Source organism: Kitasatospora sp. NPDC092039 (assembly GCF_044756065.1).
Classification (GTDB): Bacteria; Actinomycetota; Actinomycetes; order Streptomycetales; family Streptomycetaceae; genus Kitasatospora.
Genome location: NZ_JBIVSD010000001.1, coordinates 271097 through 385120, shown reverse-complemented (window position 1 = coordinate 385120; position 114024 = coordinate 271097). Strand labels below are relative to the sequence as shown.

Genomic DNA, 114024 nt, shown 5'->3' with positions numbered 1-114024 from the left:
CTTCGGGCGGTCGGGCCGGTCAGGCGGACGTGCCGGGGGCCCGGACGGCGCCGCCGGGGCGTTTCAGCGCAGTTGTTCGGCCAGTCCGACGATGATCCCCGCAGGGCCGCGGAGGTAGCAGAGCAGGTAACTGTCCTCGAACCGGGCGATCCCGCCGAGGAGTTCGGCGCCGTGGGGGCGCAGGCGGGCGACGGTGTCCTCGATGTCGTCGACGGCGAACATGACGCGGTGGGTGCCCAGGACGTTGTGCGGCCGGTCGCGCGGCCCGGCGTCGACGAGTGCGGGGCTGCGGTACCTCGCCAGCTCCAGCCGGTTGTGACCGTCCGGGGTCCGGAGCATCGCGATGTCGCAGCGGACGCCGTCGAGCCCGGTGCACCGGTCGGCGAAGGGACCCTCGACCTCTGCCCTGCCCTCCAACTCCATGCCGAGTTCCCCGAAGAACGCGACGGCGGCGTCCAGGTCCTCGACCACGATGCCGACGTTGTCCATCCGCTGAATCGCCATGCCGATTCCTCCGCTTCTCCTCGCGCGGCCGGTGGTGGCCGCTGACGTCCCCGGGACGGAGCCGACGACGCGTTCTCGACATCCGCGTTCCGCCGGGAGCCGGCGAACCCCCGGCTCCTCCATACTCACCCGACGGCGCGCCGCGCGCGGGACCGGTCCGGGGGCGCCGGACGGGACGGCGAGGGGACGGGCGGACGGCAGCGCGGCGGGACGGAGGGCGGAGAGAGGCGGCTGCGCCAGGTGCGGGAGGAGTCGAGGGGGCCGATCGGCTGAGCTGGGCCCGAGGATCCGCCCGGGGGCGGCCGGACGTCGGGAGCCGGCGTGACTTCCGGTGGCGCAGCGGCGGGGTGGCGGCCCGTCGTGCGTGCTGGAACCGTCGACGGCTTCACCGCCTGCTCGACCGCCTCCGGCTTCACCTACGACTTCGCCGGCTCGTCCACCTCGTGCAGCCTGACCCAGGGCGTCCCGTCCACCACCTTCCACCTGCGCACGCCGGTCGGCGGCATGTGGGCGTGCAGCGTCCCGAGCGGTTTCACCTACAGCGCCACCACCTCGAACCGGGACTGCGCGACCGTCCGGAACGTGCCGACCACGAAGTTCCTCCCGGCCCGCTGACCGGCTGAGCCGGAACGCGGGGGCGGGCGGGCGGCGGTGTCCACGGCCTCCCGTGGCCGCGGTCCGGGCGGTCGGGTGGTCAGGCCGTCGGGGCCGCGGTGGAGTGGGAAGTCGGCCGGGTCGACTTCCCACTCCCCGGCGCCGCGGGCCGCCGGGGCCGCTCCTGCCGCGGTGCGCCGAGCACACCCGGAAGCCGTTCAGCGAGCGGCAACTGCCGCTGAGCGGCGTACGGCCGGTGGTCAGCCGAAGCCGCGGGCGTCCTGCTTCAGTGCGGTGTCCACGGTGAGCGCGGTCGCCACGACGAGGCTGATCAGCGGGTCGGGGAGCGGGCGGTGGATCTGGAGCACGTAGTTGTCGGCCGTGGTGAACATCGTCTTCGCCAGGCCTTCCCAGGTCTTGGTGATCCGGGCGACCTCGGTGTCCGTCGCGTCGACGATGGAGAAGTTCCAGGCCCGCCAGTTCTCGGCCTTGATGGCGCCGATCCTCTGACCGCCGACCTCCAGCGCGAAATTGATCTTGCCGATGGCGTTCTGCTGGACGATCTGGCCGATCTCCTGGCCGTCCGGACGCTGCACGATCACCCGCGACTTGATGAGCTTCGCCGGGCGGGTCAGCAGCAGCACCGGAGTGCCGTGGGCGTCACGGATCTCCAGCTTGTGGGTCAGGTACTGGTCGATGGAGAAGAGCAGGCGCACCAGCTTGCGCAGACCGCTCTGGCCGACCTGGACCACCGAGCCCAGCGTGGCGCCCTGCTGGTCGAAGACCGCGTACTCGTTGGTCAGCTCGATCAGCTTGGCCTTCTGGTTCACCACCAGAACGGGCTCGGAGAAGAGGGTGCCGCCGCCACCGTAGACGGGCCCGACGCCCGCCTGGTGCTGTACCTGGCGCTGCACCTTGGCGGCGCCGCCGGCCGGAGCGGCCGGCTGCCCGGGGAAACCGGGGGTGTTCGTGTTCTGGGACATGGCGGGCAGGCTAGGCCCAACCCTCCGCGGGGAGCCAGATCGTTTTCCACCGCCCCCGGGCCCGCCCGGGGCCTGGCGTCGCGAATTCGGCCTGCGGGCGGGGGCGTTGCGACCAGCGGCCGCTCGTCCTCGCGTCGAACGGATGTGGCCGAAGTCACATCGGCGGATCGCGCGCGGGCCAGGGCCTGCCTCGGCTGGTGCTTCTCGGCGCGGACGACCGGTGGCCACCACTCGCCAGTCACCCACACTGCCACCGACGCCTTCCTGGCCCGGGCGAGCGGATCCCCCCGCAGCTGAGGTGTCAGCCCCGTGCTGGAGGATCTGGCCATGCTGATTGCGACCAACGGGCGCGGCCGCATGGTGAAACGCCCCTCCGGATCCGCTGTCGGGGCGATGCTGGCCGACCTGCGACGGGGGGCCGCCCACATGGTCCTGGAGCGGGTGGACGAGGAGCAGCCGGGGAGTTGGTACATCCAGGTCCTGCTGCGGGAGAACAACACCTTCCAGCTCGAGTACCGGGACGGGGTGCCCGAGCTGCACCACCAGACCCTGACGGTCTCCCAGGAGAAGGTCCTCGGGGCGCTGCTCGGCTGGGCCAGGGGGGAACCGGGCTGGCGGGACGGCTTCATGTGGAACAACATCGCCGAGCAGTTCGGCCCCCACGACAGGGCTTCCCCAGGGCCGTTCCCCGGGCCGTTCGGTGGCGCCGATCGGTCGAGCGACGAGGAGTCGGGCTGACCGGTGAGGTCACCGTCACCGGGCCCGGATCAGCCGCCGCACGCGACGAGGCCAACGCCCGAGAGCCGAAGGCTCGTCACGGCGGGCACCGTTGCAGTGCCAGTGGCCGGCGGGCAGTGGCGGGCCTGCCGGTGGCCCTCGCGTGCCGAGGACGCCGCCGCACCGGCAGGTCCGCCGGTGCGGCGCCGGCCGGCAGGGGCCGGGGACGGCCGACCGGTCCGGACGTCCTCCCGGAGCCGCGCCGGACGTGGGAACCGGGCCGGCCCGCCGACGAGGCCGGCCCGGTCCCCGTGGCGATCAGTTCCGCCAGGTGTCCGTCAGGCCCACCCTGCCGTCGGCGGGAACGGTGGCGGTGCGGTTGGCGCCGGACTCCCAGGTGACGTTGCCGGCGGCGTCCCTGCGGACGTACTTGTACTCGAACGAGGTGCCGGCGGGCAGGTCCAGGTCGAGCTTCCAGACCGGGTAGGCCGCGGGGTCCAGCTTGGCGCCGGCCGCCGGGGCCCAGTCGCCGAGGACCGGGAGGCTCCCGACGACGTAGACGTTCTGGCCGGGCACGGTGGTGGCGTTCACGGTGAACGAGGCGCCGGTGGCGGCCTGCTGTCCGTCGCAGGGATCGCCGGGCGCGGTGACGCCGGCCCTGACGGCGGTGCTGCCGGTGCCGAGCGTGTAGTCGGCGCCGTTGTTGTTGTCCCAGGTCCCGGAGCCGTTGTTGAAGGCGGCCGTGAGGGTGGTGGCGGATCCGAGGGCGATCGTCTTCTTCACCCAGCCGGTGCAGGCGGCGTCCATGGCGACGCCGGGCGAGGTCGTCCAGCTGCCGTTGCCGGGGCGGTAGTGGAGGTCGTAGGCGGTCCAGTTCTTGTCGGTGCTGTAGTAGACGGTGGCGGTGTTCCCGCCGGGCTTCGGGGTGACGCCCGCACCGACGTGGAGGGCGACGGCGTCGTTGGGTCCCACGGTCGCGGTGAACCTGCCGCCGGCGTCGACGGCGTAGGTGGTGCCGGTGCAGCCGGCGGTCGCGGTCGGGTCTCCGTGCTCCACGTCGCAGTAGGTGCCGGGCGGCAGCGAGGTCTGGAACGTCCGGGTGATCGGTTCGCCGCCCCGGTTGAGGGCGACGTAGGCCTTGTCCCCGCGTCCGAAGCCGATGGCGTTGCCGCCGTCGTCCCACCAGTCGGTGACCGGGGTGTCCCCGGCGGCGTTGCGGAAAGCGACCATGTTCGCGATCTGGGGCCAGGCGTGCTGGCACTTCCAGCCGTCGCGGTAGCACGAGTCGACCGCCCCGCCGTCGGGGGCGCCGGCGTCCCGGTCGGAGAACTCGTAGCCGGAGTGCACGGACGGGGTGCCGTAGGGGTGGGCCAGCATGAAGACCTGGGCGAGGGTGTAGGCGGCCCCGTCCTTGTAGTTGAGGCCGGAGCCGTTGCGTTCGGTGTCGTGGTTGGTGACCATCACGCCGGACTTCGCGGAGGGCATGTAGCCCCAGGCCTCGCCGAAGTTCTTCAGGTAGGAGAGCTTGTCGGTGGTGAAGATCCGCTTCAGGTCGGTGGTGTAGCGGAACTCCTGCACGTCGCCGGTGGCGAGGTACTCGGCGGGGGAGACGGCCTCGTTGGCGCCGTGGACGGCCTCCTGCACCCAGTAGACGTCCGGCTTGGTGAGTTTGGCGCGGATGGCCGAGAGGTCGGTGGCCGCGATGTGCTTGACGGCGTCCATGCGGAAGCCGTCGGCGCCCAGCGAGATCAGGTCGTTCATGTAGCCGGCGATCCGGCCGCGGACGTAGTCGCTGCCGGTGTTCAGGTCCGCCAGGGAGGGGTTGCCGGTGTCCCCGAGCTCGCACTCCTGGATGTTGTACCGGTCGGCGTAGTTGCTGCCGATCGGCCGGCGGCAGCCGTGGAAGTCCTGGTCCTGGTAGAGGCCGGGGTAGTTGTACTTGGTGTACGGGGTGTCGCCCGTGCCGGTGCCGGAACCCGAGGTCATGTGGTTGACGACCGTGTCGACGATGACGCCGACGCCCGCGGAGTGACAGGTGTCCACCATCTGCCGGAAGGCCGTGCGGTCGCCGAGGGGCCCGGCGATCCGGTAGCTCACCGGCTGGTACGCGGTCCACCAGGCGCCGCCCCTGATCCGCTCCTGTGGCGGCGACACCTGGACGAAGCCGTAGCCCTTGGGGCCGAGCGTGCGGCCGCACTCCCGGGCGATCGAGTCGAAGTTCCATTCGAACAGGACGGCGGTGACCTTCTTGCCGTTCGAGCCCGTCGGCGCGGCGGCCGCCGGCTGGGCGGGAGCCGCGAGGGTGGTGGCCAGGCCCAGGGTCAGGCCGAGCCCTGTCAGTGCCGCGACCGTGCGGTGCTGCGTCCGCCGCTTCGTGGCGGCAGCCAACCGGACCGTACTCATGCGCTCTCCTTCGGGTGGGGGGCGGCTCCCGACGTGGGGTGCGCGGGAACCGGAAGGGGGCCGGGCGGGCATCCGGGGTCGACCGGATGAAACACGACTGAAAGATTTCTGAAACCTTTCAGTCGGGTGGCAACCCTAGGTGGGTGGGCAGCGGCCGTCAATGCCACAGGCTCCGTCAACTCGTGCCGTGTCGAAGGGGATTGGGCCGTGTGCCACCGTCTCGGCCGCGCGCGGCGCGGAACGGGCCGGGGACCGGCGGCCCGGATCGGGGGAGGTGGGGGATCGATGCGCCGCAGCGTGGTGGGCAGTCCGACGGAGGTGCCCTACCCTCGGTAGCCATGACCACGGCGCGACTTTCGGACATCGCGGCGCAGGCGGGGGTGAGCGAGGCCACCGTCTCCCGCGTGCTCAACGGCAAGGCGAACGTTTCCGCCGCCACCCGGCAGACCGTGCTGGCGGCGCTCGACGTGCTCGGTTACGAGCGGCCGGCCCGTCTCCGTCGGCGCAGCGCCGGGCTGATCGGTCTGATCACGCCTGAGCTGAGCAACCCGATCTTCCCCGCGCTGGCGCAGGTGATCGAACAGGTGCTCGGCCGGCACGGCTTCACGCCGGTGCTGTGCACCCAGACGCCGGGCGGGACCACCGAGGACGAACTCGTCGACATGCTGGTCGACCGGGGCGTGGCGGGCATCGTCTTCGTCTCCGGGCTGCACGCCGACACCACCGCCGACCACGACCGCTACAACCGGCTCCGCCGCCGTCAGGTGCCGTTCGTCCTGGTCAACGGTCACAGCGACCGCGTCGAGGCCTCCTTCATCTCCCTCGACGACCGCGCGGCCATGCGCATGGCCGTCCGGCACCTGGCCGACCTGGGCCACCGGAGGATCGGACTCGCCATCGGGCAGAAGCGTTTCGTCCCCGCGGTCCGCAAGATCGAGGGCTTCTTCACCGCCGTCCACGACATCGTCGGCATGACGAGGGAGGAGGCGGCCCACCTCGTCCACCAGACCCTGTTCAGCGTGGAGGGGGGACATGCCGCCGCAGGCGTGCTCCTCGGCAGGGGCTGCACCGCGATCGCCTGCGGCAGCGACATGATGGCGCTCGGTGCCATTCGCGCGGTGCGGCAACGGGGCCTGTCGGTTCCGCAGGACGTGTCGGTGGTCGGCTTCGACGACTCGCCGCTGATCGCCTTCACCGAGCCGCCGCTGACCACGATCCGCCAGCCGGTCGAGGCGATGGCGACCGCGGCCGCCGATGCCCTCCTTGAGGAGATCAGGGGCAATCCGGCCCCACCGGGGGAGTTCGTGTTCCAGCCGGAGCTGGTGATGCGCGGCTCCACCGCGACCTTCCGCGGTCCGTCCTGACGTCTGCCGGACGCCTCCCGACGCGACCTCCGGCGTGCGTCAGCCGGCCTGCCACCAGCAGGTGCTGTCGGCCGGGAGCAGGACGTCGCCGGCCTCCCCGACCGTCGGCGGTTCGGCGGAGGAGAGCAGCAGGGGGCCGAGCCCGTCACCGGCGACGCGCGCCGGCCCGCCGGTGGTGTTGACGGTGCAGACCAGCGCGACCCCCTCCCGCTCGCGGCGGAAGGCGAGGACCCCGGGAGCCGGGTCCAGCCATTGGAGCGAACGCCCCGCGCCCAGGGCCGGATGGGTCCGCCGCACGTGCAGCGCGCGGCGGTACAGCTCCAGGACGGACCGCGGATCGCCGGTCTGCGCCTCGACGCTGAGCTCGGCCCACTCGGCGGGCTGCGGCAGCCAGGCGGGTCCGCCGGGTACCGGGCCGAAACCGTACGGGGCGCCGGTGCCGGACCAGGGGAGCGGCACCCGGCAGCCGTCCCGCCTGCCGTGGCCGCCGTCGGCGCGGTGGAACGCCGGGTCCTGCCGGACGTCGTCCGGGATGTCGGTGACCTCGGGCAGACCGAGCTCCTCGCCCTGGTAGAGGTAGGCGGAACCGGGGAGCGCGAGCACCAGGAGGGCGGCGGCCCGTGCGCGGCGGCGGCCGCGGGCCGGATCGCCGTCGGCGTACCGGGTGGCGTGCCGGACGACGTCGTGGTTGGAGAGCGTCCAGGTGGCGGGAGCGTCCGTGCCCTCCATGGCGCCCAGCGACATCCCGATCAGCTCGCGCATCCTGGACGCCTCCCAAGGTGCGTTCAGGAACTTGAAGTTGAACACCTGGTGGAGCTCGCCGGGGCGGACGTAGCGGGCGGCGCGGTCCAGCGTGGCGGTCCAGGCCTCCGCCACCGCTATCCGCCGGCCGGGATACTCCTCCAGGACGTCGCGCCACGACCGGTAGACCTCGTGGACGCCGTCCTGGTCGAAGTACGGGACCGACTTCTCCCCGAGCAGGCCGAGCCGCTCGTTCCGCCCGAGGTCGGGCAGGCCCGGTGCCTTGACCAGACCGTGGGCGACGTCGACCCGGAAGCCGTCCACGCCGAGGTCGAGCCAGAACCGCAGGATCGAGCGGAACTCGTCCCGGACGGCTGCGGAGTCCCAGTTGAAGTCGGGCTGCCGCGGGGTGAACAGGTGCAGGTACCACTCGCCCGGGGTGCCGTCGGGGAGGGTCGTCCGGGTCCAGGCCGGCCCGCCGAACAGCGAGACCCAGTCGTTCGGCGGCTCCTCGCCGTCCCGGCCGCGGCCCGGACGGAAGTGGAACCGGTCCCGCAGGGGTGAGCCGGCGCCCTCGTGCAGCGCCCGCCGGAACCACGGGTGCCGGTCCGAGCAGTGGTTGGGCACGATGTCGACGATGACCCGCAGTCCGAGGGCGTGGGCGTCGGTGATCAGCGCCTCGGCGTCCCGCAGCGTGCCGTACACCGGGTCGACGGAACGGTAGTCGGCGACGTCGTAGCCGCCGTCGGCCTGCGGTGAGGGGTAGAACGGCGAGATCCAGAGCGCGTCGACGCCCAGCTCGCGCAGATAGCCGAGCCGGCTGCGGATTCCGGCCAGGTCGCCGCAGCCGTCGCCGTCGCCGTCCGCGAAGCTCCGGGGGTAGATCTGGTAGACGACGGCGTGCTGCCACCAGTCCGGAGCCGCGTCGGTACGGGCCGGTGCCCAGGTGGGTGCGGTCATCGGAGAGCTCCTCGGTCGGCGGTGGACGGGGTGGCCGCCGGCGGGGCGGGTGAGGGCTCGTCGGCGGTCACCGTCCGCCACTCCCGTGCGGCCTCGGAACGGACGCGTACGGCCGACCGGTCCCGTGGGGCACGCGCTCGACGCGACGTCACAGGACGCTCGTGCGCGGCGGTGCCGATGCTTCCATTTCGACTCCGAGTACTGCAAGGGCTTGCTGAAAGTTTCTGAATGCCCTTGCCGTACGGGCCGATCGACTGTTTGACTCTCGATCAGTTGCACGCAGTCGACGGTCGGTCCGCTGGATGGTCCGGCAGATCCGGGGAGTGTTGTGGCGAAGCAGGCGGCAATGGCCGGGCCCGGCGTGGAGAGCGACGACGGGGGTTTTCGACTCCTGTCACCGGAAGGGACGTCGTACCGCGTCGACATCACCGACGGAGTGCTCGCGTCGGCCAACCCGCTACTGGCGGAGTACTGCGAGGGGCGCCGGGTGGTCGCCTTCCTCGGCCCCACCGTCGACCGGCTCTACGGCCGGCAGGTGCGCCGCTACCTGGCGGCCCGCCTCGCGCCGGGCACCTGGAGCGTGGTGACGATCGGCGGCGGTGAAGCGCAGAAGACCATGGAGTCGGTCGAGAGGATCTGTGCCGAGGCCAAGGCCGCGGGGCTGGACCGGCGCGGCGTGATGATCGCCGTCGGAGGCGGCGTCACCTGCGACACGGTGGGCTTCGCGGCGGCCGTCTACTGCCGGGGCGTGCGCTACATCAAGGTCAACACCACCCTGGTGGGCCAGGTGGACGTCGGCGTCGGCGTCAAGACCGGGGTCAACGCCCTCGGTACCAAGAACATGCTGGGGGCGTACCATCCGGCGCACGCGTCGATCAACGATCCGGCGTTCCTGCGGACGCTGCCGGAGCGTCAGATCCGCTGCGGCATGGGTGAGATCGCCAAGATGGCGATCATCAGGGACGCCCGGCTGTTCCGCGCGCTGGAGGAGTTCCCCGAGGTCTTCAGGCAGCCCTGCCCGGCGCCCGCCCGGCCGGCCGCCCGCGCCGACGGGTGGAGCGTCGAGGACTACGTGCTGCGCACGTCCATGGCGCTGATGCTGGAGGAGCTGTGCCCGAACCTCCGGGAGCACGACCTGGCACGGCTCGTCGACTTCGGGCACACCTTCGGGCCGCTGATCGAGACGGCCAGTGACTACCGGATCGCCCACGGCGAGTCGGTGGCCATCGACATGGCGCTCTCCGCCGAACTCGCCCGGGTGCTCGGTCTGATCACCGCCGAGGACTGCGAGCGCGTCGTCCGTCTGATCTCCGCCCTCGGCCTCCCCGTCCACGATCCGCGGACCTGCACGCCCGAACTGATGGAACGGGCCCTGCGGGCGTCCTGGGAGCGCCGCGGGCGCCGGCTGCACCTCGTGGTGCCCGACGGGATCGGCTCGGCCGTCTTCGTCGACGACCTGGAGGACGTCCCGGCCGCCGCACTGGAGGAGGCCCTGGACGCCCTGGCCGTCCGACCGACAGCCCTCCCCGGCCCGTTCGCCGCCGCCCGTTGAGGGCGGCCGCAGGAGTCCGCACCCGCCCCAGCCGACAGGAGCCCCCGGAATGACTACCGCCGAACCGCCACCGGCCCGCGCCGTGTCCCGCAGCAGGGTGTCCAACCTGCACGACGGACTCCTGCGCGGGGTGTCCGCCGACCACGGCGGAGCCGGCACGATCCTCGCCCACCGGGCCTACCGGCGCGAGGGTGCCCCGGCTCCCGTCGCGTTCATCGATCTGGTGGTGCTGCCCCCGGGCACCTCCATCGGCCGGCACCGGCACGCCGACGACGAGGAGACGTACGTGATCCTGGACGGCCGGGGCCTGATGACGCTGGACGGTGAGGAGTTCGAGGTCCGGGCGGGGGACGTCATCCCCAACCGCGCGTACGGCGAGCACGGCCTCGCCAACGTCTCCGAGGGGGACCTCCGGTTGCTGGTCTTCGAGATCGGTCCGCTGGGCGGCGCGGAGTGACCGGCCCCCGCCAGCTCGAACTGCTGGCCCGCGAGGCCGCCCACCTCTCGCCGGGTGCCTCGGAGGAGTCCGCGGCCGGCCGCCGGGTCTTCGTGGAGGGCAGCGGTGCCGTCCTCACCGATCTGGACGGCAACCAGTACATCGACCTCGCCGCCGGAACCCTCACCCAGTCACTGGGCCACTGCCACCCCGAGGTGGTCGCCGCGCTCACCGAGCAGGCCGGCCGGCTGTGGAACGTCCACGACGCCGCCACCGCGGACCGGGCCGACCTGTGCGAGCTGCTCGCCCGCCTGCTGCCCGAACGACTCGACACCTACGGCTTCTTCTCCACCGGCGCCGAGGTCGTCGAAGCGGCCCTGCGCGCCGTGCAGGCCGTCGCCGAGCCCGGCCGCAACCGGATCGGCGCGCTGCGCCACGGCTTCCACGGCAAGACCCAGGGCGCCCGGATGCTGGTGCACTGGGACATCGGCAACCAGGCCCACGCCGGCAACAGCATCCTCGGCTACTCGCCCTACTGCTACCGCTGCCCGCTCGAACTGGAGTACCCGTCCTGCGACGTGCGCTGCGCCTCACTGGTGCGGCGGCACATCACCGGGAAGGCCAACGTGGCCGCGCTGGTCTTCGAGCCGGTGCTCGGCGCGGCCGGCGTCATCGTGCCGCCTCCCGGCTACTGGGACCGGATCGCCGACAGCGCCCGGCAGAACGGTGTGCTGCTGGTCGCCGACGAGGTGCTCACCGGCGGTGGACGCACCGGGAACTTCCTGGCCAGCACCGGCTTCGGCATCGAACCGGACCTGGTCACCCTCTCCAAGGGCATGGCCTCGGGCTTCCCCTTCGCCGTGCTGGCCGGCCGCCAGGAGGTGCTGCGCCACCCGAGCGCGGCCAGGGCCGGCTCCACCGCGTCCACGTACGCGAACAACCCGCTGGGCATCGCGGCGGCGAAGGCCACCCTCCAGGTCGTGGCGCGCGACACCCTGGTCGGGCAGGTCCGCGCGCTCGGTGAGCTGCTCGACGACCGGCTCGCCGAGTTGAAGTCCCGCTTCGAGGTCCTCGGCGACGTCCGCGGCCTGGGACTCCTGCACGGGCTGGAGTTCGTCCGCAGCAGGGAGAGCAGGGAGCCCGCCCCCGAGACCGCCCGCGCCGTCTACCTGGCAGCCCTGGACCTCGGACTGCGCACCTCGCTCGGCGGCCACGTCATCCGGCTGGCGCCGCCGTTCACCATCGACCGGGCCCTCCTGGAAGAGGGCGTCACCCTCCTCGGGCGGGCCCTGGAGCAGGTCACGGAGGCCGGCCGGTGATCATCGCGGAGAACCTGGTCAAGGAGTTCAAGGTCCACGAGCGCGGACCCGGCCTGCTGGGCAGCCTCGGCACGCTGTTCAGCCGGAAGCACCACCTCGTGCGCGCCGTCTCGGGGGTCTCCTTCAGGATCCCGCCCGGTGCCAGGGCCGCCTACATCGGTGCCAACGGCGCGGGCAAGTCCACCACCGTCAAGATGCTGACCGGCGTCATGACCCCGACCTCCGGCCGTTGTCTGGTGGCCGGGCTGGAACCGTACCGGGAGCGCCGGCGCAACGCCGCCAACATCGGTGTGGTGTTCGGCCAGCGCAGCCAGCTCTGGTGGGACCTGCCGGTGGCCGACTCCTTCCGGATCCTGCGCCGCATCCACGAGATCCCCGACCCGGTCTACCGGCGCAACATGGCCCTCTACCGCGAACTGCTCGACCTCGACTCCCTCGGCACCACCCCGGTGCGCCAGCTGAGCCTCGGGCAGCGGATGCGCGCGGAAGTGGCCGCGAGCCTGCTGCACGACCCCGCGGTGGTCTTCCTGGACGAGCCGACGGTCGGTCTCGACCTGGTGCTGAAGGAGGCCGTCCGTGAACTGGTCAACCGCGTCAACGTGGAACTCGGCACGACCGTCATGCTCACCAGCCACGACATCGGCGACATCACGTCGATCTGCGACCAGGTCCTGGTGGTCAACCGGGGCGAGGTGGTGCACCAGGGCACCGTCCACGAACTGCTGCGGGCCACCGACACCCGGGCGGTCGTCTTCGAGCACCAGGGGTGGCCGGCCCCGGCCCAGGCGATCGCCCTGATCGAGGACCGGCTGCCCGGTGCGACCGCGCGACAGGTCGAGGACGGACGGATCAGGGTGGAGTACCCGACCCGGCGGTCCTCCGCCCGGGAGGTGATGGCCTTCCTCCTGGAGCACTTCGACCTGACCGACTGCGTCGCCCCGGAGCCGGACCTCGAAACGGTGCTCCGACGGATCTACACCGGCCGGCCCGAGCCCGTGGAGGTGGCACCGTGACGGGCGTCGGCGCGCTGCGCCGCTACACCCCGTTCGCCTCCGCGAGTCTCCAGGGCCTCCTGCGGTACCGCTCCACCTTCCTCGTCAACGCCGTCACCGCGACCGCCGCCGTCGGCCTCCAGGTCTTCCTCTGGCGTGCGGTCTACGCCGGTCGGAGCGGCGCGCCGCCCGGCGGGTACCACCTGTCCGAGCTGACCACGTACGTGCTGCTGGCGCAGATGCTGGCACTGCTCCAGGCCAGCCGGGTGGACGAGGAGGTGGCCGGGGAGGTCCAGCGCGGGGACATCGCGGTCTCGCTGCTGCGCCCGGTCAACCACCCGCTGGCCCGGTTCGCCGCGGGCCTGCCGGTCTCGCTGGCCAACGCCGGCGCGGTCGCCCTCCCGGTGGTGCTGCTGTACGCGCTGCTGCTCCCGCTGTCCGCGCCGACCTGGGCGGGCGTGGTGCTGTTCGCGCTGTCCACCGGGCTCTCGGTGGTGATCGGGTTCGGCGTGAACCTGCTGGTCGGCCTGGCCGGATTCGTCACGACCAACATCTGGGGCGTGCGGATCGTCAAGGACAGCGTGGTCGCGTTCTTCGCCGGCCAGGTCGTGCCGCTCGCCCTGATGCCGGGGCCGCTGGCGGCCGTCGCGCGGGTGCTGCCGTTCCAGGGACTGGTCGACGGCCCGCTGCGACTGCTGCTCGGCCACTACGGGGGGCCCGCCGAAGCCGCCGGGATCCTGGCGCTCCAGGCCGGCTGGGCCGCGGTCCTGGTCGCTCTGGCCGCCCTCGCCTGGCGAGGTGCCGTCCGCCGGGTGGAGGTGCTGGGCGGATGAGCCCCGCCGCGACCGCAGCCCGCTACGCCCGGCTGACCTGGCACCTGAGCGCGGTCAGCCTGCACCGGCTGACCGAGTACCGGACGGACTTCGTCCTCGGCGCGGGCGGCCTGCTGCTCCGCGTGGGCGGTCAGCTCGCCGTGGTCGGGATGGTGTTCCGGCAGGTCCCGGAGATCGCCGGGTGGAACTTCCACCAGGTGCTGTTCCTGCTGGGCTTCTCGTTGCTGCCGCGAGGCCTCGACCGGCTGTTCACCGACCAGTTGTGGATCCTGGCCCGGCGGCTGGTGCAGTCCGGCGAGTTCCACCGCTACCTGATCCGGCCGGTCCACCCGCTGTTCGCGCTGCTGTCCGAGCGCTTCCTGCACCCGGACGGCTTCGGCGAACTGGTCACCGGTGCGGCCGTCACCTGGTACGCCGCCGATCAGCTCGACCTCGGGGCGGACGCCGGCCGATTGCTGCTGGTCCCGCTGCTGGTGCTGTGCGGCGCGCTGATCCTCGCCTCGATCAAGACCGCGTTCGCCGCCCTGTCCTTCTGGACCACCAACAGCTTCCCGGCCCTGTACGCGGCCAACCAGCTGGGCGACTACTCCGGTTACCCCCTCGACCTGTACCACCCGTCCCTGCGGTGGCTGCTCACCTGGCTGCTGCCCTACGCCTTCACCGCCTACGCCCCCGCGTCCTTCCTGCTCTTCGGCCGGACGGACCTGCTGCTCTGGCTCCCGGTGGTGACCGCCGCCCTGACGGCGCTCGCCCTGCTGGTGTGGCACCGGGGCGTCGACCGCTACGAGATGACCGGGAGCTGAACATGGACACCCTGCTGCTCGGCGGCATTCCGCGGGCCACGGCCGAACTCCTGCGTCGAGCGCCCTGGATCGACGAGGCCGGCCGCCGTGCCGAACAGTTCGAACTCGTCGACCAGGCCACGCTGGAGACCGTCCGCCTGCTGATCGTCGCCCCCGCCGGCGAGCGCTCCGGCCGCTGGTTCGTTCCCGTCATGGACGACGACCCGGGCCGCGCCGCCGACCGCACCACCGAGTACGACCGGCTGATCGTCCGGGCCCTACGGGAGGGACTGCGCCTGCCCACCCTCCGGGGCAACCTGATCGAGTTCCGCGGCGACCCCGGCGAGTTCCGCGGGCGACTGCCGTTCGACCCCGGCTGGTCCTCCAACGCCCTCTCCCTGCTCGACCTCGACGGGACGGCGCACGCCCACAAGACGTACCGGAGGGTCGGAGTCGGGACCCGCGAGCCCGAACTGCTGCGGCTGATGGCGGACGGCGGCCGGACCCAGCAGCCGGCCGGCGACTACGCCCACGTCGAGGCCGGCACCGGCCGGCGGGAGCCGCTCGGCGTGCTCTACCGCTACGCCGACGGGGAGGGGCTGAACGTCCCGCTGAGCGCCGGCATCCGGGCCATGTGGCCACTGCTGCACGCCGGGGCCGACCCGGAGGCCGCCGTCACCGAATCCCTGCGGACGCTGGCCGCGCCGCTGCGCGAGGCAGGCCGGTTCCTGGCGGACTTCCACCGCGAGCTGGCCGAACGGCTCGGCCCGCACCCGGAGTTCCCCGGGGGCGCGTTCCTGGCCGAGACCGCCGGACGGGCGGACGTGCTGCGCCCGCTGGTCCTCGACGACGACCGATTCCCCGAGGGCGTCCGGCAGGCCGCCGTCGCCGGCCTCGACCGCGAGCTGGCCCGGGTCGCCGCCCTGCCCGCGCAGCCCTGGCCGGCCGGCCCGTGCCACGGGGACCTGCACCTGTCCCATCTGCTGCGTCGAGAACTCCCGGACCACAGCTGGGAGTTGTGCGTCATCGACCTCTCCACGCCGCACGCCGACCCGGCCGACCCGGGCACTGCGCAGTCACCGTGGCAGGACCTGGCCGCCCTGCAACGCGGCCTGGAGATCTTCACCGCCGACGAACTCGCCGACCACGCGGCCCGCGCGCTCGACATGGACGCCGAGGACGTCTGCCGCACGGCGCTGCTGCTCGCCACCGGTGCGGAACCCGACACCCCCGGCTGGACGCCGGGCCGCGTCGCCGAGCTGACCCGGCTGGGGACGGCGGCCAGGCTGTGGGCGGAGCGGACCGGCGACCTGCTGGTCAGCGGCGGCCGACCGCCGGCCGGGCACCCCGCCTGGCGGCTGCTGAGACTGCGCCGGCTGCTCCACGAACTCGACCACGCGTACGCCCACGACCGCGCCTACCACGCGGCGATCAACCTTCGGCACGCCGTGGAGGCCCTCGGCCCGTCGGCCGCCGGGGCGGAGGACTGACACCCGTGCACATCATCGAGACCTACTTCGAGTGCGGCGGATTCGACCACCGCCTCATCCAGGGCGGCACCTCCGTCTACCTCTGGAACCTCTCCAAGGCCCTGGCCGGCCAGGGCCACCGCGTCTCCATCGTCACCCCGGCCCACGGCCGACTGGACGACCTGCGCCGCTTCCACGACCTGGAGACGCTCGACTACCGGGACGACTACGAGCTGCCGGTCGTCCTCGACCCGCAGACCTGGGGCGAGCGCTTCCCGGCCGAGGTGCGGATCCCGCTGACCACCACCGCGCACCTGCTGCGCCTGGACGGCGTGGACCTCTACTTCCTCTCCAACCAGCTGCTCGACGAGCTGCCCGACCGGTTCTACCCGCCCTACCGGACAAAGGGGAAGGACCTGGTCTTCTTCAAACCGCTGGCCTACCAGGTGGACGCGATCCGCTTCATCCGTGAACGGTTCGGCGGGGAGAAGGCCGTCCTGCACGCCCACGAGCCGTACTACCACTACCTGATGCCCGCCGCGTTCCGCCACGACCCGGGCAAACTCGTCGTCGGAACCGTGCAGAGCAACATGCCCATCACCAAGAAGGTCTACCGCCCGAAGGTGGAACGGCTGCTCGCCTTCCTCGGGGCCGGGACCGAGCTGCCCCCGGAGGACGCCGACCGCCCGCTCGCCGAGCACGACGCCGTCATGAGCGGCTACCAGCAACTGACCCACCTGCACTACGAGTACGGCCCCGGACACGTCCGGGTGTACGACCTGGTGGCCGACCACGCCGACCTGGTCGACTTCCTCTCGCCCGGTCACCTGGAGTTCTACACCGGCTTCGCCGACACGCCCTTCGAGCAGGTCTTCACCAGGCTGCCGGTCCACGAGACGGTCCGCCGCAACGCCCACAAGAGCTTCGTCGGCGGCTGCGCCGTCGGCGACACCTGGACCACCGGTGAACCGCCCGCCGCCGACCGGGCGAGGGTGCTGGGCGGGCTCGGCCTCGACCCCGAACTGCCGACCTTCTTCCACAACGCGCGCTACGCGGTGAACCACAAGGGGCAGGTGGAGCTGTTCCGGGCCGTCGACCGGGTGCTGGACGAGGGCCTGGCCGCCAACTTCGTGCTGCGCTGCATCAGCGACTCCGGGATCGACGACCCGTACGTCCACGACGTGGTCCGCCGGCACGAGGGCCGCGTCCACCTGGAGTGGCAGCGGGTCGACGAACGCCGGATCGTCGAGTACGCGGCGTCCTCGGACTTCTGCCTCTTCCCGTCCAAGTTCGAGATGGACACCTTCCTGATCGCCCAGGGCGAGGCGATGGCCGCGGGCGCGGTGCCGATCGCCACCGCCCAGCGGGGCACGGCGCACTTCGGGCACGTCGCCGACCCGTCGGCGGGACCCGACGCCGAACGGGCCACCGGCTTCGCCGTCAACCGCTCGTTCGCGGAGGACGACCCGTTGCTCGCCGACGCCCTCGCCCGGTGCATCCACCGGGCCGCCGCGCTGCTGCGCGAACAGCCCGACGAGTACCGCCGACTGCGCGCCAACGCGATCGCCAACGCCCGGCAGTTCACCTGGCAGCGCGCCGCGGAGCTCCACGTGGCGGCCTTCACCCCGCTGTGGGAGGGGCGCCGGCCCGAACCGGACGTGGAACTGGCGCTCCGGCACGGCTGGTTCGACCTGCTGCCGGACGAGGCCTACGAACAGCACCGCGCCGCGGTGGCGGAAGCCGCCGCCCGGCTGGGGGACGCCGAGGCCCACCGGCGCTGCCGGGAACCCGACCCGGCGACCGACCGCGCGCTGTTCGAAACCGCGTGGGCCCGGGCCGACTTCGCCCGCTGCGAGCGGACCGCCGACAGCGACCCGGAACTGCGGGCCAGGCTGGACGGCCGCTGCACCGTCGAGGACGGAAGGATCGTCTACCGGCTGCCGCACGCCGAGCGGGTCGAGCTGGTGTGGCTCGACCCGGCCGAACCGGGCCGTCGCCGCCAGGTCACCGTACGGCGGCTCGACCGCCGCGGAAGCGAGTTCACCGGCCCCCTGCCCCCCGTCGGCGAGGAGCTCCACCTGCTGCTCACCCTCACGACCGGTCGCGCGACCTGGGACGTGGTGCGTCATGGCTGATCCGGTGCGCGCCGTCCTGCTGGCCGGCGGCGAGGGCCGCCGGATGGGCAGGCTCGGGCAGGGCAGGCTCAAACCGCTGGTGCCCTTCGGCGGTGCCTGCCGGCTGATCGACTTCTCGCTCGCCAACGCCGCCGCCTCCGGACTCGGCGAGGTGCTCCTGCTCTCCCAGTACGAGGAGAAGCAGCTGATGGACGACCTGTACCGGACGTGGTGGCGCCCCGGCTTCCGGGTCCACTTCGGCCCCTACGACGAGGTGTACCGCGAGGGCGGCGCGCGTGAGCCCGTCCGGCCCGCCGGCCCGCCGGAGCGGGGCACCGCGGACGCCCTGATCCGCAAGGCCCGCTACGTCTTCGGCCCCGGGACCTCCGAGGTGCTCGTGCTGCACGCGGACCACGTCTACCGCTTCGACTACCGCCCGCTGATCGCGCGGCACCGCCGCTCCGGCGCCGCCCTGACCATGGCCTACCAGCGGATCGAACGCCGCTTCGTGCACCTGTTCGGCATGGTCGAGTTCGACGCGACCGGGCAGCTGACGGCGTTCGTCGAGAAACCCGCCGAGCCGACCGGCGACCTGGTCTTCGCCGCCTTCTGCGTGTTCGACGCGGCCGTGCTCCACCGCTACCTGGAACAGCTGGACGGCACCGGCTGGCAGCACGACATCAGCCGGGACGTCATCCCCGCCATGCTGTCCGGCGGCGAGCGCATCCTCGGGTACGAGGTCCCCGGCCACTGGGAGGACATCGGCACGCCCGACCGCTACCACCTCGCCCACATGGCCATGGTGGGGAGGAACCCGGCGCTGACCCTCGACCGGCTGCCGCACACCGTCCGACCGGCCACGGCGCGCAGGCTGGTCGCGGACGCGCCCGGCATCGAACGCAGCGTGGTGCCCGCGGACCTGGTCAACCACGGCCGGATCGAGCGGAGCGTCGCCTTCCCGGGTGTCCGGATCGGCGTCGGCGCGGTGGTGCGCCGCAGCGTCCTGCTGCCCGGGGCGAGCGTCGACGCCGGGGCCGAGATCGACTCGGCGATCGTCCTGGAGGACGGCGTCGTGCAACGACTGGACCACGCCCGAGGAGGGGCCAGTGTCCGAAGAGGAGGGGCGAGTGTCTGAATCCGCCTTCACCGTCGCCGACCTCGGCGGCACCACCCTGCGGATAGCCCGCTACGGCACGGACACGGATGCCGTCACCGACGTCCTCCGCACCCCGACCGAGGGCATCGACCGGCATCCCGGCGCGCCGGTGCCCGAACTCCAGGCCCGGGTCGTCGAGCAGCTGACGGAGCTGGCCGGCCGGGCGGTGGAGCGTCACCGCAGCAGCGCCCTGGCGCTGGCCTTCGCGGGCCCGGTCACGGCCGACGGCCGGGTGACGGCCGCACCCACCGTCTGGGGCGGCCGCGGCGAACCACTGCCGCTGCGCCTGCTGCTGGAGGAGCGGCTCGGCCTGCCGGTGGTCGTGGTCAACGACCTGACGGCCGCGGTCTGGCGGTACGTCGCCACCGAGGGCGAGCAGCCGTTCTGCCTCATCACGGTGAGCTCCGGGATCGGCGGCAAGGTCTACCGGGCCGGGGAGGTGTTGCTCGACGCCGAGGGCCACGGCGGCGAATTCGGCCACTGGACCTGCGACCCCGCACCGCGGGCACCGCGCTGCGACTGCGGTGGACGCGGCCACCTCGGCGCCATCGCCTCGGGCCGCGGCATGCAGAGGGCCGCACGCCGTGCGGCCCTTGCCGACCCGGACGGCTACGCCCGTTCCCGGCTCGCCCGGGGCGCTCCCGATCCCTCGCGGCTCGACAACCGCACCCTGGTCGCCGCGATCCGCGCCGGCGACGAGTTCGCGACGGCGGTGCTGCGCGGCGGTCTCGCCCATCTGGCCTCCGCGATCACCTCGCTGTTCACCTCGATCGGCGTGCGCCGTTACGTCCTGGTGGGCGGCTTCGCACTGGCCGTCGGCGCCAGGTACGCCGAACTGCTCACCGAGGAGCTGCAACGGCTGGGCTGCTTCGGCCTGAGCGCCGAGCAGATCGGCACGATGGTCGCCCTCGGCGAGCCGGACGACGACCACGGGTTGATCGGGGCCGGCCGGCTGCTCGTCGCCCGCAGGACGGTCCGACAGGCGGTGACCGTCCGGTGACCCGCACCCTGATCGTCGGCAGCGGGTTCGTCGGACGGGCCGTCGCGGCCCGGCTGGCCGCCACGGGCGACGACCCCGTGCTCGCCTCCCGCCACCGGCCGACCGCCCCGCCGGTGCCCTGGACCGCACTGGACGCGGCGGACCCGCGCTCCTGCGCCCGGGCCGTCGACCGGGTCCGCCCGGACCGGCTGGTGCTGGTGCACGGCCCTTCCGACGTCACCTGGTGCGAGGCCAACCCCGGGCGCGCCGTGGAACTGCACACGGCTGCCGCCGCCAACCTCGCGGCCGCCGCGCCGCACTGCCGGACGGTGCTGATCTCCACCGACAACGTCTTCGACGGCAGCTCGCCCGCCAACGACGAGAACGCGCCCACCGCCCCCGCCAACGCCTACGGCCGGGCCAAATCGGAGGCGGAGCGGATCATCGGCCGGCTCCCCGACGCCACCGTGCTGAGGGTGAGCCTGGTCTACGGCTGGGAGCCGGCCGGCACGGCGAAGTGGCTCAACTTCTTCTCCGCCTGCGTCCACGGCCTGCGCCGGGGCGAGCCGGTCGAAGCCCCGGACGACCAGTGGACGACACCCGTCCTGGTCGAGGACGTCGCCGCCGTGACCGCCGCGGTGCTGAACGGCGGGGCGCCCCGGCTGCTGCACCTGGGAGGCCCGGAGCGGACCTCGCGGGCGGCCTGGGCGGAGGTCGTCGCCGACGGGCTCGGCCTGCCGCGCTCGCTGGTGCGCCGGGTGCCGAAGGCCGCCGGCCGGTACGCCAGCCGCCCCGCCAACACCGGCCTGACCAGCGACCGGCTGGACGGCTTCCTCGCCCGGCACGGACTGCGGGTGCGCGGAGTCACCGAGGGCGTCCGCGCACTGCTGGAGGCCGCCCCGTGATCCGCACCCTCCGTTCCCGCGAGGTCTACCGCAACCCGTGGATGACGGTCCGCGAGGACGACATCGAGCGGGCCGACGGCAGCACCGGGCTATACGGGGTGGTCGACAAGGACGACTACGCGCTGGTGATCCCCCGCCAGGACGGCCGGGTCCACCTCGTCGAGCAGTACCGCTACCCGGCCGGCGGCCGGTACTGGGAGTTCCCCCAGGGCTCCTGGCCCGCGGGGCACCGCGGCGAGGACCCGGTCGGGCTCGCCCGCGCCGAACTCCGCGAGGAGACCGGTCTGCGGGCCGGTCCGATGACCTACCTGGGCCGGCTGCACGTGGCGTACGGCTACTCCAGCCAGGGCTGCCACGTCTTCCTGGCGGAGCAGCTGGAGCCGGGGGAGCCGGAGCGGGAGGTCTCCGAGGCCGACATGGTCCAGCGCTGGGCCGACCCGGACGAATGGCGCGGCCTCGTCCGGGCCGGACGGATCACCGACGCTGCCACCCTGGCCGCCCACGCCCTGCTCACGCTGCACGCCTCCGGCGCGGTCTGAGAACGACGACAGAGAGGACCCGACGGTGCACATCGTCAAATTCGCCTTCGAGAGCGTGGGCTTCGACGTCCGGCTCATGCGCGGCGGCCTCGCCTCGCTGGTGTGGAACCTCGCCCGCGAGTTCGCCGACCAGGGGCACCGGGTCTCGGTGATCACGCCGGCGCACGGCTGCCTCGACCACCTGCGGGCGCACTACGAGCTGACGGAACTGGAGTACGCCGACCGTCACACCGTGCCGCTCGTCCTCGACCGCGACGTGTGGGCCGGGCACCCCGCGCAGCTCGCACTGCCGCTCACCACCCGCGCCCACCTGCTCCGGTACGAGGGCGTCGACATCTACTTCCTGTCCGACGAGTACCTCGACCTGCTCCCCGAACGCATCTACCCGGCCCGCGTGAGCGAGGGCCGGGACCTGGCCTTCTTCAAGCCACTGGTGTTCCAGGTCTCCGGCCTGCGGTTCCTGCGCACCGGCCTCGACCTGGGCGCGGAACCCGCGGTGGTGCAGGCCTACGAGCCGTACTACCACTACCTGCTGCCGCCGGTGCTGCGCGACGACCCGCGCTTCCTGGTGGTCAGCACGCTGGCCAGCAACATGCCGATCAACCAGCAGGTCCACCGCCCCCAGCTGGAGAGGCTGCTGGAGCTGTTCGGGACGGACGTCGACCTGGACGCGCTCGCCGACCCGCCCGCCCACGGTGCGCTGGCCGCCGCCATGGCCGCCGCCCTGCCGAGCACGCACCTGGCCGACGGCCCGGCGGCGGACGGCATCGGGTACTTCGCCCTGATCGCGTCCACCTGCGACCTGCTGGACTTCCTCACGCCCGGCCAGCTCGACTTCTACTCCGCCTTCGGGGACACGCCCTTCGAGCGCGCCTTCCAGGACCTGACCGTCGCGCGGATCGTCCGGCGGTCGGCGGCCCGGCAGTTCGTGGGCGGCTGCGCGGTGCCCGACGGCTGGCTGGCCCGTGACCCGGCCGAGGTCGACCGGGCCGAAGTGCTCACCGGCCTCGGCCTGGATCCGGCGAAGCCGACCTTCTACCACGTGGCGCGCTTCTCCGTGCACCACAAGGGCCAGACCGAGCTGTTCCGCGCGATCGACGCCGTGCTCGCCGACGACCCGGACGTCAACTTCGTCGTGCGCTGCGCCGTCGCGGCCGGCGGGGACGGCGTGGTCAGCGCGGTCGGCGACCCGTACTTCCAGGAGGTCGCCGACCGCCACGCCGGGCGGCTCCGGCTGGAATGGGCCATGGTGGGCGAGGACGTGCTCTACCGGGAGGCGGTGGCGGCGGACTTCTGCCTCTTCCCGTCCAAGTTCGAACTGGACTCCTTCCTCATCGCCCAGGGCCAGCTGATGGCCTGCGGCGCGGTGCCGGTCGGCACCGCGCAGGAGGTCACCACCCACTACCGCCACCAGCTGCCGCGCGAACACCCGGACGCCACCGGCTTCGCCGTCCCGCGCTCGTTCACCGAGGACGACCCGCTGCTCGCCGGCGCCCTGGCGGAGCGCATCAGGGAGGCCGCCCGGATCCACCGCGAGGACCCGGCCGAGTACACCCGGCTGTCGGACAACTCCAGGGCACTCGCCCGCCGTTTCACCTGGCGCAAGGCCGCCACCACGCGGTTGGCGACGTTCGCCGCGGCCGCCGCGGGTGTCCTTCCGGGGCTGACGCCCGAGCGGGCCGCCGGATACGGCTGGTTCGAGGAGCTGGCCGACACCGACTGGGTGACCCACCGACGTGAGATAGCCGAGGCCGCGCTGGCCCGCGGCGATCTGGCGGCCTACCGCAGGTGCGTGCCGTCGGTGGACCGGGACGGGCTGAGGCGGCTGTTCGGCGCCGCGTACGCCAGGGCCGACTTCGCGCGCTGCGCGGAGCTCGCCGACCTCCTCGACGACCCGGACCTGACCGCGGTGCTGGACGGGCGCTGCCTGGTCGAGCCGACCGACGCGGGCCCGCGGATCGAGTACCGGCTGCCGCACGCCGACAGCGTGCTGCTCGTCCTGCCCTCCGGCGAGCACCGGCTGACCGGGGCCGACGGGACCTTCGCGACCGTCCTGGCGCAGGAGGTCCCGGGGCCGCTGGTCTTCCTGCTGCGGCTGCGGGGCGGCCGCTGCGCCTGGGACGAGGTACCGGCCGGCGCACGCCGACCGGTCACGCCCGTCGGTGCCGGCCTGGAAAGGGACTGACCGATGACCGCGCCCACCCGGGACCGCCCGCCCCGCTTCGCCGTCGTGGCCACCGACCTGGACGGCACGCTCCTGCGGCGTGACCTCACCGTCTCCGCCCGCACCCGGGCCGCGCTCGCGCGGGTCGAGGCGGCCGGTGCCCGCCACCTGGTGGTGACCGGCCGGGCGGCTGCCGGCTGCCGCACCCTGCTGGGACGACTCGACTACCGGGGCCTGGCGGTGTGCGGTCAGGGCGCCCAGCTCTACGACGTCGGCGCCGACCGGCTGCTGTCCTCGGCGGCCCTGCACGGTCCCACCGTCCGGGCACTGGTCGGTCGGATCGCCGAGCAGGCCGGGCCCTTGAAGCTCGCCGTGGTGACCGCCGGCCTGGCCGGCGAATTCATCGTCACGCCCGGCTTCGAGGGGCGGGTACGGCACGGCTGGCGGCTCGCCGAACGCCCGTCCGACCTCTGGGAGCAGCCGGTGGACAAGGTGCTGATCCGCCACGAGGAGCTGGGCGACGACGAACTCGCCGCCCTCGCCCACCGGGTCTGCGCGCAGGAGGTCACCGTCACCCACTCCGGTGAAGGGCTGGTGGAGCTGCTCCCGGCCGGGATCAGCAAGGCGAGCGGGCTGGCTGCCGCGGCCGCCCTGCTCGGCTTCGAGGCCGCCGACACCATCGCGTTCGGGGACATGCCGAACGACATCCCGATGCTCGAATGGGCCGGTCACGGCGTCGCCATGGGCAACGGCCACGCCGAACTGCGCCGGCGTGCGGACGAGACGGCCCCCGGCCACGAGGAGGACGGCGTCGCGGTGGTGCTCGAACGCCTCTTCCCACCCGCCGCCCTACGACCCGCCGCCGCGCGGCTCCGCTCCTGACGACCCGCCGCCGCGCGAGCCGTCCACGACCCGCCCACCGCCGACCGACCGGAGGTCCCACCGATGCCGTCCGACCGTCACCTGGCCGACCTGGCCGAACTGCACCGCGTCGCCACCCACTGGACCACCGACCTGGGCCGGCGGATCGAGACCCCGCCCGAGACGCTGCGCGCCGTGCTCGCCGCCCTGGGCGTCGACGCCGCGTCCGACGGCGCGGTGCGGGCGGCGCTGGCCGAGCGCCGGCACGCCCTGGCCGAGCGTCTGCTGCCCCCCAGCGTGGTGGTCCGCTCCGGCCGGCCGCGCACCGACCTGCGGGTCGCACCCGGCGTCGAACTCCGGGTGGAGACCGAGGACGGCGTGGTCCGCCCGGTTCGCGGCCCGGGGAAGGACCTGGCCGAACTCCCGGTCGGACGACACGTCCTGCACGCCGAGCGGGCCGGCCGCAGTGAGGCCGTTCCGCTGCTGGTCGCACCCACCCGGCTGGCGGGCCCCTCCAGGCGGGGCTGGGGATTCCTGGTCCAGCTGTACTCGGTGCTGTCCGGACGCTCGTGGGGCATGGGCGACCTGGGCGACCTGGCCGAGCTGGGCCGTTGGGCCGGCGGTCTCGGGGCCGACTTCATCCAGCTCAACCCGTTGCACGCGTACGTGCCCGGGCCGCTGCCCGACCCGTCGCCGTACCGGCCCAGCAGCCGGCGCTACCCGGACCCGACGAACCTGCGGGTCGAGGCGTTGCCCGAGTTCGCGGCCCTGTCACCGGTCGGCCGGGCCGTGGTCGCCGAGCTGAGCGCGCGCGCCGACGACCTCCGCGAGCGGGTGCTCGCCGGTGGGCTGATCGACCGGGTCGCGGTCCGCGACCTCAAGCTCCGGGCCCTGGAGCTCCTGCACCGGGTCCCGCTCGACCCCGTCCGGCAGGCGGCCTACCGGAAGTACGCCGAGGCCGAGGGGCGCGGGCTGACCGACTTCGCGACCTGGTGCGCCCTCGCCGAGGTGCACGGAACCCGGTGGCGCTCCTGGCCTGTGGGGCTGCGCGATCCCGACGGCCCCGGAATCGCCGCGGCCCGTCGGGAACTGGCCGACCGCGTCGAGTTCCACCGCAGGGTCGCCTGGCTGGTCGACGAACAGCTCGGCGAGGCGCAGCGGGCGGCCACCGGGGCCGGCATGGCCGTCGGGCTGATGCACGACCTGGCGGTCGGCGTCGATCCCGAGGGCGCGGACGCCTGGAGCCTCCAGCACTACCTCGCCGAGGGGATGACGGTGGGCTGCCCGGCCGACGACTTCAACCCGCACGGACAGGACTGGGGGCTGCCGCCCTGGCGGCCCGACACGCTGGCCGAGGCCGGCTACGCGCCGTTCGCCGAGGTGCTGCGCGGGACGCTGCGGCGGTCGGGCGCGCTGCGGCTGGACCACATCATGGGCCTCTTCCGCCTCTGGTGGGTGCCCGCCGGGGCCCCTGCCTCGCAGGGTGCCTACGTCCGGTACGACCACGAGGCGATGCTCGGGGTGCTCGCCCTGGAGGCGCACCGGGCCGGCAGCATGGTGATCGGAGAGGACCTGGGCACGGTCGAGCAGGGGGTCCGGGAGGAGCTGGCCGACCGGGGGATCCTCGGGACCTCGGTGCTCCGCTTCGAGTACCTCGGCGGATCGGAACAGCGCTCGGGGCCGCTGCCGCCCGAGGGGTGGCGCAGTGACTGCCTCGCCACCCTGACCACGCACGACCTGCCCAGCACCGCCGCCTGGCTCGACGGCGAGCACGTGGAGCTGCACGAGAAGCTCGGCCTGCTCGCCGAACCGGTGGAAATGGTCGCGGCCGCCGCGGAGGCCGAACGGGACGGCTGGCTCGGGGAGTTGGAGCGGGTCGGCGCCCTCGGGCCGCGAACCGAGGGCGTGCCGGGCCGGGAGGCGCTCGGTCTGCACCGGTTCCTGGCGCTCACCCCGGCGAAGCTGCTCGGCGTCTGGCTGCCCGACACCGTCGGGGACCGCCGTCCGCAGAACCTGCCCGGCACGGTCGACGAGTACCCCAACTGGCGGCTGCCGATCGCCGATCCGCAGGGCCGCGCGGTGACCCTGGAGGAGCTGGCCGTGCGGCCGGGCCCCCGGGTCGTCGCCGAGCTCTACCGGGACCTTCCCGACCGGTGGTCCGCCGACGCGGTACCGCGGGAAGGCGGAGTGCCGCAGCCTTCTGCAAAAGATTTCTGAAAGGTTCAGCAACGCCTTGCCATGGCGGGCCGCGCCTGCTTGACTCCCTCCTCAGCACCGCCAGTTGACGACGGGTCAGCCGAGTGGGCCGAGTCGAGCGGGGCCCGGTCACCGCCGTCGGGGGCCCGGGCCCGAGAGGAACACCGATGAACACTGAGACAGACGTCCTCGTCCTGGGAGGCGCCGGCGTCGACACGATCGTGTACGTGCCCGAGCTTCCGCTGCCCTTCGCCGACAGCTACATGGTGCCGAGGGTGGAGATGCGGGCGGGCCAGACCGGCGACTTCGTCGCGCTCGGACTGAGCGCGCTGGGCCTGCGCGTCCACCACCTGGACATGATCGGGGCCGACCACCCCGGCGACCTGGTCCGGGCGCTGCACCGCGACCGGGGCGTCCCCCTGACCGAGGTCCCGCTGCCCGGCGGCACCAAGCGCGCCGTCAACCTGGTCGGCCCCGACGGGCGACGCCTGTCGCTCTACGACGACACCCGCTCGGACGAGGCGGACCGGCTGCCCGAGGAGACCGTCCGGGCACTGGCCTCGGTGAGCCGTCACGCCCACGTGTCGATCACCTACCCCTGCGCGTTCGCGCTGCCGCAGCTCCGCGAGGCCGGCGTGACCGTCTCCACCGACCTGCACAACTGGGACGGCGCCAACGCCTACCACGAGCCGTTCGCGTACGGGGCCGACATCGTCTTCCTCTCCACCACCGCCCTCGCGGACCCGGAGCGGACCATGCGGCGGATCGTCGAACGGGGCCGCGCCCGGGTGGTCGTCGCCACGGCCGGCGCCGAAGGCGCGTACCTGCTGTCCGACGGAGAGATCACCCACGTTCCCGTCGTCCCGCCGCCCGCCCCGGTGGTCGACTCCAACGGCGCCGGCGACGCCTTCGCGTCGGGCTTCCTGTTCGGCTGGCTGGCCGGCGAACCGGTCGCCCGGTGCGCCCGTTACGGCGCGGTCGCCGGGGCGTTCGCCTGCACCGTGCCGGCGACCGGCACCGACTCCATCGGCCGCGAGGAACTCCTCGCCCGCGTCGCCGAACCGGACGCGCCGGCGGCGGGAGGAGACGCGTGACGGGCCGGTCGGCCGGCTACGACGTGCTCGTCCTCGGCGGCGGTGTGGCCGGCTGTGTGCTGGCGGCCCGGTTGAGCGAGGACCCGGACCGCACCGTGTGCGTGGTGGAGGCCGGACCGGACTTCGGCCGCGAGCGGTCGGGGTGGCCGACGGGGGTGCTGAACGCCCGCGCGCTGCCGCGCGAGGAGGTGTGGGAGCGCCACGCGCCGGCCCACCGCATCCGTGCCCGCCTGCTCGGTGGCTCGTCGTGCATCAACGGCTGCTGGAACACCTGGGGGTCCGAGGCCGACCACGCGGAGTGGGCCCGGCTCGGAGGCCCACGCTGGACGGCTCCGGCGATGGAGCCGTACCGTCTCGCGGCGGTGGAACGGATGGGCCTGCGCCGCGCACCGGAGCACGAGTTCTCGTGGTGGAGCCGGTCCGCCCTCGCGGCCGCCGCCGAGCTCGGCTTCCGGGAGGTGGACATGGGCACCCCCGGCGGGCCCGGCTACGGCACCCCGTTGCTCAACGCCTTCGACGGCGTCCGCCACAACGCGGCCTTCGCCTATCTGGAAGCCGCGCGCTCCCGACCCAACCTCACCGTCCTCGCGGACGCCGCGGTGGACCGGCTGGACGTGCGCGACGGACGCGTCCGGGGAGTGTCGATCGAGGTGGACGGTCGGCGCGAGACGCTGCACGCCGACGGCTACCTGCTGGCCTGCGGCAGCTTCGGCTCGCCCGCCGTGCTGATGCGCAGCGGAATCGGCCCCGCGGCCCACCTCCTGGAAGTCGGCGTCCGCCCCCAGGTCGACCTGCCCGGGGTCGGGTCGAACCTCGTCGACCAGCCCGGCGTGTTCGTGCCGCTGGCCCCCACGGACGAGCTGAACGCGGCGCTCGCCGAGAAGGAGGCCACCGGTGACCTGTACGTCAGCAGGATGCTGGTCAGAGCGGCCAGCGGACTCTGCCCGGAGGGGTCCTGGGACCTCCACCTCCTGCCCGTGGCCGGGCCACCGCTGTTCGGCGGACTCCCGCGGGGCCAGTACGAGGCGGGCATCTCCGCCTTCGTGATGAAGCCGGCCTCCCGGGGCACCGTACGGCTGGTCTCCGCCGACCACACGGCGGCGCCGGAGATCGACCCTGGCTTCCTCTCCGACGGGGGCGGCCGAGACCTCGCCGTCCTCCGCTCGGGCCTGGAGCTCGTCGAACGGATGGCCGCGACGGCGGCGCTGGCGCCGCTCGCCGGTCCCGCCCGGGGCCCCCGGGCCCGTGACCTGTCCGACCGGGAGCTCCGCGCCCGCGTCGGCACCTACTGGCATCCCGTGGGGACCTGCGCCATGGGCGCCCCCGACGACCCCCGCGCGGTGGTCGACGGCGAGGGGCGGGTCCGGGGCGTGTCGAACCTGCGGGTCGTCGACGCCTCCATCCTGCCGACCGTTCCGGCGGCCAACACCCAACTGCCGGTGCTCGCCGTCGCGGAGATGCTGGCGGACCTCGTCCGGGAGGCGGCATGACGGGGCCGCCCGCCGGCACCGGCCGGGCACTGTACGGGTGCATGGGACTGGGTGGCAGCTGGGACGACAGCGCGTACACCGCGGCGGACGTCGGCCACGCCGAGGCCGCGGTGGGAGCCGCGCTGGACGCCGGGATCACCGCGTTCGACCACGCCGACATCTACCGGCGCGGCAAGTCCGAAGCGGTCTTCGGCGAGCTGCTGGCCGCGTCCCCCGGACTGCGGGCGCGCATCACCCTGCAGAGCAAGTGCGGCATCCGGCTCCCCGACGGGGAGCGGCCCGGCCTGTACGACCTCCGGGGGCCGACCATCGTACGGCGGGTGGAGGAGAGCCTCGCCCGGCTGCGCACCGACACGCTCGACGTGCTGCTGCTCCACCGGCCCGATCCGCTGGCCCGTCCCGAGGAGATCGCCGGGGCCCTCGGCTCCCTGCACCGGCAGGGCCTGGTGCGGCGCTTCGGCGTGTCGAACATGAGCGCCGCGCAGATCGCCCGGCTCCGGGAGCGGCTCGACGTCCCCCTGGTCGTCAACCAGCTGGAGATGAGCCTGGGCCACCGTGCCTGGGTCGAGGACGGCGTCCTGGTCAACACCGCGGCCTCCGCCGGGAACGGCTTCCCGCACGGAACGGTCGAGTACTGCGCCGCCAACGGGATCGGCCTCCAGGCCTGGGGCGCCCTGGCCCGGGGCCGCTTCACCAGCGGCAGCCCGACGCCGACCGGCGATCTCGTCCGTGCCCTCGCCGAGCGCAAGGGCACGACGCCGGAGACGATCGTCCTCTGGTGGCTCCAGCGCCACCCGGCCGGCATCGCACCGGTCATCGGGACCACCCGGCCCGCACGCATCGCGGCCTGCCGTGACGCCGTGCTGCGCGAACCAGGGCTCACCCACGAGGAGTGGTACGAACTGTGGATCAGCGCCCGCGGCGCCCCGCTGCCCTGATCCCGCACCGACGGCCCGGCCCGCCGCCCCACCGGCGGGCCGGGGCTCGACCGTCCCGTCCGGCGCCCCGCTGCCGCAGCGAAGCGGAGCGGGGCGGAGGGGATCAGCCGGGCGTCGGGTCGGACCTGCCCGGGAACCGCTCGGACGTCCTCACTGTCGGGCGTCGTCGCGGACGGCGCTGAGCGGGGTGGCGAGGGATTCCAGGCTGCGGCGTTCGGCCTTGACGCCGATGGCGGCTTCGACGAGGCCCGCGGCCGTCATCAGTGCGGCGCCGATGCAGAAGGCGAGGGTGGTGTCGGCGGCCTTGCCGCTGCTGACCAGGCCGTTGAAGAGCAGCGGGCCGCTGATCCCGCCGACGGCGGTGCCGACCGCGTAGAAGAAGGCGATGCACAGGGCGCGGGTCTCCAGCGGGAAGATCTCGCTCACGGTCAGGTACGCCGCGCTCGCGCCGGCCGAGGCGAGGAACAGCACGATCGTCCAGCAGGCGGTCATGGTGTCGGCGGAGAGCGAGCCCCGCTGGAAGAGGTAGGCGGTGCCGAACAGCAGCACGCCGGAGCCGATGTAGCTCCCGGCGATCATCGGTTTGCGGCCGACGCTGTCGAAGAGGTGGCCGAGGAGGAGGGGGCCGAGGAAGTTGCCGACGGCGATCACGGCGAAGTAGTAGCCGGTGTCGCCCTCGGGGACGGCGAAGAAGGTGGTGAGGACGGTGGCGTAACCGAAGGTCACCGCGTTGTAGAGGAAGGCCTGGCCGATGAACAGCGCGAGCCCGAGCACGGTGCGCCGGGGGTAGCGGCTGACCACGGTACGGGCGATCGTGAGGAAGCTCAGGGGGGCGCGTGGGCGGATGAGGACGGGTTCCTCGTCGACGGGCGGCAGCTTCCGGCCGGTCTGCCGTTCCACCGTCCGCTCGGCCTGGGCCACGATCTCCTCGGCTTCCTGGGCCCGCCCGCGGGTGAACAGCCAGCGCGGGCTCTCCGGGACGTGGCGGCGGACCAGCAGGATCACCAGGCCGAGGACGACGCCGATGCCGAAGGCCAGCCGCCAGCCGACGTCGGTGGCGAGGAAGGAGGTGTCCAGCAGGGCGATCGACGCGAACGCGCCCAGGGCCGCGCCGATCCAGAAGCTGCCGTTGATGATCAGGTCGATCCGGCCGCGCACCCGGGCGGGGATCAGTTCGTCGATGGCGGAGTTGATCGCCGCGTACTCGCCTCCGATGCCGAACCCGGTGAGGAAGCGGCAGAGGAAGAAGAACCAGGCGGTCCAGGAGAGCGCGGTGACGGCGGTGGCGGCCAGGTAGACGGCCAGGGTGAGCATGAAGAGCTTCTTGCGTCCCAGCCGGTCGGTCAGCCGCCCGAAGAAGAGGGCGCCGGCGCAGGCGCCCGCCACGTAGAGCGCGGCGGCCACGGTGGTGACCTCGGCGGTGCTGATGGCGATGCCGCTGCCCTGCTGGGCCAGCCGACCGGCCATGTTGCCGACGATGGTCACTTCCAGGCCGTCGAGGATCCACACCGTGCCCAGGCCGATGACGATCCGCCAGTGCCAGTGCGACCAGGGCAGCCGGTCCAGGCGGGCGGGGACGTCGGTGGCGACCACTCCCGGCTCGACCTCCCCCGGCTCGCCTTCCCGTGCGGACCGTAACGTCTTCGTCTTCGCCTTCGCCGGATCGACCACGGCGGACTCCTTCCCCCTCGGGGCTCGTTGACGGACCGCGTCTGCCCGTTTCCGTGCGGGTCACGCCGGTGCAGCGGCCGGGAGCCGGTGGCCCCGGCTCCCGGCCGCTGCCCGGGGACGTCGGCGGTCAGGTCCGCGGCGGGCGGTCGCCCTCGGCGTCCTCGTCGCCGGTGACACCCTCGACCGACTCCGGTGCCTCGATGCCCGGTTCCTCGTCGGGCCGCCGGTACGGGCCCGCCCCGGTGGCCCCGGGTTCGGCTCCGCCGTCGGAGCGGATCCGTACGGCCTCCTCCTCGGCCGACAGGCCCGCGGTGTCGCCGGTCGCGTCGGCCCGCAGATCGCTGTGCGGGTCGGGCGGGTCGAGGCGTCCGGCGGCCTGTTCGGGCTCGCCGGCCACGGCCGTCCGTTCGTCGGTCTCGGGTTCCTCCTGGGCGAGCCGGGCGTCGAGCGACTCGCCCTCGGCCTGCTCGGCCCCGGTGGTGCCGAAGGACTCGGCGGCCACCGGCGCGTCACCGGGGACGGGCTGGACCTGCGGGTCCTGCGACCACGTCCGGGCGGGGGAGCCGTCCTGGAGGTCGGGGATGCCCTCGTCCTCCGGTTCGGCGCCGGGGTCGTGCCGGCCCCGCTCGGGCTCCTCCGGCTCCTCCAGCGGTTCCACCGCTTCGGTGGACTCCGGGGCTCCGGCGGCCGCGGTGCTCTGGGCGGGGCCGTCCGGGGGCTCCGCGCTGCCCGTGGGGGAGCGCTGCGGGCCGCCGTACTCCTCGTCGGGCTGGACGCCGGGTACCGGGCCTTCGGCGATCTCCGGCTGCTGCACGTCACTTCCCGCGACGTTGGGCGTCCCGCCCTTGCCGATCGGCGACGGCCGGCGCCCCGGGCCCTCGGTCCTCTCCTCGTCCCGCTCCGTCCCGGCGGTGTCCGCCGGGCCGATCGCGCCCCCCATGTCGTGCAGTGGTCGTTCGTGCCGTTCGCCGTTCATGCTGTCCTCCGTTCGTGTCCGGGCCGGCGGACCGGGCCCGGTGAGGCGTCTTTCCGCCGTGCGGCCCCTCACACCGGCCGGGCGGCGGCCGAACCCGTCACCGGCAGCCACGTTCCCGGGGGCCCGTCACTGGCAGCCACGTTCCCGGCAGTCCCGTCACCAGCAGTCCCGTCACCGGTCAGCGCCGCAGCAGCAGGGCGGCGGCCTCGGCCGGGTCCTCGGCGGACGGGCAGGCGGTCAGGGTGCAGGGCGGGCACGCCGGGTGCGGCGGCCGGCCGGCCTCGCGGACCCGGATCGCGTGCGCGCCGGCGGCCAGCGCCGCGGCGATCACGGAGTCGGTGCAGCCGATCACGGTGACATGCGCGGGCGGCAGGCCGAGGGCCCGGCAGGCGGCCGTCACGAGGCCGGGGGCGGGCATGCGGCAGGCGCAGCCGTCGTGCGAGCCGTGCGGGCAGACCGCCCACACGTCCACCGGTCCCAGCAGCAGTTCGGCCCGGGCCTGGATGGCGTCGACCTGGCCGCGGCCGAGCATCCCCCGCGCCACGGCCGGCTGGTTGCTCAGCACGCCGAGCGCGAAGCCGGCCGCGCGCAGGGCCGCGAGGGCGGCGCGGATGCCCGCCGTCGGATGGACCATGGCGGGATCGCCGTTGCAGGAGACGTCCTGCAGGAGGGTGCCGTCGCGGCCGAACAGCACCGCCCGGGTCCGGTCCGCGGGGCCGGGCGCGGTGGTGAGCCAGGGGCCGGACCGGTCGCAGGGGCCGGACGGCCAGGGCTGGGGAACGGTCGGTACGGGTTCTCCGAGGTACGCCATGACGCTGCGGGTTGCCGTCGGCGGGAAGGCCAAACAGGCCGTACCGGGGCCGGACCGCAGGGCCGGGCGGGAGCCCAGGGGCCGGGCCGGGGTCGGGTCGAGCATGTCTCCGGTACGCCGTTTGACCCCGTGCAGCCGGGCAGACGCCCGGGTAGCAGGGACGGGTCGGCAGTCGGCGCGCCGGTCCGCGCCACCGACGAGATCGATCGGGAACGACCATGAACCCGCCCGCACCCGCGTCGTCCGAGAGCCCGCCGCCCGAGAACCCGCCCGCACCCTCGACCCCCGAGACCCCGCCCGCACCCTCGACCCCCGAGACCCCGCCGCCCGCCCCCGCGCCGCCCGAGAAGGTGCACGCGGTACCCGGCGCGGGCCGGGTACCGGGCACCTGACCCGCCCCTGGAGCCGAGCGATGGTCCTGCGCTTCGCGACCCGCATGTCGGCGGCCGGCCTCGGCCTGGCCCTGGCCGCGCCGGTGGCGGCCGCCCGCGCGGCGCTGCCGACCGCCCGCTCCGCCGTCCGGCTGACGGCGGCGACGGCCGAGGCCGGGGTCCGCACCGGCGCCCGCACCGCGCTCTCCGCGACCGCCACGGCCCGGCGGGTGGTCCGGGTGGCCGAGAACGCCGCCGCGGCGGGCCGGGGCTACTGGCAGGCGGGCAGCCGGATCCAGGTCCCGCTGCGCCCGGCGACGGCCCGGGTGCGGGACGTGGAGGGCGCGGCCCGGCGGGTGGCCCTGGGGCTGGCGAAGCGCCCGGACGTGGTCGCCGCCTACTGGGACGGCGGGCTGGCCCGGCTGGTGGTGCAACTGACCCAGGACGCGGTGGCCGAGCGGGTAGCGGACCGCGCCGGCGAACTCGCCGCCGGCCAGCGCCTGGAACCGGACGTCGACGCGGTGCTGGAGTCCTCGCACCCGGGCCGCGCCGGCCGTGTGCGGGTTCAGGCGATCGCCCTGGGCTGCGACGCGGTGGGCCTGGCGGCGGCGGTCGGCACCCGGGCGGTCCGGCTGCCGGCCGCGGCCCGGCTGGCCGTCGCGGCGACCGCCCTGGTCCGCGAGGACCCGCAGGTCCGCGCACTGGTGCGCCGCCGACTCGGTGAGACCGGCTCGGAGCTGGTGCTGGCGGCGGCCGGCGCGGCCGCGAACGGCGTCGGACGGGCGCCCGCCGCCGTGGCCCTCGACGCGGTGCTGCGGACGGGACGGCTGCTGGAGACGATCGCCGAGGCCGCCGCCTTCGACACCGCGCACGACAGACTCTGCGCGCCCGGCCGGCCGAGCGTGTCGGGACGGGCCGTCGCCCGGCCGGCGCTGCGCCCGCTGCCGAACGAGGAGTACGCGGACAAGGCGGTGGGCGGCACCCTGCTCGGCGCGGCCGCCGCCCTGCTGTTCACCCGCAGCATGGCGGAGGCCGCCGAGGGCCTGGTGGCCGGGAACCCCAAGGCCGCGCGCTACGGCCCGACCGCCTTCAGCACCGCGCTGGGCACCGCGCTCGCCCGCGAGGGCGTACTGGTCCGCAACCTCGACCGGCTGCGCCGGCTCGAACTCGTCGACACCGTGGTCCTGCACCCCGACGCGCTGCGCGGCGAGGAGAGGACCGTCCTGGCGGTCGACCCGAACGTGTCCGACTGGGACCACGACCGGCTGTGGCAGGCCGCCACCGCGGCGCTGGACCAGTCGGCCGGAGCCGAAGCCCCACTCGAACTCACCCCGGTGGCGGACCAGTTGGCGCAGGACGCGGACGCCGGGACCGGCCTGATGGTCGCGGCCGACCAGGGACGGGCCGTCGGCACCGTCCTGGTCGGCCGGGCGATCGCCCCGCTCGCCGAGGCTGCGCTCGACGCCGCCCGGCGGGCCGGACTGCGCGTCCTGGTGGTCGATGACGGATCGCTCGGCGAATTCGGTTCGCTGGCCGACCAACTGATCGGTCCGGAAAGGTCGTTGGCCGATGCGGTGCGACAACTCCAGCGCGACGGACGGGTGGTGCTCACCCTCGCCCGCGTTCCCGCCGTTGAGGGAAGGGAGTTGACGGAGAGCTCCAGGGAACTGCTGGCCGGACTGCTGCGCGGCGACCTCGCGGTGGCGGTCGCCGACCAGGGCGGCGCCGTGGTGTGGGGCGCCGACCTCCTGCTGACGGGCGGGCTGGAGCCGGTCTGGCGGCTGCTGGCCGCGATCCCCGCCGCCCGTACGGTGGCCCGGCACGCCAGGACGCTGGCCGAGGCCGGTGCCGTGCTGTCCGGGCTCCTGGTCGTCACCCGGGGCAGGCGGCCCGGCGGCACCCTCCCCGTCGGCATCCGGCTCTCGCCCGTCAACCTCGCGACCGCGGCCGCCCTCGTCTCGGGCTGGCGGGCGGCCCTGCGGGTCGGCGCCCGCCGGCCCCCGCACCCGCCGCCGCGCGTCCCGTGGCACGCGCTCGCCCCGAAGGCGGCGCTGGCCCGGCTCACCGCCGTCCGGCGCTCGGCGCGCCGCCCGGGCGCCGCGCAGGCGTGGTCGGACCTCGCCCGGCGGGCCCGGCGGGCTCCGGCCCTGGCCCCCGTGCGCGAGGCGGCCCGGACGGCCGGCGCGCTGCGCTCCGAACTCGACGACCCGCTGACCCCGGTGCTGCTGGTCGGCGCGGCGGCCTCCGCGCTGCTGGGCTCGCCGGTGGACGCGCTGCTGGTCGTCGGCGCCCTGGCGATGAACGCGCTGATCGGCACCGCGCAGCGGGTGAGGGCCGAACGCGCCCTGGCGGCACTGGAGATGACGCAGCACCGGACGGTCGACGTGGTCGAGGGGGAGCGGACCCGCACGGTCGGGTCCGAGGACCTGGCGCCCGGCCAGGTGATCGAGCTGAACACCGGGGACGTGGTGCCCGCCGACGCCCGGCTGCTCGACGTCGAGGACCTGGAGGTCGACGAGTCCTCGCTGACCGGCGAGTCCCTGCCCACCGCGAAGCAGTCGGACGCCACCCCCGACGCCGCGGCCGTCGCCGACCGCCGGTGCATGGTCTTCGAGGGCACGACCGTCGTCGCCGGGCACGCCCGGGCCGTGGTCGTCGGCACCGGCGACCACACCGAGGCCGGGCGGGCCGCGCATCTCGCCGCGCGCACCCCGCCCGCCGGGGGCGTCCAGGCCAGGCTGCGCGAACTCACCGGCCGCAGCCTGCCGTTCACCCTGGCCGGCGGGGCGGGAGTGGCCGCGCTGGCCGTCCTGCGCGGGCGCCCGGTGCGCGAGGCCGTCCGCGGCGGGCTGGCCGTCGCCGTCGCCGCCGTACCGGAGGGGCTGCCGCTGGTGGCCACCGTCGCCCAGCTGGCCGCCGCCCGACGGCTCAGTCGGCAGGGCGTCCTGGTCCGCGCCCCGCGCGCGCTGGAGGCGCTCGGCCGGATGGACACCGTCTGCTTCGACAAGACCGGCACCCTGACGGAGAACCGGCTGCGGGTGGCCCGCGTCGCCGCCGCCGACGGGACGAGGTGGCCGGCCGACGACCCGGCCGCGGTGCCCGTCCTGCGGACCGCGGCCCGCGCCTGTCCGCCCGCCGAGGACGACTCGGCGGTGCACGCCCACTCCACCGACGAGGCGGTCCTCGCCGCCGCCCCCGCCGACCTGCGCTGGACGCCCGGCAAGGTGCTGCCGTTCGAGGCGAGCCGGGGCTACGCCGCCGCGACCGGCACCGAGGAGGACGGCCGCCGGGTGCTGGTGGTGAAGGGCGCGCCGGAGAGCGTCCTGCCGGCCTGCGCCGGGACGGGCGAGGCGGAGAACGACGTGGTGGCCGCCCTGGCGGCGGACGGGCTGCGGGTGCTCGCCGTCGCCACCCGGCCGCTGACCGGCGCCGAGGACGACGACGAGGCGCTCGACCGTCCGCTCGGCGATCTGGAGCCGGCCGGCTTCGTCGCCCTCGCCGACACCCCGCGCGCCGGCTCCGCCGCACTCGTCGCGGGCCTGCGCGAGGCCGGGGTGCGCCCGGTCATGCTCACCGGCGACCACCCGGCCACCGCCCGCGCGGTGGCGGTCGCGCTGGGCTGGCCCGAGGACGTCGAGCTGGCCACCGGCGACGACCTGGCCGGCCTCGACCGCGGCGGCCGGGCCCGGGCGCTGCGCGACTGCGACGTGGTCGCCCGGGTCGCACCGGAGCAGAAGGTGCTGGTCGTCGAGGCCCTGCGGGAGGCGGGACGGGTGGTGGCGATGGTGGGGGACGGTGCCAACGACGCCGCCGCCATCCGCGCCGCCGACGTCGGAGTGGGCATCGCCGCCCGCGGCTCCGCGGCGGCCCGCAACGCCGCCGACCTGGTGATCACCGACGAGGAGCTGACCGTCCTGACCGCCGCCGTCGACGAGGGCCGGGCGCTGTGGCGCAGCGTGGCGGACGCGATCACCATCCTGATCGGCGGCAACGCGGGCGAGATCGGCTTCTCCCTGTTCGGCACCCTGCTCTCGGGCCGCGCACCGATGTCCACCCGGCAGATCCTGCTCGTCAACCTGCTGACCGACATGTTCCCGGCGATGGCCGTGGCCGTCACGCCCCGGGACGAGCCGGCGGCGGATCAGGGCGGGCCGCGTGCGGGCACCGCGGCGCTGGACGCCCCGCTCGCCCGCCAGATCCGCCACCGCGGCGTGGTGACCGCGCTCGGCGCGACCACCGCCTGGGCCATCGGCACCGCCACCCCGGGCTCGGCGCGGCGCACCAGCACCATGGCCCTGTGCGGTGTGGTCGGCGCCCAGCTGGCCCAGACCCTGACCGGGCGCCGGCGCAGCCCGCTGGTCCTCGCCACCGTCCTGGGCTCCGCCGCCGTCCTCGCGTCCGTCGTGCAGACCCCGGGCCTCAGCCGCTTCTTCGGCTGCACCCCGCTCGGCCCGGTCGCCTGGGCGGGCGTCGCCGCCTCGATCGCCGTGGCCGTGGCGGCCCCGGCGCTGCTCCCGAGGGCCGAGCGCCTGGCGCGGGCGGCCCTCGCGCGGTCCCTGGCCGCGGCCCGAGCGCCGCGGCCGCGGCGGTAATTCGCTTGACCGGCCCGCGCGGCGACGCTGCACTTCGGGGGGCGCCACACGGGGTGGTGGCCGCATCGCGGGGAGGCAGCAGCACCACATGGAGATCCGTTCCACGACCGACCAGGACCTCGGCGCCTTCGTCGACACCTTCCACGCCGCGCTGGGGATCTTCCCGGAGAGCCCGAACGCGGACGGCGGCGGGGTCTGGTGGGCGGCGACCGAGATGGACCGCAATCTGCTGGCCGTGACGGCGGACGGACGGCCCGTCGGCACCGCCGGCGCGTACAGCTTCGAGCTCACCCTGCCTGGGCAGGTCGTCGTCCCGGCCCCGGGGGTGACGGCCGTCGGCGTCCTGCCCACCCACCGCCGCCAGGGCGTGCTCACCGCGATGATGCGGCGCCAGCTCGCCGACCTGCGGGCCCGCGGGGAGTTCCTGGCCGTGCTGCTGGCCTCGGAGGCCGGGATCTACGGCCGGTTCGGCTACGGTCCGGCGACGTACACCCAGCGGCTGACGGTGCAGCGCCACCAGGCCGCCTTCGCCGCGCCCCGGGCGGCCGCCGCCCCGGCGGGCGGTTCGGTCGAAGTGCTGCCCCGGGCCGCGTGCGGGGAGATCCTGGAGCAGGTCTACGACCGCTACCGGCGGGCCCAGCCCGGCGCGCTGTCCCGGCCGCGCCGCTGGTGGGAGCTGGGCGCCGGGCAGGTCCCGGTCGCCTCGACGCCGCGCTACGTCGCCGTCCACCGGGACGCCGACGGCACCCCGGACGGGTACGCGAGCTACTCGAAGGACGGCGACGCCCTGACGGTGGACGAGACCGTCGCCGTCGACGACGCCGCCCACACCGACCTGGCCCGGTTCCTGCTCGGCCACGACCTGGTCGCCCGGGTCGTGTTCCGGCACTGCCCGCCGGACCACCCGCTGCGCTGGCAGTTCGCGGACTTCCGGGCCGGAGAGCCGGGCGGGGAGACCGACTGGCTCTGGGTGCGGCTGCTGGACGTCCCGCGCGCGCTGACCTCGCGCGGCTGGTTCACGGACGGCGAGCTGGTCCTCGACGTCGACGACCCGTTCCTCGGCGAGCACCACCGGTACCTGCTGACCGTCCGGGACGGGAAGGCCGCGTGCGTCCCGACGGACCGGGAGCCCGACCTCTCCCTGGACGTACGGGACCTGGGCTCGGTCTACCTCGGCGGCACCGCCCCGAGCGCGCTCGTCCGGGCCGGGCACATCAGGGCCCACCGCCCCGGCGCGGCCGTCCTCGCCGACGCCCTGTTCCGCGCCGAGCGCGCCCCGCACTGCCTGCACTGGTTCTGACCCGGCGGTCTCCGACCGCGATCACGCCGAACGCCGGCCCCGCCCTCGAAAGGGCGGGGCCGGCGTTCGGCTTTCCCGGGGCAGACCGAACCGCCCGCGGGGGCGGGCCCGTTGCCCCGGAGGGCCAGGCCGATTGCCCTGGTGGGACAGATCACGGCGTGTCGTGGGCGGGTCGGCTTTGTTCGTACGGGTGCACGATGCAACAGTGTCCGTCGAGTATTGACATGGTCACGAGATGTGAGGGGGCGTGCGGGACGTGGGGGAATTCGGAGACGAACGGGTCGGAAGTGTTCAGTTCGCCCGCCGGATGTCGCTCAGTGTCCCGCTGACGTTGAGGAGTTCGTGGCACGTGGCCGCCTGCTTGCCCGACGCCGGGGTGCCCGGCGCCTCGCACGTCACGTTCGCCGTCACGGTCTGGTCCTCGGGGACCTGGATGGGGGTCACCCAGTGGTAGTCCTGGTTGCGGAAGGTCTCCAGGGCGATCGTGGTGATCGTCTTGTTGCCCGCCGTGATGGTCACCACACCCTGGTCGCCCTGGAAGTTGGCCACCACGATGTCGGTGATGTCGAGCACCTTTCCGTGCGGCACCGGGTAACTGCCCGTCCCGGCAGCACCGTTCGCGGTCTGCACGTCGATCGTCTCGGAGAACTGCTGCCCCGTCCCCGGCACCGCCGGGCCCGCGCCGGGGCCGCCCTGGCCGCCCGGGCCGGTGGCGGGCTTCCCGGCGCCCGGCTTGGCCTGACCGCCGGGGGTCGCCCCGCCGGCGGGGGCGCCCGGCGCGTCACCGGCCGGAGCGCCCGCGGGCACGGCCGGGGAGGCACTCTGCTGGGCGACGACGGCCTGTTCGGCGGCCTGCTTGGCGGAGCTGCGCACCGCCGGGCGGACCAGCGCGAACCAGGCCAGCAGCAGCGCGATCAGCGCGGCCAGCAGGGCGAGCAGCCAGGTGGGAAAGATCGGCAGCTGGGCGAACTCGCCGTCCAGGACGGGCTTCTGGGGCGCGGGAGCGGCGGCCTCCGGGACGCTGCTCCCGGTCCTGCCGTCCTTTCCGTCCTTGCTCTCCGGCCGCTCCTCCGGGCCCACCGTCACCTCGAACGGCCAGGTCGCCGGCTTGCCGAACCAGATCAGCTTGCGGGTGCGCGCCTGGACCCGCACCTCCCCGGACTCACCGGGTTCCAGGCGCAGCTTCCCCGGCGTGACCGCGAACCGCAGGTCCTCGCCGGCCTGTCCGGGCGTGAAGGCCACCGTGGTGGGGGCGTTGCCCTGGTTGCGCACCGAGGCCCGGTAGCGCCCGCGCAGCCAGCCCCGGCGACGGCGCGGGGCGAGCGCGGCCTGCAACTCGTGGAACGGCGTCACGGTGACCGTGGTCTCCGGCACCCTCACCAGGTCGGGGCGCTCGACCGGCAGCACCCGGACGCCGAGCGGGAACTCGCCGGCCCGGCTGGTGGAGGACCGCGGCGGGGCCAGCCGGACCGTCACCGTCTCGGAGGTCCCGGGGTAGAGCGACACCCGGGCCGGCTCGACCGTCGTCCAGGCGGCGCAGTCGCCGACCACCTCGAACGTGTAGGCCTCAACGATGTCGAGGTCGTTGCGTACCGTCAGAGTCGCGGTGGCCACGCCACCGGGGGCCACCGTCAGTGCTGGCAGGCCGAGTTCGGCGGATGTGGTCATAGCGTGACGGTAGGGCCGTCCGGCGCCGGAGAAGAGGACCGTACGGGCAAGCTGTGGGCACACCCCTTGCCCGTACGGACCGACCGGAGACCCCGCCCGGTGCCGACCCGGGGCCGGCCCCGCCGCGCGTGACCCGCGCCCACATTCCCCCGGCCGGCCCCCGCCCCGCGGGCAGCCGGCCGTCACCCTCGCAGGCAAGTGAAGAATGGAGTAGTTCGATGACGTCGACCGATACAACCCGGGAGGAAGCCGTCACCACACGCCGGACCGGGGTCGCGCCACGCTCCGGCACCGCCGCCGCACCCCGCATCCCCGAGCAACTGCGCGGCAGGCCGGCCCAGGTGCGGGTGGCGGTCTTCGCGGAGGACCTCATCCTGCAGACCGGCGTGGTCCAGACGCTGCGCCAGCGGCCCGAGGTGGAGCTGCTGAACGAGAGCGAGGCCGGCCGGGCCGAGGTCTCCCTGCTGGTGGTCGACGCGCTGACCGACACGGTGACCGAGCACCTGCGCCGGCTGCGGCTCGCCACCACGGGCCGGATCGGCCTGGTGGTCGGCCACTTCGAGGCCGGCGGTCTGCAGACCATCGTGGAGTACGGGGTCGCCGCGGTGCTGCGCCGCTCGGAGGCCACCCAGGACCGGCTGGTGCACCTGATCACGGCGTTGGCCAACGGAGAGGGCGTGATGCCCGGGGACCTGTTGGGCGAACTGCTCGACCGGATCGGGATGTTGCAGCGCACCATGCTGGACGGGCGGGGCCTGACCCTCTCGACGTTAACGGCACGGGAGGCGGAGATGCTGAAGCTGGTGGCGGAGGGCTTCGACACCAGCGAGATAGCCGCGAAGACGTCGTACTCCGAGCGCACGGTGAAGAACGTGCTGCACGAGATCATCACCCGCCTCGGCCTGCGCAACCGCGCGCACGCCGTGGGGTATGCGATGCGGCGCGGGCTGATATAGGGGAGCGGAAACGGGAAGCGGTGCCTCGCCCCGGGCAGGGCGAGGCACCGCTTGGAGAACGCTTAGAGGAGCCCGAAGTCGAATTCCCCGGTGCCGACAGCGGCAATGAAGGCTGCGTGGGCCGTGTGGTCGAAGGCCAAGGCAGGGCCGGAAGGGTCCTTGCTGTCTCGGACGGCGACGGCCTCGGGGAGGAGTGCGTATTCGACGCAGTTCTCGTTGCCGCCGCTGTAGCTCGACTTCCGGAAGGTGAAGCCAGTCGCCTCGGCGTCGGGATAGTGGGTCACTTGATCAGTTCTCTCTGTGCGGTGATGAACTCGAGCGAGGAGTCGACAGAAAGGGCTTCGGCCGTGATCTCCTGGAACTTCGCCCGGTACAGCTCGACGTCGGTCGGGTCCTCGATCCAGAAACCGGCGAGCATGCCTTCGACGAAGACCACGTCGAGGTCCTTCCGCTGAGGGAATCCGAGCATGGCGAATGCGCCGCTCATGCCCGGGTGGATGGCCGCACCCGCAGGCATCACCTGGATGTTGACGTTCGCCAGTCGGCTCAGCGTGAGCAGCTTGTCGAGTTGTGGGCCCATGACGTCGGGACGATTTGCGATGGCTCGGAGGGCGGCTTCGTGGATGACCGCCCAGACCTCGACGGGGTTCGGGCGGGTCAGGATGGACTGCCGGGCCATGCGGACCTGTACGAGATCGTCAACCGTGCCGCGGTTGGTGGTCCGGAGCCGATCGATGACCAGCCGAGCGTATTCGGCGGTCTGGAAGAGCCCCGGGATGAAGGCGGGTTCGTAGGTCTTGAAGGTCGAAGCCTCGGTTTCGAGCATGATCAGGTCGGTTGCTGACACGTTGATCACGTCGCGGTAGCTCAGCCACCAGCCGCGCTTGCTGCCGTCCTTCGTGATGGCGATCAAGCTGGCGCGAAACTCTTCGTCGTCGCAACCGTAGTGGTCGAGGAGCTTGTTGACATCCTCGATCTTGGCCGCAGTGCGGGCGTTCTCGATCCGGTTCAACTTGGCCAGGCTCATGCCGGTGGCGTCGGCCGCCGTGTCCGCGGCGATCATCGCTTGCTCGCGGAGCCTGCGCAACTCCTCGCCCAGCCGACGACGGCGAACGGTTGATACCGCCATGGGATGCCCCTCCTGACCTCTCGGTGGACCAGTCTGCCCTTGCTGATCGCGTAGGCGCTACCGACAACTGGCAGAGCGTGGCACCGAATTCGGGTTCGATATGAGATTTTGCAGATTATTCGAGCCAGCTTGCATGTGTGATGGCCCTCACGTCATGCTGAGTGTAGCTGGCCGCATGCACTGCGTGATCGACGTCGGGATGCTGCTGCGCTTTTCCGTCATTCCATCGCTTCGATCGCGCGTTTGATCGATCGATGGTCATATCTGAAGCCCCACGGAGGTTTCATCGTGTTCCCCCACGAATTCCCCCCTGACTGGTCGGCTGCGCGCGAGGAGTTGCGCGAGGCCACGGCGCGCGCCGGGTGGAAGCCCGACCTGGTCGCCGATGCCGAGGTCGCGCTCCTCGAACTCTTCGTCAATGCCTGGCGCCACGGCGGCAGTGCGGCGCCGATCGTCGTCATCGCGCTGATCGACCACGTGCTCCGGGTCTCCGTCAGCGACGGGAGCCCCACCCTCCCGATCCAGCGCGACGGTTCCGACCTCCTCGCGGTCTCCGGCCGGGGCCTGCGCCTCGTCCGCTCCCTCACCGACCGCTTCGGCACGGAGCCCCGGAAGTCCGGGAAGTCCTGCTGGTTCGAGCTGGACTCGGCCGCGTGACCGCCGACCACCGCCGCCCGACCGGGCCGGCCGATCCGGTCATGCGCACCTACACCGAGCCGGAGGTGGCCTCCCTCCTCGCCGAACTCCGCGACCGCGGCCGCGTGTTCGGCCTCCTCTGGCCCGCCCTGGCCACGGACCGGGTGGTCGACGGCCGCGTCCTGGTCCGTTTCGGCGCCGCCCCGGCCAGCACCGTGCTCAACCTCCTCGCGATCCTCCGCCACTACGGCTACGAGAAGGCCGGGGCCCCGTGCGACTCCTGATCGGCCTCGCCCTTCCCCTCCTCCTGCTCCTCGCCATCGCCGTCGTCGGCCTCGGCGCGGCCGCCGTCCTGCGGATGCCCCACCGCCCGGACCTCGCCGCCGCCCCCGATCGGAACCGCGACCGCCGACCCGCCTCCTGAAGCCCCGCACAGGAAGTCGGCCCAGCCGACTTCCTGTTCCACCGAAGTACCGAACCGAGAGGACCTTGACCATGGGTGACGAGAACAAGGGCGGCCCGAACGACGGCAGGAGCCCCGGACACGCCAAGCCCGGCGGATCGTCGATCGGCCCGAAGCCGTCGTCGGACAGCCAGAAGCCCGCCCCGGACCCGAAGCACAAGAAGTGAGCCCCGACGAGCGCCGGGCCGCGCTGGTGGCCGCGCTGACCGAGAAGGGTTCGCTGTCGCCGGACTGGGCCCCGTCCGTGGCGGCCGTCCCGCGCCACGCGTTCCTCCCGGAAACCATCTGGGCGGACGAGGGAGGCGGCGACGCCGAGTGCACCCGCTCCGAGGAGCCCGAACGGTGGCTGCGGCTCGCCTACAGCGATCTGCCGATCACCACGCAGTGGGACGACGGAGCCGACGACGGGACCCGCAGCACGCCCACGTCGTCGGCGTCGATGCCCACGGTGGTCGTCGAGATGCTGGCCGACCTGGGCGCGGAACCCGGTCACCGGGTGCTGGAGATCGGAACCGGTACCGGATACAACGCGGCACTGCTGGCGCACCGCCTGGGCGCCGAGACGGTGTCCACCGTCGAGGTGGACGCCCGGGTCGCCGCCCGGGCGCGCACCGCCCTTCGCGGTGCCGGCTACACGCCCGAGGTCGTGTGCGGGGACGGGGCGCTCGGGTGGGGCGTGCGCACTCCGTACGACCGGATCGTCTCCACCGTGTCGGTGCGGCACATCCCGCCCGCCTGGCCGGCTCAGACCCGGCCGGGCGGGGTGATCGTCAGCCCCGTCTCGCCACTGCTGGGCGGCGGGGCGGTGGTCCGCCTCACGGTGGACGGTGAGGGGACGGGGACCGGCCGGTTCACCCGCTCGTCGGCGTTCATGATGCTGCGACAGCAGCGCTACGAGGGCGCCCCGGTGGACGACTACCTGCCGGGGGAGTGGCCGGGCGACTCCGGGCGGTCCTGGACGAGGCTCGACCCCGAGGCGATCGGGGACGACTGGTTGGCGCAGTTCGCCTGTGCCCTCGCCCTGCCGGATGTGTACTACCGGCGCAACGGCTTCGGCGAGGGCTGGACGTGGTGGCTGTTCGACACGGCCGTCACCTCCTGGGCGACCGTGGACTCCGTGCCCGGGCAATCCCGGTTCGAGGTCCGGCAGTCCGGGCCGCGCAGGCTCTGGGACGAGGTGGAGGGCGCCTACCGCCGGTGGGAGTCCGCCGGACGCCCCGGGTACGAGCGGTACGGGCTCACGGTGACCCCGGCCGGACAGACGGCCTGGCTGGACGAGCCCGGTAACCCCCTGAAGTGACGACTGGGAGCAGGGCGTGCACGAGAAGTCGGCCCGGCCGACTTCTCGTGCGGGATCGGCGGTCCCTCGTGCCGTGCTACTGCGCGGAACTGCCGCGGTCCGTCGCGGAATCGGCCAGCACCAGATCGAGGAGCCCGGGGAACCGCCGGTCGAACTCGGGGCGGCGGAGCCGGTTGAGCCGACGTGGCCCCTCGTCGCGCTGCTCGACGAGGCCGGCGGCGCGCAGCACGGTGAAGTGGTGGCTGCGGGTCGCCTTGCTCACCGGAAGGTCGAACGTGCCGCAGGCACGGGTCCAGTCGGGGGCGCCGGCCAACTCCCTGAGGATGGTGCGTCGTACGGGGTCGCCGACCGCGTCGAGCGCCTCCTGGAGCGACACCTCGGCCGGATGGGTGTGGGTGAGGCCGCGGGTGCGGGCGGACATGGGCCGGTCCTCTGCTGAGTGTTCGTCAGTCGTCGTACACTGGTGTGGTCGATGTTCATCGAACACTGTAGTCGGGTCCTCCCGGAAAGCGAGCGTCCCCATGCCTCTGGTCCGCATCGACCTGTCCACCGACCGGCCGCCCGCCGTCCGACGCGCGATCGCCGACGCCGTGCACCAGGCCCTCGTCGACGCGGTCGGCATCCCGGCCGATGACCGCTTCCAGATCGTCACCCCGCACGATCCCGAGGAGCTGGTCTTCGACCCGAACTACCTCGACGTGGCCCGCCGGGACGTCGTCTGCGTCCAGATCACCCTGGTGGCGGGTCGGCCCCGGGAGCTCAAGCTCGACCTCTACCGGCGGCTCGCGGCCAATCTGACCGAGGTCGGCGTGCGGCCCGAGGACGTGTTCGTCACGCTCACCGAGAACGCCCTCGACGACTGGTCGGTGGGCAACGGCAGGGCGCAACTGGTCGAGCTGGGTGCTGTGGCGGGAGCGCCCGTCGAACCGTGATGGGCCGCGTCACGTCCCGTTCCCCGCATGCCGGTCCGCGCGGGCGGACGGACCGATCCGCTACGAGTCCGTGCGCCTGCGGGCCAGTTCCCTGATCTCCTCGGGCAGCGCGTCAGCTGCCGGCAGCCGCGGCAGGAGGTCCGGTTCGAGTGTCGTCGCGCGGAACACGAGCGCGACGGTCACGTCGTGGTCGGGCCGGTGCACGATCTCGACGGGGTCGGAAGCCCGGATGTCTCCCGGCTCGATCACGCGCAGATAGGCGCCCGGCACCGCGGCTCGGGTGAACCGCCTGATCCACCCCTCCCGCTCCAGCCATCCCTGGAACGTCGCGCACGGGATCCGCGCGCACGACACCTCCAGGACCACGTCCGGCCCGATGCGCCAACGCTCGCCGATCAGGGCGCCGTTGACGTCGAGGCCGAGGGTCGTGAGGTTCTCCCCGAAGGCGCCGTTGGCAAGCGGACCGCCCAGCTCGGCCTCCCACCCGTCGAGATCCTCGCGGGCGTAGGCGTAGAGGGCCTGATCCGGACCGCCGTGGTGCTTCACGTCGTAGACGCGGTCGCCTACGAGACCGACCTCGCCGGTGCCCTTGGGGCCGGGGGCGATGACGGCGACCGGACCGTCGACAGGCCGCTTGTCGATGCCCGTCGCACTGAGGCCCTTCCACGGGTTGGGCCGGGGCCTGCCGACATTGACGGAGAGCAGTCTCATGCGCGCGACGATACGGACGTCCGCGTGCCGGGGCGACCGGTTTCCCCGCCGGCCCGCGGAACCGGTCCGCTGGGACGGGGGAGCGGGGGGGCGGGGGCGTTCGGAGGCGCCGGCCTCGCCCCTCCCGCGCCCCGTCGCGACGGGCGTCCGCTCAGTCCAGCCACGCCCCGTCGCGCATGACGACCCTGCCGCGCAGCTCCGGCTCGCCGCGCCAGGCGCGTACGGTCGTCGGCACCACGCGCACGTACAGGAAGGAACCCTCCTGCGTGCGCGGGTCCCACCCGAACCTGGCGGCGAACGCCTCCGCCGCGTCCTTGGGCACGTCCTGGTCCGGGAAGCACTCCGCCTCGCCCTGGAGGAGCACCACGTCGAAGGCGTCGGGCAGCGCCAGACGCACGCGCGGCTCCACGCGGAGGTTCCGCGCGGTCGGGGAAGCGGAGCTGGTGCACATCCACACCGCTCGCCCGTCCCACAGGAACCACAGCGGCACCTGGTGCGGCCCGTAATCGGGGTGCGCCGTCGACACCCAGACGTCCCGCTCGGTGACGAGCCGTTCGAGAGTGTCGCGCCTGCGTTCCGCCGCCGGGCGGAGACCGTTCCCCGTGGTGTCCATGAGTGCCGACCTTACGACTGCGGCAGGTGAGAGGGCTGACGGGGGGTCGTGCACCGGTGGACGCCCCGGGCCGCTCGAACGCACTCGACCGGTCACCACGCTCTGAGCGCAGCGGCGGTGGATAGCATCTGCGGCGTGAGATCAACAACCCGTTCCTCGTTTCGGCGCACCGCGGCGTCGCTGTTCGCCGGACTCGTCGTTCTCGCGGGCACGACGGTCTCGGCTCAGCCCGCGGCCGCCGCAAGCACCCTTGCCTCCATACCCGCTTCCGGTTTCCAGCTGAAGATCGACCGGGCCACGGACTACGACGCCTACGGCGCCGCCATCCGCGCCGTCGAGAACACCCGCACCGTGACCAGGGTTACGCCCCTCACGGTCGCCCGGTCGAAGCCGCACGTCGGCCGGCCGGCACTGTGCCATGACACGGGCCTGGACGACACCTACAAGTACGACGGGTTCTGCTGGGACACGGGCGACGACAACACCAGCGCCTACTCGACTTCCGGCGGCTGGCATCCGCAGGGCTTCACCGCGGCCCACGACGCCACCGGCTCGACCGTCGACGGGCACCACCTCTACCTCGCCTCCTGGTACTACGGCACGGGAGCCGATGCGAAGGACAAGCTGGGCCGGATCTCGATTGCCGAGTCCACCGGGGAGCGCGTCACCTACGGCCATGTGCTGCTCGTGCGCCCGACCGGCAGCGGGAGCTTCGAGCCCATCACGAACATCCACGCCGACGGGATGGTCTGGTACGGCAACAAGCTGTTCGTCGCCAACGGTGGCGAGCTCCTCGTCTTCGACATGCAGTACCTGTGGAGCACGACCGCGGGCACGGACCCGTGGGTCCTCCCGCTGCAGGGCCGGTACTACACGGACGCCCCGGGCACCGATCCCCGTGGCTGCTCGGGCGGGGTCGGGCCCATCTGTCTCGGCTCGCTCAGCCTGGACCGCAGCAGCACACCCCATGCTCTGGTGTCCGGTGAGTACCGCAGCCACCAGGCGGGAGCCGGCGGCCGCATCGCCCGCTGGCCGCTCAACGCGGCCACCGACCTGCCGCTCGCCGATGACGCCACGAGCGTCGGCACCGCAACCGCCACCGCGGCGTACAGCACCCCGGTGTTCCAGATGCAGGGCGTCGCGACGGACGGGACCTGGTACTACATGGCCGGCGAATGTCCGACGAGCCATGACGCGGACCCCACCGACACGGGCAGCTACTCGTGCATCCACCGCGCCAGGGCGGGCGAATCCCCGTCCGTCCTGACCAGGGCCCCCAGCCTGACGCAGAACCTCGGCTACGACCGGTCCTCGGGACGCGTGTGGGGACTCAACGAATGGACGGGACACCGCGTCGTCTTCACCATCGACCCCCCGTAACCCGGCCGTGCGGGAAGTCGGCCCGGCCGACTTCCCGCACGAGGGGCGGGCGGTCTGCCCTTTGGGGACACCGGTTGCTTCCCCCGCCGAGGGTGTCCGGGCTCTCCCGCCGGGCCGCCGGGGCGGGGACACTGCGGGAGACCGCCCCTGCAACCTGTGAGGTCGAGCGTGATCGGCGCCTCCGCCACCCCCCGCTCCGTCCGGCGGCCGGCCCGGGCCGCCGTCGCGGTGCTGCTCGCGTTCGCGGCGGCCCTGGTGACCCTGGCCGGCGCCGCCCCCGGCGGGCCGGGCGCCGCGGCCCCGGTGGCCGCCGTCGACCCGGCGGCCGGACGGATCGTCTTCGCCGGCACCAACCACCGCGGCCTCGGCAAGGTGACCGGCACGGAGTCCAGCACCCCGCTGTTCGGGCCCGGCCCGGTCCACTTCGACCGCGACCCCTCGGCCCGCGGTGACGAACTGGTCTTCACCAGCCTGCGCGACGGCCCGCTGCCCCAGGTCTACCTGCGCGACGCCGCCGGCGCCGTGCACCGGCTCACCACCGGCATGGACACCTCCCACCCCGCCCTCGCCCCGGACGGCAAGGGCGTCGTCTTCGAGGCGCTGGAGGACCGCGGTGGCGACAGCAAGCCCCAGCACGTGCTGTGGGCCGTCAACCGGGACGGCAGCGGACTGCGCCGGATCACCGACGGTGCCGCCGACGAGACCCACCCGACGGTCTCGCCCGACGGCAAGTGGATCGCGTACTCCTGCGACGGCGAACCGGACCACCGTCAGATCTACCTGCGGCCGTTCGGAGGCGGCGCACCGGTGAAGGTCACCAACGTGACCAACGGGGACGCGGTCGACCCGACCTGGAACCCGGTGAACGACGACGCCCACCGCAACGAGATCGTCTACACCTGGGACCAGCGCGACCAGGGCCGGACCCTGATGCTCACCTCGCCCACCGGCGGCGACAAGGCGTTCTTCCCCGGCACCGGCTCCACCTGGAAGACCGGCTCCGCCGCGTGGATGGCCGACGGCAGCGGCGTGCTCTTCCTCAGCGCCGACCTGCTCGACCCCAACAACCCGAGCCCGCAGCCCGACCCGGCCCAGCCGCCGGTGGTGAACCTCTACCGCGCGCTGACCTGCAACTGCGACGCGCCCCGTCTGCTCTACCGCGTCAACCGGTTGATCGCCACACCGGCCTGGCTGGGCACCCAGAACGAGGGCGGCCCCGTCGTCGAGCAGACCAGCGCCTCCGGCGCCAACGTCGCCGACGTGCAGGACATGCGCCCCGACGGGTCCGACCCGCGGGACCTCGGCATCAGCGTGCTCCGCGAGGACCCGGCCGCCGACAGCAACACCAGCACCGACCCGGCCGCCGACCCGCTGTTCCACCCACGCCCCGGCTTCGACCCGTGGTACGAGCGCCAGACCTACACCCCCGACGGCCGGCAGATCGTGGTGACCCGCTACGAGGACGGGCCCGCCGGGCGGATCCAGCGGATCTGGCTCGCCGACGCCGACGGGGCGAACCCGCACCCCATGGACCTCGCCGGGCGCGGCCCGAACGACCGCGACACCGACCCGTCCCTCTCCCCTGACGGCCGGCTGATCGTGTTCAGCCGCAGCACCCCGGCCGCCGGCGGGCAGCCGGCCCGGCCCGGGCGCGTCCTGATCGCCGAGGTGGCCACCGGGAGGATCGTCGGCACCGTCCGGCCGCCGGCCGGCCAGCCGGACACCTCCGACGGCCAGCCGTTCTGGTCCCCGGACGGCAAGCTGATCGCCTTCTCCCGGACGGCCGTGGTCGACGGCAACGCCGGCAACCTGCACGTCTGGACCGTCGCCGCCGACGACCTCACCCGGCAGAGCGACCTCAGCCGGACGGCCTGCCCGGGCAGCTGCGACGTCATCGACGACAGCCCCGCCTTCGCCCCCGACGGCCGTCGCATCGCCTTCAACCGCAAGGCCGGTGACGGCGGGAACAACCACCAGGACGGCGTGGTGGTCACCACCCCGACCGGCGCCGACTGCACGGTGATCGTGCCCGCCGGGCTCGGCCAGGGCGCCTGCACCCGGCCGCTGCCCGAACGCCCCACCAGCGGGCCCTTCCAGCCCCGCGACGTCGCCTGGACGGCGAACAGCGCCCAGCTGCTGATGACCTCCCGCCGGGCCGCCCCGCCGAGCTCACCGGAGGGCATCAAGGTCTACGACTTCGCGACCGCCAGGCTCACCGAGCTCGACTGGCGGCTGCCGGGCCGCCAGAAGGAGCCGGCCGTCCAGCAGTCCGTCGACCTGGCGGTCAGCGTGCCCGAACGGACCCCGGCCGTCCCCGTCGACGGCAGCACCGACGTGACGGTCACCGTCACCAACAAGGGCCCCGCGCCCTCGCCCGGCACCGCCCTCACCGTCTCGGTGCCGAACGGCGCCCGGCTCGGCAGGCTGACCACCCCGACCGGATCGTGCGACGCCGCGGCGCTGCGCTGCGAACTCGGCACCATGGCACCGCGCGCGGTGATCCGGATCACGGCCACCCTGATCGGCACCCGGCCCGGCTACCCGGACTTCGGCTGGAGCGTCACCGGGACGGTCGTTGACCCGAACCCCGACGACGACTCCGCCCGGACCTTCCTGCCGGTGCTGGAGCCGTCGACCCCCTCGCCGACGCCCACCCCGTCACCGACCGCCACGCCGTCACCGACCCCGACCCCGACGCCCACACCCACACCCACCCCGACGCCCACCACCGCGACGCCCACCCCCGCACCGCCGCCGCCACCGCCCCCGGCGCCCGCACCCCCGCCGCAGGCCGGCCCCGGCGTCACGGTCGACGCCCAGCCGAACCCCGGCTACGTCGGCGGCCACGTGACCGTCAGCTACACGGTGCGCAACACCGGCCAGGCCCTCGCGACCGGCCTGCGCCTCACCCTCGGCCTGCCCGCCGGAGTGCCCACCGAGGCCCTGCCGCCCGGCTGCCGCAACGGCACCTGCACGGTGAGCGACCTGGCCCCCGGCCGCAGCGCGGTGATCCGGGTGGTGCTCTCGCCCGTGGCGGCGCTGGACACCGTCGTCACCGCCGAGCTGACCACCACCGGCACCGACACGACCCCGGGACCGCACCGGGCGAGCACCCCGCTGCGCATCCTCCAGCCCCGCATCGTCGCGGTGCCGCCGATCGGCAAGCCCGGCTTCGTGACCTCCGTACGCGGGGTGGACTTCCCGCCCGGCGCGCCGGTCCGCTTCACCTGGCAGCCCGGCATCACCGCCGCCGCCGCGCCCACCCGCCCGAAGGCCGACGGGACCTTCGCCGGGCAGCTGCTCATCCTCCCCAAGGACGAGACGGGCCCGCGCACCATCACCGCCGAGGGCCCCGGATTCTCCCCGGTGACCTGCCCCTTCCTCGTGGTCGAGGGCAGCATCGGCCCGCCCGGGGAGGTGGAGCGGCGGTGATCCACGAAGTCGACGAGGCACTGCGGCGACTGCTCACCGGGACCGGCCTGACCGAGCGCGGGATCGAGGTGGTCTTCGACGCCCCCACCCGGGACTTCGCCGCCCGCCGCAACGCGCCCACGGTCAGCGTCTTCCTCTACGGGCTCCGCGAGGACACCGGCCGCCGGCAGAGCGGCACCGTCGCGGAGTACGACGCGGACGGCATGGTGACCGGCCGGCGCCCGGCGCCCCGCTGGTTCGAACTGGCCTACCTGGTCACCGCCTGGACCAACCGGCCGCAGGACGAACACCGGCTGCTGGCCGAGGTGTTGCAGTGCCTCACCGCCACCGACACGCTACCCGCCGGGCTGCTCACCGGCTCGCTCGCCGAGCTCGGACTGACCGTCTCGCTGGACATCGCGGGGCAGGACACCGGCCTGCCGTCGGTCTCCGACGTCTGGTCCTCGCTCGGCGGGGAGTTGCGGCCGTCGGTCGACCTCCGGGTGCTCGCCCCGCTGCCCGGCGAGCGCGCCCCGGCCGGACCGCCGGTCACCGAGGGGCTGGTGCTGCACGCCGGCGACACCACCCGGGACAACCCGCCGTCCGCCGACGGCCCGGGCCGCCGACTGCGATACCAGGGCACCGCCGACCCCGGGCCGGACGGCTTCGCCGCGCCCCGGGAACGCGGGCTGCCGCCCGGCCGCCGGCCCCGGGGCAGGGCGCGATGACCCTGGACCTCGACCAGGCGGTGAACGGCGCCCCGCCGAGCCCCGACCACCTCTGGGAGCGGCTGCGGCGGGTCGAACAGCGGGTCCGCGCGGCGGTGCGCGAACGCCGGGCCGACGACCCCGACCCGGACGACCCGTACCGCGGCCAGTACCTCGGCCCGGAGGCGGTGGACCGCATCCTGGCGGCCGCCGGCACGGCGCACCGCGGGACCGCGGACCCCGGCGACGGGCCCGCGCCGCCGCCCGGCTCCCGGCTCGGGCGGCTCAGCGCCGCCTTCGGGCTGCTCCCGCTGGACCTCGACCTGCTGCTGGTGGCGCTCGCCCCCGACCTCGACCCCCGTTTCGAACAGCTCTACGGCTACCTCAACGACGACCTGACCCGCCGCCGGGCGACCGTCGGCCTCGCCCTGGAACTGTGCGGACAGCCCGGGGCCGGCGCCGGGCGCTTCCGCTTCTCCACCCGGGCCCCGCTGATCGCCGGCGGCCTGCTGGAGGTCACCGAGCCGGACCGCCCGCTGCTCTCCCGGACCCTGCGGGTCCCGGACCGGGTGACGGCCCATCTGCTCGGCGACGACGAGCCGGACGGCGCGCTCGCCGGGCTGGCCCGCCGCGCCGAGCCCGGCCCCCGGCGGCCGGACCGGCGGCGGACCGATCCGACGCGGCCCGACGAGCGGGAGGCCGACGAGCGGCTGCGCGCGCTGGTCGCCGTCGGCGGCCTGGTGCACCTGCTGGACCGCGGCGGGCACGCCGGCGCGCTCGCGGTGGCCGCCCTCGCGGCCGACGGCCCGCCGCCCCTGGTGGTCGACCCCGCCGCGCTCGCCGCCCGCCCGCCGGAGGGCACCGTACGGGTGCTCGCCCGCGAGGCGCGGCTGGGCGGGGGCGGCGTGGTGCTCGGACCGCTGGACCGGCTCCAACCCGAACGGCCGGAGCGGGCCGCGCTGTTGCGCGAGCTGTGCGCGGAACTCGCCGACGTCCCGCTGGTCGTGTACGGACCGCAGGTCTGGGACCCGGCCTGGGCGGCGCAGAGCCCGGTGGTGGTCACCGTCCCACCGCCGGACGCGGGCGAGCGCGCCGAGCAGTGGGCCCGCGCGCTGAACGAGGAGCTGAGCGAGGAACTCGCCGAGGGGGTGGCCGCCTACCGGCTGGACCAGGACCAGCTGGCGCGGGCCGCCTCGGTCGCGGCCCGGACGGCGGCCGCCGAGCGGCGCCCGGTGCGGGCCGAGGACCTGCGGACGGCGGTGCGCGCGCAGAACGCCGCCGGCCTGGCCCGGCTCGCCCGCCGGATCGAGCCCGCGGTCGGCTGGTCCGACCTGGTGCTGCCCGCCCCCACCGCCGGCCGGCTGCGCGAACTCGTGCTGCGGGCCCGCCACCGCGACCAGGTCCTCGGCCGCTGGCGGATGCGCCCGGGCGGCGGCCGGGGGAACGCGGTGATCGCCCTGTTCGCCGGGGAGTCCGGGACCGGCAAGACCATGTCGGCCGAGGTGGTGGCCGCCGAACTCGGCATGGAGCTGTACGTGGTGGACCTCTCCACCGTGGTGGACAAGTACATCGGCGAGACCGAGAAGAACCTGGAACGGATCTTCACCGAGGCCGCCCAGGTGAACGGCGTCCTGCTGTTCGACGAGGCGGACGCGCTGTTCGGCAAGCGCTCCGAGGTCAAGGACGCCCACGACCGGCACGCCAACGTGGAGACGGCCTACCTGCTCCAGCGGATGGAGTCCTTCGACGGGATCGCCGTGCTGACGTCCAATCTGCGGGCCAACCTCGACGAGGCGTTCACCCGGCGGCTGGACGTCATCGCGGAGTTCCCGCTGCCGGACGAGGCGCAGCGGCGCCTGCTGTGGGACCGCTGCCTGGGGCCGCTGGTGCCCCGCGGCGACGACCTCGACCTGGACTTCTGCGCCCGGAACTTCGAGCTCGCCGGCGGCTCCATCCGGGCCTGCGCGGTCTCCGCGGCCTACCTGGCCGCCGGGGAGGGAACCCCGCTGGGCATGGCGCAGCTGGTCGCCGCGGTGGTCGGCGAGTACCGCAAGCTCGGGCGGCTGGTGCTGGCCAACGAGTTCGGGCCCTGGCTGGGCGTCCTCGGGGACACCGGGCACGGCTGAGCGCTCCCGGGGCCGCCGGGGCTTCCAGGACGCCGGGGGCGCCCGGGACGGTGGGGGCTCCAGCGGTTCCGGGGACGCCCGGGGCACCGGCGGGGGCGTACCGCGGTGTCCGCCGGGGGCAGCGGTCGCTGCCCCCGGTCCGGGACCTGCGGACATGTCCCCCGGTGGGCCCCGGGCAGCAGACTCGGGGGCGAATGACCGGCGAAATGCATGGCCAGCCGAAGGAGCGCGTATGCCGTCGTACCTCACCCCGGGCGTGTACGTGGAGGAGGTCCAGTCCGGTGCCCGGCCGATCGAGGGCGTCGGCACGGCCGTCGCCGCCTTCGTCGGCTGCGCCGCGACCGGGCCCTTCCACGAGCCCACGCTGGTGACCAACTGGGACCAGTACGTCCAGCGGTTCGGAAGCTTCACCGAGGGCTCCTACCTGGCGCACTCGGTGTACGGCTTCTTCGCGAACGGAGGCGGCTCCGCCTACGTGGTGCGGGTCGGCGACCCGGCCCGGCGCCCGCCCGGCGGCGCGCCCGCCGTCACCGCGGCCCCGCCCGTCGAGATCGCCGGCTTCCTCTTCACCGCGCTGCCCGGCGCGGGCGGCGAGGTCTCCGTCGAGGTCGCCGACCCGGAGGGGGAGAACGTCCCCGAGGACCGCTTCCGGCTGCTGGTGCGCCGGGGCGCCGAGGTCGTCGAGACGTACGACGTGTCGACCCGCAAGAGCACCAAGGGCTACGTCCTCACCCAGCTGCGGGAGTCCAAGCTGGTCGCCGTCGCCGAGCAGCCCGGCACCGTGCCGAGCCGCCCCGAGCGCCGCACCCACGCGCTGGCCGCCGCGCCCGCGACGCCGGCCCCGGCCGGCCGGCTGGACCCCGCCGAGTACATCGGCGACGCCGCCGCCCGGACGGGCTTCGGCGGCCTGGAGGCGATCGACGAGATCACCATGGTCGCGGTGCCCGACCTGATGAGCGCCTACCAGCGCGGCGACCTCGACAAGGAGGGCCTGCGCACCGTCCAGCTCGCGCTGATGTCGCACTGCGAGCAGATGGGCGACCGGATCGCCGTCCTGGACCCGCCGCCCGGCCTGAACGCCCAGCAGATGCGCACCTGGCGCACCGGCGAGGCGGGCTTCGACTCCCGCTACGCCGCGCTCTACTACCCGTGGATCAAGGTGTTCGACCCGGCGAGCGGCCGCAACGTGCTGGTCCCGCCGAGCGGGCACGCCGCCGGGGTGTGGGCGCGCAGCGACGCCGAGCGCGGCGTGCACAAGGCGCCCGCCAACGAGGTCATCCGCGGCGCGGTGGACCTGGAGCTCCGCCTCAGCAAGGGCGAGCAGGACCTGCTGAACCCGATCGGCGTCAACTGCGTACGGGCGTTCCCCGGGCGCGGCATCCGGATCTGGGGCGCGCGCACCCTGTCCTCCGACCCCGCGTGGCGCTACCTGAACGTGCGCCGGCTGTTCAACTACCTGGAGGAGTCCATCCTCCTGGGGACCCAGTGGGTCGTCTTCGAACCCAACGACGACCGGCTGTGGTCCAGCATCCGCCGGAACATCACCGCGTTCCTCACCGAGGAGTGGCGGCGCGGGGCCCTGTTCGGCCAGACCGCGGCCGAGGCCTTCTACGTCAAGTGCGACCGCGACAACAACCCGCCGGAGTCCATCGACCTCGGCCAGGTGATCTGCGAGATCGGCGTCGCCCCGGTGAAGCCCGCGGAGTTCGTGGTGTTCCGGCTGTCCCAGTTCTCCGACAGCACGAGCCTCGTCAACGAGTGACCGGCCCGGTCGGCACCACCCCTCGGCACCCCTCGCATCGGAAGGTGACACAAACCCATGGCTGAAGGCGATCCGCTCTCCACACACATATTCGGCGTCCAACTCGGCGGCTACAACGTCGAGTCCGTCAAGGAGATCAGCAACCTGACGGTCGAACAGGACGTCGTCGAGTACAAGCAGGTGACCCAAGAGGGCAAACTGATCGTCCGCAAGCAGCCCGGCGCCCGGCTCCCCGGCGAGGTGACCATCACCCGCGGCCTGGACAAGAGCGGCGCGTTCACGGACTGGATCAAGGAGACCCTCAACAACGGGGCGATCAACACCGCGCGGCAGAACCTCACCATCGAGGTCAAGGACACCACCGGTGCCACCCTGCGGCGCATCCAGCTGCTCAACGCCTGGGCGAGCCGCTGGGAGGGCCCGACCCTCAGCGCAGGCGAGTCCAGCGCCGCCACCGAGACCGTGACCATCGTGTTCGAGGAGATCTCGGTCGAGTGAGGAGGAAGATCGGCCTGGAGGAGCTGCTGGAAGGGGCTCCGGCCCCGCAGCACACCGCGCCCCAGCAGCAGGCCCCGGCGGCCGCGGCCCAGCCCCGGGGCCGGGCGCCGCACACCGAGTTCGAGTTCGAGCTGCCGCTCGGGTACGTCGACGACGAGGGCACCGTGCACCGGCACGGTGCCATGCGCCTGGCCACCGCCCGCGACGAACTGATGCCGCAGATCGACCTGCGGGTCAAGGAGAACCCGGCCTACCTCAGCGTCGTGCTGCTCAGCCACGTCATCACCAGGCTGGGCGACATCACCGACGTGCACGCCGGGGTCGTCGAGCGGATGTACGCCACCGACGTGGCCTTCCTCCAGGACCTCTACCAGCGGATCAACAGCGAGGGCCACACGCGCGCCGCGGTGACCTGCCCGCACTGCGACGGCGCCTTCGAGGTCGACCTCGCCGGTGGGCGCCTGGGGGAATCGTGACGTACGCGCCTGCTCGGCTGTACGAGGAGATCGCGTACATCGCCTACCACTTCCACTGGCAGCGGGAGGACATCCTCGACCTGACCCACCGCGAACGCGGGCAGTGGGTCAGGGAGATCGCCCGGCTCAACACCCGCATCAGCGAAGGCGGGTGAGCCGGGTGGGGCTTCGGGACTGGATCGGCCGCCGGAGGGGCGGCGAGGCCGGGGGTGCGGGTGCTTCCGGCCCGGGTGCTTCCGGCGCGGTGTCCGGCAGCGCTTCCGGTGAATCCGCCGGTGGCGCTGCGGGAGGTGCTTCCGCTGGTGCCTCCGGCGGTGCTTCCGGTGGTGCTTCCGGTGGTGCGGAGGCCGCCCGGCGGCGTCCGGCGGGCGGGGACGGGGGATGGCGCGCGGTCGCGCCGCTGGTCCCGACCCTGGCCGGGCCGGCCCACGGCGTCAGCGACGGCATGAAGTTCCGCTCCCGGCTCACCGCTTGGCAGGACCCGTCGCTGTGCGGCCCGCTCGGCCACGCGGTCCTGCCGACCGCCCCGGCGGGCATCCTGCGGGCGGTCGCGCGGCCGGGCTCGCCCTCCCCGGTGCTCACGGGCGGGGACGAGCTCGTCGTGCCGGTCCTCCCGGCGGAGCCCGGGGCGGAGGAGCCCTCGGCGGACGACCGGGCGGGCTCGTCGCGGCAGGCCCGGCCGGTCCAGCGGTCCGTCCGGATGCGGCGGCTTCCGGTGCGGTCGGGCCCGCGCCCGGCGCGTGCGGGTGGGGCCGACCGCGGTGAGTCGGATCCCGGTGCGTCCCGTTCTGGCGGGGCGAAGTCCGAAGAGAAGAAGGGGAGTTCGCCGCAGCCTGTGGCGACGAGGCCCGCTGCGCCGGTGCCCGCTGCCCCGGCGTCCGCTGCCGGGCCCTCCGGTGCGGCGGCGCGAAGCGTGCCGGCGGCCGCCGAGGCGACGCCCAGTGCGGGCACCGCCTCCCCGCGCCGGAACGACGCGGTGGTCCGGGCCGACCATCCGGTGCGTCCGCGGTCCGTCGGCGCCCCGCTGGTCGTGGCGCGGCGGCCCCGGTCGCTGCCCGCGCGCCCGGTGGCGGCGGTCCCGGGGCCGAGCCGGGCCACGGAGGTGCCGCAGCCCAGTTCGGCGACGGTGGCGGTGACGGCGACGGCGACGGAAGAACCGGCCCGCACCACGCTCCGCCCGTCCACGAACCCCGAGACCGCCGTACGGACGGCGCCGGTCCCGGCCGGCACCTCCGCGCCCACGCCGAACGGTCCGGGCGACGGAGTGGTCCAGCGTGCCGCCGTGCCCGGCACGGCCGGGACCGGTACCGCCGGGCCCGCCCGCCCGGTCCTCGGCGCGCCGTTGACCGCGCTGCCCGCGAGCGCCACCCCGGTGGCTGCCGACGGCCCCCGGCGTTCCGGCGCCGCCTCGGGCGCGCCCGCGATGCCCGCCGCGCCCGCCATGCCCGTCGTCCCCGCTGACACGGGTGCCACCGGCCGCGAGTCGGGCGGGCCTGCCGACGTCCGACCGCCCGGGTCTCCGTCCCCGTCCCAGTCCCCGTCCCCGCCCTCGGCTTCGACCTCGTCTCAGACCCGCCGCGTCCGCACGGGCGGCGGACCGGGCAGCCCGGTCCCGCCCCGGCCCGATCGAGGGCCCGCCGCCGGCGCGTTCGTCCAGCGTGCTCCGTCCGGGGCCGCTACGCCCGCGGCCTCCTCCGCGCCGACCCCCGAGCGCCCTGCGCCGGACCGGTCGGCCCGGCCGACCTCGGCCCGGCCGACCTCGACCCCGGCCCACCGGGGTGGGACCGCCGCCGGCGCGTCCGTCCAGCGCGCGCCGTCCGGGTCCGCTACGCCCGCGCCCTCCTCCTCGCCGGTGCACCCCGACCCGGCCACCGCCCGTACGCGCGGCGGCCTGGGTGCGCCGCTCGACGCGCTGCCGCCGACGGCGGCCGTGGCGGGAGGCGCCGCTCCACTGCTCGGTGGGAACCGACCGGTCCGGCGCCGGATTTCGGGCCCGGCCTCGGGTGCCGCCGCTCCCGCCGTACCGCCCGCCGCACTTCCCGTCGGCGCCTCGCCGGTGGCCGGTGAAGGGCTGCCCGTGCAGCGTGCCGCCCGGCGTCCCGGCGACGGCCCGGCGGAGAGCGCCTCCTTGTCCCGGACCGGTGATGACGGACGGTCGGCGGATCCGCTCACCCCGGCCGCCGGTGGCCGGAGCACGCACCCGGGCGCGGACCGAGCCCACCGAGGACCGGCGGCCGGACGCCCGCCGGTCTCCGACGCCCCGCAGGGGACGACGGGTACCGCGGCCGCGGGCCCGATCGCTCCCGGCGTCCGCACCCGGCCCGTCGGCACCGCGCCCGGAGGCGGCAGCCGTCCGCTGGTTCCCGTGACGGTCCCCGCGCGTCCGGCCCCCGGCGGCCTCGGCGTGCAGCGGGCCGTCCGACTCACCGGCCGGCGGCGCGGGTTGCTCGGCGAGCGACGGATGACGGTCTCCCTGGCCGCCCCGCCGGCGTCGCCCGCGGCCCCCACCTCCGCACCCGTCGGCGCCCGCCAGGCGCCCGCCCGGCCCGTGGTCCCCGCCGTCTGGCCCAACGCGCTGGCGTCCCGTCCGGACGGCGAGTCGGCGGCCGCACCGGCCGCGGCCGCGACCACCCCGCAGCGCTCACGCACCCGGCACTCGCCGACCGCCGGTTCCGGTCGTGCCGCCGCCGGGGAGCCGGGCTCCCCGGCGGCTCCGGCACGGCCCAGCGCCCCGGGGACGGCCGCCCTGCCGAGCCGCCCGTCCGCAGCCGCGGCGCCGCGCGGGGTGGTGGCCGCCGTGCAACGCGCCTTCTCCCGACGTCCGTCGGAACGAGCGGCCGCTCGGACGGCGGCCCGGTCGGCGCACGCGGGCCCGGCGGCCTCCGCCGCCGCCCCGGGCGCGCCCGCACCCGGCCGACTCCGCGTGGGAGCACCGACGGTGAGTGTCCCGGCACCGCCGCGGGCCGTAGCCGCGCAGGCGGGCCGCCCCGCTCCGCACCGGCACGCCGGCACGCCGACGTCCACCGGGCGCCCGAGCTCCGGCATCCCCGGCAACATCCCCGGTGCTTCCGGTTCGCCGTCCGCCACGGCGGCCGCCCCCGCCCCGCCGGTGGTCCGCCTCAGGCCCGTACCGGCCCCGTCCGTCCAACGTCTCCCGGCCACCTCCCGGCCCCCGCAGCCCGCCCCGGCACAGCCGCCCGCCATCCCGGGCATGGCAGCCACGGCGGCTCCGGTGGTCCCGGCGGCTCCGCAACGCGCCACCGCACCCGCGCCCGTGGTGTCCCGGGCCCTGCCGGCCGGCCCCGCCGCCACCGGCCCGTCCTCGCCCGCCACCGCACGGCTGTTGCAGCAGGTGGCCGAGCGGGCGGGCCTGACCGGGGTGCCGCTGACCGCCGTGCCCGCGCGCACGCCCACCACCGTGCAGCTCGCCGGATCACCGAGGGCCGCCACGCCCGCGGCGAACGCGGCCGCCGGGCACACGTCCGCCGCGCACGCCCCCGCCTCGTCCTCGACGAAGGCCCCCGGCGGACCACCCGCCGGGCCGCACGCCGACCCCTCCGACCTCGACGAACTGGCCCGGCGCCTGGTCGAACCGGTGGGCCGGCTGCTGCGCACCGAACTGCGCAGGGGCCGGGAGCGCAGCGGCAAACCGTACGACATGCGCCGCTGAGCCGGACCGCGACGCGGAACAGCGCGCGGACCAGAGGGTGGACCAAGGCGGACGGCCGACAACAAGCCGCAGCGACGTGACCGGAAGCAGGGAGCGGAACCGATGACCGACAACATCTTCGCGTCCAGTGTGTTCTTCAGTCTGACCATCGGAGGCAACGACCTGGGCGAGTTCACCACCTGCTCGGGACTCGGCGCCCAGGTGGAGATCGAGCAGTACGCGGAGGGCGGCAACAACGGCTTCGCCTGGCAGCTCCCGGGCCGCATCACCTGGTCGAACATCACGCTGAGCCGCGCGGTCACCGCGGACACCACCAAGATCGCCCGCTGGCTGGCCGAGATCGTCCGGAAGGTCGAGCCGAAGGACGGCGAGATCGTCGCGCTGCGGCCGGACCTGAGCCGGATCGTCGGCTGGCAGGTGCAGGGGATCGTCCCGGTGCGCTGGGAGGGCCCGTCCTTCGACCCCGCCAGCTCCCAGGCCGCGATGGAGACCCTGGAGATCGCCCACGCGGGCCTCCGCCCCTCCTGACCCCGCCCCTCCTGACCCCGCCCCGCCCGACCAGCCGTCCGCCCACCGGCCCCCCGCCACCCGACCCACGGAAGGAGCACCAGGATGTCCCCAGCGGTCCCCGCGAGCGTCACCCGGGCCCAACTGACCATCATGGAGCCACCGTCCACGGTCGGCGCCCAGCCCGGCGGCACGCTCGCCCAGCTGCGGCTCCAGTTCAATCCGGCGACCCTGGTGCTGAGCAAGACCACCGAGTGGCGGCGCACCCCGTCCCGGATGGCGGGGGAGTCCGCGCTGCCCGAGTTCGTCGGCAGCGGTCCGCGCTCGCTCTCCCTCGACGTGTTCCTGGACTCCACCGCGACCCACGACAACTCGGTGGAGCGGGCGGTGGAGCAGCTGATGACGGCCTGCGTCCCCACCCCGGCCAGCCTGGCGCGCAAGACGCCGGCCAGCCCGTGGATCCGGCTGGACTGGGGCACCCTGAAGACCACGTCGTTCAACGGGGTGCTGACCGGCCTCTCGGTCACCTACTCGCTCTTCGACGTCGACGGGAAGCCGCTGCGGGCGGTCTGCTCGCTCACCATCGACGAGGCCAGCGTCGACCCGGCCGGCCAGAACCCGACCTCGGGCTCGCCGGAGGCCCGCAGCACCCACCGGGTGGTCGCGGGCGACAGCCTGCCGCTGCTCGCCTGGCGCGCGTACGGGGACGCCACCGCCTGGCGCACCATCGCCGAGGCCAACGACATCGACGATCCGCTGGTGCTGGTCCCCGGCGCGGAGCTGATCGTGCCGGGCGCCGAGGAGCTCACCAGGAGCGGACCGGCCCGCGGCGAACTCACCCCGGGCGGACGGTCATGACCACTCCCGAGGCCCGCGGCGGCCGGTCCTTCGCCGCGGATCCCGTCGTCGAGGCGCCGGGCCCGCTGCCGCCGGTCTGGGTGACCCAACTGGTCTCCTGCGACATCGAGGAGAGCGTCGGCCTGCCCGACACCGCGGTGCTGTCCTTCCGGGACGCGAACCACACCTTCCTGTCCGCCACCGGGATCACCATCGGCACCCCGCTGAAGGTGTCCGTGGTCACCGTCCAGGGGAACACCCGGGCGCGGCTGTTCACCGGCGAGGTGACCGCGCTGGAGCTGGAGGTGGACACCACGGGCTCGTACACCGTGGTGCGGGCCTCGGCGGTCACCCACCGGCTGATGCGCGGGCGCCGGGTGAAGGCCTTCCGGAACATGACGACCGCCGACATCGTCCGCGAGGTCGCCGCGGGCGCGGGCCTGACCTGCGGGAAGGTCGACTCCTTCCCGGTCGTCCACCAGCAGCTGTCCCAGGCGAACGTCCCGGACTGGGAGTTCCTCCAGTTCCTGGCGCAGGAGAGCGGCGCCCAGGTGCGGGTGGACGACGACGGGAAGCTGGAGTTCGTCCGGCCCGAGCCCGCCTCCGGCGCACCGGCCCCCTCCACGCCCGCGCCGCAGAACCCGCTGGTGCTGGAGTACGGGCGCAACCTGCTGGAGCTGCGCGGTGTGCTGACCGGCGCCGGCGGCGCGGACACGGTCGAGGCGCGCGGCTGGAACGTCACCACCAAGCGCGCGCTGGTCGCCACCGAGCCCGCGGTGACCTCCCGGACGGTGCAGCCGGGGATGAGCCCCTCGGCGGTGGCCTCCGCCTTCCCCGGCAAGGCCAAGCTGACCGTCGCCGACACCCCGTACCGCACCCAGGCCGAGACCGCCTCGGTGGCCCGGTCGCTGGCCGCCTCGGTGGCGTCGGGCTTCGGCGAGCTGGAGGTGGTCGCCGAGGGCAACCCGCGGCTGCGGGCGGGCACCGCGGTCGCCCTGGGCAACGTCGGCGCCGCGTTCTCCGGCCGCTACACCGCCACCGGGGTGCGCCACCTGCTCGAACCGTTCCGCGGCTACCGGACCACGGTGGTGGTCAGCGCCGCCCCCGACCGCTCGCTGGCCGGCCTGACCAGCGGCGGCAACGCGCCGCCGCGCGGGCCGCGGATGCCGGGCCTGGCCGTCGGGGTGGTCACCGACGTCCGCGAGCCGGGCGGCGGGCAGCGCGGCTGGGTGAAGCTGAAGTTCCCCTGGCTGGACGACACCTACGTCTCCGACTGGGTGCGCACCGTGCAGTGGGGCGGCGCCGGCGGCGGCGGCGTGGTCAGCCCCGAGGTCAACGACGAGGTGCTGGTCGGCTTCGACCAGGGCGACCTGGACAGCCCGTACGTGCTGGGCGGGCTCTACAACGGCGTGGACCGGCCCTCCCCGCACGACGTGCCGCTGGTCGATGCGGCCTCCGGCAAGGTCAACCGCCGTTCCGTGGTGTCCCGTTCGGGCCACCGGATGGAACTGCTGGACGTGCCGGGCGGCAGGTCCGGCGTCCGGCTGGCCAGCGGGGACGGCAAGCTGGAGGTCAGCCTGGACCAGCAGCGCGGCGAGATCGTGCTCACCGTCCACGGCCTCGGCGGCGCGGCCGGCAGCACGGTGCGGCTCTCCTCCGCCGGCATCACCCTGGACGCGGGCACCGGCGCGGTGAACGTGCGCGGCGGATCGGTCACCGTCCGGGGCACGTCCTCCGTCACCGTGGACGGCGGTGCCCAGGCGGTGCTCAAGGGGGCGTTCGTGCACATCAACTGACGGATCGTCAAGAAGCAGTGGCAGTATGTCGAGTGGCCCGAACGAGCCCCACGAAGAAAGGTATGGACCGCCCATGCCCCCCGCAGCCCGGACCGGCGACCTCACCGACCACGGAGGCGCCCTCACCACCCCGCCGCCGGGCGCCCCCCGGGTGGCGACCGTGCTGATCGGCGGCCGTCCCGCCGCGGTGGTCGGCACCCTGCACGCCTGTGCCGTCCCCCCGCACCTGGCCCTGGGCCCCGGCAACGTGGTGGTGCCCTCGACGGGCGCGGTCACCGGCGGCGTGGTGCTGATCGGCGGCCTGCCCGCGGCCCGGTGGGGCGACAAGACGGCCTGCGGCGCCACCGTCACCAGCGGCGCGTTCAACGTGCTGATCGGGGGCGGAGCATGACCGGTAGCTTCATAGGCCGCGGCTGGGCCTTCCCGTTGCGGGTGAACGCCACCGGCGGCATCGGCATGGTGGACCGGGACCGGGAACTCGCGGAGGCGATCCGGCTGATCCTCGGCACCGCCCCCGGCGAGCGGCCGATGCGCCCCGAGTTCGGCTGCGGCATCCACGAGTACGTCTTCGCCCCGGGCGACGGCACCACCGCCGGGCGGATCGCCCGCGAGGTGCGCATCGCGCTGGAACGCTGGGAGCCGAGGATCGAGGTCGACGACGTGGTGATCGCCTTCGACAGCGTCGAGGAGGGCACGCTCTACATCGACGTCCACTACACCGTGCGGGCCACCAACGACCGCCGCAACCTGGTCTTCCCCTTCTACACCATCCCGGAGCACCCCGCCGTGGAGTCCGGCGCGACGGACGGGGGTGCGCGCTGATGGCCCTGCCCTCCCCGAACCTGGACGACCGCCGCTTCCAGCAGCTCGTCGACGAGGCCAAGCGGTACGTCCAGCAGCGCGCCCCGGAGTGGACCGACCACAACGTCTCCGACCCGGGCGTCACCCTGATCGAGACCTTCGCCTACCTGGTGGACCAGCTGCTCTACCGGCTGAACCGGGTGCCGGAGAAGAACTACTCCGCCTTCCTCGACCTGCTCGGCATCCGGCTCTTCCCGCCCGCCGCCGCCCGGGCCGAGGTCGACTTCTGGCTCTCCGCCCCGCAGACCGAGACGGTCCTGCTGCGGGCCGGTACCGAGGTCTCCACGCTGCGCACCGAGGCCGACGACGCGGTGGTCTTCTCCACCGCGGAGGACCTGCCGATCATCCCCAGCTCGCTGGAGCGGATGGTCACCGTCTCCGCCTCCGGCGAGCAGTCCGACTGCACGGCCCGGCTGGCCGACGGCGCGGACGTGCCGTGCTTCCAGCCGAACCCGGTGCCCGGGGACGCCATGCTGTTCGCCCTGCCGGCCGTGGTGCCGCGCTGCATCCTGGTCGTCCGGCTGGACAGCCGGGTGGAGGGCGTCGGCGTCGACCCGCGCCAGCCGCCGCTGGCCTGGGAGGTCTGGGACGGCGCGGGCTGGGTCGCCTGCGAGACCGGCGAGGACTCCACCGGCGGCCTCAACCGGCCCGGCGAGGTGGTGGTCTTCGTGCCCGCCGGGCACACCACCTCGGTGGCCGCCGGGCAGCGGGCAGGCTGGCTGCGCTGCCGGGTCACCGAGCCGGAGCCGGGCCAGCCCTTCTACTCCGAGTCCCCGACCGTCCGCCGGGCCGAGGTGTTCACGATCGGCGGCACCGTGACCGCCGTCCACGCGCAGACCGTCACCGACGCGCCGCTCGGCGCCTCCGAGGGCGTCGCCGGCCAGCGTTTCCGGGTCGCCCGGCCGCCGGTGCTGCTCGACGGCGAACCCCCGGTGGTCGAGGTCTCGGCCGGTGACGGCTGGGATTGCTGGACGGTCGTCGAGCACTTCGGCGAGTCCTCGCCGACCGACCGGCACGTGGTGCTGGACGCGACCACCGGCGAGTTCCTCTTCCCGCCCGCCGTCCGGGAGCCCGACGGTTCCCTGCGCGCCTTCGGTGCCGTGCCGCCCAAGGGCGCCCGGCTGCGCGTCCCGCGCTACCGCACCGGCGGCGGAACCGCGGGCAACGTGGCCCGCGGCACCATCACGGTGCTGCGCAGTTCCGTCCCGTACGTCGCCCGGGTGGACAACCGGGAGGCGGCCCGCGGCGGGGTGGACGGCGAGACCGTCGAGAACGCCAAGGCCCGCGCCCCGCACCAGTTGCGCCTGCAGGAACGTGCCGTCACCGCCGGGGACTTCGAGCTGATCGCCCGGCAGGCCGCGCCGTCCGCCGCCCGGGTCCACGTGCCGGCCGGCGGGGGCGAGGCGGGAGCGGTGCGGGTGCTGGTGGTCCCCGACGCGGTCGCGGACGAGGGCGACCGGCTGCGCTTCGAGCAGCTGATCCCCGACGAGCAGGTGCTGGCCGCGATCGCGACCGCCCTCGACGAGCGGCGGCTGATCGGCACCCGGCTGGTCGTCCAGCCCCCCTCCTACCAGGGGGTGACGGTGGTGGCCCGGCTCACCACCCGCGCCGCCGACCCCGACCGGGTCCGCGAGGAGGTGCTCGCCGAGCTGTACCGGTACCTCAACCCGCTGTGCGGCGGCGCCGACGGCGCGGGCTGGCAGTTCGGCCGGGCGGTGCAGTACGGGGAGGTGTTCGGGGTGCTCCAGCGGGTGGCCGCGGTCGCGGACGTCGAGGAGCTGCTGCTGTTCCCGGCCGACCCGATCACCGGGCGCCGGGGCGAGCCCGCCGAGCGGGTCGACGTCCCGGCGGACGCCCTGGTCTTCTCCCACCAGCACCAGGTCGTGGTCAACGCCGTCGCCGAGGACGGTGGGTCGTGACGCGCGCCGCCGTCCCCGGACTGCCCAGCCCGCACCCGATCGGCGACCTGCTGCCCGCGCTCTACGCGGACGACGACCTCGCCCAGCGGTTCACGGCAGGGCTGGACACCGTCCTCGCCCCGGTCTTCGCGACCCTGGACAACCTGCCCGCGTACTTCCGGCCCGCCCTCGCACCGCCCGACTTCCTGGACTGGCTGGCGTCCTGGGTCGCGGTCGAGGTCGACCCGGCCTGGCCGGTGGAGGTGCGCCGCGCGGTGGTCGAGCGCGCGGTGGAACTGCACCGCTGGCGCGGCACCCGGCGCGGTCTCACCGAACGGCTGCGGCTGGTGCTCGGCGCCGGAGCCGAGATCGTGGACGGCGACGGCGCCTGCTGGTCCACCGACCCGGACGCCACTCTGCCGGGCGCGCCGACCGACGAGGTGCTGGTCCGGGTCTGGCCGCTGGGCGACCAGGCACCGGACGAGGACCAGGTGCGGTCCGTCGTCAGGGCAGGCTGCCCCGTCCATCTGACCTGCCGGGTGGAGATCCTGCCCGGCCCACCCGGGCGAGCGGAGGACTGACGGATGCCGGTGTGCCCCGAATGCGGAACGGCCAACGGCGAGGGGGACGACTTCTGCGGCAACTGCGGCGCCTACCTCGGCTGGTCGCGCGGCACCGCCGCCGCCCCGACGGCTCCGGCCGCCCCGACGGCCGGGCCCGTGGCCGTACCCGCGCCGGCGCCCGTACCCGCGCGGGCCGAGCCCGAGCCGGCGCCCGCGCCTGCCCCGGAGCCGGCCGCCGAGCCCGCTCCGGATACCGCGCCCGCTCCCGCACCCGTCGAGACCACTCGCCGGAGCGCCACGCGCCGGACGGCCCGCACCCGGGCGGAGGCAGGGGGAGCGGCCAAGGACGACGTCAAGGCGGAGGCCGAGGACGAGGCCAGGGCGGATCAGCCGCCCGCCCCGCGTGCCGAGCCCCCCGCCGCCCCCGAGCCCACATCCGGCGCCGAGCCCCCGGCCGCCCTCGAGCCGTCGCCCCCGCCCACCGCCGAGCCCGTCCGCCCGGGCACCGCCCCGGTCCGCCCGGGCACCGCCCCCGTACGGTCGGGCACCGCCCCCGTACGGCCGGCCCCCGCGCGCACCGCCGGTCCCGCCCCCGCCCCGCAGGCCGACCCGGTGGCCGTCCAGCCAGCCAAGCCCGTCGCGCCCCGCCCGGTCAGCCGGGCCGTCGAGGTCGTGGAGACCCAGGACGGCCCGCCCTGCCCCCGGTGCGGCACGCCCAACCTGCCCGAGCGGAAGTTCTGCCGCCGCTGCGCCGCACCGCTCACCCCCACCGAGGCCGCGCCCGAACTGCCCTGGTGGCGCACCCGTTGGCCGTTCCGGCGCCGAGTCCGGATCGGCGGCTCGGGCAACGCGCTGCGCCGCACCATCGCCCTGCTCGCCCTGGCCGCGGTGGTCGTCGCCGGGATCCTGCTGTACCCGGCCGGCCAGCGGGCCTTCCAGGACGTGCTGGACAAGCTCCGCGGCACCGCGCCGATCACGCCCGCCGCCACCTCGGCGAGCGCCGCCGTCGAGGGCCATCCCGCGGCGGCCGCCGACGACGGCCTCAGCAACACCTACTGGGGCGCACCCGCGATCGGGGACTCCGTCACCTTCTCGTTCCGTACCCCGTTCCGGCTGGTGGACCTGATCGTCCACACCGGCGACTCGGTGGACCCGCAGCACTTCCGGCAGCAGGGGCGGCCGGTCGTCCTCACCCTGGAGGTCACCTCCGAGGACGGCGAGGTCCACACCCAGCAGGTGCAGCTCAACGACCAGCCGGGCCCGCAGACCGTGCCGACCGGCGTCAGCGACGTCACCCAGGTGAGGCTCACCGTCAAGGAGGCCGCCGGAACCGGCCCGGGCCGCGCCATCGCGCTCTCGGAGGTGGAGTTCTTCAAGCGCACCTGATCCCGCCGCCCGCCACCGGAGAGGTGCCATGGTCTTCCGGATCCACTTCACGGCCCAGGACCTGGCCAGGACCCGGCTGGCGGATCCGATGCCGTTCGCCGAACTCAACGCCGCGGTAAGGGCCTTGCGGCGGCGGAGCCACGCGGCACGGCTGGACGCGTGGCGGCGCGGCGTCCTCGGCAGGCTGCCCGGGGTCGTGATTCGGCCCAGGCCGAATCAGCTCGAGGAGCGGCCCGGCGGCCCCGGAGACTGAGGACCGGGCGCCGAACGCGCCCGCTCCACCACGTCACCGTTCCCCAGGAGGTCTCCCATGCGGTTCGCCCGCAAGGCCGGCATCGCCCTCGCGGCCGGCTTCGCCGCCGTGACCACGCTCCTCGCCCCCGCGGCGAACGCCCAGTCGGTCATCGAACCGGCGCCGGCCGACTGCCCCGCGTACTACTTCTGCGGATACGCGGACAGCAACTTCCACAACCTCAAGTTCAAGTTCAAGGACTGCTACCTGCAGGAGATCCCCGACGGCCTGAACAGCGGCGGGTCCTGGTACAACAACCAGTCCGCCGGCACCAGGGCGAAGATGTACGGCAAGTCCAAGAACCTGATCTACACCACGCCGGGCGCCCCCTCCAGCGACCGCTACGGCGACTGGGGCCCGGTCTGGTACATCGACGCCTGCTGACCCCGCTCGCCGGGCCGGGCGCCCGGGGCGGCCCCCCCCCCCCCCCCCCCCCCCCCCGCCACCCCCCCCCCCCCCCCCCCCGGCGCCCCCCCCCGCCCCCCCCCCCAGCCCCCCCCCCCCCCCCCCCGCCCCCCCCGCCCGCCCCCCCCCCCCGGGCCCCCCCCCCCCCCGGGGGGGCCCCGGGGGGGCCCCCCCCCCCCCGGCCCCCCGGCCCGTTCTTCCGAACCCGGGCGGACGCCGGGACGAAACCGCGGTGCCGGACGCATGGCCCGCCCGGATCCGGCAAGGCGCCCTGGGTGGCGGCCGCGCCCCGGTGCCGGGCCGCCGTGTCGCGAGGACCGAGGAGGGCATCACCATGGTCATCCGCCATCCGTCGGAGCGCAGCCGGTCGGGCAAGGGCCGGTTCGAGCGGCTCGCGGAGGCCGCGTCGAACCTCACCAGCGCCCCGGCCTTCTACGCCCTCTGCGTCCTCCTGGTGGTCGCCTTCTACGCGGTCCACGCCGCCGGGCTGTCCGTGTCCTGGCAGATCCTGGTCGGGGACACCATGACCGCACTGAACCTGCTGCTCCTGGCCCTGCTGAAGAACACCGAGCGCCGGGCCGAGCACGCCGTCCAGCGCAAGCTCGACGCCATCGCCGTCGCGCTGCTGCGGCAGATCGACGGGCAGGTCCCGGAGGGCGCCCGCACGGAGGAGACGGAGCGCGTCCGCGCGGAACTCGACCAGGCCATCGGCATGGAGGAGGAGGTCTGAGCCGCCGGCCCGGCGCGCTGGGCCCGGCGCGCCCGGAGCGGCGGCGGGACTGGGCCGAACGTGCGGGCGCCGGGGCCACGACGCCGCCGCACCGCCTCCGCCGGGGCCCGCCCCCGTACCGTGGGCGCAGCCTCCGCCCGCGGCCCCGTGTCGCGCGGACACCGGGAACGCGGGGGAGGGCCACGAGAAGGGGAGGGACGGTTTGCGGGCGCGTTCCGTGGCGGAGCCGGGGCAGCGGATGCCGATCCTGATCCGGTACGGCCACCGGTCCTGGCTGGTGCCCCTCGCGGTGTTCGCCCTGGTGGTGGGCGTGGACGCGGGCACGCCGGTCTCGTTCGCGTCCGTCAGCTGGCTGGTGATGGTCCCCGTGGTGGCCGCCGGGCTCTGCGGGCCGGCGGCCACCACGCTGTTCGCCCTCCTCGCCGTCGCCGCCTACCCGGCCCTGGACAGCATCTGGGGCAAGTCGCAGGGGACCGAGGACTTCCTGCTGGTGATCGCCGGGGCCGTGCTCTCGGTGCCGATCAGCGGCTTCCGCGCTCAGGCCGCCGCCTACGTCCGGCATCTGCAGGGCGTGGCCGAGACGACCCGGCAGGTGGTGCTGCGCCCGGTGCCGCCGGGGTGGGGCGGCGTGGACTCGGCGGCGCGCTACCTGGCCGCGGACGTCGAGGCCCGGGTGGGCGGCGACTTCTACGACGTGCTGGCCACCCCGTTCGGGGCCCGGGTGATCCTCGGCGACGTCCAGGGCAAGGGCCTGCCGGCCGTCTCCGCGGCGGCGGCCCTGGTGGGCTGCTTCCGGGAGGCCGCCTTCCACGAGGCGGACCTCGCCACCGTCGCGGCCTGGCTGGAGGAGCGGCTGCACCGGCAGAACGTGCTGGTGGAGCGCTTGGGGGAGCGGGAGGAGCGGTTCGCCACGGCGGTGGTCGTCTGGTTCCCCGCCGACGCGCCGGGGGAGGTGGAGGTGGTCAACTTCGGCCACGACAGCCCCCACGTGCTCGGCCCCGCGGGGGTGCGGCAGCTGCCGCCGGGCGACGGCGCGCCGATCGGGCTGGCCCAGCTGGCCGGCGGGCTGCCGGAGGTGCGGCGGCTGCGCCTGGGCCCGGACGAGACGGTCCTGATCGTCTCGGACGGGGTGACCGAGGCCCGCGACCGGGCGGGTGCCTTCTTCTCCCTGCGGGACCACCTGGAGCGGCTGGCCGGCACTCCGGGGGCGGCCGACCCCGGGCGCCTGGTCGACGAGGTGGCCGCCGCGGTCGTCCGGCACACCGGCGGCCGGCTGGCGGACGACACCGCGCTGCTCGCCGTGCGGGCGCCCCGGGTGGAGCCCCCCGGCGCCGGCGGCGGTCAGACCGGGGGGACGGGCCGCAGCCGGTAGCCGTCCCCGTGGGCGAGGACGTGCCCGGCGGTGGGCGGGGCGAAGTGGGTGCCCAGCAGCAGGGTGTCCGTGCCGGCGAGGGAGGCGAGCAGTTCCCGGCGGGTGGTCTCCGACCGCCGGGGGTCGATGTCGACGCAGGCGCCGATGGCGGGATGGGCGAGCTGGACGGGGTGGTGGACGCAGTCGCCGGTGATCAGCGCCGTCCGGCCCCGGCTGGTCAGCTCGACGGCGACATGGCCGGGGGTGTGGCCGGGGGTGGGGAGCAGGCGCAGGCCGGGGAGGAGCCGCAGGCCCTCGGCCGGGACGTCGACCAGGTCCAGCAGGCCGGCCCGTTCGACCGGGAGCACGGAGTCGCGGAACATCTGCCGGCGCGCCTCCTCCATGGCGTACCCGGCCCAGAACTCCCGTTCGGCCCGGGCGGTGACGTACCGCGCGCGGGGGAAGGTGGGCACCCAGGCGCCGTCCGCCTCCCGGGTGTTCCAGCCGACGTGGTCGGCGTGGAGGTGGGTGAGGACCACCAGGTCGACGGCGTCCGGTGGGAAGCCGGCGGCGGTGAGGCGCCGCGGGTAGTCGGTGCGCAGGTCGTGCCAGGCCGGGTCGGCCCGCTGCTTGCCGTTGCCGATGCCGGTGTCGACGAGCACCCGAAGCCCGTCCAGGACGAAGGCGAAGCTGTGGCTGTGCAGGCGCGGCACGCCGTCGGCGTCGGCGAAGTGGGGGCGCAGCCAGTCCTGGCCGGCCACCACCTCGGGGGTGGCGCCGGGCAGCAGCCACCGTCCGGTGGCGGGCGGCAGCGGGACCTCGTCGATGCGGTGGACGGTGAGGTCGCCGACCGTCCAGGACGGGGTAGGGGCAGGGGGCATGGGGGAGGCTCCTCCGCTGTAAAAGCCATTCGTTTGCGTTAGTGCGACGGTAGAACCTACAGTCGCGTTAACGCAAACGCTTAGCTTTTGGTGCTGGCGGGCGCCTCACTCGGCTACCCCGCCTCCCCGCCTCCCCGCCTTCCGCCCCGCCCGAACGATCAGGAGCGCGTCCATGTCCTCCCCCGAACTCACCCCGCCCGAGGCGGCCCGCTGGGCCGCCCGGGCCGGACTCGACCTCCCCGCCGAGCGCCACGCCGAGGTCGCGGCCACCGCCGAGCACATCCGTTCCGTCGTCGCCGTCCTGCGCGAGCTGGACTTCGGGGACACCCCGCCCGCCGCCGCCTACCGCGCGGGAGAGGAGCACCCCGATGCGGCCGTATGAGCTGACCCTCGCCGCCGCCGCGACGGAGATCCGGGAGCGGCGGCTGTCCCCGGTGGAGCTGGTCGACTCCGTCCTCGGCCGCATCGACCGGGTGGAGCCGCACCTCGGCGCGTACGTCGCCGTCGCCGCCGAGCAGGCCCGCGACGCGGCGCGCGAGGCCGAGCGGGAGATCGCCCGGGGCCGCTACCGGGGGCCGCTGCACGGCGTCCCGGTGGGGCTCAAGGACCTGATCGACGTCGCCGGAACGCCCACCACCGCCAGCTCCCGGGTCCGCGACGGCCACCGCGCGGCCGCCGACAGCACCGTCGCCGCCCGGCTGCGGGCCGCCGGCGCCGTCCTGGCCGGCAAGACCCACACCCACGAGTTCGCCTACGGCCTGACCACCCCGCAGACCCGCAACGCCCGGGACGGCGGCCGGGTCGCCGGAGGCTCCAGCGGCGGATCCGCCGTCGCGGTGGCCGCCGGGACGGCGACCTTCGCCCTCGGCACCGACACCGGCGGCTCGATCCGGGTGCCCGCCGCGCTGAACGGGGTGGTCGGCCTCAAGCCCACCTACGGGCTGGTGCCCCGGCACGGCGTGACCTCGCTGTCCTGGTCGCTCGACCACGTCGGGCCGATCACCCGCACCGTCGAGGACGCCGCCCTGGTCCTGGCCGCCCTCGCCGGGCACGACCCGCGCGACCCGGCCTCGGTGGCCGCCCCCGCCGTCGACTACCGGCCGGAGCGGGAGCCGGATCTGACGGGCGTGCGGGTCGGCGTGCCGCGCGACCACTACGTCGACCACGTCGACGCCGAGGTGGCGGACGCCGTCCACCGCGCCGTCGCCCGGCTGGAGGCGCTCGGCGCCCGGCCCGTCGAGGTCGGCATCCCGATGGCCCGCTACCTCGTGCCCACCCTCTGGGGCCTGACCGCGCCGGAGGCCGCCGCCTACCACGCGCGCACGCTGCGCACCGTGCCCGAGCTGTACCAGGCGGACGTCCGGGTCCTGCTGGAGGCCGGCGAACTGATCGGGGCGGGCGACTACCTGCGGGCCCAGCGCGCCCGGACGCTGATCCGGGCGGCGTGGGCGCAGGCCCTGGCGGAGGTCGACGTGATCGCCGCCCCGACGGTGCCGACGACGGCGGTCCGGGCCGGCCAGCAGACGGTCGGCTGGCCGGACGGCACCACCGAGAGCGTCTCGGAGGCCTACGTCCGGCTCTCCGCCCCGGCCAACGTCACCGGCGTGCCCGCGCTGTCCGTCCCGGCCGGCCGCGACGCGGCGGGCCTGCCGATCGGCCTGCAGCTGCTCGGGCGGCCGTTCGACGAGCGGACGCTGCTGCGGGTGGGCCATGCCTACGAGCGGACGCAGCCCGCGTGGACGCCCGCCCCGGTGGTCTGAAGCCTTCCGGACCGAGAGGGCTCGTCCCGCGCCCCGTCTTAACGCAATGCGCGGCGCTTTAAGATGACGGTATGAGTCCTCGGCAGATGGTCCGCCCGGGCGGGCGCAGCGCCCGGGTCCAGGAAGCGGTGCACACCGCGGTGCGCGAGCTGCTCGCGGAGGTCGGCCGCGAGCAGCTCACCGTGCCGATGGTCGCCCAGCGGGCCGGAGTCACCCCGTCCACCGTCTACCGCCGGTGGGGCGATCTCGCCGAACTGCTGTCGGACGTCGCGGTGGAGCGGCTGCGCCCAGACACCGAGCCGCAGGACCGCGGCGACCTGCGCACCGACCTCACGGCCTGGACCGAACAGTTCCTGGACGAGATGGGCTCCGCCTCCGGCCGCGCCTACGTCCGCGACGCCCTGCTCGGCGACCCCGACGGCGGCAACGCCGGCCAGTGCTCGGCCTACGCCGCCGAGCAGCTCGACCTCGTCCTCGCCCGGGCCCGCGCCCGCGGCGAGGACGCCCCCGGGGTCGAGACCGCCATGGACCGCCTCGTCGCCCCCCTGATGTACCGCATCCTCTTCCGCCCCTCCGGCCTCGACGCCGCCTACGCCCGCCGGCTGGTGGCCGGTCTCCTCGACGCGCCCGACGCCCCGTGAACCGACCTGAGTGACCGTCAAACCCCTTGGCCGGAACCCGGATGTGCGCGGTGCCGCCCGGGCCCGTGCGTCCCGGCCGCGCTCGGCGGACCGGGGGCGTGGGCGAGCCGGCCGCGGCCGGCCTCGGGGGCCGGGTCGTCCTGTTCGAGCGCAACCGCGGCGGCGGCGTGAGCACCACCGCCCAGAAGGCGCCGAACTCCGGTTACGGCGCCTGGCAGGACCTCGGCGGCAGCGTCCTGGACCACCCGTCCGCGGTCGTCGACGGCGACGGCGTCCTCCATGTGTTCGCCATCGGTACGGACGGCCGCGTCCACTACCGCGCGGGCCGGACGCCCACCGCCTTCGACACCTGGCAGAGCCTGCCGCTCTGACCCGGCCGCCGGACGCCGGCTACGGAAGCGGCTGCTCCGGCGGTGGGGCGAGCAGCATCGGCCAGTCGCCGTCGGGACCGAGAAGGCCGTCGAGCGGGAGGTCCGGTGCGGCGGTGAGGACCACCGTGCCCTCCGCGAGCCGGTCGGCCGCCTCCGGGTCGACGGCGGTCCCGGCGCGCAGGACGACCACGGCCCGCGGGTCGGCGGCCGAGCGCAGCGGGAAGCCCGCCGGGTCCGTCTCCGTGCGCTCCAGGACCGCCGGGTGGACGGCGACGGCGACCGTCAGCCGGCCGTCGGCGTAGGCGTGTTCGGCCCAGCCGTCGGTACGGACCAGGTGCCGGACCTCGTCGCCCTCGTAGCAGTGGGCGCCGAGCCGGTCCACGGCCCGTTCCCCGGGGGTGCCGTCCGGGTCGACGACCAGGACGGCCACCGGGGCGTCCGGCTCGTCCGGGTCGAGGCCGGGACGGACGTACAGACGGGCCATGGCGGCACCTCCGGGATCGCGTGCGGATCGGGCACCGGCCAGTTCACACCGGGCCGCCGACACCGTCGCCGGTGGGGCCGTCAGCTCGCGCCCATCAGGCGGTACATGCCGATCGAGTCGTGGGCGGCGGTGTCCGCGAAGCCGAACTTCTCGTAGAGGAAGCGCGCGGGGCCGTCCGCGATCAGCGAGACGTACGCGGTGGCGGGTGCCCGGCGTTCCAGTTCCTCGGTGAGCGCGGCCATGATGCGCCGGCCGAGGCCGCGGCCCTGGTGGGCGGGGTGGACGCAGATGTCGGTGACCTGGAACGCGGTGCCGCCGTCGCCGATGATCCGCCCCATGCCGACGGGCTCGCCCTCGTGGTGGAGGACCACGCCGTACCAGGTGTTGGGGAGGGCGAGGGCGACCGCCTCGGGGGCCTTGTCGGAGAGGCCGGCGTCAGTGCGCAGGCGGCGGAAGACCTCGACGGTGGGGACGCCGGGACGGATCTCGTAAGGGTCGCTAATCGGCTTCATGACTTACATGCTACCCGCTCGGCCCTGTCGGCCGGCCCCGGCCGCTCGGGTGAACGCGCGGCACGACATGCCGCACCGGGCGGGGGGCCGCGGGGGCGGGGGCGATGATCGCCGGGTTCCCCGAGCCCACCCCGTCGGAGGCGGACATGCGGATTCCTCTCCTCGCCGGCGCGTTCCACGGCCTCGGCCAGCGGCCGCGCGCCGAACGGCCGCCCGCGGAGGTGGCGGCGTGACGGCGCTCGGCTTCGCCTGCACCGGGGTGCGCTCCGACCCGTACGCGGCCGGGCCGACCCTGGTGTTCCGGCTGCGGATCACCGCCCCGGCCGACACCCGGGTGCACGCCCTCGCCCTCCACTGCCAGCTGCGGATCGAACCCGGCCACCGGCCGTACGGCGACACCGAGAGCGGGCGGCTGACCGACCTGTTCGGCGGAAAGGAGCGTTGGGCGGCCACGCTCCCCCCGATCCGGTTCGCCACCGTGCCGTTGCTGGTGCCCGGCTTCACCGGCGCCACCGAGATCGACCTCGCGGTGCCCTGCACCTACGACCAGGAGGTCGCCTCGGCCCGCTACTTCCGGGCGCTGGACGGCGGTGAGGTGCCGATGCTGCTGCTCTTCTCCGGCACCGCCTTCGCCGGCCCCGACGGCTTCCAGGTCAGCCCGGTGCCCTGGGACCGCGAGGCCCGGGTGCGGATGCCGGTGCGGGTCTGGCGGGAGGCGATCGACCGGCACTTCCCCGACAGCGGCTGGCTGCGGCTGCCGGACGACGTCATCGACGAGCTGCTGGCCTACCGCTCCCGGCGGGCCCTGCCCTCCTGGGAGGCGACGGTGCGCGAGCTGCTCGCGGCGGCGGCGATCGGCGGGACGGCCCCGTGAACCGCTATCCGGAACGGATCGAGCACGGCTTCGCGGCCGCCCGGCGGATCGCCGACGCGGTGCTGCTGGAGGGCCACGCGCTCTCCCCGCACCGCGCCCCGGCGGCCGAGGGCCGACTGGGCCGGCACTCCGGCGTCCTGGTGCCGCCCGAGTACACCGCGCAGGGCGGCGAGCACTCCCACCAGCGCACCGACTGCCTGATGGAGGCGCGCGGCGGGGACGTGCTGGCGGTCGAGCTGCGTTTCCTGCGGGTCCAGCGGCGCACCGTCGAACGGGCCACCGCCGCCGGCTTCGAGTCCGTGGAGCGGTTGGAGCTGGCGGACCGGGAGCTCGTCGAGGGGGACGAGGGGGCCGAGGAGCGGTTCGAACTCGTCTTCCACGTCGAGGAGTTGGATGAGGGGGTGGTGCAGCGGGCGTTCCGGCTGCCCGGCGTCGGCGAGACCGGGCTGGTGCACGAGCGCGGCGCCGTCGTCGGCCGGGTGGTGCGGCGGCGCGAACAGGTCGACGGCCTGGTCCGGTTGCGGGCCGAGGCCGTGCCCGGCCCGTACCGGGCGCAGCGGTTGGTCGTGGACGTGGAGAACGCCTCCGCCTGGATGCCGCCCCGCCGGGCCACCCGCGACCAGGCGCTGCCGCGCTCACTGGTCTCCACCCACCTGCTGCTCGGGCTGGAGCACGGCGCCTTCCTGTCGGTCGCAGCCCCGCCCGAGTGGGCCCGCCCGGCCGTCGAGCGGTGCCGCAACGAGCGCACCTGGCCGGTGCTGGCCGGGCCGGACGGCGGACGCCGGGTGGTGCTGTCCTCGCCGGTCGTCCTGGAGGACCACCCGCGGATCCCCCCGGAGGGCCTCGGTAGCCGGAAACCGGAGGCCCGGGGCGCCGACGAGCGGGCCGAACGGCCCTGACGGCCGCCCCCGGGAGGGCGCGGGTGCGGTGGCGGGCGAGGCGCCGGAGAGGAGTCAGCCCAGGAAGCGGCGCAGCGAGTCCGCCAGGGCGCGCACGAAACCCTCCCGGACCTCCTCGGCGACCAGGTCGAGGGACAGGTACGGGTTGAGGTCCTCCAGCTCGACCAGGAGCAGCCGCCCGTCCGGCGCGCGGCAGGCGTCGACCCGCTGGATGCCGTGGGCGAGGGTGTTCCACCCGACGAAGCCCCGGGCGAACTCCAGGTCGGCGGCGCTCGGCCGGTACGGCTCCAGCACCCAGCGGCGGGTCGGGTCGGGGGTGTGGAGGGCGTACTGGAAGGCGTCGTCCACGAAGTAGAAGGACACCTCGTAGCGGAAGTCGATCCGCGGCTGGACCAGCACCTCGCCCCAGGCGAGGGCGTCCAGCTCGCCGCGGGTGAGGAAGCGCAGGCCGATGCTGTCGGCGCCCTCCCGGGGCTTGACCGCGTAGTGGTCGGCGGCGGGCAGCCGGCCGAGGTCCTGCGGGCGGTCGACGGTGGGAATGACCGGGTACCCCTCCTCGGTGAGGTCCAGCAGGTACCGCTTCCCGGCCATGTCGCCCCGCCCGGTCAGCGGGTTGTAGACCCGCACGCCGTCGGCCAGCGCCCGGGCGCGGAACCGGGCGTACTCCTCCCGGTAGTGCAACACCGGCCCGCTGTTGCGCACCACGACCGCGTCGAAGCGCCCCATCAGCGCCCGGGCGTCCAGCGGGTGGCACAGGGCCAGGTCGAACCACTCCCGCAGCCGGGAGGTGAGGAGGACGTCCTCGTCGCCGTACCGGCGCCCACGGGCCGGGTAGGCCAGGTCGGTCACGTACAGCAGGCTGGGCCGGTCGGGCACGGGCACTCCCTCGGTCGGTGGGCGGGGAGCGAATCTACCGTCCTCCGCCCGACCTCCGGGGAGACGGCCTCACATCCGGGACCTCAGCACGTCGACCTCGCAGCCCGGCGCGGACGGGTCGAAGCCGTGCTCGACCAGCCACCGGACCGCCTGCAGACTGCGAAACGACCACCACGCGCGGATCACGTCGAGGTCGACGTCGGTGCCGTAGCCGGCGAGGACGTCGCCGAGGCGCTCCTCGTGTCCGAGCGTCAGGATGGCGAGGTCGAACAGGGCGTCACCCCGGCCCGCCTCCGACCAGTCGATGACGCCGGTGACCTCGTCGCCCTCGACGAACACATGAGATATCTGCAGGTCCCCGTGGGTGAACACCGGCGTCCACGGCCGGAGCGCGCCCTCGGCGATCCGGCGGTTGCGGGTGACCAGGTCGGCGGGAAGGACGCCGTTCGTCAGGAGCCACTCGCACTCGCCGTCGAGCTCCGCCGCCAACTCGTCGACGCCCCGGCCGGGCCAGGGCGGCAACGGCGCCTCGTGCAGGGCCCGGACGGTGGCGCCCGCCGCGGCCCAGGCCGCCCGCGACGCGGTCGACGGCTCGCCGAGGCGGCCGAGCGCCGTCCCGGGGACGGCGGCTATCGCGAGCACCGGCGGCCTGCGCCACAGGACCTCGGGGGTCGGCACTGGCGCCAGGGCCATCGCCTCGACTTCGACGGCGGTGCGCGCGTGGTCGCCGTCCACCTTCAGGAACACGTCGCCGACGCGCAGGGTCGCGCGCTCGGAGTGGGCGACGACGACCTCGACCTCATCCATGGCGACCAGTATCGCGGGACGGCCGTCGGCGGCGCCGGGAATTTCGCGTACCACGGCGGCGGGGGAGCGTGCGTTCGGGAGCCGCGCCTGTCGGGCCGTCAGTTCCCGTCCCGGCCCGACGGTCCGGTGTAGAGGGCGGCGGCGCGGCGGGTGGCGTCGGCCAGGCGGGCACGGAGTTCGGGAGGGTCGAGGACCTCGGCCTCCGGGCCGAGGCGGAGGAGTTCGAAGTAGCCGATGTCCCAGGTCTCGACCGGCAGGGTCACGGTGACCCAGCCGTCGGCGTCCGGGGCGCCCGCGGTGGCGAGGGCGTCGGCGGCGACGGTGGGTTCCAGCAGGACGGCGAGGTTCTCGACGGCGACGGGGCTCAGGCGGACCACGGCCCGCTCGCGCAGCATGGCGCGGGTGAACTCCCGGGCCGCGGCGGCCCAGTGGTCGGCGAGGTCGAACTCCGGGTCGCGCTCGAAGCGTTCGTCGCCGGCCTCGGCGGTCTCGAAGCGGTCGACGCGGTACGAGCCGATCCGGCCGGACGGGCCGCGCGCCGCCAGGTACCACCGGCCGGCCTTCAGGACCAGGCCGTACGGCTCCAGCCGCCGGTCCCGGGTGCCGCCGCGAGCCGCGTACCGGCCGTGGAGCACGCGGTCCTCCCACACGGCGCGCGACACCTCGGCGAGCAGCGGAGGGGCCTCGGCGTCGCGGAACCAGGCCGGTGCGTCGAGGTGGAAGCGCCGGGCGGCGGCCGCGGGGGCGTCGCCCAGGGCGGCGGCGACCTTCAGCCGGGCGGCGAGGGCGTGCCCGGCCAGGCCCATGTCGCGCAGCGGGCCCGGGAGTCCGGCCAGGTGCAGGACTTCGGCCTCGGCGCGTTCGAGGCCGGTGAGGCGGGTGCGGTAGCCGTCGACGAGCCGGTAGCCCCCGCCGCGGCCGCGGTCGGCGTACACCGGCACGCCGGCCTCGACCAGGGCGGCGACGTCCCGCTGCACGGTGCGCTCGGAGACCTCCAGCTCGGCGGCGAGCTCCGCGGCGGTCATCGCCCGCCGGCTCTGGAGGAGCAGCAGCAGCGCGATCGTCCGGCTCGCCCGCACGTCGTTCCCTCCGTCGCCCGTCGTGGGTGCGCGCCCGGTGGTACGCCGGCCGCGCGGGACCATTCTCGCCGGGCGCGGAGGCTGGGCCCGCCCCGGCCCGGGGCGGGCCGACCGTCGGCGCCCGGCGTCCGGCGGGGCGGGCCTGCGCGGTCGGCGGTGCGCGGTGCTCAGGCGCGCAGGGGGCCCGGGCCGGGGGCCGGGCCAGGGGCCGGGGTGGGCGGGGTCACACCTGGCCGGCCTCGCCCGGCTTCCCGCCGAGCTCGGCGGGGGCGGCGGCGAACACCGCCATCCACTGCGGGTGCAGCCGGTAGTAGACCACGTCGTTGTCCCAGTCGAAGGCGTCGTCGCCGTAGAAGTCCCGGAAGTACGCGAGCAGCTCCGGCCAGTCGGCGGCCGGCTCGCCGCCGTGGGGGTTGAGGACCTCCACGGTGCCGTGGGTGAACACGCCCAGCTCCTCCCCGCGCAGGTGCGCGGCGCTGACGGCGGGCCGGGCGGCGAGGTGCCGGGCCTTGGCGGCGCCGACCGCGGTGCCGAAGTGCCACTTCCCGTGCAGGAAGTGCCCGTCCACGCCGCTGATCCGCGGCTCGCCCTTGGCCGTCACGGTGGACAGCGCGAGCGTGCACATGCCGGTGAGCACGCCGGTGAGCTGCTCGGCGGTGAGCGTGCGCTCGCTGCTGATGATCGACCGCAGGTGGGCCGTGGAGCGGGCGAGCGAGGCGTCGAGGAGGGCCTGGAGCCGGTGCAGCTCGTCGGGTGTTTCGCGCATGGGGTTCCCTTGTCCGTTCGTCGTCCCGGCCGGTGCCACCACGGCGCCGACCGGCACCCCCACTGTCCCGGTCAAACCCGACATCCTCTGTCGGGTTTCCCGCGCCGCCTCGGCGACGGGCCGAACCGACCGGGGCCGCCGACCGGGCCGAACCGACCGGGGCTGATGGCCGGGCGCCCCCACCGTCCGTCCCTATCGCAGCACGGATTCCAGGAAGTCGCTGCCGAGCCGGGCCACGACCGCGTTGTCGAGCTGGTGGAGGACGTAGCGGCCCCGCCGCCGGGTGGTGACCAGCCCGGCCTTCTTCAGCACGGCGAGGTGGCGGGACACCTCGGGGGCGGTGACGCCGTACGCGTCGGCCAGCTCGTTCGTCGAGTAGCTGCCGCGCGCGAGGTTGCGGCACAGCCGCATCCGCAGCGGGTGGGTCAGCGCGTCCAGGCGCAGCCTGACCGCCTCCACGGACTCGGCGCCGCCGATCTCGTGGGCGGCGGCCGGGTACTGGATCACCGGCTGCCAGCCCGGCCCGTACAGGGTGAACAGGTGCGGCCAGCCGAACGCGGTCGGCAGCAGGGTGACGGCGCTGTCCCCGGCCCGGGTGCGGCCGTGGAGCAGCTTGTCGACCACGATGCGGCTGCCGTGCTCGTCCTCCTCCAGGCTCAGCGCCGGGGACGCCGCCGCGAGCGCCTCCGCCAGGCCCTTGCGGCGCAGCAGCTCGGTCTTGTGCTGGGCGTCGGCGGCGAGCTGGGCGCGGATCCGGCGCCAGGTGTCGGCGAAGAACGCCTGGTCGCAGTCCTCCAGGAGGCGCCGGATCCACGCACGGGTGGCGGTGGGGTCGGCCAGCATCCGCTCCACGAACGCCGCCTGGCGCGGGCCGCGCGCCGCCGCCAGGTCGAGCGCGCGGCGCCGCGCCCACGCGTCGACCAGCGGCGACGGCAGGCCCTTCGGGTAGTGGCTGGTGCTGCAGGAGATCTCCAGGGCCGTGCCGACGAACCTCTCGTCGTCCATGCGGTCGAGGTCGTCCAGCTCCTCGGCGAGGGTCTGCCGGGGCCGGGCCGGCATCAGGAAGTCGGAGCGCGTCGACCGCCACATGAACTCGGCCTCCAGCAGCCGGTCGGCCAGCTCCGGTGCGAGCGCGGCGGAGGTCGCCGTCGTCCACGCGTGCAGCCGCGCGTGGTGGGCCGGCTCGGCCAGCGCGTGCAGCGCGTTGCCGAGCTCCGCCAGCGGCGAGGGGCAGAAGGTGATCCGCTCGTGCGGCAGTCCGGTGATGTCGATGGTCACGCTCACCCCCCTATGGTGCAGGGCCGCTGACGTGCGGGTTCGGGCGGGGGGAGCGGTCGCGCCATTTGACGGGGGCCGTCAAACGACGGGACTTGCCGGGCGGTCGGGGTGCACGGTGGGCGCATGAACGCACTGCAGCAGCACCTCCTCGACAGTCACCGGGCCGCCCAGCACGCCGAACCGGCCCCGCCCGTCCCCGGCACCCACGACGTCGAGGTGCTGCGCGCGGCCCGCGACCGGCGCCGCTTCGAGGCGGTCCTCGCCGGCCGCCCGGCCACCGGCCGCCTCCGGCTGGCGCTGCGCCTGGCCCTCCGCCGCCGGCTGCGCCCCCGGGCCTGCTAGGTCCGGCGGGCACGGCGGGGCCGCCGGGGCCGCCGGGGCCTCGCCGCCCGGGGAAGTGCCAAGCTCGACGGGCCGGGCGGCCGGGCGCCGCGGGCGGTCCGCAGCGGGGTCCTGGCCAGGTGGCCGAGAGCCACATCAGGAGGCCGGGGGTGTGGGCGGCCGACATAGGGAGGGGCACTTCGGCAGCCCTAGGGTGTCCCGGACCGGACACCTCGGCGTGGAGGAGTGAACGCGTATGCGAAGAGGACTGGGCTGGGTGCTCGCGGGCGTGCTGGCGCTGGTCGGTGCGGCCGTCCCGGCGGTGCCGGCGGTGGCCGCCACGGCCGCGGTGCCGTCCCACCTGACCCTGGAGGCGACGTACGGCAGCGTCGCCAACGGCTGGGAACGCGTCGAGCGCTACCTCGACACCACCACCGGCTTCCGGCAGGAGCAGTACCCGCCGGACGGCCGCGGAGACCAGGACGGCCAGCGGCTGACCTTCTTCGGCGGCGTCAAGCAGCCCTACTCCGGCCGTTTCCTGCTCTACTCGGCCCCGGGCTGGAACACCGGCTCGCACCAGGTCCCGGTACTGCTGGTGCACGGCGCCAACGACAACCCGGACCGCGCCTGGGCCAACCCCGGCGAGTCCGGCGGCTACGGCTGCGGCTCCGCCTCCTGCCCGAGCACCGGGCTGATGCAGAACCTGGCCGGGCGGGGCTACCGGGTCTTCGCGATCGGCTTCGCGCACAAGCAGGGCGACAACCTGATGCAGGCCCAGGAGGTCGGCGACGCCGTCGCGCTGATCCGGGCCAAGCTCGGTGTCCCGAAGGTGGACGTGGTGGGCTGGAGCAAGGGCGAGATGTCGTCGCGGGCCTATGTGTCCTCGGTGAAGCCCTCCTGGGGCCGCGCGTACGCGGGCGACGTGCGCAAGCTGATCACCCTCGGCGGCCCGAACGGCGGCTACGACTACCCGTTCGCGCACGGCTGGGCGCACGACTTCTCGATCTGGCCGCAGTGCGGCGGCGCCGTCAACGCCCCGTCCCCGCACCTGCGGATGACCTGCTACGGCACCTACACCTCGCACCCGGAGTTCTCCTTCACCCCCACCAGCGGCTATGACGTCTACCCCGGGCAGCGGCAGATGCTGGCCCGCTGGGACTCGGTGTTCGGCATCGACCAGACCCAGCAGGACTGGTACACGACGTACCACGGCGGGCAGGGCTTCTTCACCGACGGCGGCGGCATCCAGGCCGCGATCAACGCCGGCTCGCTGATCGCCCCGCTGCAGCAGGCCGGGGTCCCCTCCTCGGTGACGTCGTACCTGCTGGCCGGCGGCACGCCCAGCATCGTCGGGATCTTCAACGAGAACCGCGGGCCCAGCGACGGTGTGGTCTTCGTCGCCAGCGCGCTTGACACCACCGGCTTCGGCACCGTCGGCGGGACCGCGCTGATCACCCTCGCCAACCACCTGCAACTCGGCTGGGACGGCGCGGCGAGCGCGCAGGTCGCCGGCTGGCTGAACTGAGGACCACCCGGATGATCATCGAACGACCGGTCGTCACCGACCGGCTCACCGTGAACCACGCCGAGATCGAGGGCCGCACCGGGGAGCCCGTGGTCCTGGTGCACGGCAACGTCTCCTCCGGCGTCTTCTGGCACCCGACCATGACCGCCCTCCCCGAGCGCTACCGTCCGCTGGCGCCCGACCTGCGCGGCTTCGGCGGCACCGAGCCGCTGCCGGTGGACGCCACCCGGGGCCTGCGCGACCACAGCGAGGACCTGCTCTCCTACCTGCGGACGCTGGATCTCGGCCCGGTCCACCTGGTCGGCTGGAGCATGGGCGGCGGTGTGGTGCTGCAACTGCTGCGCGACCACCCGGACCTGGTCCGTTCGCTCACCCTGGTCAACCCGGTCTCCCCGTACGGCTTCGGCGGTACCCACGGGGTGGACGGGCGGCTCAACTCGCCCGACGGGGCGGGGTCGGGCGCCGGCGGTGCGGCCCCCGAGTTCGTCCGGCTGCTGCGCGAGGGCGAACTCGGCGCCGAGTCGCCGTTCGCGCCGCGCTCGGTGCTGAACAGCGCCTACGTCAGCGAGCCCTTGGCGGAGCCGGACCCCTTCGTGACCGCGATGCTGACCACCCGGACCGGGGAGGACCACTATCCGGGCGACAGCCGCACCAGCGACGCCTGGCCCGGTTTCGGACCCGGCGGACGCGGGGTGCTCAACTCGATGGCGCCGACCCACTTCCGGATCGACGACCTGGAGCTGGTCGAGCCGAAGCCGCCGATCCTGTGGATCCGCGGGACGGCCGACGTGATCGTCTCCGACACCTCGCTCTTCGACCTGGCCCACCTGGGGGCGGTCGGCGCGGTCCCGGGCTGGCCCGGCGCCGACACCTGCCCGGCACAGCCCATGGTGGCGCAGACCCGCGCCGTCCTGGACCGCTACGCCGCCGCCGGCGGGCGGGTGCGCGAGGTCGCGGTCGAAGGCGCCGGGCACAGCGTGCAGCTGGAACGGCCGAAGGAGTTCCTGACGGCGCTGGTGGAGGCGTTGGACGGGGCGTGACCGGGACGGCCGGCGCGGAACGGCCCGTACGGGTGCGGCGTTGAGGAACCCGCGGCGGGGCGGGCGGCCCCCCCCCCCCGGGGGGGCGGGGGGGCCCCCCCGGGGGGGGGGGCGGCCCCGGGGGGGGGCGCGGCCCCGCCCGGGGGGGGGGGGCCCGGGGGCGGGGCGGGGGGGGCGGGGCGGCGGGGGGGGGGGGCGGGGCGGGGGGGGGGGGCGGGGGGCCCCCCCCCCCCCCCCCCGCCCGCCCCCCCCGCCCCCGCCCCCCCCCCCCCCCCCCGCGGCTGGGGACCGTCAGGCGCAGGTGACCTTGCCCGCGTCGTCGGCGGTGCAGACCAGGGTCATCGTGCCGTTGTCGGGATCGCTCGGGTAGGGGCTGGCCGACAGCCGGGTCATGGTCAGCGGGTAGCCGGTGCCAGGGGTCAGCCGGCCGACGGTGAACGAGATCAGCGGTGTGATCGTCTGGTGGCCGGCGGCGATGTCGACCATGTCACAGGTGAGGAGCCGCTGCGCCTGGTCGACGGTGCACGCACCCGGGTTGCTGCGGCTGGTGAAGCCCTCGGGGTAGCTGAGCTGGTAGCGGACGCCGGTGGCGTCGCTGGTGCCCACGTTCACCATGTGGGGCGTCACGTAGAGGGTGCCGCCGTTCGCGGTGCTCTCCGTCCGCTCCACGAAGGGGATGGGGTTGGTGGACGGGGCGGGGTGCGACAGGGCGGAGGCGGGGCCCTGCCCGCGCTCGTTCACCGCGGTGACCTGCACCCTGGCGTGGTCCGCCTCGATCTGCGCGACGCGGTCGGCGGGGACCGTCAGGGAGGTCGCGGTGCCGGGTACGGTGCCCAGGACCGTCTGGGCGCCGGCCGGGTCGCCGGGATCGTGCACCACGGTCACCACGTACTCCTGGATGGCGCTGCCGCCGTCGGCGGGCGCGGTCCAGGTGACAGTCGAGCCGTCCGGGGTGATCGCGGGGTGCTTGGGTGCGCCGGGGAGGGTCGACCCGTGGTGGACCGCCGCCTGGACGGTGGCGGCCGGGCAGGCGGGCGTACCGGCGGTGGTGGCGGTGACCAGGTCGACGTAGTGGCTGGGCCGGGGGTGCGGCGGGCTGTACAGGCCGGTCTGGTCGACGGTGCCCAGCGATCCGGGGGCCATGGACCAGGTGACCGCCTGGTTGGGGTCGCAGGCCGCCGGCCAGGTCACCGTGTACTGGTGCGAGGCGGCCGCCGCGGTGAGGCTCTCGGACGGGTCCGCACTCCGCGCGCCCGCGGTGAGGGCCGCGCCGCTGGACAGGGTCGGTCCGGGGAAGGGCCCGGGGGCGTTGTACAGGTCGAAGGTCTTGCTGTAGATCTCGCCGCCGGCGGAGATGCTGGCGACCTTGAAGTCGACGACGAAGAACAGCGCGACCTTCAGTGGTGCTTTCACCGTCAGCCATGGATTGGCGGAGGTGTCCGCGGTCACCTCGATGGCGGGCGTGATCTCCAGCCTCGGGCCGACCAGGTTGTAGACGAGGATCTCGAGCGCGACGGGGAAGGAGAAGGTGACCTTGGCCGCCGCGTTCAGCGAGTAGTCGAAACTGGTGACCGGGTCCTTGGTCAGGTCCGTCTTGTGGACCGCTCCGGTGTTGTCCCGGCTGATCTTGCCGCCCATCGTCCGCTCGTAGGAGGCGGAGAACGAGAACTTGATCGATCCGTCGATCGCGGTCTCCGTGTACACCGTCAGCGAGGGGCACAGCACGATCGCGTACACCGTCAGGCAGGTCGCCGGTTTGACGGTCAGCAGCGGATCGCGCTTCGTCTCGTGCTTGTAGGCGACGCCCAGTTCGCCGACGATCGACGCCTTCGCGGTGGCCGTCGCGGTGAAGTCGTAGGTCATGGTGTAACCGCGGGGATCCACCGCGTAGTAGGCGGGATCGCGCTCGAGACCGGCGGTGGCCGACCAGTCGGTGCTCAGGCTCAGGGCCGCGGTGAGCTTCGCGGTGACCGTCGTGTTGTTGCCCAGCCGCTCCTTCATCCTGGGATCGTTGGTGAGCTTCTCGGCCAGGTCGAGGGTGAAGGTCTTGTTCGCGACCGTGCCCGAGCCCTGGGACGCCACCGACGCCTGGACGTCGGGGTTGAGCATCGTGATCCGGTAGCCGTCGGAACCGGACGCGAGCCGGCTGCCCGTGGCGGTGAAGTCCAGGTCCAGAAAGGCCTGTTCCAGCGCGGCCTGGCTGGTGGTGAGGGTCACCGCGCCGCCGACGGTGCTGATCTTCTCCACCACGCGCAGCAGGCCGCCGGAGAGCAGCGGGTTGCTGTTCTCCCCGACGGCGATGATGTTCTTCACCTTCAGTCCGGCCACCTGGGCGGGCGGGTCGGTGAACACCACGGTGGTGCCGGTGACCTTGGTGACGGCCGCGGCCGAGGCGGCGGACAGCATCACGGTGCCGGGCGCCAGGACCGGAGCGGGCGCGGCCTTGACCACGGCGCTGGTGGCGCCGCGCCGGCCGTCCTGCTGGACGGCGGTGACCGTGATCGAGTACTCGACGCCCGGGGCCAGCGAGGTCAGCGTCGTCTGTTTCGCGGTGGCCGGCACGGTCACCGCGACGGGCTGGCGGTCGGGAGCGGTCGCGTCGACCGAGTAGCCCGTGACGGTACTGCCGCCGTCGTCCAGCGGCGCGTCCCAACTCACCTTCAGCGAGGTCGAGTCGGGCTGGCTGCCGTCCGCGCCGACCGGCGGCGGCGCGGCGGTCACGTCCTGCGGGGCGCCGGCGGGGTAGGCGGGCCGGGTGAGGACGGTGCCGTTGTCGTTGGCGCCGGTGGTCTGGCTGTCGGAGACGCCGGCCGGGCTGGTCCCGGCGGCGTTGGTCGCGGTGACCGAGACGAAGTAGTACCTGTTGTCGACCAGCCCGGTGACGGCGGTGCTCGTCACGTCGCCCGCCACGTTGACGGTCACGCTGGCGCCCGGGCCGTTCGGCGTCGCGGTGACGGTGTAGCCGGTCACGGGCGAGCCGTTGGGGTGGGCGGGGTTCCAGGCGGCCAGGAGTCCGCCGTCCCGGCCCAGCAGGGTGGCCAGCGTGGGAGCGAGCGGTGCCCTGGGCGTCTGCGGGCCGCCGACGAAGGCGGGCGACACACCGGAGACGGTCCCGCCGGTGGTGGTCTCGGTGGCCTTGAAGGCGTAGTTGACGTCGTCGGTCAGACCGCCGATCTCGACCACGGGGGGGTTGGCCGGATCCGGGTGGTCCACCTTGCCGGTGGCGACCGGTGCGCCGGTCGCGTTGCCGTCGGCGTCCAACGCGTACGCGGACACGTCGACGCGGGCCACCGCCTCCTGGGCGGCGTCCCCGGGGGTGACGGTCACGTGCACCGTGCCGGTGGCGAACGGCTGCACGGAGTCGATCAGGGGCGTCTGCACGGCCTGGGCCGCGGCACCCGCCCGCCCGGGCGACGGCGCCGCCCCGGCCGCGCCCACGGATCCCGCGCCCAGCCCCAGCGCTATCGCCACGGCCAGCACCGAGCGGCCGCGTAAGCGCCCGCCCCTGGTCTTCCTCGGATACCACATGCTCGATTCCCCTCCGCCCGCGGCACACAGGGGTCCGCGGGACCGGGCCCCGGCGGAGCCCCGCCGGAATCTACCGACCGGGAAGCGGAATCAAACCATCCTCAACACGGCTTCATCACAAGCGGATCGGCGTCTAGTGGGTCCCTTGCGGGGGTGCGTATGAAACGTCATCAGATCGCCACGGACCGTGACCGCATCGGCGAGGGGCATCCGGGGGCGCAGGGTTCAGGGGCGGCGGTGGGCGGGCGGGTGACCGTGGGTGGGGCGGTTTCCGGCGGCTGTCCGCATGGTCGCGCCCGTCGGGCCGCCGCACGAGGGGTGTCGGCGAAACCGGGGAAGCGGCCCTACGGGGTGGCGGTGACGCCCTTCTGGACGGACGTGCCCGGAAGCGCTCACGCCGTGGACGGTTGTCACGTCTGGCGGGGTGGCCGGGCGGGCATATCACCGGCACCCGGCGACGGGCCCGGCCGCGACTCCCCCACGAAGCGCAACCGGGCCCCGGCCGGCCACCGGGCCTGGGCGCGACTCCCCCCACGGAGCAGCACCTGGGCCCGCATCCTGCTCAACCAGCGACACGCAGCGTACATGCCATCTACACCCAGCGCTACCTGGTTGCCGCGGGACGGCCTCGCCGGTCCCCGTTTCCGGCTCGGTGGACGGGACGCGGGCGGCGCGGGAGCCCGTGGCCGGGATGAGGGCACGGGAAGTCCTTGCTGGCGGAGACGCTCTCCTCGGAGCGGTATCGGTCTTGGGCGGGCGTTTTCAAGCGTCCGCTGTCGTAGGGGAGTTGCGGGCAGCGGTGGTCATCCGCCCTCGCCCGGCTTCCGGGCCCCGGAGGCGAGGTATCCGGCGTGGCCGCCGTGTTCGCCGGGGGCGAGCGGATCCGCTCATTCTCGCGGTCGGTGAGCCGTCCGGCACGGGGGACGGACCGCGCGGGCCGGACGAAGGCGGTCACCGCACCCACCCGCCGGGGCCGGGGCGCAGCGTCATGAAGCCGTCGAGGGGCTCGAAGCCGAGGGAGCGGTAGAGGTGCGCGCCGGCGGCGGTGGCGCGCAGTTCGACGGATCCGCAGCCGCGGTCCTTGAGGGCTTCGACGAGGGCGGTGATGACGGCGCGGCCGTGTCCGCGGCGCTGGTGGGCGGGGTCGGTGGCCACGGTGTGGATGCGGCCCCACAGGCCGGTGGGGAAGGCGGGGCCGAGGTAGCCGCGGTGGATGATGCCGATGGCGCATGCGGCGAGGCCGCCGGCCGTGGGGACGACGTAGGCGAGCAGGTCGGGGTCGGTGCCCAGGCGTTCGCGCATGTCGTCGCGGAAGACGGTGCGCCACTCGTCCGTGAGCTGGCCGTCCAGGACGGCGACGCGCAGGCGCAGCAGTTCGTCGGCGTCGTGGGGTACGGCGGGTCGGGCGGCGGCGGTGGGGGTCATCGGCTGGTTCTCTCCAGGGCGGGGTGGGTGGTCAGCAGGAGGCAGAGCAGGTCGTCGAGCGGGTATTCGGACACGTCGGCCCAGGTGAAGGAGCGCAGCAGGTCGAGGGCGGCCGAGCGCAGGCCGATGGACTCCCAGCCGGCGGGCTGGCGTTCGGCGAGCGGGGTGGTGACGAGGAGGCGGCCGCCGGGGACGAGAAGGCGGCGGGCGCAGGCGACGGTCGGCACGAGATCGACGAACGGGAGGAACAACCGGCAGGTGACGAGGTCGAATCGGCCGGTGGGGAGCAGGCTCAGGCCGCCGCGGTCCGTGTCCATGGGCCGGAAGTCGAGGCCGTCGTAGTCTCGGTGCCGGTCCTGGGCGGTGGCGACGGCGATCTGGGAGAAGTCGACGCCCGTGGTGGTGAAGCCCAGGCCACGGAGGGCGGCGGCGTACTCGCCGGTGCCGCAGCCCAGGTCGAGCGCCCGGCGACCGGCACCCGGGCCCAGGCGTTCGGTGAGCAGTGCGACCTCCTCCTCGGTGACGGGCCGGAAGCCCTTTCCCTGCTGGTAGTGGTCGTTCCAGCGGTCGGCGGCGGGCACGGCCGCTCCTCTCGTCGGGTGCGTTCGGCGGGTGGGTCAGTCGGCGGGAGCGGGGCCGGGTGGTTGCCGCGGGCCGGGATCCAGGCGCTCCAGCAGCCGCTCCACCCTGCCGTCGGGTCGGTAGAGCGTGCGGTAGGCGTACGGGTGCCGTCCGCCGGGCAGGGTGGCGACGCCTTCGTCGACGATGGTGCGGCCTTCGGTGATGGCGAGCAGCCGCAGGTCGGCGTCGGTGGGCAGGGCTGCCTGCTCGCCGGTGGGCGGGCGGCGGTGGCGGCCGGCCATGTCACGCTCCGACGTAGGCGCGCAGGTCCGCGGGGGAGTCCCAGCCGTAGGTGGAGAACCCCCGGTCGTCGCCGGAGAGGTAGGCGGTGAGGGCGGCGTGGGAGGTGGGGAACATCGGGGTGGGCAGCGCCTTGGCGTCGACCCATTGGACGGCGAGGTGCTTGTCCGGTTCGGTGTTCGTCAACTCGCCCTGCCAGGACGCCGCGGCGAACACCGAGAGCAGGAACGGACCCTTCCCGTCCCAGCCGGCCCGGACCTGGATGGTGTGGACCAGCCGCAGCTCCTCCGCGGCGACGACCAGGCCCGCCTCCTCTCGCAGTTCACGGGCGGCGGCCTGATCGAGGCGCTCGCCCTCCTCGGCCTTGCCGCCGGGGACGGTCCAGGCGGGCACCGTCGACCAGGAGTCGTTGGCATAGTGAACGCAGGCGACCATGTCCGCCTTCTCGTCGTGGACGATGACGCAGACGGCCTGACGCAGGGACAGCACGGTTGCTCCGATCGGTAGGAGGCAGGGGCGTTCACACGACCGGGTTCGGGTCGCGCAGCAGGTCGAGCACGGTTCGGGCGTAGCCGAGGACCTCCTCGTCCCGGTGGTGGTCGAGGGCCCAGCGCAGGGCGGCGGGGCAGTCGATCGCGGCCCACGCCCGGCACGCCGCGCGCTCCTGCGGGGTGAGGTCGCGCCCGTACTCGGTGGTGAACGCGGCCCGGAGATCGGCCCGGCGGGGGGTGAGGTGGAGAGTGACGCGCATCAGGTCGCGGCGCGCTGGGGCTTCGACGTGGCTGCGTTCGAAGTCGATTACGCCGAGCGTCAGCCCGTCGCCGTCGCCGTCGCCGTCGCCGTCGCGGCGCACGAGCCAGTTCCGCGGGCCGAAGTCGCCGTGGCAGTAGGCGAGTGCGGTACGCGGGGGTTCGGCGCGGGCGGCCTCGGCCAGTACCGCGACCTCCTCGTCCGACAGACAGGCGTCGCGGGCACGGGCCAGGGCCCGTTCGCGCTCCTGGTCCCAGAGCAGGTACTCGCCGACGGGCGCGTCGACCGTCGGCTGCGCGTGGATGACGGCCAGGAGGTGCCCGGCCTGCCGGTACACCTCCTGCTCCTCAGCTGCGGAGAGGGCGGTACTGACAACCGGCGTCCCGGGCAGCGCGGAGGTGACGACGAGCAGCGAGGAGGCGTCGGCGGCCAGCAGGGACGGTGTGCGGCCTTCGCCGAGGGCTGGTGCGAGCAGCCGGTAGGCGGCGGTCTCCCGTTCATGCATGAGCGCGTTCTTGTGGCGCTTGGCGAACAGGCGGCGCCCGCCTTCGTCGACGACCTCCCAGACGCACGGGCGGCCGGCGCGGTCGTGGGAGCGCACGCCCAGCAGCTCACAGCGTCCTGCCGCCGCAGGCAGCAGCCGCTCCACGTCGTCGGGGATGGTGAGCGCGCTCACGTCGGCCAGCCGACGGTGGACAGGGCGTTGCCGCGGGCGATCTCGCCGAGTGCGTGGCGGGTGTAGGGCACGGTGTCGGCCGGGAGCCCGACGAGCGGCCACCAGCGCAGCGCGTCGCACTTGTGCGGTTCGACGTTGCGGACCTGGCCGTCGTAGCGGGCGGGGAGGAAGAACAGCTGAAGGCGGCTGCGGCCGTCGTCGGCGTCGAGGTGGTGCAGGGTGTGGGCGAGCGTGAGATCGGCCTCGGCAATGAGGATGCCGAGCTCCTCCCGGGCCTCGCGCGTCATCGAGCGGGTAACCGTCTCGCCGGGCTCCATGTGGCCGGCCGGCAGGTGCCACAGGCCATCCGCGTAGGCGGTGTTGTGGCGCCGGCCGAGGAGGACGGTGTCGCCGTCGAGCAGCACGAGGTGGACGCCGACGACCAGGGCTGGCGGCTCCGTCCCGGCCGGGCGGGGCACGGCGGGACGGCGGGTTTTGTCAAGCGGATTCACGCGCTCCTCCCGGCGGGCAGGCCGGCCGTGTCGGTGAGCATCGGCAGGTAGTGCTGCAGGTAGGGCGGGACCTTCAGCTCCGGCAGTTCGTCGAGGGGGACCATGCGGACGGCCAAGCCCTCGTCGCCGAGTCGTAGGCCGCTCTCGTCGCCGTCCCATACGGCGTGCAGGACGCGGGTGAGAGGGAGGCCGAGGCCGTCGTGCGGGGCGGGGAGGGGCCGCAGGCCGGTGATCTCGATGCCGGCCTCCTCGCGGACCTCACGCGCCGCGCTCTCCTGGGCGTTCTCACCGGCTTCGCGCCAGCCGCCGATCGGCGTCCAGTAGCCCGGCCAGGGCGTGTCCGGCCGGTCTTCGCGCTGGTGTAGCAGCAGCCGGCCCATGTGGTCCGTGACGAAGACGAGAACGCCCTCGAAGTCGTCGTCGGCCGGGGCGGGGTGTTCCAGGTAGAGGGGGACGCCCGAGCGGTGGGCGCGCAGCACTTGCCGGAGCCGCTGGTAGCGGGAGGGCTCCATGAGCTGCCGCCAGGCGTGGGCGGTCTCGAACCGGAGCTCGGTGTGCTCGGCCGGGTCGAGCCGGATCCGGGCCTGCTGTTCGGGCGTCAGGACGCCGCCGTCGAAGACGTATCCGCAGGCCGGCACTGGGTAGTCGGTGCCGACCTGTTCGTGGATGACGGCGACCAGGCGCCGCCGGGCGATCACGGCGGGGTTCTCAGTCGCGAGGTCGAGGCCCAGCTCCTCCTGGGCCTCGCGCAGGGCGGTGGTGAACGGCGTCTCGCCGTGTTCGACGTTGCCGCCGGGGAAGTTCCACACGTCCGGGTTGACGGTCGAGCGCATCCCGAGGACGCGGCCCTGCGGGTCGGTGACCAGGAAACAGCCGTACGAGCTGGGGCGGGCGATGGTGGTGAGGTAGCCGCCGACGGGCCGCCAGCCCGGGGCGGCCAAGCACCTGGTGAGCCACTCGATCACGGCACGCTGCCCGTCGCTGGTTGGTGGCAGGGCGTCCGGGGCCGCCCACTGGTGGCCGTCGTGGTTCGGGGAGACGGCGATCCCGGTGCCGTCCGGCACGACGGTGGTGAAGACGAACTGGCGCACGCGCAGCCCGCGCTGGTTGGTGAAGTCGAGATGACGCACGTACTCCAGCGGCAGGCCGGTGAGACCGGTCTCCTCGGCCAGCTCGCGGGCCGCGCCGGCGGGTAGCGCCTCGTCGTCCTCCCGGCCGCCGCCCGGGTACTCCCACAGCCCCGGCAGGACGTCGGGCGGGGATTTGCGGATCATGAGGATCCGGCCCGAGGCGTCGCGGACCACGACGCCGAGGCCGATCCTTTCGATGCCCTCGCGTGCGGCGAGGTCGGTGAGTTGGTCGAAGTCGATCACTGAACGGGTTCCTCGGAATCGGGAGGCGGGCACGGCCGGTCGCCCGGAAGGCGTGAGGCAGGCGGCGTGTCGGTGGGGTTGTCCACGAAGACCTCCTGGCATGGGCGGTGTTCGAGCGCGCGGAGCCGGCCGCTGGAGCTGGGCTCATCCAAGTGCATGTTCCGAAACCGGAGTTGGACGGCTTCGCTCGAGCGGAGGCGACTGATGATGGTGCTGTTCGAACGCGACGCTCAAGCGGATTCCCTCTGGGCGATCCTGGGTCGAACAAGGACTTTTCGAGCACCCCGCGCGGGTGCTCCGACGCTTCCACCAACGGGGTGCGAAAGGCGTCCGGCAGAGCGCGGAGCCCAGTGCGCAGGCGGCGAGAGCCCGTTCGAGTGCCGCGTCCTGGATCGGGCCGAGGCGGCGTCGGACGCCCTCGGGGGTGAGGCGGCCGCGCAGCGCGTAGCCGTCGCCGGATTCACTCGTTCGGCTGGTCAGGGGGCCGGGGTGTTTCGGGCGGCGGGGGTCTCGGGGCCGGCCACGGCGAGGGCAGCCCGACCGGTGACGGACAGGAAGTGCAACCCGACCTCGGTGATGACGGTCATGTGGACCCAGGAGCTGGCCCGGCAGCTGGACCCCGCGAGCGTCACGGTGAACTGCTGCGACCCGGGCTTCAACGCCACCGGCCTGGGCCGGGACCTGCCAGGGGCCGAAGTCCTGCGACGGGTGCTGATCGCCCTCGGCGCGGGTGATCCGCACAAGGGGGCCGGGATCATCGTGCGCCTGGCCACCGACCCGGCGTTCGCGCACACCAGCGGGGGCTACTTCTCCGTGCGCGGAGCGCGGCCCCTGGAGTGCCCTGGGCCCGGCAGGGACGAGGGCCTGCAGCGCGAGCTGTGGGCGCGGACGACGGCCCTGCTCGACGAGCACAGGCCTTGAGGCTACGGGCCGTTGTCGCCCCCGCGGACCGCCGCGCGTCCCCCCCCCGGCGCCGGGGGAACACGCGGCGCGCTGCTGCCTCGGCTACCTGGTGATCCAGGTGCCTCGGGTGGGGTTCCAGTGGATGACGGCGTTCTGGAAGCGCTGGGCCCTGCCGCCGTTCTCGTCGAGTTCGTCGGTGGTGGGGTAGCCGAGGGCGGCTTCGCGGCCGTTGGCGGCGAAGGCGTCGTGGATGGCTCCGTGGACGGTGTGGGTGCCGGTCTTGGGGGACCAGAGGAAGAGGCCGTGTTCGAAGTACTGGTAGCGGCCGCGGGTGCCGTCGGGGGCGGTGGCGGCGTCGGCTTCGTCGGTGGTGGGGAAGCCCCAGTGGCGTTCGGCGTCGGTGTTCCAGAAGGTGGTGAGGATGTCGCCGTAGACGGGGTGGGCGTCGTCGGGGTGCCAGAGGATGATGCCGTTCTCGAACTGCTGGAACCGGCCGCCCAGCGAGGAGTCGCGCTCCCCGGTGACCGGGGCCCCGAGCACGCTGCCAGCCCCGCCCATCGCGGCGTACTTGGCGCCGATCGACCCCCGTACGGGACCAGGTCGTCCAGCCGGTTGTACCGGCGGGGCGAGAAGCCGCGCAGCCCGTTGGTCCAGGTGTCCTCCTGGGCCACGTAGCCGTAGTCGATCTCCTCGCGGACCACCGGCTGGGTGTGCGCGCCGTCGGCCCACCGCACGAACAGGGCCACGTGGTCGGTGCCGCCGGAGTCGCGCAGCAGGGCGTCACCGGGTTGGAGGTCCCCGGCGGCGATGTCGGAGGTGACGTTCCACAGGGACCAGGTGGTCAGGGAGGAGCTCAGGTTCCAGGCCATGGACACGAAGCCCGAGCAGTCCGGGCGGTAGCAGCCGAACCGGTTGTCGTGGCAGCCGTTGTTGTCGTACGGCACCCTCTCGTCGATCCAGGACTGCGCGCGGTCCAGGACCTCGCCCCGGCCGATCGGCCCGTCGGGGGAGGAGGCGGCGGCCTGTGGCGCGGCGCCGAGGCCGGCCGTCACGGCGGCCAGCAGCAGGGCCGCGAGGCGCGCGGCGCGACGCCCGATCGGCGACGGCGAGGGTCGGCTGAACGATGGCATGGGTCCGCCTTGCGGGGTCAGTGGGTGGTCCGGGTGCCTGGGGTGGGGTTCCGGTGGACGACGGCGTTCCGGAAGCCGGTGCCGGCCGGCCGGGGACGTCGTCCGGCGGGCGTCACGGGTTGATGCCGTCGTACTGGAGCACCCGGTAGGGCGACTGGCCCTGCTGCCCGTTCCATTGGGAGACGATCAGCGTCAGGGAGTCGGCGCCGGCGCTGCCCGGGTGGATGTAGCCGCCGTAGAGGGACGGCAGCTGCGGCCGGCCCCAGTGGCTCGGCGGCCAGGCGGTGTTGCCCGCGATCTGGACCTTGGGCGCCGTCCACACCGCGTCCGGGCGCGACGCGGTGCGGGTGCAGATCGAGTAGTCGGTGACGTCGAAGTAGCTCATGCAGTACCTGCCGCCGATCCGCTTGACGGAGAACTCCCCGATGTCGTTGCCGGAGAGGATCACCGACGGCCCGGCGGCCGTCGTCCACTGCCAGGAGCCGTTGAGGTAGGCCCAGTTCTCCTGCGCGCCGAAGTTCCCGGCCCGGAAGTCGTCCGGCCGGATCCGGAAGAGCTGGATGGCGCCGCCGTCGGCGGTGTTGCGGTGGGTGCCGTTCCAGCGCTTGGAGAAGACGTAGAGCCAGCCGTCCGGGTCGATCCCGGCGAAGGACCACATCCCGTACATGGACTGGTTGGTGCCCTGGGTGTCGCCGGGCCAGTGGTACGGGTAGTCCCGCCAGGTCACGCCGTGGTCGTCGGAGTAGGCCACCCCGGACATCAGCGAGCCGTCGTAGCCGGCCGGCGGGGTCCAGGTCGCCACCGAGGTGTACTGGATGTACGTGCGGCCGCCGAACTCGATGCAGTCGTTGGGGATGCGGCTGAACTCCCAGCCGTGGCCGTTGTCCGTCTGGTGCGCGTAGTCGAACAGCTGGTTGGCCTGTCCGCCGGTGGGCATCGCCCAGGTGAAGGAGATCGGCGAGCCGCCGCTGCGGTCGAAGTCCGCCTGGGCGAGCATCACCGGGGAGCCGAGGTACGGGTCGCGCTGGGCCGGGTTGGCCCAGGCGTCGCCGAAGACGTAGCCCCAGGTGCCGTCGTGCTCCCGGAAGTACGGGATACCGAGGTCCCCGGAGCCCAGGCCCTGGGCGCTGGCCGAATCACCGGGGGTGTCGCAGAGCGGGGTGCCGTTCTGGCCCAGGGTGGTGGCGGTGCCCGCGCGGGCGGGGCTCGCGGCCGTGCCGAGCAGGCCGGCACCCAGCGTCAGGCCGGCGCCGGCCCGGAGCACGGTCCGGCGGCTGGGCTCACCGTGGGCGGGCCGGGAAGCGTTGGACATCGACGGGTCCTCCTTGGGGGTGGTGACGTGGTGAACACGCCGGCGCGCGCTGGCGGCGCGCGCTGACGGCGTGTGAAGTACCGCACACGGCCCATCCGGTGGAAAGCCGGGGCGCGGTACCGCGCGAGCCGGTTTGATTCCTGGCATGACCGGTGCAGGAGCCGGGGCGCCGCGTCCATCGAACACGCCGCGGGTCGCGCTGTCACGCGCCGGTGACCTGCTCGGACAAACGCCGGACAACGTCAGGACAAGCACCGGACGGGAAGTGAGGGGACGAACGGGTGGGACGGCAGGAACAGCCACTGGACGCCGGGGACGGACCCCTGGTGATCTTCGCGCTCGAACTCAGGGAGCTGCGACGCCAGGCCGGCAGCCCGCCGTACCGGCGGCTCGCCGCGCGCACCAACTACTCGGCCTCCACGCTCGCCGAGGCCGCCGCCGGCCGCCGGCTGCCCAGCGACGCCGTGCTGGCCGCATTCGTGGCCGCGTGCGGTGGCGACCCCCAGGAGTGGGAGCGCCGGCGGGTCCGTACGCACCGGCTGATCACCCGGCCGCTGGTGGTGGCCGGGCCGCCGCCAGGCCGGACGGTCGCCGGGGCGGGCGTGGACGGGGCGGAGGTGGCGGTCGCGGCGGCGACCACGGACAAGCCCACGGACAAGCCCACGGACAAGCCCACGGACAAGCCCACGGAGGAGCCCGCGGTGGCGACCGGGGCAGGGGTGAACGGGGCAGCGTCCGGCGGGCCTCCGGCGGCCGGGGTGCGGACGGCGCCGCGGCACGGGCACCGGCGCCGGCCGGTCGTGCTGCGCCGGGCCTTCGGCTCCGCCGCCGCCGTCCTCTTCGCGCTGGCCTTCGGCGTCTGCGTCCAGGGGGACTCGCCCGCGTCGGGCGCCATGGCCCCGGTCAGCGCCGGGGCGCCGGCCCAGGACCCGGCCCGCTGGCTCCGCCCCGGCACCGACGTCCCGGCCCCGTACCGGGACCGGATCATCGAGGCGGGCACCGGCTGCTTCGAACCCGAGGTCACCCCCGCCCTGGTCGCGGCGATGCTCAAGGCGGAGAGCGGCTTCGACCCGGACCTGAGCGACCCGGCCGCCGACGAGTACGGCATCGCGCGCTGGACCCCGCGGGTGCTGCGCCACTACCTGCCGGCGGGCCGTCAGGACACCGTTCCCGAACCGCCCTTCAGCGCGGAGGACTCCATCCTGGCGGTGGGCCGGATGCTCTGCGCCATCGCGCCCGAGCTGCGGGGCGTCGAGGGCGACCCGGCGCTCAACCTGGCCGCCGCCTACCGCACCTCCACCTGGGTGGTGCGCGGGCACGACGAGGCGAGGCTGGCGTCGATCCGGCCGTACCTGGACCAGGTCCGCGGCAACATCGAGCGCTACCGCCCGGTGCGCCCCGAACCGCGTCGCCGCTGAACCGGCCGGTACCGCTGAACCGGCCGGTGCCACGCCGGGCCGGTGCCACGCCGGCCCGTGCCACGCCGGGACGTCGGCCGGCCGGACACCCGCGCGGCCCCGGGGCCGGACACCCGCCCGCCCCCCCGCGTCAGGGCGACGCCGGGCGGCCCAGGGGCAGGAGGTACTGGATCGGCTCGTCGAGGTCGTCCAGGGCGAGGAGTTCGTGGGCGAGGTCGTCGAAGAGGCCGCCGAGGGGTGTGGTGCCGAGGCCGAAGGCGGCGGCGGTGAGGAGGAGGCTCTGGGCGAGGTGCCCGGTCTCGACGAGCCCGAGGCGCAGCGCGCGCAGGCCGTAGCGGCGGCGCAGTGCGGCGAGGTCGAGGTGGACGGCGAGCACCGCGGGCACCTCGTCCACCACGAGGGCCTGCGGGTCCGAGTCGGGGCGGGTGAGGTAGTAGGACAGGGCCTTGAGCTGGTCGATGTCGGGCGCCGGGCCGATCGGGCGCAGGGCGCGCAGCTCCGGCACGCAGTGGTAGGTGCCGGCGGGCAGGCCGTCGACCGCGAGGGCGACCAGTCGCACCCGGACGGCGCGCATGGCGCCCGCGCTCGGGTACGGGCGGTCGCCGGTGGGCCGGTTGGGCGCGTACGCGGACCAGAGCACGCCGCCCAGCTCACCGGCGGTGAGCGGACCGGTCAGCCGGCCCCGGGCGGAGCGGCGGTTGTTCAGGGCGTCGGCGAGGGAGACGGCCGGCAGCGCGTCGGCGGGCAGCGGGAGGTCGCCGGGCGCCGGCCGCGGGGCCTCGGCGGGCGGCACCGGCGCCAGCGCGGTGTCCTCGGGGCGCCCGATCTGGAACTTGCTGTGCTCCAGGTACTGGTGGTCGGGGGCGTGCCGGTCCTCGGGGAAGAAGGTGAACGGCCGGTCCGTCTCCAGGAGCGTCCGCCCGGCGAGCCGGCAGACCGCCCGCTCCTCGTCCGGGCCGACCCCCAGCCGGTTGAACAGCATGTGCAGTTGCGAGGCCCACACCCGGCGCAGCCGCTCCTCGGACTCCCGCGGTGCGCCGGCCCGCATCCGGGCGGCGGCGTCCGCCACCCGGGCCGCCCAGTCGGCGAGCCAAGGCGTGGCCGTACCGGCGTCGAGCGCCTCGCGCAGGGCCGCGGCCCTGCGGGCCAGGGCCTGCCGCTGCCGGGCGAACACCGCGTTCACCCGGCTGTGCACGGCGGCCCCGGGCAACGGCTGGAACTCCGTCACCCAGCGCCAGCCGGCGGCGTGGCGCCGCAGCCAGCGGGCGGACGCCAGCTCGTCCAGTCCCAGGGCGTGGGCGGTGGTGTGCGCGAGGTCCAGGGCGACGGGCAGCCGGGCGCCGGGGGAGGCGTCGAGGGCGCGCAGGGCGTGGACGGCCGTGCGGGTGGAGTGGGTGAAGAGCTCCTCGGCGACCGGCAGCAGCGCGGGCCCGCCGTAGCGCTCGGTCTCCGGCTCGTACGGGACGGCGGTGACCTCACCGTGCCGCGCCGTCCACGGGCCGTCCGGCGGGGTGTACGGGGAGGCGAGCCGGGCGAGCTCCTTCGCCACGGTGTCCGGGTCCTCGGCCGGCTCCCGGAAGCGGATCCGCAGGTGCGGGCCGCCCTCGCCGTAGCGGATGAAGAACCAGCCGGCGCCCGCGAGGCGGTCCATCAGCGGCGCGAGGTCCTCGGTGACGAAGGCGTCGGTCTCGTGGGCGGGCAGCGGCAGGGCCAGGTGCAGGCTGTGCCAGGGGGCGGTCGGCGGCTGTCGGGTCGTCATCGCGTCCTTCCCGGACGGCAGGGCGGGGATCGAGCGGGACATCAGGGGAACGGGTGCGGGTGGAGCGGCAGTTCGTCGTGGCGCAGCGGGCGCGGGGTGCGGCCGAGCCGGTACGGGACCTCCAGCAGCCGCGGCAGGCCGTGGGTGCGCCGGTTGGCCTCGCCGAAGGTCATCGGCAGCGTGCCGGGGACGATCACCTTGGCGCAGTACAGTCCGAGCCGGTCGCGCACGCCCGGCTCGTCCTGGCGGACCACCACGACCTCCAGGCCCTGACCGGCGAGCCGCTCGACCGTCCGCTCCAGCAGCAGCGTCAGGTCGCCCACCGGCTCGGGGGCACCGGGCCAGCGCTCCCGCCAGGGCACCGGGGGCGGGCCGGCGAACAGGAAGTCCAGGCGGGGCTGCGCCTCGGGCAGGGTGTTGAGGCCGACGTGGTCGTCCAGGACGACCACCAGCTCGGGCCGCTCCAGCATGGTGCGCAGGCGCCGCGGGTCGCGCGGCCCGCCCGGGGCGGCGGAGCGGTGCGGCGCGTCCTGGACGTTGGTGACCACCTCGGCGACGGCGGAACGGATCGCCGCCCGCGGGTCGTGGTGGGCTCCGGCGGCCAGGAAGGTGCGCGGGGCGTCGGGGTGGGTACCCCGGTAACGGCACAGCGCGAGCACCGACGGGATGCCCAGGTCGTCGGTGGCGTCGAGCAGGGTGAGCCGGTAGCCGAGCAGCCCGGCGCGGTCGGCGAGTTCGGCCACCTCCGGGTCGTCGACGGGCACGGCGACGGCCGGCAGCGGGGTCCGCGCGTACCAGGCCAGCAGGAAGGCGTCGCGCTCGGCGATCTCGAACAGGCCGTACAGCGCGGCCTCCTCGGGGCTGTTGCCCAGGCCGCAGCCGTTGGACGACTCGTACGCCACCCGGGGGCGGCCCGGGCCCGGCGGGTCCCAGTAGGCGAGGTGCTCGGGGACGGCGATCGGGCGGTCGTGGGTGAGCGACCAGCCGTGCACCCAGTCGAGCACCAGCTCCGGGGTGAAGGGGACGGTGGTGCGGGCGGGGTGGTCGCCGGGGTCGGGCAGACCGAGCCGGACGGGGTCGAGGACGGCCTCGGGGCCGCGCTCGGCGACCAGCTCGGCGTAGGAGGCGCGCAGGGTGGTGCGGTGGCCGAGCGGACGCATGCCCGCGAGCCGCTCCACGCCCTCGAACAGGGCCACCCGTTCGCTGGAGCGGAAGTCCACCGACCGCCCGTAGCCGCCGTCGTCCCCCGCCCGGCCGTCGGTCACCAGGGCGGTGGTGAGGGCGAAGGCCGAGTCCTCGGTGCGGTAGATGCGGCGGACGGGGCCGAAGCGCTCGTCGTGGAGTTCGGCGCGCAGCCGCTCGACGGTCGTCCGGTCGTTGGCGCCGCGCAGTACGGCGGGGTCGGGCAGCGGGCGGGGCGTGCGGGGCAGCCGGGCGGAGTCGGGGGCGTCCTCGGGGAGGGGGCGGCAGACGGGGCAGCCGCCGACCGGGCGGACCCGGTGGGTGGACCAGGTGGCGCGGTCGCCGTGGACCACGTGGACGGTGGCGTGGGTCGGGCCGGCCGGGGGGCCGTCGGAGGGCTCGCCGGGGGTCTCGCCGGGGGGCGCGGGGGCGGTCGGCCCGGCGGCTTCGTCGGGTTCCTCGGCTTCGGCGAGGTCGGCGGCGAGGGCGGCCACCGCCTCGGAGAAGGCCGGGGTGCCGGTGCCGGCGAGGAGCAGGGCCGGGCTCTGCCAGGGCACCCGGCCGCCGGCGGTGGCGAGCCGCTGGAACTCGGCGCAGTGCAGGCAGGCGGGCGAACCGCGGTGCAGGACGGGGCCGACCACGGTCAGCGCCCCGTCCTCGCGCACCGGCACCAGGCGGACGGGGTGCGCGAGGGCGTGCCGGCTGAGCTGCTCGGCCAGACCGAGGGTCCAGGCGGTGAGGTGGACGACGGCGGTGCCGCTCGTGGTCGCCAGGGCCTGCTCGGGGGTGAGCACGGGGAGGTCGGTCACCGGTGGCCTCCGGCGGGCGCGAGGGCGGTCGCGAGGACCGTGAAGCCGCAGCCCTCCAGGGCGGCGGCCAGCGGGCGGGCGGCGGCCGTGCCGGGCCGCCAGGGGGCGGTGCGCAGCCCGGTCAGGCCGAGCAGCGCGGCCTGCAGGTCCGGCTCGCGGTCGGCGAGTCCGGCGAGCCAGCGGCTCGTCCAGCCCTCGTCCACCCAGTCGACGAGCTGCTGCCCGGCTGCGGCCAGCGGGGCGGCGGCGCCGCTGAACGAGGTGTGGTGGACGGCGGACAGCCCGAGGTCGCGGGCCGTCCGCCGGGTGAGGGCGTCCAGGGCGGCGACGGCGACCGCGTCGGCGGCGGTGGCCTCGACGGCCCGGCTCCCCTCCACGGTGGCCAGGTAGGCGGAGCCGGCGAGCCGACGGACCGTGAGGGCGGCGTCCCGGCCGAGGCGTCGGGCCAGCGCCGCCGTCCAGTGCCCGGCCTGCGGGTGCTCCCGCCACGGGGCCCCGGACGGCGGCCCGCCGTCGCCGGGGGCGGCGGGGACGGCGAGGGCGGCGCGCCGCAGCGCCCGGCCGAGGGCGTGCCCGGGGCCGGCACCGACCGCGACGCCGGCCGCGATGCCGACCGTGAATCCGTCCGCGGCATCGACCGCGGCATCGACTGCGTCGCCCACGCGTCGCCCGGCGGCTCCCGGGTCGGCGGCCGCCACCTGGAGCTCGGCGGCCCGGACGGCAGCCGCCAGCCGCGCGAGGTCGGTCCGGGCCGCCCCGGCCGCCAGGGCCCCGTCCGGTGTACGGCAGGTGACCAGCGCGGCGGGCAGCTGCGGCAGGTCGTCGGGGGAGGGCGCGTCGAGCACCCCGAGCCGCGGGTCGCCGAGCGCGGCGATGCGGCGCAGGGCCGTGTCGAGGTCCTCGGGCGGCTCGGCCGCGCGCCCGGGCCCCGCCGCCCAGGGGCGGTGCTCGGCGCGGAGCGGACGGGCCTCGGCGACGAGGACGGCGGGTCGGCCGGCGAGCAGCCGGGGGTCGTCCCGCGGGTCGGCCGGGTCCGGCAGCCCGGCCACGGCGCACAGCAGCCGCTGGGCCGTCGCGGCGGCGAGCAGCAGCGGCAGCGCCCTCGGGACGGAACCGCCGTTGCCGCCACCGGAGTCGGGGCGCAGGCGCTCCGCGAGCGCGGCGAGGTCGGCGCGGGCGCGCCCGGGGTCGGCGGGCGCGGTGACGAATCCGCCGTCCGGGCCGTACCGCAGGCCGACGGCCACCGGCGGTTCGCCCGCGACGGCCAGCACCTGACCGGCGGGCAGTGAGGGCTCGGCGACGACCGTCGGCCGCGCCCCGCCCCGGGCGAGGGCGCGCGCCACCGCCCGGGCCGTCGCGTCGTCCGGGTCCGCCGAGGCGACCACCGGGTGCGCGGCGGCGAGGGCCGCCGCCGCGTCGCCGGGACGGTCGGCCACCGAGCCCGGCCAGGGCGGCAGGTCGGCGCCGTCGGGGTGGTCGACCAGCAGGTCGTGCTCGCGCAGCCGTGCGGTGACGGTGGCCAGCGCCGCCTCCACCTTGGGGTGCCCGGTCTCCGCGGTGGCCGCCGGATCGCCGTCGAGCCGCGCGGACAGCACCTCCCACAGCGCCGGCAGCGAGCGGCTGCCCTCCAGGGTGAGGCTGGTGCTCCGGCCGCGCAGGTGCAGCCCCTCGCGCAGCGGGGTGACCGCCACCCCGGGGCGCAGGTGCGGGCGTTCGGTGACCGGTTCGGCCGTCACGCCGCCCCCTCGACCGTGCCGGTCAGCTCGGCGATGTAGTCCTGCCACCGGTGCCCGGTGAGTTCCGGCACGCTGCGCACGACGAGGTGGGCGGCCAGGTACCGTTCCACCGGCCGGACGTCGCAGATCGCGAAGAGCCGGTACAGGGCGTTGGTGCCGGTCCGGTAGACGAGGTAGTCGGCGCGGTCGAACATCGTGCCGTCGGGATCGCTGAGCGACAGCATCCGGTGGAACTCGCTGTAGCGGGTGCGCAGTTCGGCGTTCCAGCGCTCGGCGGTGGCCCGGTCGCCGAGGGCCTCCGCGCGCCTGCGGTACTCCTCGCCGCGGCTGGAGAGGTCGACCCCGGCCGCCAGCAGCCGCTCGGCCCGGCGCCAGGCCGTGGCCGACCAGCGCGCCCAGTCCTGCTCCCAGCCCCGGGTGCCCCCGGCCGCCACTCGGCGGACCAGCTCCGTGACCGCCGGACGGCCCTGCTCCCAGCGCCGCTCGAAGGCCGCGCGCAGGCGACCGTCCGGGTCCTCGTGGACGAGGAAGTCCTCCAGGTGGGAGAGGAAGGAGTAGTGCCCGCCGACCAGCCCGTCCGGATGGGTGCTCGCGTGCGCCGCCAGCGCCGTGACCGCCAGCTGCACCCGGGCCTGCGCGGTGTCGCCGTGCTCCCCGAGGAACGCGCAGGCCGACGCGATCGCGGGCAGCCCGCCGCGCATCAACTCGTCGCGCAGCGCGGCCGGTTCGGCTCCGATCAGGGCGTGCAGGTCGGCCGTGGCCGCCGGGTCGACGGGTACCGTCCGGACGGTGTTGTCCGGCACCAGCGGGCCGTACGGCGGCGCGATCAGCTCCGCCCGTCCGGCGACGGCGGCCTCGGCGAGCAGCTGCTCCGGCGTGCGGTCGGCGACGGACGGGTGGGCGTCCGCCCACGCCCGCAGCACCTCGGCGGACTCCCGCGCCATGGCGGCCACCCGCTCGGCCGGCCCCTCCAGCCGCAGCCGCAGGTGCGGCCCGAACCGCCAGTGCCGCTCGACGTGGGCGCGCAGCCCCCGCTCCGTCGCCCGCAGCGCCAGCGGCAGGACGGCCTCGCGCAGGGCGGGCGCCTTGACGGGCTGGTAGTAGGTCAGGACCACGTCGACGGCCGTCCCGGGCGCGGGCCGGTCGGTCGGATCGCTCATCGGCTCACTCATCGGGCGACTCCTCGGCGCCGTGGCGGCGGTGCGGATGCGGGTGCGGGGCGGTCGGGGGTACGGGCGTGGCGGGGGCGGTCGGGGGTACGGGCGTGGCGGGGGCGGTCGGGGCTACGGGCGTGGCGGGGGCGGGCGGGGCTACGGGCGCGGCGGCGGGCCGGGCCGGACGGTAGGTCTCCGCGACGAGTTCGACCGTCCGGGTCGGTTCCGGCTGCCCGCCGACGAGGGGCAGGGCCTCCTCCAGCAGGGCGCCGTGCGGGTGGCGGGCGAGCCACCGGTCCAGGTGCCGCAGGTGGAGCGGGTTGCCGAGGTCGACGGGCTGCGGTTTGGGCGCCCGGAGCCGGTCGAGGAAGGCGTCGACGGGCGCGGCGTCCTCGGCGGGCCGGGCCACGGGGTGGAGGAAGAGCTGCTCGGGCAGGCCGAGGCGGGCACGCCAGCGGGCGACGGCGGCGAGCGGGACGCCGTCCGGGCCGGGGTCGGCGGCGAGGTCGGCCCGCAGGGCGTCGAGGACCCCGGTCGGGAGGTGCCAGCGTCGGCGGGCCAGGACCACGTGCCGGTGGCGCAGCCGCGGGGTGCGGGTGACGGTGCCGCCGGGGGCGGACAGGGCGGTGCGCGGCAGCAGCGGCTGGAGGACGACGACGCCGTTCGGGTGGTCGGCGAGCAGCGGGGCGAGCCGCTGCGGCAGCATGATCGGGGAGAGGAAGCCCAGGTAGAGGACGTCGAGGTACTCGCCGGTGGAGCGCAGCCGGAACCGGAGCTGGTCGCTGTCGACGTCGTGGACCAGGTCGAGGTCGGCCTCGGCGAGGGCGGACCACCGGTGGTCGGGCCCGATCTCCTCGTCGAGCAGCAGCGGGTGCAGGTTGGCGTTGAAGCCGCCCACCGGGCGGAGCTGGGCGGCCCGCGCGCTCCCGCCGAGCCCGTCGCGGATCTGCCGGGCGACCTCGGCGGCGGCCCGCGGCTCGGTGGCGTCGAGGAACCGGCTGGTGAAGCGGCCCCAGCCGCAGTAGACGTGGTTGACGCACAACAGGCCGTCGGACGGCTCCCGTTGGACGAACCAGGAGTAGCTGAGCGGCCGGGCCGCCGTCCAGTCGGGCAGCCGGCCGGCCAGGGCGCGGACCCGGTCGGCGGGCAGCACGACCTCTCCGTCCACCTCCGGCAGGTCGGTGAACTCCCTTCGCAGGGCGGCGATCTCGTCGGGGACGGGGACGTCGGCCCAGGCGTCGCCGATGTCGGCGCCGAACTCCCAGGGCGTGGCGCAGACGCCGCCGGCGCCGTACCGGGCGACGAAGCGGTCCCGGGCGGCCAGCCGGGTCAGGTGGCCGTGGTCGAACAGCTCGGCCAGCGCGGTGAGTTCACCGAGCGCGGCCCGGTCGGCGGGGTCCAGCCGGGGCTGCGGGGGCGCGGGGGCGTGGACGTCCTCGCTGAGCACGTTGAGCGGGAAGGCCTCCCCGGGCAGGGGCCGGCCGGCCTCGGCGAGCACCCGGCGCCAGTCGGCGGCCAGGGCGGCGAGCAGGCTCGGCCGGCGCTCGGCGGGCGCGGCCGGGTACGCCGCCGTGTCGTCGGCGAGCTTCCGTACGCTCCGGGCCAACCCGGCGTCCTCGGGCCAGGCGCCCAGCCAGGCGGCGAGCCGTTCCAGCGGCTCGGGGCTCTGCGGGTCGACCGGCTCGGTCGGGACCAGCAGCCCGGCGTCGAGGAGCCGGTCGACGAAGCGCCGGACCGCCGGGTCCTCGCCCGGGCGCCCGAGGGCCTCGGCGAGCCGTGCGACGAGCCGGTCCGGCGGGTCCGGGGTCTCGGCGAGGGCGGCGAGTAGCGCCAGCTCCGGCCGGGCGGCGAGCTCGACCGCCTCCTCGCGACTGGCCAGGTAGCGGCCGCCGACGAACACCGTCCGGGTGCGCTGGTAGTGGGCCCGTCCGGCGTCGACGCGGGCGGCGCTGGTCATCCGGTGCGGCAGGCTCCGGCTGCGCCGGGGGTCGTCGAGCAGCGCCTGGACCAGCGCGCCGACCAGGGTCCGGTTCACCCGGACGACCGCGCGCGGTTCGGTCGGCGACCCGCTCCGGCACGGTTCGTCCGAGGCCCAGCCGACCGCCGTGAACCAGGACAGCGGGCTGCTCTTGCCGGTCGCGCGCAGCGCGTGGCGCAGGACCGCGGCCTCCTCCTTGCGGGCCCGGCCGCCCCGTCCGGCGCCCGGGTCCGAGGCGTTGACCACCGCGCGCAGCAGGTCGGCGCTGCCCAGCGCGACGGCGCGCCGGAACGCGGGCTCCCGGCACACCGCGGCGAGTGCGGCCCGTTCCGCGGCCAGCGCCGGCGGCACGGCCCGCGCGAGTTCGTCCAGCAGCCGGGCGCGCTGCTCGCGCAGCTCCAGCCACCGGGCGAGCCGGGGGAGCCGGGCGGGCAGGTCCCCGAGCCGGTCGAGCTGCGCGGCGCGCGGCGCGCGGCCGTTGTGGAGGTCGCGGCGCAGCGGCAGGACGACCCGCCGGTGGAAGTCCTCGTCGTGTCCGGCCCGGCTGGCGTACAGGTCGTCGGCGAGTACGGGGCGCAGGGCGGCGTCGGCGGCCTCCGCGGCGGTGAGCCGCGCCAGCAGGTCCCGTACGGGAGCGGAGGGCGCGGACTGCGCGGCCCGGGTGAGCACGGCGGCGCGCACCAGCGCGTATGCCGAGGTGGACGTGGCGACCGGCGGCACGGGCGCCGACGGGGCACGGGTGGGCACGGCGGGCGACCTCCGATGCTGGCGGGTGGGGGAAGCGGGAACCCGGCGCGTTCGCGGCGGAACGCGCCGGGTTCCGTGGTGCTCCGGTCCCGAGCAGCACTGCTCGGTCCTGCTCGGGACCGCTCGGTGCCGCGGCCCTCAGAGCTGCGTCGTGGGCGGGTGCACGATGCTGGAGTTGGAGGACGACTGGCAGGAGCTGGAGGCGGGGTTGCTGGAGGCCCCGCCCTCCGGCAGCGCGATGCTGTCCCGCAGCGCGGTGACGGTCAGCTCGCCCAGGTCGAGGTCGTCGAGCGCGAGGACGTCCTGCAGGTGGTCGGCCATGAAGGCTCCCGAAGGGTGTCGAAGGGATGGACCCGGTGGATCGTCAGGACGTCTCCGTGCCGGGCCCGCCGGACTCGGCGCACGAGGGCGGACCGGGGTGGGAACACGATCCGGATCGGACCGGTCACCGGCCGGGCGCCACCGCGTCGCCGAGTGTAGGTCGGGTCGGTTCCGCCGAGTGGGCGCTGCGGTGATATTGGCTGGTAATCCGCTCCGGCACGGCCCGGCGGCCCCCACCCCGCCGGGCTCCGCGGTGTCCGGTTCGCCCGCATGCGTACGACCCTGGGCCCGCGACGGATCCGGCCCGCGCGCCGCCGACGGGACGGTGCGACGGGGGAGACGGTTGGTCGGCGTCCCAGGGAAGAGGCAGCTCCGGCCCCGTACGGGCCGCCGACAGGTCCTTCACCCGGACTTCACGCCTCCTGCCCGACCGTACGACTCTCGGACCCGTGCCGCCGCGCTGGAGGGGCCGGACCGGAGCCGTGCGGATTCGGCCAGCCGCCGGACCCGCGATGCCAGCGAGCCGCGCGCGGGCCGTCCTGGTCGAAGCGGGGCGAGTGCCGTGCCAGGGAGGCAGACGTACGGACGAAGGCGAGGGCTTCCTCGCGGCGGGGTGAAGTCGCGGCCGGTGGGCCCGGGCGCCGAGCAGGGACACGGCCTCGCAGCCGGACCGCCCGGCACGGCCGTGAAACCGGACCGCCCGGTCGCCGACTCGGCTGAGTCGGCGACCGGGCGGTCCGGCGGGCGCGCGGAAGGCGCGCGTCGTGCGGTCAGACGGTGACCTGTTCGGTCCGCTCCGCCTGGAGGTCGGCGGGCCGTTCGGCGGTGCCGGAGGTGTTCTCCCGGGGCGTGGGGAGGACGGCCATGATCGCGCCGGAGATCACGATGGTCGCCGCCCAGGCGAGCCCGTACCGGCCGACGGGGGTGTCGGAGAGCGGTCCGGCGAACCAGTCGCACTTGGTGAAGGCGAGCCCCATCAGCAGCGCGAGCACCCAGGACACCATCGCCTGCCAGCAGAAGCCGCCCACGTACCAGTAGCGGCTGTTCCGGCCGGTGTCCATCAGCGCGGCGGCGTCGTAGCGCACCGCGCGCGACCGGCGGCGGAACATGTCCACCGCGTAGACGCCGATCCAGGCCGAGAAGGAGACGGCGAGCAGGACCAGGAAGGTGATGAAGGAGCCCAGGAAGCTCTTGGCGACCAGCATCAGCAGCAGGCCGCCGACCAGCGAGATCACGGCGTTGATGCTGACGGCCATGGCGCGGGGCAGCTTCACGCCCATGGTCTGCGCGGTGAAGCCGGCCGAGTACATGGAGAGGCTGTTGATCAGCAGCATGCCCACGATCGCGGTCAGCAGGTACGGCACGGCCAGCCAGGTCGGCAGCAGGTCGCCGAGGAAGGAGACCGGGTCCGCGGCCTGCGCCAGGCCGGGGGAGGCCACCGCCATCACGGCGCCCATCAGCACCATCGGCACCATCACCAGGCCGGCACCGGAGACCGTCACGCCGGCGATCTTCCGGCCGGAGGCGGAGTGCGGCAGGTATCGGGCGAAGTCCGGGCCGGTGGGGACCCAGCTGATGCCGCCGGCGGCGATGGTCCCGATGCCGGCGATCATCATCGTCGTGGTGCCCGCGGGCTTGGCGAAGACCTCGTTCCAGTCCATGGTCGCGACCAGGTAGCCCAGCACCAGGATGCTGAAGACGCCGAAGAGGTACGTCGACCAGGTGTTGCAGACGTTCAGCGCCTTCCGGCCCATCCCGGAGACCAGGAAGGTGCAGGCGACGAAGGCGAAGAGCGTGATCACGATCAGCGCGGTGTTGCTCTTCACGCCGAAGAGCAGGTCGAGGACGGTCAGCACCGCGTAGGCGCCGGTGACGGCGTTGATCGTCTCCCAGCCGAACCGGGCGATCCAGAGGATCGCGCCGGGGAAGAGGTTGCCGCGCACGCCGAAGGTGGCCCGGGAGAGCGTGGCACCGGGGGCCCCGCCCCACTTCCCGGAGACCGACACCACGCCGACCATGCCGAAGGAGGCGAACGCGGCGCACGCGGCGACGATCAGGACCTGCCAGAAGTTCAACTGGTTGAACACCACCAGGGCCGCACCCATGGTGAGGAGCAGGACGCTGATGTTGGCCGCGACCCAGGTCGGGAAGAGCTCGCGGACTCTGCCCCGGCGCTCGTCGTCCGGGACGGGTTCGATACCGCGGGTCTCTATCGCGCCGCCGGTTTCGGCGGTGGACGGGTTGTCCATGGGGGTGGCTCCGTGCGTGTGAAGCGGTAGATGAATCGGACAAATGGAGTATTCATGGAACTCTTCGCGCGTAGCGCGGGAGTTACGTCATCCTACTTTGTCCAGTTCGGCTTCAAGCCCCGCCCGGTGCCGGGCCGGAGCACCGGGCGGGGTGGTGTCCTGCGCGGGTCTCAGGGCTTGACGGCGACGGCCGCGTAGAAGGAGACCTGGGCGTCGGTGACGGTGGCCGGGAGGGCGTCGTCGGCGGGAGTGCCGGTGCCCTCGTCGTGCCAGCGGTGGGCGGGGACGATGCCCGGGCCGAGGAGGTCGAGACCGTCGAAGAGGGTGGCGAACTCGGCCTTGGGGCGAAGCCGCAGGGAGGTGCCGGCCTGGTTGTAGATCTTCTCCACCTGGGAGGCGCCGGCCGGGTCGAGTTCGGCGGTGGCGTGGGAGAGGACGAGCGCGGAGCCCGCCGGCAGGGGCGCCAGGAGGTGGTCGACGATGGCGCGGGCGTCGTCCAGCTCGGGAACGAAGTGGAGCAGGGCCACCATCGACACGACCAGCGGCCGGGCGAGGTCGAGGGTCTGCTGGACCTGGGGGGTGGCCAGGATGGCGGCCGGGTCGCGGACGTCGCCGTGGACGTAGGCGGTGCGGCCCTGGGGGGTGCTGGTCATCAGGGCGCGGGAGTGCGCCAGGACGACGGGGTCGTTGTCGGCGTAGACCACGCGGGCCCGCGGGTCGACGGCCTGGGCGACCTCGTGGAGGTTCGGCGAGGTGGGGATGCCGGTGCCGATGTCCAGCCACTGGCGCAGGCCGCGGCGGGCCAGGGCCCGGGTGGCGCGGCGCATGAAGGTGCGGTTGGCGTGCACCGCGGTGCGCATGGTGGGGAAGACGGTCAGGACGCGTTCGGCGGCCTCACGGTCGACCGCGAAGTTGTCCTTGCCGCCGAGGAAGTAGTCGTACATCCGGGCGCTGTGCGGGATGTCCTGACGTATGTGCAGGGCGGCCGATTCGTCGGACCCGAACGCGGCGGCCGTCGCCACGGTCTCGTCGGTGCTCATTCCCTGCCCCTTCGTCGGTGATCATGCCAGGCGCGCCGCAGTCTAGCCAACTCGCCTGCGCCGCGCGGGAAGTCGGGCTCACCCCGGACCCGCTCGCGGGCGGCTGCCGGTCGGCGCCCCCTCGCCTGCGACCGCCTCCATGCGACAGGACCCGGGAGCGTAGCCAGCTCCCGGGCCCCTGTTTGCCGCCCAATTGCG

The 114024-nt window shown here is 74.8% G+C and carries 101 protein-coding genes; 62 read left to right on the top strand and 39 right to left on the bottom strand.

Annotated elements, in window-relative coordinates; all coding sequences use genetic code 11:
• Positions 1 to 63: 63 nt before the first annotated feature.
• On the bottom strand, positions 64 to 504 hold the full coding sequence (locus tag ACIQI7_RS01645) for a VOC family protein (protein ID WP_401103818.1): 441 nt from the start codon (positions 502 to 504) through the stop codon (positions 64 to 66).
• Between the two features lie 360 nt (positions 505 to 864).
• Here ACIQI7_RS01645 and ACIQI7_RS01640 point away from each other — a divergent pair, with 360 nt between their 5' ends.
• A complete protein-coding gene (locus tag ACIQI7_RS01640; protein WP_401103816.1) occupies positions 865 to 1119 on the top strand; it encodes a hypothetical protein in 255 nt (84 codons plus the stop codon).
• A gap of 239 nt (positions 1120 to 1358) precedes the next feature.
• Here the strand turns inward: ACIQI7_RS01640 and ACIQI7_RS01635 are convergent, their stop codons facing one another.
• Positions 1359 to 2225: an LURP-one-related/scramblase family protein gene (locus ACIQI7_RS01635; protein WP_401104525.1), complete on the bottom strand. Its 867-nt coding sequence runs from the start codon at positions 2223 to 2225 to the stop codon at positions 1359 to 1361.
• 183 nt (positions 2226 to 2408) lie between these two features.
• On the opposite strand from ACIQI7_RS01635, the gene ACIQI7_RS01630 reads away from it, so the two are divergent.
• Positions 2409 to 2819, top strand: a complete 411-nt coding sequence (locus ACIQI7_RS01630) for a hypothetical protein (RefSeq protein WP_401103815.1) — start codon at positions 2409 to 2411, stop codon at positions 2817 to 2819.
• A 297-nt stretch (positions 2820 to 3116) separates the two neighbouring features.
• Here the strand turns inward: ACIQI7_RS01630 and ACIQI7_RS01625 are convergent, their stop codons facing one another.
• Positions 3117 to 5201 carry a carbohydrate binding domain-containing protein gene (locus ACIQI7_RS01625; RefSeq protein ID WP_401103814.1) on the bottom strand — a complete coding sequence of 695 codons (2085 nt, stop codon included), beginning with the start codon at positions 5199 to 5201 and terminating at the stop codon, positions 3117 to 3119.
• A gap of 338 nt (positions 5202 to 5539) precedes the next feature.
• Here ACIQI7_RS01625 and ACIQI7_RS01620 point away from each other — a divergent pair, with 338 nt between their 5' ends.
• Positions 5540 to 6565, top strand: a complete 1026-nt coding sequence (locus ACIQI7_RS01620; RefSeq protein ID WP_401103812.1) for a LacI family DNA-binding transcriptional regulator — start codon at positions 5540 to 5542, stop codon at positions 6563 to 6565.
• Between the two features lie 39 nt (positions 6566 to 6604).
• Here ACIQI7_RS01620 and ACIQI7_RS01615 read toward each other — a convergent pair whose 3' ends face one another.
• The gene (locus ACIQI7_RS01615) at positions 6605 to 8266 is read right to left on the bottom strand and encodes a glycoside hydrolase family 13 protein (protein ID WP_401103810.1); all 1662 of its coding nucleotides are present in this window, start codon (positions 8264 to 8266) and stop codon (positions 6605 to 6607) included.
• Positions 8267 to 8702: 436 nt separating this feature from the next.
• On the opposite strand from ACIQI7_RS01615, the gene ACIQI7_RS01610 reads away from it, so the two are divergent.
• The 18 genes from ACIQI7_RS01610 (at position 8703) to ACIQI7_RS01525 (ending at position 30085) form a co-directional block, all read left to right on the top strand.
• Positions 8703 to 9818 carry a sedoheptulose 7-phosphate cyclase gene (locus tag ACIQI7_RS01610; RefSeq protein WP_401103808.1) on the top strand — a complete coding sequence of 372 codons (1116 nt, stop codon included), beginning with the start codon at positions 8703 to 8705 and terminating at the stop codon, positions 9816 to 9818.
• Between the two features lie 49 nt (positions 9819 to 9867).
• The gene (locus ACIQI7_RS01605) at positions 9868 to 10275 is read left to right on the top strand and encodes a cupin domain-containing protein (RefSeq protein ID WP_401103806.1); all 408 of its coding nucleotides are present in this window, start codon (positions 9868 to 9870) and stop codon (positions 10273 to 10275) included.
• The gene (locus ACIQI7_RS01600) at positions 10272 to 11573 is read left to right on the top strand and encodes an aspartate aminotransferase family protein (RefSeq protein ID WP_401103804.1); all 1302 of its coding nucleotides are present in this window, start codon (positions 10272 to 10274) and stop codon (positions 11571 to 11573) included. The genes ACIQI7_RS01605 and ACIQI7_RS01600 overlap by 4 nt, the downstream gene beginning before the upstream one ends.
• Entirely contained in the window at positions 11570 to 12586 is a 1017-nt protein-coding gene (locus ACIQI7_RS01595) for an ATP-binding cassette domain-containing protein (protein ID WP_401103803.1), read from the top strand. The genes ACIQI7_RS01600 and ACIQI7_RS01595 overlap by 4 nt, the downstream gene beginning before the upstream one ends.
• Positions 12583 to 13398 (top strand): ABC transporter permease, encoded by an 816-nt coding sequence (locus tag ACIQI7_RS01590; RefSeq protein ID WP_401103802.1) that lies wholly within the window; start codon positions 12583 to 12585, stop codon positions 13396 to 13398. The genes ACIQI7_RS01595 and ACIQI7_RS01590 overlap by 4 nt, the downstream gene beginning before the upstream one ends.
• A complete protein-coding gene (locus ACIQI7_RS01585; RefSeq protein ID WP_401103800.1) occupies positions 13395 to 14201 on the top strand; it encodes an ABC transporter permease in 807 nt (268 codons plus the stop codon). Before ACIQI7_RS01590 ends, ACIQI7_RS01585 begins: the two co-directional genes overlap by 4 nt.
• 2 nt (positions 14202 to 14203) lie before the next feature.
• Positions 14204 to 15670 (top strand): hypothetical protein, encoded by a 1467-nt coding sequence (locus ACIQI7_RS01580; RefSeq protein ID WP_401103798.1) that lies wholly within the window; start codon positions 14204 to 14206, stop codon positions 15668 to 15670.
• A 5-nt stretch (positions 15671 to 15675) separates the two neighbouring features.
• Positions 15676 to 17784 (top strand): glycosyltransferase, encoded by a 2109-nt coding sequence (locus ACIQI7_RS01575; RefSeq protein ID WP_401103796.1) that lies wholly within the window; start codon positions 15676 to 15678, stop codon positions 17782 to 17784.
• Complete coding sequence (locus ACIQI7_RS01570; protein WP_401103794.1) at positions 17777 to 18898, top strand: sugar phosphate nucleotidyltransferase; 1122 nt, start codon at positions 17777 to 17779, stop codon at positions 18896 to 18898. The genes ACIQI7_RS01575 and ACIQI7_RS01570 overlap by 8 nt, the downstream gene beginning before the upstream one ends.
• Positions 18891 to 19919 carry an ROK family protein gene (locus ACIQI7_RS01565; RefSeq protein ID WP_401103792.1) on the top strand — a complete coding sequence of 343 codons (1029 nt, stop codon included), beginning with the start codon at positions 18891 to 18893 and terminating at the stop codon, positions 19917 to 19919. The genes ACIQI7_RS01570 and ACIQI7_RS01565 overlap by 8 nt, the downstream gene beginning before the upstream one ends.
• Positions 19916 to 20803, top strand: coding sequence for an SDR family oxidoreductase (locus ACIQI7_RS01560; protein ID WP_401103790.1), 888 nt, complete (start codon positions 19916 to 19918; stop codon positions 20801 to 20803). The genes ACIQI7_RS01565 and ACIQI7_RS01560 overlap by 4 nt, the downstream gene beginning before the upstream one ends.
• Positions 20800 to 21342 (top strand): NUDIX domain-containing protein, encoded by a 543-nt coding sequence (locus ACIQI7_RS01555; protein WP_401103788.1) that lies wholly within the window; start codon positions 20800 to 20802, stop codon positions 21340 to 21342. The genes ACIQI7_RS01560 and ACIQI7_RS01555 overlap by 4 nt, the downstream gene beginning before the upstream one ends.
• A gap of 25 nt (positions 21343 to 21367) precedes the next feature.
• On the top strand, positions 21368 to 23527 hold the full coding sequence (locus ACIQI7_RS01550) for a glycogen/starch synthase (protein ID WP_401103786.1): 2160 nt from the start codon (positions 21368 to 21370) through the stop codon (positions 23525 to 23527).
• A 3-nt stretch (positions 23528 to 23530) separates the two neighbouring features.
• Positions 23531 to 24388, top strand: a complete 858-nt coding sequence (locus tag ACIQI7_RS01545) for an HAD family hydrolase (RefSeq protein ID WP_401103785.1) — start codon at positions 23531 to 23533, stop codon at positions 24386 to 24388.
• Positions 24389 to 24451: 63 nt separating this feature from the next.
• Positions 24452 to 26584 (top strand): 4-alpha-glucanotransferase, encoded by a 2133-nt coding sequence (gene malQ / locus ACIQI7_RS01540; protein WP_401103783.1) that lies wholly within the window; start codon positions 24452 to 24454, stop codon positions 26582 to 26584.
• 146 nt (positions 26585 to 26730) lie between these two features.
• On the top strand, positions 26731 to 27657 hold the full coding sequence (locus tag ACIQI7_RS01535; protein WP_401103782.1) for an adenosine kinase: 927 nt from the start codon (positions 26731 to 26733) through the stop codon (positions 27655 to 27657).
• Entirely contained in the window at positions 27654 to 29147 is a 1494-nt protein-coding gene (locus tag ACIQI7_RS01530; RefSeq protein WP_401103780.1) for a GMC family oxidoreductase, read from the top strand. Before ACIQI7_RS01535 ends, ACIQI7_RS01530 begins: the two co-directional genes overlap by 4 nt.
• Positions 29144 to 30085 carry an aldo/keto reductase family oxidoreductase gene (locus ACIQI7_RS01525; RefSeq protein WP_401103779.1) on the top strand — a complete coding sequence of 314 codons (942 nt, stop codon included), beginning with the start codon at positions 29144 to 29146 and terminating at the stop codon, positions 30083 to 30085. The genes ACIQI7_RS01530 and ACIQI7_RS01525 overlap by 4 nt, the downstream gene beginning before the upstream one ends.
• A gap of 150 nt (positions 30086 to 30235) precedes the next feature.
• On the opposite strand, the gene ACIQI7_RS01520 is transcribed toward ACIQI7_RS01525, so the two are convergent.
• From ACIQI7_RS01520 to ACIQI7_RS01510, 3 genes are all read right to left on the bottom strand, one after another.
• Complete coding sequence (locus ACIQI7_RS01520; protein ID WP_401104522.1) at positions 30236 to 31678, bottom strand: MFS transporter; 1443 nt, start codon at positions 31676 to 31678, stop codon at positions 30236 to 30238.
• A gap of 205 nt (positions 31679 to 31883) precedes the next feature.
• The gene (locus tag ACIQI7_RS01515; RefSeq protein ID WP_401103778.1) at positions 31884 to 32732 is read right to left on the bottom strand and encodes a hypothetical protein; all 849 of its coding nucleotides are present in this window, start codon (positions 32730 to 32732) and stop codon (positions 31884 to 31886) included.
• A 178-nt stretch (positions 32733 to 32910) separates the two neighbouring features.
• On the bottom strand, positions 32911 to 33543 hold the full coding sequence (locus ACIQI7_RS01510) for an HAD-IIIA family hydrolase (protein WP_401103777.1): 633 nt from the start codon (positions 33541 to 33543) through the stop codon (positions 32911 to 32913).
• A 412-nt stretch (positions 33544 to 33955) separates the two neighbouring features.
• On the opposite strand from ACIQI7_RS01510, the gene ACIQI7_RS01505 reads away from it, so the two are divergent.
• Entirely contained in the window at positions 33956 to 38506 is a 4551-nt protein-coding gene (locus ACIQI7_RS01505) for an HAD-IC family P-type ATPase (RefSeq protein WP_401103775.1), read from the top strand.
• Positions 38507 to 38594: 88 nt separating this feature from the next.
• Entirely contained in the window at positions 38595 to 39806 is a 1212-nt protein-coding gene (locus ACIQI7_RS01500; protein ID WP_401103773.1) for a GNAT family N-acetyltransferase, read from the top strand.
• Positions 39807 to 40097: 291 nt separating this feature from the next.
• Here ACIQI7_RS01500 and ACIQI7_RS01495 read toward each other — a convergent pair whose 3' ends face one another.
• A complete protein-coding gene (locus ACIQI7_RS01495) occupies positions 40098 to 41474 on the bottom strand; it encodes a hydrolytic protein (protein WP_401103771.1) in 1377 nt (458 codons plus the stop codon).
• Positions 41475 to 41692: 218 nt separating this feature from the next.
• Here ACIQI7_RS01495 and ACIQI7_RS01490 point away from each other — a divergent pair, with 218 nt between their 5' ends.
• On the top strand, positions 41693 to 42430 hold the full coding sequence (locus tag ACIQI7_RS01490; RefSeq protein WP_387757276.1) for a LuxR C-terminal-related transcriptional regulator: 738 nt from the start codon (positions 41693 to 41695) through the stop codon (positions 42428 to 42430).
• A 62-nt stretch (positions 42431 to 42492) separates the two neighbouring features.
• On the opposite strand, the gene ACIQI7_RS01485 is transcribed toward ACIQI7_RS01490, so the two are convergent.
• Together ACIQI7_RS01485 and ACIQI7_RS01480 are read right to left on the bottom strand one after the other, a co-directional pair.
• Entirely contained in the window at positions 42493 to 42714 is a 222-nt protein-coding gene (locus tag ACIQI7_RS01485) for a DUF397 domain-containing protein (RefSeq protein ID WP_401103769.1), read from the bottom strand.
• The gene (locus tag ACIQI7_RS01480; RefSeq protein WP_401103767.1) at positions 42711 to 43559 is read right to left on the bottom strand and encodes a helix-turn-helix transcriptional regulator; all 849 of its coding nucleotides are present in this window, start codon (positions 43557 to 43559) and stop codon (positions 42711 to 42713) included. The genes ACIQI7_RS01485 and ACIQI7_RS01480 overlap by 4 nt, the downstream gene beginning before the upstream one ends.
• A 288-nt stretch (positions 43560 to 43847) precedes the next feature.
• On the opposite strand from ACIQI7_RS01480, the gene ACIQI7_RS01475 reads away from it, so the two are divergent.
• The 5 genes from ACIQI7_RS01475 to ACIQI7_RS01455 all read left to right on the top strand — a co-directional run bounded on the left by ACIQI7_RS01475 (position 43848) and on the right by ACIQI7_RS01455 (position 45958).
• Positions 43848 to 44216, top strand: coding sequence for an ATP-binding protein (locus ACIQI7_RS01475; protein WP_401103765.1), 369 nt, complete (start codon positions 43848 to 43850; stop codon positions 44214 to 44216).
• On the top strand, positions 44213 to 44479 hold the full coding sequence (locus tag ACIQI7_RS01470) for a hypothetical protein (RefSeq protein WP_401103763.1): 267 nt from the start codon (positions 44213 to 44215) through the stop codon (positions 44477 to 44479). The genes ACIQI7_RS01475 and ACIQI7_RS01470 overlap by 4 nt, the downstream gene beginning before the upstream one ends.
• Positions 44467 to 44619 carry a hypothetical protein gene (locus ACIQI7_RS01465; protein WP_401103761.1) on the top strand — a complete coding sequence of 51 codons (153 nt, stop codon included), beginning with the start codon at positions 44467 to 44469 and terminating at the stop codon, positions 44617 to 44619. The genes ACIQI7_RS01470 and ACIQI7_RS01465 overlap by 13 nt, the downstream gene beginning before the upstream one ends.
• A gap of 71 nt (positions 44620 to 44690) precedes the next feature.
• Complete coding sequence (locus ACIQI7_RS01460; RefSeq protein ID WP_387757286.1) at positions 44691 to 44825, top strand: hypothetical protein; 135 nt, start codon at positions 44691 to 44693, stop codon at positions 44823 to 44825.
• On the top strand, positions 44822 to 45958 hold the full coding sequence (locus tag ACIQI7_RS01455) for a methyltransferase domain-containing protein (RefSeq protein ID WP_401103759.1): 1137 nt from the start codon (positions 44822 to 44824) through the stop codon (positions 45956 to 45958). The genes ACIQI7_RS01460 and ACIQI7_RS01455 overlap by 4 nt, the downstream gene beginning before the upstream one ends.
• A gap of 76 nt (positions 45959 to 46034) precedes the next feature.
• On the opposite strand, the gene ACIQI7_RS01450 is transcribed toward ACIQI7_RS01455, so the two are convergent.
• Positions 46035 to 46379, bottom strand: coding sequence for an ArsR/SmtB family transcription factor (locus tag ACIQI7_RS01450; RefSeq protein ID WP_401103757.1), 345 nt, complete (start codon positions 46377 to 46379; stop codon positions 46035 to 46037).
• A 100-nt stretch (positions 46380 to 46479) separates the two neighbouring features.
• On the opposite strand from ACIQI7_RS01450, the gene ACIQI7_RS01445 reads away from it, so the two are divergent.
• Positions 46480 to 46890 carry a tautomerase family protein gene (locus tag ACIQI7_RS01445; protein ID WP_401103755.1) on the top strand — a complete coding sequence of 137 codons (411 nt, stop codon included), beginning with the start codon at positions 46480 to 46482 and terminating at the stop codon, positions 46888 to 46890.
• A gap of 60 nt (positions 46891 to 46950) precedes the next feature.
• Here the strand turns inward: ACIQI7_RS01445 and ACIQI7_RS01440 are convergent, their stop codons facing one another.
• Together ACIQI7_RS01440 and ACIQI7_RS01435 are read right to left on the bottom strand one after the other, a co-directional pair.
• Complete coding sequence (locus ACIQI7_RS01440; protein ID WP_401103753.1) at positions 46951 to 47601, bottom strand: MOSC domain-containing protein; 651 nt, start codon at positions 47599 to 47601, stop codon at positions 46951 to 46953.
• Between the two features lie 151 nt (positions 47602 to 47752).
• On the bottom strand, positions 47753 to 48214 hold the full coding sequence (locus ACIQI7_RS01435) for a pyridoxamine 5'-phosphate oxidase family protein (protein ID WP_401103751.1): 462 nt from the start codon (positions 48212 to 48214) through the stop codon (positions 47753 to 47755).
• Positions 48215 to 48331: 117 nt separating this feature from the next.
• Between ACIQI7_RS01435 and ACIQI7_RS01430 the strand changes: the two genes are divergently transcribed.
• From ACIQI7_RS01430 to ACIQI7_RS01330, 21 genes are all read left to right on the top strand, one after another.
• Positions 48332 to 49594, top strand: coding sequence for a hypothetical protein (locus tag ACIQI7_RS01430; protein WP_401103749.1), 1263 nt, complete (start codon positions 48332 to 48334; stop codon positions 49592 to 49594).
• 168 nt (positions 49595 to 49762) lie between these two features.
• Positions 49763 to 53026 (top strand): hypothetical protein, encoded by a 3264-nt coding sequence (locus tag ACIQI7_RS01425; RefSeq protein ID WP_401103748.1) that lies wholly within the window; start codon positions 49763 to 49765, stop codon positions 53024 to 53026.
• Entirely contained in the window at positions 53023 to 53733 is a 711-nt protein-coding gene (locus tag ACIQI7_RS01420; RefSeq protein WP_401103747.1) for a DUF4255 domain-containing protein, read from the top strand. The genes ACIQI7_RS01425 and ACIQI7_RS01420 overlap by 4 nt, the downstream gene beginning before the upstream one ends.
• Complete coding sequence (locus ACIQI7_RS01415) at positions 53730 to 55838, top strand: ATP-binding protein (protein WP_401103746.1); 2109 nt, start codon at positions 53730 to 53732, stop codon at positions 55836 to 55838. The genes ACIQI7_RS01420 and ACIQI7_RS01415 overlap by 4 nt, the downstream gene beginning before the upstream one ends.
• Before the next feature lie 232 nt (positions 55839 to 56070).
• The gene (locus tag ACIQI7_RS01410; protein ID WP_401103744.1) at positions 56071 to 57600 is read left to right on the top strand and encodes a phage tail sheath family protein; all 1530 of its coding nucleotides are present in this window, start codon (positions 56071 to 56073) and stop codon (positions 57598 to 57600) included.
• Between the two features lie 57 nt (positions 57601 to 57657).
• A complete protein-coding gene (locus tag ACIQI7_RS01405) occupies positions 57658 to 58098 on the top strand; it encodes a phage tail protein (RefSeq protein ID WP_049660364.1) in 441 nt (146 codons plus the stop codon).
• Positions 58095 to 58574, top strand: coding sequence for a hypothetical protein (locus ACIQI7_RS01400; protein ID WP_387757301.1), 480 nt, complete (start codon positions 58095 to 58097; stop codon positions 58572 to 58574). The genes ACIQI7_RS01405 and ACIQI7_RS01400 overlap by 4 nt, the downstream gene beginning before the upstream one ends.
• Complete coding sequence (locus ACIQI7_RS01395; RefSeq protein ID WP_181970396.1) at positions 58571 to 58729, top strand: DUF6760 family protein; 159 nt, start codon at positions 58571 to 58573, stop codon at positions 58727 to 58729. Before ACIQI7_RS01400 ends, ACIQI7_RS01395 begins: the two co-directional genes overlap by 4 nt.
• A 3056-nt stretch (positions 58730 to 61785) precedes the next feature.
• Positions 61786 to 62244: a hypothetical protein gene (locus ACIQI7_RS01390; RefSeq protein WP_401103741.1), complete on the top strand. Its 459-nt coding sequence runs from the start codon at positions 61786 to 61788 to the stop codon at positions 62242 to 62244.
• Positions 62245 to 62346: 102 nt separating this feature from the next.
• Positions 62347 to 62772 (top strand): phage tail protein, encoded by a 426-nt coding sequence (locus tag ACIQI7_RS01385; RefSeq protein WP_387757304.1) that lies wholly within the window; start codon positions 62347 to 62349, stop codon positions 62770 to 62772.
• Positions 62773 to 62856: 84 nt separating this feature from the next.
• On the top strand, positions 62857 to 63609 hold the full coding sequence (locus tag ACIQI7_RS01380; RefSeq protein ID WP_387757305.1) for a LysM peptidoglycan-binding domain-containing protein: 753 nt from the start codon (positions 62857 to 62859) through the stop codon (positions 63607 to 63609).
• Positions 63606 to 65384, top strand: coding sequence for a VgrG-related protein (locus ACIQI7_RS01375; protein WP_401103738.1), 1779 nt, complete (start codon positions 63606 to 63608; stop codon positions 65382 to 65384). The genes ACIQI7_RS01380 and ACIQI7_RS01375 overlap by 4 nt, the downstream gene beginning before the upstream one ends.
• A gap of 73 nt (positions 65385 to 65457) precedes the next feature.
• Positions 65458 to 65775, top strand: coding sequence for a PAAR domain-containing protein (locus tag ACIQI7_RS01370; protein ID WP_401103736.1), 318 nt, complete (start codon positions 65458 to 65460; stop codon positions 65773 to 65775).
• Positions 65772 to 66206 (top strand): GPW/gp25 family protein, encoded by a 435-nt coding sequence (locus tag ACIQI7_RS01365; RefSeq protein WP_401103734.1) that lies wholly within the window; start codon positions 65772 to 65774, stop codon positions 66204 to 66206. Before ACIQI7_RS01370 ends, ACIQI7_RS01365 begins: the two co-directional genes overlap by 4 nt.
• Positions 66206 to 68164: a putative baseplate assembly protein gene (locus ACIQI7_RS01360; RefSeq protein WP_401103732.1), complete on the top strand. Its 1959-nt coding sequence runs from the start codon at positions 66206 to 66208 to the stop codon at positions 68162 to 68164. Before ACIQI7_RS01365 ends, ACIQI7_RS01360 begins: the two co-directional genes overlap by 1 nt.
• A complete protein-coding gene (locus ACIQI7_RS01355; protein WP_401103730.1) occupies positions 68161 to 68724 on the top strand; it encodes a phage tail protein in 564 nt (187 codons plus the stop codon). Before ACIQI7_RS01360 ends, ACIQI7_RS01355 begins: the two co-directional genes overlap by 4 nt.
• Positions 68725 to 68727: 3 nt before the next feature.
• Entirely contained in the window at positions 68728 to 70092 is a 1365-nt protein-coding gene (locus ACIQI7_RS01350; RefSeq protein WP_401103728.1) for an NADase-type glycan-binding domain-containing protein, read from the top strand.
• A gap of 28 nt (positions 70093 to 70120) precedes the next feature.
• Positions 70121 to 70345, top strand: coding sequence for a hypothetical protein (locus ACIQI7_RS01345; protein WP_401103726.1), 225 nt, complete (start codon positions 70121 to 70123; stop codon positions 70343 to 70345).
• A gap of 57 nt (positions 70346 to 70402) precedes the next feature.
• Positions 70403 to 70768, top strand: coding sequence for a hypothetical protein (locus ACIQI7_RS01340; protein WP_401103724.1), 366 nt, complete (start codon positions 70403 to 70405; stop codon positions 70766 to 70768).
• 355 nt (positions 70769 to 71123) lie between these two features.
• Positions 71124 to 71519, top strand: coding sequence for a low affinity iron permease family protein (locus tag ACIQI7_RS01335; RefSeq protein ID WP_401103722.1), 396 nt, complete (start codon positions 71124 to 71126; stop codon positions 71517 to 71519).
• 238 nt (positions 71520 to 71757) lie between these two features.
• A complete protein-coding gene (locus ACIQI7_RS01330; RefSeq protein ID WP_401103720.1) occupies positions 71758 to 72891 on the top strand; it encodes a PP2C family protein-serine/threonine phosphatase in 1134 nt (377 codons plus the stop codon).
• Here ACIQI7_RS01330 and ACIQI7_RS01325 read toward each other — a convergent pair.
• Complete coding sequence (locus ACIQI7_RS01325; RefSeq protein WP_401103718.1) at positions 72861 to 73751, bottom strand: MBL fold metallo-hydrolase; 891 nt, start codon at positions 73749 to 73751, stop codon at positions 72861 to 72863. The genes ACIQI7_RS01330 and ACIQI7_RS01325 overlap by 31 nt on opposite strands.
• A gap of 172 nt (positions 73752 to 73923) precedes the next feature.
• Between ACIQI7_RS01325 and ACIQI7_RS01320 the strand changes: the two genes are divergently transcribed.
• The 4 genes from ACIQI7_RS01320 to ACIQI7_RS01305 all read left to right on the top strand — a co-directional run bounded on the left by ACIQI7_RS01320 (position 73924) and on the right by ACIQI7_RS01305 (position 76523).
• On the top strand, positions 73924 to 74133 hold the full coding sequence (locus ACIQI7_RS01320; protein WP_387757324.1) for a hypothetical protein: 210 nt from the start codon (positions 73924 to 73926) through the stop codon (positions 74131 to 74133).
• A complete protein-coding gene (locus tag ACIQI7_RS01315) occupies positions 74120 to 75511 on the top strand; it encodes an amidase (RefSeq protein WP_401103715.1) in 1392 nt (463 codons plus the stop codon). The genes ACIQI7_RS01320 and ACIQI7_RS01315 overlap by 14 nt, the downstream gene beginning before the upstream one ends.
• 71 nt (positions 75512 to 75582) lie before the next feature.
• Positions 75583 to 76152 carry a TetR/AcrR family transcriptional regulator gene (locus ACIQI7_RS01310; protein WP_387757327.1) on the top strand — a complete coding sequence of 190 codons (570 nt, stop codon included), beginning with the start codon at positions 75583 to 75585 and terminating at the stop codon, positions 76150 to 76152.
• 98 nt (positions 76153 to 76250) lie between these two features.
• The gene (locus ACIQI7_RS01305; RefSeq protein ID WP_401103712.1) at positions 76251 to 76523 is read left to right on the top strand and encodes a hypothetical protein; all 273 of its coding nucleotides are present in this window, start codon (positions 76251 to 76253) and stop codon (positions 76521 to 76523) included.
• Positions 76524 to 76542: 19 nt separating this feature from the next.
• Here ACIQI7_RS01305 and ACIQI7_RS01300 read toward each other — a convergent pair whose 3' ends face one another.
• Entirely contained in the window at positions 76543 to 77007 is a 465-nt protein-coding gene (locus tag ACIQI7_RS01300; RefSeq protein WP_401103711.1) for a hypothetical protein, read from the bottom strand.
• A gap of 80 nt (positions 77008 to 77087) precedes the next feature.
• Positions 77088 to 77519, bottom strand: coding sequence for a GNAT family N-acetyltransferase (locus ACIQI7_RS01295; protein WP_401103709.1), 432 nt, complete (start codon positions 77517 to 77519; stop codon positions 77088 to 77090).
• Positions 77520 to 77748: 229 nt separating this feature from the next.
• On the opposite strand from ACIQI7_RS01295, the gene ACIQI7_RS01290 reads away from it, so the two are divergent.
• Both ACIQI7_RS01290 and ACIQI7_RS01285 read left to right on the top strand, forming a co-directional pair.
• Positions 77749 to 78393 (top strand): DUF6084 family protein, encoded by a 645-nt coding sequence (locus tag ACIQI7_RS01290; RefSeq protein WP_401103708.1) that lies wholly within the window; start codon positions 77749 to 77751, stop codon positions 78391 to 78393.
• On the top strand, positions 78390 to 79292 hold the full coding sequence (locus tag ACIQI7_RS01285; RefSeq protein WP_401103706.1) for a hypothetical protein: 903 nt from the start codon (positions 78390 to 78392) through the stop codon (positions 79290 to 79292). Before ACIQI7_RS01290 ends, ACIQI7_RS01285 begins: the two co-directional genes overlap by 4 nt.
• A gap of 54 nt (positions 79293 to 79346) precedes the next feature.
• Here ACIQI7_RS01285 and ACIQI7_RS01280 read toward each other — a convergent pair whose 3' ends face one another.
• The 5 genes from ACIQI7_RS01280 to ACIQI7_RS01260 form a co-directional block, all read right to left on the bottom strand.
• Positions 79347 to 80168: a hypothetical protein gene (locus ACIQI7_RS01280; RefSeq protein WP_401103704.1), complete on the bottom strand. Its 822-nt coding sequence runs from the start codon at positions 80166 to 80168 to the stop codon at positions 79347 to 79349.
• Between the two features lie 69 nt (positions 80169 to 80237).
• Positions 80238 to 80975, bottom strand: a complete 738-nt coding sequence (locus ACIQI7_RS01275; protein WP_401103703.1) for a phosphotransferase family protein — start codon at positions 80973 to 80975, stop codon at positions 80238 to 80240.
• 98 nt (positions 80976 to 81073) lie between these two features.
• Entirely contained in the window at positions 81074 to 82054 is a 981-nt protein-coding gene (locus ACIQI7_RS01270) for a helix-turn-helix transcriptional regulator (RefSeq protein ID WP_401103701.1), read from the bottom strand.
• 223 nt (positions 82055 to 82277) lie between these two features.
• Positions 82278 to 82820: a pyridoxamine 5'-phosphate oxidase family protein gene (locus ACIQI7_RS01265; protein WP_401103699.1), complete on the bottom strand. Its 543-nt coding sequence runs from the start codon at positions 82818 to 82820 to the stop codon at positions 82278 to 82280.
• 192 nt (positions 82821 to 83012) lie between these two features.
• The gene (locus ACIQI7_RS01260; RefSeq protein ID WP_401103697.1) at positions 83013 to 84104 is read right to left on the bottom strand and encodes a DUF5937 family protein; all 1092 of its coding nucleotides are present in this window, start codon (positions 84102 to 84104) and stop codon (positions 83013 to 83015) included.
• Between the two features lie 117 nt (positions 84105 to 84221).
• On the opposite strand from ACIQI7_RS01260, the gene ACIQI7_RS01255 reads away from it, so the two are divergent.
• The 3 genes from ACIQI7_RS01255 to ACIQI7_RS01245 all read left to right on the top strand — a co-directional run bounded on the left by ACIQI7_RS01255 (position 84222) and on the right by ACIQI7_RS01245 (position 86984).
• Positions 84222 to 84440, top strand: coding sequence for a hypothetical protein (locus tag ACIQI7_RS01255; RefSeq protein ID WP_387757341.1), 219 nt, complete (start codon positions 84222 to 84224; stop codon positions 84438 to 84440).
• Positions 84441 to 84675: 235 nt separating this feature from the next.
• Positions 84676 to 85944 (top strand): esterase/lipase family protein, encoded by a 1269-nt coding sequence (locus ACIQI7_RS01250; protein WP_401103695.1) that lies wholly within the window; start codon positions 84676 to 84678, stop codon positions 85942 to 85944.
• An 11-nt stretch (positions 85945 to 85955) separates the two neighbouring features.
• Entirely contained in the window at positions 85956 to 86984 is a 1029-nt protein-coding gene (locus tag ACIQI7_RS01245; protein WP_401103693.1) for an alpha/beta fold hydrolase, read from the top strand.
• Positions 86985 to 87275: 291 nt separating this feature from the next.
• Here ACIQI7_RS01245 and ACIQI7_RS01240 read toward each other — a convergent pair whose 3' ends face one another.
• The 8 genes from ACIQI7_RS01240 to ACIQI7_RS01205 all read right to left on the bottom strand — a co-directional run bounded on the left by ACIQI7_RS01240 (position 87276) and on the right by ACIQI7_RS01205 (position 96088).
• Positions 87276 to 90512, bottom strand: coding sequence for a fibronectin type III domain-containing protein (locus ACIQI7_RS01240; RefSeq protein WP_401103692.1), 3237 nt, complete (start codon positions 90510 to 90512; stop codon positions 87276 to 87278).
• Positions 90513 to 91463: 951 nt separating this feature from the next.
• On the bottom strand, positions 91464 to 91937 hold the full coding sequence (locus ACIQI7_RS01235; protein WP_401103690.1) for a GNAT family N-acetyltransferase: 474 nt from the start codon (positions 91935 to 91937) through the stop codon (positions 91464 to 91466).
• Positions 91934 to 92518, bottom strand: a complete 585-nt coding sequence (locus ACIQI7_RS01230) for a class I SAM-dependent methyltransferase (protein WP_401103689.1) — start codon at positions 92516 to 92518, stop codon at positions 91934 to 91936. The genes ACIQI7_RS01235 and ACIQI7_RS01230 overlap by 4 nt, the downstream gene beginning before the upstream one ends.
• A gap of 36 nt (positions 92519 to 92554) precedes the next feature.
• Positions 92555 to 92800, bottom strand: a complete 246-nt coding sequence (locus ACIQI7_RS01225; RefSeq protein WP_401103687.1) for a hypothetical protein — start codon at positions 92798 to 92800, stop codon at positions 92555 to 92557.
• A gap of 1 nt (position 92801) precedes the next feature.
• Entirely contained in the window at positions 92802 to 93287 is a 486-nt protein-coding gene (locus ACIQI7_RS01220) for an NUDIX domain-containing protein (RefSeq protein WP_401103685.1), read from the bottom strand.
• Between the two features lie 31 nt (positions 93288 to 93318).
• The gene (locus ACIQI7_RS01215) at positions 93319 to 94224 is read right to left on the bottom strand and encodes a phosphotransferase family protein (RefSeq protein ID WP_401103683.1); all 906 of its coding nucleotides are present in this window, start codon (positions 94222 to 94224) and stop codon (positions 93319 to 93321) included.
• Positions 94221 to 94715: an NUDIX domain-containing protein gene (locus ACIQI7_RS01210; RefSeq protein ID WP_401103682.1), complete on the bottom strand. Its 495-nt coding sequence runs from the start codon at positions 94713 to 94715 to the stop codon at positions 94221 to 94223. Before ACIQI7_RS01210 ends, ACIQI7_RS01215 begins: the two co-directional genes overlap by 4 nt.
• Positions 94712 to 96088 carry an NUDIX domain-containing protein gene (locus tag ACIQI7_RS01205; protein WP_401103680.1) on the bottom strand — a complete coding sequence of 459 codons (1377 nt, stop codon included), beginning with the start codon at positions 96086 to 96088 and terminating at the stop codon, positions 94712 to 94714. Before ACIQI7_RS01205 ends, ACIQI7_RS01210 begins: the two co-directional genes overlap by 4 nt.
• A gap of 543 nt (positions 96089 to 96631) precedes the next feature.
• Here ACIQI7_RS01205 and ACIQI7_RS01200 point away from each other — a divergent pair.
• On the top strand, positions 96632 to 97009 hold the full coding sequence (locus tag ACIQI7_RS01200; RefSeq protein ID WP_401103678.1) for a hypothetical protein: 378 nt from the start codon (positions 96632 to 96634) through the stop codon (positions 97007 to 97009).
• A gap of 84 nt (positions 97010 to 97093) precedes the next feature.
• Here ACIQI7_RS01200 and ACIQI7_RS01195 read toward each other — a convergent pair whose 3' ends face one another.
• Positions 97094 to 97549, bottom strand: coding sequence for an LGFP repeat-containing protein (locus ACIQI7_RS01195; protein ID WP_401103676.1), 456 nt, complete (start codon positions 97547 to 97549; stop codon positions 97094 to 97096).
• A 684-nt stretch (positions 97550 to 98233) separates the two neighbouring features.
• On the bottom strand, positions 98234 to 99433 hold the full coding sequence (locus ACIQI7_RS01190) for a DUF4185 domain-containing protein (protein ID WP_401103674.1): 1200 nt from the start codon (positions 99431 to 99433) through the stop codon (positions 98234 to 98236).
• A 281-nt stretch (positions 99434 to 99714) separates the two neighbouring features.
• Here ACIQI7_RS01190 and ACIQI7_RS01185 point away from each other — a divergent pair, with 281 nt between their 5' ends.
• A complete protein-coding gene (locus ACIQI7_RS01185; protein ID WP_401103672.1) occupies positions 99715 to 100851 on the top strand; it encodes a helix-turn-helix domain-containing protein in 1137 nt (378 codons plus the stop codon).
• Positions 100852 to 100981: 130 nt separating this feature from the next.
• Here ACIQI7_RS01185 and ACIQI7_RS01180 read toward each other — a convergent pair whose 3' ends face one another.
• From ACIQI7_RS01180 to ACIQI7_RS01145, 8 genes are all read right to left on the bottom strand, one after another.
• Complete coding sequence (locus ACIQI7_RS01180) at positions 100982 to 102652, bottom strand: thiopeptide-type bacteriocin biosynthesis protein (protein ID WP_401103671.1); 1671 nt, start codon at positions 102650 to 102652, stop codon at positions 100982 to 100984.
• Positions 102652 to 104601, bottom strand: a complete 1950-nt coding sequence (locus ACIQI7_RS01175; protein WP_401103670.1) for a TOMM precursor leader peptide-binding protein — start codon at positions 104599 to 104601, stop codon at positions 102652 to 102654. Before ACIQI7_RS01175 ends, ACIQI7_RS01180 begins: the two co-directional genes overlap by 1 nt.
• Positions 104598 to 106337, bottom strand: coding sequence for a hypothetical protein (locus tag ACIQI7_RS01170; protein ID WP_401103668.1), 1740 nt, complete (start codon positions 106335 to 106337; stop codon positions 104598 to 104600). Before ACIQI7_RS01170 ends, ACIQI7_RS01175 begins: the two co-directional genes overlap by 4 nt.
• Positions 106334 to 107509, bottom strand: coding sequence for a hypothetical protein (locus tag ACIQI7_RS01165; protein WP_401103666.1), 1176 nt, complete (start codon positions 107507 to 107509; stop codon positions 106334 to 106336). Before ACIQI7_RS01165 ends, ACIQI7_RS01170 begins: the two co-directional genes overlap by 4 nt.
• Positions 107502 to 110216: a lantibiotic dehydratase gene (locus ACIQI7_RS01160; RefSeq protein WP_401103664.1), complete on the bottom strand. Its 2715-nt coding sequence runs from the start codon at positions 110214 to 110216 to the stop codon at positions 107502 to 107504. The genes ACIQI7_RS01165 and ACIQI7_RS01160 overlap by 8 nt, the downstream gene beginning before the upstream one ends.
• 138 nt (positions 110217 to 110354) lie before the next feature.
• The gene (locus tag ACIQI7_RS01155; RefSeq protein WP_387757366.1) at positions 110355 to 110537 is read right to left on the bottom strand and encodes a thiazolylpeptide-type bacteriocin; all 183 of its coding nucleotides are present in this window, start codon (positions 110535 to 110537) and stop codon (positions 110355 to 110357) included.
• Positions 110538 to 111307: 770 nt separating this feature from the next.
• Complete coding sequence (locus ACIQI7_RS01150) at positions 111308 to 112786, bottom strand: purine-cytosine permease family protein (protein ID WP_401103662.1); 1479 nt, start codon at positions 112784 to 112786, stop codon at positions 111308 to 111310.
• A 170-nt stretch (positions 112787 to 112956) separates the two neighbouring features.
• Positions 112957 to 113826 carry an SAM-dependent methyltransferase gene (locus ACIQI7_RS01145; protein WP_401103660.1) on the bottom strand — a complete coding sequence of 290 codons (870 nt, stop codon included), beginning with the start codon at positions 113824 to 113826 and terminating at the stop codon, positions 112957 to 112959.
• Positions 113827 to 114024: the final 198 nt, after the last annotated feature.

Bases quoted from the DNA above. Each gene is read 5' to 3' on its own strand.
- ACIQI7_RS01240 (WP_401103692.1), bottom strand. From the start codon at position 90,512: ATGTGGTATCCGAGGAAGACCAGGGGCGGGCGCTTACGCGGCCGCTCG.
- ACIQI7_RS01145 (WP_401103660.1), bottom strand. From the start codon at position 113,826: ATGAGCACCGACGAGACCGTGGCGACGGCCGCCGCGTTCGGGTCCGAC.
- ACIQI7_RS01390 (WP_401103741.1), top strand. From the start codon at position 61,786: ATGGCAGCCACGGCGGCTCCGGTGGTCCCGGCGGCTCCGCAACGCGCC.
- ACIQI7_RS01340 (WP_401103724.1), top strand. From the start codon at position 70,403: ATGCGGTTCGCCCGCAAGGCCGGCATCGCCCTCGCGGCCGGCTTCGCC.
- ACIQI7_RS01620 (WP_401103812.1), top strand. From the start codon at position 5,540: ATGACCACGGCGCGACTTTCGGACATCGCGGCGCAGGCGGGGGTGAGC.
- ACIQI7_RS01445 (WP_401103755.1), top strand. From the start codon at position 46,480: ATGCCTCTGGTCCGCATCGACCTGTCCACCGACCGGCCGCCCGCCGTC.
- ACIQI7_RS01300 (WP_401103711.1), bottom strand. From the start codon at position 77,007: ATGGCCCGTCTGTACGTCCGTCCCGGCCTCGACCCGGACGAGCCGGAC.
- ACIQI7_RS01365 (WP_401103734.1), top strand. From the start codon at position 65,772: ATGACCGGTAGCTTCATAGGCCGCGGCTGGGCCTTCCCGTTGCGGGTG.
- ACIQI7_RS01585 (WP_401103800.1), top strand. From the start codon at position 13,395: ATGAGCCCCGCCGCGACCGCAGCCCGCTACGCCCGGCTGACCTGGCAC.
- ACIQI7_RS01385 (WP_387757304.1), top strand. From the start codon at position 62,347: ATGACCGACAACATCTTCGCGTCCAGTGTGTTCTTCAGTCTGACCATC.
- ACIQI7_RS01410 (WP_401103744.1), top strand. From the start codon at position 56,071: ATGCCGTCGTACCTCACCCCGGGCGTGTACGTGGAGGAGGTCCAGTCC.
- ACIQI7_RS01330 (WP_401103720.1), top strand. From the start codon at position 71,758: ATGCCGATCCTGATCCGGTACGGCCACCGGTCCTGGCTGGTGCCCCTC.
- ACIQI7_RS01225 (WP_401103687.1), bottom strand. From the start codon at position 92,800: ATGGCCGGCCGCCACCGCCGCCCGCCCACCGGCGAGCAGGCAGCCCTG.
- ACIQI7_RS01615 (WP_401103810.1), bottom strand. From the start codon at position 8,266: ATGACCGCACCCACCTGGGCACCGGCCCGTACCGACGCGGCTCCGGAC.
- ACIQI7_RS01605 (WP_401103806.1), top strand. From the start codon at position 9,868: ATGACTACCGCCGAACCGCCACCGGCCCGCGCCGTGTCCCGCAGCAGG.
- ACIQI7_RS01275 (WP_401103703.1), bottom strand. From the start codon at position 80,975: ATGGATGAGGTCGAGGTCGTCGTCGCCCACTCCGAGCGCGCGACCCTG.
- malQ (WP_401103783.1), top strand. From the start codon at position 24,452: ATGCCGTCCGACCGTCACCTGGCCGACCTGGCCGAACTGCACCGCGTC.
- ACIQI7_RS01480 (WP_401103767.1), bottom strand. From the start codon at position 43,559: ATGGCGGTATCAACCGTTCGCCGTCGTCGGCTGGGCGAGGAGTTGCGC.
- ACIQI7_RS01360 (WP_401103732.1), top strand. From the start codon at position 66,206: ATGGCCCTGCCCTCCCCGAACCTGGACGACCGCCGCTTCCAGCAGCTC.
- ACIQI7_RS01245 (WP_401103693.1), top strand. From the start codon at position 85,956: ATGATCATCGAACGACCGGTCGTCACCGACCGGCTCACCGTGAACCAC.
- ACIQI7_RS01525 (WP_401103779.1), top strand. From the start codon at position 29,144: ATGACGGGGCCGCCCGCCGGCACCGGCCGGGCACTGTACGGGTGCATG.
- ACIQI7_RS01375 (WP_401103738.1), top strand. From the start codon at position 63,606: ATGACCACTCCCGAGGCCCGCGGCGGCCGGTCCTTCGCCGCGGATCCC.
- ACIQI7_RS01535 (WP_401103782.1), top strand. From the start codon at position 26,731: ATGAACACTGAGACAGACGTCCTCGTCCTGGGAGGCGCCGGCGTCGAC.
- ACIQI7_RS01500 (WP_401103773.1), top strand. From the start codon at position 38,595: ATGGAGATCCGTTCCACGACCGACCAGGACCTCGGCGCCTTCGTCGAC.
- ACIQI7_RS01345 (WP_401103726.1), top strand. From the start codon at position 70,121: ATGGTCTTCCGGATCCACTTCACGGCCCAGGACCTGGCCAGGACCCGG.
- ACIQI7_RS01155 (WP_387757366.1), bottom strand. From the start codon at position 110,537: ATGGCCGACCACCTGCAGGACGTCCTCGCGCTCGACGACCTCGACCTG.
- ACIQI7_RS01570 (WP_401103794.1), top strand. From the start codon at position 17,777: ATGGCTGATCCGGTGCGCGCCGTCCTGCTGGCCGGCGGCGAGGGCCGC.
- ACIQI7_RS01195 (WP_401103676.1), bottom strand. From the start codon at position 97,549: ATGGGCGGGGCTGGCAGCGTGCTCGGGGCCCCGGTCACCGGGGAGCGC.
- ACIQI7_RS01510 (WP_401103777.1), bottom strand. From the start codon at position 33,543: ATGGCGTACCTCGGAGAACCCGTACCGACCGTTCCCCAGCCCTGGCCG.
- ACIQI7_RS01435 (WP_401103751.1), bottom strand. From the start codon at position 48,214: ATGGACACCACGGGGAACGGTCTCCGCCCGGCGGCGGAACGCAGGCGC.
- ACIQI7_RS01545 (WP_401103785.1), top strand. From the start codon at position 23,531: ATGACCGCGCCCACCCGGGACCGCCCGCCCCGCTTCGCCGTCGTGGCC.
- ACIQI7_RS01335 (WP_401103722.1), top strand. From the start codon at position 71,124: ATGGTCATCCGCCATCCGTCGGAGCGCAGCCGGTCGGGCAAGGGCCGG.
- ACIQI7_RS01580 (WP_401103798.1), top strand. From the start codon at position 14,204: ATGGACACCCTGCTGCTCGGCGGCATTCCGCGGGCCACGGCCGAACTC.
- ACIQI7_RS01250 (WP_401103695.1), top strand. From the start codon at position 84,676: ATGCGAAGAGGACTGGGCTGGGTGCTCGCGGGCGTGCTGGCGCTGGTC.
- ACIQI7_RS01405 (WP_049660364.1), top strand. From the start codon at position 57,658: ATGGCTGAAGGCGATCCGCTCTCCACACACATATTCGGCGTCCAACTC.
- ACIQI7_RS01265 (WP_401103699.1), bottom strand. From the start codon at position 82,820: ATGCGCGAAACACCCGACGAGCTGCACCGGCTCCAGGCCCTCCTCGAC.
- ACIQI7_RS01150 (WP_401103662.1), bottom strand. From the start codon at position 112,786: ATGGACAACCCGTCCACCGCCGAAACCGGCGGCGCGATAGAGACCCGC.
- ACIQI7_RS01315 (WP_401103715.1), top strand. From the start codon at position 74,120: ATGCGGCCGTATGAGCTGACCCTCGCCGCCGCCGCGACGGAGATCCGG.
- ACIQI7_RS01310 (WP_387757327.1), top strand. From the start codon at position 75,583: ATGAGTCCTCGGCAGATGGTCCGCCCGGGCGGGCGCAGCGCCCGGGTC.
- ACIQI7_RS01495 (WP_401103771.1), bottom strand. From the start codon at position 41,474: ATGACCACATCCGCCGAACTCGGCCTGCCAGCACTGACGGTGGCCCCC.
- ACIQI7_RS01325 (WP_401103718.1), bottom strand. From the start codon at position 73,751: ATGCCCCCTGCCCCTACCCCGTCCTGGACGGTCGGCGACCTCACCGTC.
- ACIQI7_RS01450 (WP_401103757.1), bottom strand. From the start codon at position 46,379: ATGTCCGCCCGCACCCGCGGCCTCACCCACACCCATCCGGCCGAGGTG.
- ACIQI7_RS01165 (WP_401103666.1), bottom strand. From the start codon at position 107,509: ATGAGTGAGCCGATGAGCGATCCGACCGACCGGCCCGCGCCCGGGACG.
- ACIQI7_RS01415 (WP_401103746.1), top strand. From the start codon at position 53,730: ATGACCCTGGACCTCGACCAGGCGGTGAACGGCGCCCCGCCGAGCCCC.
- ACIQI7_RS01295 (WP_401103709.1), bottom strand. From the start codon at position 77,519: ATGAAGCCGATTAGCGACCCTTACGAGATCCGTCCCGGCGTCCCCACC.
- ACIQI7_RS01645 (WP_401103818.1), bottom strand. From the start codon at position 504: ATGGCGATTCAGCGGATGGACAACGTCGGCATCGTGGTCGAGGACCTG.
- ACIQI7_RS01190 (WP_401103674.1), bottom strand. From the start codon at position 99,433: ATGTCCAACGCTTCCCGGCCCGCCCACGGTGAGCCCAGCCGCCGGACC.
- ACIQI7_RS01380 (WP_387757305.1), top strand. From the start codon at position 62,857: ATGTCCCCAGCGGTCCCCGCGAGCGTCACCCGGGCCCAACTGACCATC.
- ACIQI7_RS01505 (WP_401103775.1), top strand. From the start codon at position 33,956: ATGGTCCTGCGCTTCGCGACCCGCATGTCGGCGGCCGGCCTCGGCCTG.
- ACIQI7_RS01490 (WP_387757276.1), top strand. From the start codon at position 41,693: ATGACGTCGACCGATACAACCCGGGAGGAAGCCGTCACCACACGCCGG.
- ACIQI7_RS01255 (WP_387757341.1), top strand. From the start codon at position 84,222: ATGAACGCACTGCAGCAGCACCTCCTCGACAGTCACCGGGCCGCCCAG.
- ACIQI7_RS01370 (WP_401103736.1), top strand. From the start codon at position 65,458: ATGCCCCCCGCAGCCCGGACCGGCGACCTCACCGACCACGGAGGCGCC.
- ACIQI7_RS01460 (WP_387757286.1), top strand. From the start codon at position 44,691: ATGGGTGACGAGAACAAGGGCGGCCCGAACGACGGCAGGAGCCCCGGA.
- ACIQI7_RS01350 (WP_401103728.1), top strand. From the start codon at position 68,728: ATGCCGGTGTGCCCCGAATGCGGAACGGCCAACGGCGAGGGGGACGAC.
- ACIQI7_RS01630 (WP_401103815.1), top strand. From the start codon at position 2,409: ATGCTGATTGCGACCAACGGGCGCGGCCGCATGGTGAAACGCCCCTCC.
- ACIQI7_RS01180 (WP_401103671.1), bottom strand. From the start codon at position 102,652: ATGTCCCGCTCGATCCCCGCCCTGCCGTCCGGGAAGGACGCGATGACG.
- ACIQI7_RS01320 (WP_387757324.1), top strand. From the start codon at position 73,924: ATGTCCTCCCCCGAACTCACCCCGCCCGAGGCGGCCCGCTGGGCCGCC.
- ACIQI7_RS01235 (WP_401103690.1), bottom strand. From the start codon at position 91,937: ATGACCCCCACCGCCGCCGCCCGACCCGCCGTACCCCACGACGCCGAC.
- ACIQI7_RS01515 (WP_401103778.1), bottom strand. From the start codon at position 32,732: ATGAACGGCGAACGGCACGAACGACCACTGCACGACATGGGGGGCGCG.
- ACIQI7_RS01625 (WP_401103814.1), bottom strand. From the start codon at position 5,201: ATGAGTACGGTCCGGTTGGCTGCCGCCACGAAGCGGCGGACGCAGCAC.
- ACIQI7_RS01440 (WP_401103753.1), bottom strand. From the start codon at position 47,601: ATGAGACTGCTCTCCGTCAATGTCGGCAGGCCCCGGCCCAACCCGTGG.